The sequence below is a fragment of the Paracandidimonas soli genome, from assembly GCF_004342005.1.
Lineage (GTDB): Bacteria > Pseudomonadota > Gammaproteobacteria > Burkholderiales > Burkholderiaceae_B > Paracandidimonas > Paracandidimonas soli.
Genome location: NZ_SMBX01000012.1, coordinates 1 through 91,177, shown reverse-complemented (window position 1 = coordinate 91,177; position 91,177 = coordinate 1). Strand labels below are relative to the sequence as shown.

The 91,177-nt window shown below is 62.8% G+C and carries 82 protein-coding genes and 1 pseudogene; 45 read left to right on the top strand and 38 right to left on the bottom strand.

From position 1 onward, the window contains the following. The first annotated feature begins 848 nt into the window (after window positions 1-848). Window positions 849-1,490 carry a trimeric intracellular cation channel family protein gene (locus EV686_RS17080; protein WP_132478164.1) on the top strand — a complete coding sequence of 214 codons (642 nt, stop codon included), beginning with the start codon at window positions 849-851 and terminating at the stop codon, window positions 1,488-1,490. Window positions 1,491-1,494: 4 nt separating this feature from the next. Here the strand turns inward: EV686_RS17080 and EV686_RS17075 are convergent, their stop codons facing one another. From EV686_RS17075 to EV686_RS17020, 13 genes are all read right to left on the bottom strand, one after another. Beyond that, on the bottom strand, window positions 1,495-3,579 hold the full coding sequence (locus tag EV686_RS17075) for a nitric oxide reductase activation protein NorD (protein ID WP_132478163.1): 2,085 nt from the start codon (window positions 3,577-3,579) through the stop codon (window positions 1,495-1,497). Window positions 3,580-3,865: 286 nt separating this feature from the next. Next, entirely contained in the window at window positions 3,866-4,681 is an 816-nt protein-coding gene (locus EV686_RS17070) for a CbbQ/NirQ/NorQ/GpvN family protein (RefSeq protein WP_132478174.1), read from the bottom strand. A gap of 13 nt (window positions 4,682-4,694) precedes the next feature. Continuing rightward, window positions 4,695-6,113 (bottom strand): cbb3-type cytochrome c oxidase subunit I, encoded by a 1,419-nt coding sequence (locus EV686_RS17065; protein ID WP_243650940.1) that lies wholly within the window; start codon window positions 6,111-6,113, stop codon window positions 4,695-4,697. A 17-nt stretch (window positions 6,114-6,130) separates the two neighbouring features. Beyond that, window positions 6,131-6,997: a c-type cytochrome gene (locus EV686_RS17060; RefSeq protein ID WP_132478162.1), complete on the bottom strand. Its 867-nt coding sequence runs from the start codon at window positions 6,995-6,997 to the stop codon at window positions 6,131-6,133. Window positions 6,998-7,391: 394 nt separating this feature from the next. Beyond that, a complete protein-coding gene (locus tag EV686_RS17055; protein ID WP_207901852.1) occupies window positions 7,392-8,894 on the bottom strand; it encodes an amidohydrolase in 1,503 nt (500 codons plus the stop codon). Then, window positions 8,875-9,141, bottom strand: coding sequence for a hypothetical protein (locus EV686_RS18740; RefSeq protein ID WP_207901850.1), 267 nt, complete (start codon window positions 9,139-9,141; stop codon window positions 8,875-8,877). Before EV686_RS18740 ends, EV686_RS17055 begins: the two co-directional genes overlap by 20 nt. Window positions 9,142-9,351: 210 nt before the next feature. Continuing rightward, a complete protein-coding gene (locus tag EV686_RS17050) occupies window positions 9,352-10,692 on the bottom strand; it encodes a TRAP transporter large permease (protein WP_132478161.1) in 1,341 nt (446 codons plus the stop codon). Further along, the gene (locus EV686_RS17045) at window positions 10,689-11,315 is read right to left on the bottom strand and encodes a TRAP transporter small permease subunit (protein WP_132478160.1); all 627 of its coding nucleotides are present in this window, start codon (window positions 11,313-11,315) and stop codon (window positions 10,689-10,691) included. The genes EV686_RS17050 and EV686_RS17045 overlap by 4 nt, the downstream gene beginning before the upstream one ends. A gap of 12 nt (window positions 11,316-11,327) precedes the next feature. After that, the gene (locus EV686_RS17040; protein WP_243650939.1) at window positions 11,328-12,359 is read right to left on the bottom strand and encodes a TRAP transporter substrate-binding protein; all 1,032 of its coding nucleotides are present in this window, start codon (window positions 12,357-12,359) and stop codon (window positions 11,328-11,330) included. A gap of 78 nt (window positions 12,360-12,437) precedes the next feature. Beyond that, complete coding sequence (locus EV686_RS17035; RefSeq protein ID WP_243650938.1) at window positions 12,438-13,604, bottom strand: iron-containing alcohol dehydrogenase; 1,167 nt, start codon at window positions 13,602-13,604, stop codon at window positions 12,438-12,440. A 29-nt stretch (window positions 13,605-13,633) separates the two neighbouring features. Continuing rightward, window positions 13,634-15,082, bottom strand: coding sequence for an aldehyde dehydrogenase family protein (locus EV686_RS17030; protein ID WP_132478158.1), 1,449 nt, complete (start codon window positions 15,080-15,082; stop codon window positions 13,634-13,636). A gap of 27 nt (window positions 15,083-15,109) precedes the next feature. Beyond that, entirely contained in the window at window positions 15,110-15,496 is a 387-nt protein-coding gene (locus tag EV686_RS17025) for an AtuA-related protein (protein ID WP_132478157.1), read from the bottom strand. After that, the gene (locus tag EV686_RS17020) at window positions 15,493-16,848 is read right to left on the bottom strand and encodes an acyclic terpene utilization AtuA family protein (RefSeq protein ID WP_132478156.1); all 1,356 of its coding nucleotides are present in this window, start codon (window positions 16,846-16,848) and stop codon (window positions 15,493-15,495) included. The genes EV686_RS17025 and EV686_RS17020 overlap by 4 nt, the downstream gene beginning before the upstream one ends. 284 nt (window positions 16,849-17,132) lie before the next feature. Here EV686_RS17020 and EV686_RS17015 point away from each other — a divergent pair, with 284 nt between their 5' ends. The 4 genes from EV686_RS17015 (at window position 17,133) to EV686_RS17000 (ending at window position 23,102) form a co-directional block, all read left to right on the top strand. Further along, complete coding sequence (locus EV686_RS17015; protein WP_132478155.1) at window positions 17,133-17,681, top strand: NADPH-dependent FMN reductase; 549 nt, start codon at window positions 17,133-17,135, stop codon at window positions 17,679-17,681. Between the two features lie 192 nt (window positions 17,682-17,873). Then, window positions 17,874-21,431 carry an ABC transporter ATP-binding protein/permease gene (locus tag EV686_RS17010; RefSeq protein WP_132478154.1) on the top strand — a complete coding sequence of 1,186 codons (3,558 nt, stop codon included), beginning with the start codon at window positions 17,874-17,876 and terminating at the stop codon, window positions 21,429-21,431. A 178-nt stretch (window positions 21,432-21,609) separates the two neighbouring features. Further along, a complete protein-coding gene (locus EV686_RS17005) occupies window positions 21,610-22,566 on the top strand; it encodes a PIG-L family deacetylase (protein ID WP_132478153.1) in 957 nt (318 codons plus the stop codon). A gap of 146 nt (window positions 22,567-22,712) precedes the next feature. Beyond that, on the top strand, window positions 22,713-23,102 hold the full coding sequence (locus EV686_RS17000; RefSeq protein WP_132478152.1) for a DUF1090 domain-containing protein: 390 nt from the start codon (window positions 22,713-22,715) through the stop codon (window positions 23,100-23,102). A 50-nt stretch (window positions 23,103-23,152) separates the two neighbouring features. Here the strand turns inward: EV686_RS17000 and EV686_RS16995 are convergent, their stop codons facing one another. From EV686_RS16995 to yghX, 4 genes are all read right to left on the bottom strand, one after another. Then, window positions 23,153-23,563, bottom strand: a complete 411-nt coding sequence (locus tag EV686_RS16995; protein WP_132478151.1) for a hypothetical protein — start codon at window positions 23,561-23,563, stop codon at window positions 23,153-23,155. Between the two features lie 155 nt (window positions 23,564-23,718). After that, a complete protein-coding gene (locus EV686_RS16990) occupies window positions 23,719-25,944 on the bottom strand; it encodes an NADP-dependent isocitrate dehydrogenase (RefSeq protein ID WP_132478150.1) in 2,226 nt (741 codons plus the stop codon). Window positions 25,945-26,161: 217 nt separating this feature from the next. Further along, the gene (locus EV686_RS16985) at window positions 26,162-26,470 is read right to left on the bottom strand and encodes a Bug family tripartite tricarboxylate transporter substrate binding protein (protein ID WP_165972666.1); all 309 of its coding nucleotides are present in this window, start codon (window positions 26,468-26,470) and stop codon (window positions 26,162-26,164) included. A 57-nt stretch (window positions 26,471-26,527) separates the two neighbouring features. After that, window positions 26,528-27,415 (bottom strand): YghX family hydrolase, encoded by an 888-nt coding sequence (gene yghX / locus EV686_RS16980; RefSeq protein WP_132478148.1) that lies wholly within the window; start codon window positions 27,413-27,415, stop codon window positions 26,528-26,530. A gap of 173 nt (window positions 27,416-27,588) precedes the next feature. Between yghX and EV686_RS16975 the strand changes: the two genes are divergently transcribed. Next, window positions 27,589-28,518 carry a 2-hydroxyacid dehydrogenase gene (locus EV686_RS16975; RefSeq protein WP_132478147.1) on the top strand — a complete coding sequence of 310 codons (930 nt, stop codon included), beginning with the start codon at window positions 27,589-27,591 and terminating at the stop codon, window positions 28,516-28,518. A 23-nt stretch (window positions 28,519-28,541) separates the two neighbouring features. Here the strand turns inward: EV686_RS16975 and EV686_RS16970 are convergent, their stop codons facing one another. The 6 genes from EV686_RS16970 to EV686_RS16945 all read right to left on the bottom strand — a co-directional run bounded on the left by EV686_RS16970 (window position 28,542) and on the right by EV686_RS16945 (window position 34,384). Next, the gene (locus EV686_RS16970; protein WP_243650936.1) at window positions 28,542-30,056 is read right to left on the bottom strand and encodes a phospholipase D family protein; all 1,515 of its coding nucleotides are present in this window, start codon (window positions 30,054-30,056) and stop codon (window positions 28,542-28,544) included. Window positions 30,057-30,115: 59 nt separating this feature from the next. Next, window positions 30,116-30,817, bottom strand: coding sequence for a GntR family transcriptional regulator (locus EV686_RS16965; RefSeq protein WP_341539342.1), 702 nt, complete (start codon window positions 30,815-30,817; stop codon window positions 30,116-30,118). 9 nt (window positions 30,818-30,826) lie between these two features. Continuing rightward, on the bottom strand, window positions 30,827-31,645 hold the full coding sequence (locus EV686_RS16960; RefSeq protein ID WP_132478146.1) for an alpha/beta fold hydrolase: 819 nt from the start codon (window positions 31,643-31,645) through the stop codon (window positions 30,827-30,829). Next, window positions 31,632-32,222: an amino acid synthesis family protein gene (locus EV686_RS16955; protein WP_132478145.1), complete on the bottom strand. Its 591-nt coding sequence runs from the start codon at window positions 32,220-32,222 to the stop codon at window positions 31,632-31,634. The genes EV686_RS16960 and EV686_RS16955 overlap by 14 nt, the downstream gene beginning before the upstream one ends. 76 nt (window positions 32,223-32,298) lie before the next feature. Continuing rightward, on the bottom strand, window positions 32,299-33,321 hold the full coding sequence (locus EV686_RS16950) for a Bug family tripartite tricarboxylate transporter substrate binding protein (protein ID WP_165972664.1): 1,023 nt from the start codon (window positions 33,319-33,321) through the stop codon (window positions 32,299-32,301). 136 nt (window positions 33,322-33,457) lie between these two features. After that, window positions 33,458-34,384: a LysR family transcriptional regulator gene (locus tag EV686_RS16945; protein ID WP_132478143.1), complete on the bottom strand. Its 927-nt coding sequence runs from the start codon at window positions 34,382-34,384 to the stop codon at window positions 33,458-33,460. Window positions 34,385-34,561: 177 nt separating this feature from the next. Between EV686_RS16945 and EV686_RS16940 the strand changes: the two genes are divergently transcribed. The 3 genes from EV686_RS16940 (at window position 34,562) to EV686_RS16930 (ending at window position 38,710) form a co-directional block, all read left to right on the top strand. Continuing rightward, window positions 34,562-36,001, top strand: a complete 1,440-nt coding sequence (locus tag EV686_RS16940) for an MmgE/PrpD family protein (RefSeq protein ID WP_165972663.1) — start codon at window positions 34,562-34,564, stop codon at window positions 35,999-36,001. Between the two features lie 76 nt (window positions 36,002-36,077). Continuing rightward, window positions 36,078-37,601: an argininosuccinate lyase gene (gene argH, locus EV686_RS16935; RefSeq protein WP_132478141.1), complete on the top strand. Its 1,524-nt coding sequence runs from the start codon at window positions 36,078-36,080 to the stop codon at window positions 37,599-37,601. A 74-nt stretch (window positions 37,602-37,675) separates the two neighbouring features. Beyond that, on the top strand, window positions 37,676-38,710 hold the full coding sequence (locus tag EV686_RS16930) for a Bug family tripartite tricarboxylate transporter substrate binding protein (RefSeq protein ID WP_243650935.1): 1,035 nt from the start codon (window positions 37,676-37,678) through the stop codon (window positions 38,708-38,710). 16 nt (window positions 38,711-38,726) lie between these two features. On the opposite strand, the gene EV686_RS16925 is transcribed toward EV686_RS16930, so the two are convergent. Further along, complete coding sequence (locus tag EV686_RS16925) at window positions 38,727-39,623, bottom strand: LysR family transcriptional regulator (RefSeq protein ID WP_132478140.1); 897 nt, start codon at window positions 39,621-39,623, stop codon at window positions 38,727-38,729. Between the two features lie 121 nt (window positions 39,624-39,744). Here EV686_RS16925 and EV686_RS16920 point away from each other — a divergent pair, with 121 nt between their 5' ends. Then, on the top strand, window positions 39,745-40,860 hold the full coding sequence (locus tag EV686_RS16920) for a YeiH family protein (RefSeq protein WP_132478139.1): 1,116 nt from the start codon (window positions 39,745-39,747) through the stop codon (window positions 40,858-40,860). A 66-nt stretch (window positions 40,861-40,926) separates the two neighbouring features. On the opposite strand, the gene EV686_RS16915 is transcribed toward EV686_RS16920, so the two are convergent. Then, window positions 40,927-41,229: an ArsR/SmtB family transcription factor gene (locus EV686_RS16915; RefSeq protein WP_132478138.1), complete on the bottom strand. Its 303-nt coding sequence runs from the start codon at window positions 41,227-41,229 to the stop codon at window positions 40,927-40,929. 143 nt (window positions 41,230-41,372) lie between these two features. Here EV686_RS16915 and EV686_RS16910 point away from each other — a divergent pair, with 143 nt between their 5' ends. Beyond that, window positions 41,373-42,464 (top strand): NADH:flavin oxidoreductase/NADH oxidase, encoded by a 1,092-nt coding sequence (locus tag EV686_RS16910; protein WP_132478137.1) that lies wholly within the window; start codon window positions 41,373-41,375, stop codon window positions 42,462-42,464. A gap of 62 nt (window positions 42,465-42,526) precedes the next feature. Here EV686_RS16910 and EV686_RS16905 read toward each other — a convergent pair whose 3' ends face one another. Then, window positions 42,527-43,741, bottom strand: a complete 1,215-nt coding sequence (locus tag EV686_RS16905; RefSeq protein ID WP_132478136.1) for a CaiB/BaiF CoA transferase family protein — start codon at window positions 43,739-43,741, stop codon at window positions 42,527-42,529. Window positions 43,742-43,976: 235 nt separating this feature from the next. Between EV686_RS16905 and EV686_RS16900 the strand changes: the two genes are divergently transcribed. After that, window positions 43,977-44,999: a Bug family tripartite tricarboxylate transporter substrate binding protein gene (locus tag EV686_RS16900; protein WP_165972662.1), complete on the top strand. Its 1,023-nt coding sequence runs from the start codon at window positions 43,977-43,979 to the stop codon at window positions 44,997-44,999. A 34-nt stretch (window positions 45,000-45,033) separates the two neighbouring features. Continuing rightward, complete coding sequence (locus EV686_RS16895; protein ID WP_132478134.1) at window positions 45,034-45,810, top strand: enoyl-CoA hydratase/isomerase family protein; 777 nt, start codon at window positions 45,034-45,036, stop codon at window positions 45,808-45,810. 27 nt (window positions 45,811-45,837) lie between these two features. Here EV686_RS16895 and gcvA read toward each other — a convergent pair whose 3' ends face one another. After that, window positions 45,838-46,752 carry a transcriptional regulator GcvA gene (gcvA, locus tag EV686_RS16890; RefSeq protein WP_132478169.1) on the bottom strand — a complete coding sequence of 305 codons (915 nt, stop codon included), beginning with the start codon at window positions 46,750-46,752 and terminating at the stop codon, window positions 45,838-45,840. Between the two features lie 165 nt (window positions 46,753-46,917). Between gcvA and EV686_RS16885 the strand changes: the two genes are divergently transcribed. The 3 genes and pseudogenes from EV686_RS16885 to EV686_RS16875 form a co-directional block, all read left to right on the top strand. After that, window positions 46,918-48,576 (top strand): FAD-binding protein, encoded by a 1,659-nt coding sequence (locus EV686_RS16885; RefSeq protein ID WP_132478133.1) that lies wholly within the window; start codon window positions 46,918-46,920, stop codon window positions 48,574-48,576. Between the two features lie 41 nt (window positions 48,577-48,617). Then, window positions 48,618-49,763: an acyl-CoA dehydrogenase family protein gene (locus EV686_RS16880; RefSeq protein ID WP_132478132.1), complete on the top strand. Its 1,146-nt coding sequence runs from the start codon at window positions 48,618-48,620 to the stop codon at window positions 49,761-49,763. Window positions 49,764-49,997: 234 nt separating this feature from the next. After that, window positions 49,998-50,558 (top strand): annotated as a pseudogene (locus EV686_RS16875) (IS3 family transposase); the annotation flags it as partial. Window positions 50,559-50,975: 417 nt separating this feature from the next. Here EV686_RS16875 and EV686_RS16870 read toward each other — a convergent pair. The 4 genes from EV686_RS16870 to EV686_RS16855 all read right to left on the bottom strand — a co-directional run bounded on the left by EV686_RS16870 (window position 50,976) and on the right by EV686_RS16855 (window position 54,818). Next, complete coding sequence (locus EV686_RS16870) at window positions 50,976-52,076, bottom strand: hypothetical protein (RefSeq protein WP_132478131.1); 1,101 nt, start codon at window positions 52,074-52,076, stop codon at window positions 50,976-50,978. Window positions 52,077-52,156: 80 nt separating this feature from the next. Continuing rightward, window positions 52,157-53,269, bottom strand: coding sequence for a tRNA 2-selenouridine(34) synthase MnmH (mnmH, locus tag EV686_RS16865; RefSeq protein WP_243650933.1), 1,113 nt, complete (start codon window positions 53,267-53,269; stop codon window positions 52,157-52,159). Next, complete coding sequence (selD, locus tag EV686_RS16860) at window positions 53,266-54,300, bottom strand: selenide, water dikinase SelD (protein WP_132478130.1); 1,035 nt, start codon at window positions 54,298-54,300, stop codon at window positions 53,266-53,268. The genes mnmH and selD overlap by 4 nt, the downstream gene beginning before the upstream one ends. A 71-nt stretch (window positions 54,301-54,371) precedes the next feature. Then, window positions 54,372-54,818, bottom strand: coding sequence for a PACE efflux transporter (locus tag EV686_RS16855; RefSeq protein WP_132478129.1), 447 nt, complete (start codon window positions 54,816-54,818; stop codon window positions 54,372-54,374). Window positions 54,819-54,943: 125 nt separating this feature from the next. On the opposite strand from EV686_RS16855, the gene EV686_RS16850 reads away from it, so the two are divergent. The 10 genes from EV686_RS16850 (at window position 54,944) to EV686_RS16805 (ending at window position 64,710) form a co-directional block, all read left to right on the top strand. Next, window positions 54,944-55,396 (top strand): sigma factor, encoded by a 453-nt coding sequence (locus EV686_RS16850; RefSeq protein WP_243650932.1) that lies wholly within the window; start codon window positions 54,944-54,946, stop codon window positions 55,394-55,396. Next, the gene (locus EV686_RS16845) at window positions 55,396-56,430 is read left to right on the top strand and encodes a serine hydrolase domain-containing protein (RefSeq protein WP_165972661.1); all 1,035 of its coding nucleotides are present in this window, start codon (window positions 55,396-55,398) and stop codon (window positions 56,428-56,430) included. Before EV686_RS16850 ends, EV686_RS16845 begins: the two co-directional genes overlap by 1 nt. Window positions 56,431-56,672: 242 nt before the next feature. After that, window positions 56,673-57,860 carry a cystathionine beta-lyase gene (gene metC, locus EV686_RS16840; RefSeq protein ID WP_132478127.1) on the top strand — a complete coding sequence of 396 codons (1,188 nt, stop codon included), beginning with the start codon at window positions 56,673-56,675 and terminating at the stop codon, window positions 57,858-57,860. A 72-nt stretch (window positions 57,861-57,932) separates the two neighbouring features. After that, on the top strand, window positions 57,933-58,868 hold the full coding sequence (locus EV686_RS16835) for a 4-hydroxy-tetrahydrodipicolinate synthase family protein (RefSeq protein WP_132478126.1): 936 nt from the start codon (window positions 57,933-57,935) through the stop codon (window positions 58,866-58,868). Window positions 58,869-58,884: 16 nt separating this feature from the next. Continuing rightward, window positions 58,885-59,670, top strand: coding sequence for an SDR family oxidoreductase (locus tag EV686_RS16830; protein ID WP_132478125.1), 786 nt, complete (start codon window positions 58,885-58,887; stop codon window positions 59,668-59,670). A 90-nt stretch (window positions 59,671-59,760) separates the two neighbouring features. Then, window positions 59,761-60,750, top strand: a complete 990-nt coding sequence (locus tag EV686_RS16825; protein ID WP_132478124.1) for a Bug family tripartite tricarboxylate transporter substrate binding protein — start codon at window positions 59,761-59,763, stop codon at window positions 60,748-60,750. Between the two features lie 80 nt (window positions 60,751-60,830). Continuing rightward, on the top strand, window positions 60,831-61,826 hold the full coding sequence (locus tag EV686_RS16820) for a Bug family tripartite tricarboxylate transporter substrate binding protein (protein WP_132478123.1): 996 nt from the start codon (window positions 60,831-60,833) through the stop codon (window positions 61,824-61,826). 90 nt (window positions 61,827-61,916) lie between these two features. Further along, the gene (locus tag EV686_RS16815) at window positions 61,917-62,759 is read left to right on the top strand and encodes a M90 family metallopeptidase (protein ID WP_132478122.1); all 843 of its coding nucleotides are present in this window, start codon (window positions 61,917-61,919) and stop codon (window positions 62,757-62,759) included. A gap of 114 nt (window positions 62,760-62,873) precedes the next feature. Beyond that, complete coding sequence (locus EV686_RS16810) at window positions 62,874-63,767, top strand: amidohydrolase family protein (protein ID WP_132478121.1); 894 nt, start codon at window positions 62,874-62,876, stop codon at window positions 63,765-63,767. A gap of 22 nt (window positions 63,768-63,789) precedes the next feature. Next, a complete protein-coding gene (locus EV686_RS16805; RefSeq protein WP_132478120.1) occupies window positions 63,790-64,710 on the top strand; it encodes an SMP-30/gluconolactonase/LRE family protein in 921 nt (306 codons plus the stop codon). 60 nt (window positions 64,711-64,770) lie between these two features. Here the strand turns inward: EV686_RS16805 and EV686_RS16800 are convergent, their stop codons facing one another. Continuing rightward, window positions 64,771-65,676: a LysR substrate-binding domain-containing protein gene (locus EV686_RS16800; protein ID WP_132478119.1), complete on the bottom strand. Its 906-nt coding sequence runs from the start codon at window positions 65,674-65,676 to the stop codon at window positions 64,771-64,773. Window positions 65,677-65,784: 108 nt separating this feature from the next. Between EV686_RS16800 and EV686_RS16795 the strand changes: the two genes are divergently transcribed. The 3 genes from EV686_RS16795 to EV686_RS16785 all read left to right on the top strand — a co-directional run bounded on the left by EV686_RS16795 (window position 65,785) and on the right by EV686_RS16785 (window position 68,978). Beyond that, window positions 65,785-66,951 carry a mandelate racemase/muconate lactonizing enzyme family protein gene (locus EV686_RS16795; protein ID WP_132478118.1) on the top strand — a complete coding sequence of 389 codons (1,167 nt, stop codon included), beginning with the start codon at window positions 65,785-65,787 and terminating at the stop codon, window positions 66,949-66,951. 29 nt (window positions 66,952-66,980) lie between these two features. Further along, window positions 66,981-67,925 (top strand): alpha/beta hydrolase, encoded by a 945-nt coding sequence (locus EV686_RS16790; RefSeq protein ID WP_132478117.1) that lies wholly within the window; start codon window positions 66,981-66,983, stop codon window positions 67,923-67,925. Between the two features lie 63 nt (window positions 67,926-67,988). After that, complete coding sequence (locus EV686_RS16785) at window positions 67,989-68,978, top strand: Bug family tripartite tricarboxylate transporter substrate binding protein (protein WP_132478116.1); 990 nt, start codon at window positions 67,989-67,991, stop codon at window positions 68,976-68,978. Between the two features lie 95 nt (window positions 68,979-69,073). Here the strand turns inward: EV686_RS16785 and EV686_RS16780 are convergent, their stop codons facing one another. Genes EV686_RS16780 through EV686_RS16770 form a run of 3 tightly spaced genes read right to left on the bottom strand, consistent with a single transcriptional unit; the run spans window position 69,074 to window position 71,477 of the window. After that, on the bottom strand, window positions 69,074-69,889 hold the full coding sequence (locus tag EV686_RS16780; RefSeq protein ID WP_132478115.1) for a MetQ/NlpA family ABC transporter substrate-binding protein: 816 nt from the start codon (window positions 69,887-69,889) through the stop codon (window positions 69,074-69,076). Window positions 69,890-69,939: 50 nt separating this feature from the next. Beyond that, complete coding sequence (locus EV686_RS16775) at window positions 69,940-70,602, bottom strand: methionine ABC transporter permease (RefSeq protein ID WP_132478114.1); 663 nt, start codon at window positions 70,600-70,602, stop codon at window positions 69,940-69,942. A gap of 2 nt (window positions 70,603-70,604) precedes the next feature. Continuing rightward, window positions 70,605-71,477, bottom strand: a complete 873-nt coding sequence (locus EV686_RS16770) for a methionine ABC transporter ATP-binding protein (protein ID WP_243650931.1) — start codon at window positions 71,475-71,477, stop codon at window positions 70,605-70,607. Window positions 71,478-71,693: 216 nt separating this feature from the next. On the opposite strand from EV686_RS16770, the gene EV686_RS16765 reads away from it, so the two are divergent. The 4 genes from EV686_RS16765 (at window position 71,694) to EV686_RS16750 (ending at window position 75,447) form a co-directional block, all read left to right on the top strand. Then, window positions 71,694-72,866 carry a CaiB/BaiF CoA transferase family protein gene (locus EV686_RS16765; RefSeq protein WP_132478113.1) on the top strand — a complete coding sequence of 391 codons (1,173 nt, stop codon included), beginning with the start codon at window positions 71,694-71,696 and terminating at the stop codon, window positions 72,864-72,866. 16 nt (window positions 72,867-72,882) lie between these two features. After that, window positions 72,883-73,599 carry a FadR/GntR family transcriptional regulator gene (locus EV686_RS16760; RefSeq protein WP_132478112.1) on the top strand — a complete coding sequence of 239 codons (717 nt, stop codon included), beginning with the start codon at window positions 72,883-72,885 and terminating at the stop codon, window positions 73,597-73,599. After that, window positions 73,592-74,404 (top strand): enoyl-CoA hydratase, encoded by an 813-nt coding sequence (locus EV686_RS16755; protein ID WP_132478111.1) that lies wholly within the window; start codon window positions 73,592-73,594, stop codon window positions 74,402-74,404. Before EV686_RS16760 ends, EV686_RS16755 begins: the two co-directional genes overlap by 8 nt. 80 nt (window positions 74,405-74,484) lie before the next feature. Further along, complete coding sequence (locus EV686_RS16750; RefSeq protein ID WP_132478110.1) at window positions 74,485-75,447, top strand: Bug family tripartite tricarboxylate transporter substrate binding protein; 963 nt, start codon at window positions 74,485-74,487, stop codon at window positions 75,445-75,447. A gap of 154 nt (window positions 75,448-75,601) precedes the next feature. Here the strand turns inward: EV686_RS16750 and EV686_RS16745 are convergent, their stop codons facing one another. Beyond that, the gene (locus EV686_RS16745; protein WP_132478109.1) at window positions 75,602-76,306 is read right to left on the bottom strand and encodes a GntR family transcriptional regulator; all 705 of its coding nucleotides are present in this window, start codon (window positions 76,304-76,306) and stop codon (window positions 75,602-75,604) included. 164 nt (window positions 76,307-76,470) lie between these two features. On the opposite strand from EV686_RS16745, the gene EV686_RS16740 reads away from it, so the two are divergent. The 12 genes from EV686_RS16740 (at window position 76,471) to EV686_RS16685 (ending at window position 90,071) form a co-directional block, all read left to right on the top strand. Beyond that, window positions 76,471-77,448 carry a tripartite tricarboxylate transporter substrate binding protein gene (locus tag EV686_RS16740; RefSeq protein WP_132478108.1) on the top strand — a complete coding sequence of 326 codons (978 nt, stop codon included), beginning with the start codon at window positions 76,471-76,473 and terminating at the stop codon, window positions 77,446-77,448. Continuing rightward, on the top strand, window positions 77,445-78,584 hold the full coding sequence (locus tag EV686_RS16735) for a mandelate racemase/muconate lactonizing enzyme family protein (RefSeq protein ID WP_132478107.1): 1,140 nt from the start codon (window positions 77,445-77,447) through the stop codon (window positions 78,582-78,584). The genes EV686_RS16740 and EV686_RS16735 overlap by 4 nt, the downstream gene beginning before the upstream one ends. Before the next feature lie 12 nt (window positions 78,585-78,596). Continuing rightward, on the top strand, window positions 78,597-79,490 hold the full coding sequence (locus tag EV686_RS16730; RefSeq protein WP_243650930.1) for a fumarylacetoacetate hydrolase family protein: 894 nt from the start codon (window positions 78,597-78,599) through the stop codon (window positions 79,488-79,490). Then, a complete protein-coding gene (locus tag EV686_RS16725) occupies window positions 79,487-80,449 on the top strand; it encodes an NAD(P)-dependent oxidoreductase (RefSeq protein ID WP_132478106.1) in 963 nt (320 codons plus the stop codon). Before EV686_RS16730 ends, EV686_RS16725 begins: the two co-directional genes overlap by 4 nt. Before the next feature lie 15 nt (window positions 80,450-80,464). Beyond that, the gene (locus EV686_RS16720; RefSeq protein ID WP_132478105.1) at window positions 80,465-81,607 is read left to right on the top strand and encodes a mandelate racemase/muconate lactonizing enzyme family protein; all 1,143 of its coding nucleotides are present in this window, start codon (window positions 80,465-80,467) and stop codon (window positions 81,605-81,607) included. 303 nt (window positions 81,608-81,910) lie between these two features. Then, on the top strand, window positions 81,911-83,098 hold the full coding sequence (locus EV686_RS16715) for an amidohydrolase (protein WP_132478104.1): 1,188 nt from the start codon (window positions 81,911-81,913) through the stop codon (window positions 83,096-83,098). A gap of 37 nt (window positions 83,099-83,135) precedes the next feature. Further along, a complete protein-coding gene (locus EV686_RS16710) occupies window positions 83,136-84,635 on the top strand; it encodes a M81 family metallopeptidase (protein WP_132478103.1) in 1,500 nt (499 codons plus the stop codon). 14 nt (window positions 84,636-84,649) lie between these two features. Next, the gene (locus tag EV686_RS16705; RefSeq protein WP_132478102.1) at window positions 84,650-86,182 is read left to right on the top strand and encodes an ABC transporter substrate-binding protein; all 1,533 of its coding nucleotides are present in this window, start codon (window positions 84,650-84,652) and stop codon (window positions 86,180-86,182) included. Between the two features lie 91 nt (window positions 86,183-86,273). Beyond that, a complete protein-coding gene (locus EV686_RS16700; RefSeq protein WP_132478101.1) occupies window positions 86,274-87,197 on the top strand; it encodes an ABC transporter permease in 924 nt (307 codons plus the stop codon). After that, complete coding sequence (locus EV686_RS16695; RefSeq protein ID WP_132478100.1) at window positions 87,194-88,099, top strand: ABC transporter permease; 906 nt, start codon at window positions 87,194-87,196, stop codon at window positions 88,097-88,099. Before EV686_RS16700 ends, EV686_RS16695 begins: the two co-directional genes overlap by 4 nt. Beyond that, window positions 88,099-89,088: an ABC transporter ATP-binding protein gene (locus EV686_RS16690; protein WP_207901848.1), complete on the top strand. Its 990-nt coding sequence runs from the start codon at window positions 88,099-88,101 to the stop codon at window positions 89,086-89,088. Before EV686_RS16695 ends, EV686_RS16690 begins: the two co-directional genes overlap by 1 nt. Then, entirely contained in the window at window positions 89,085-90,071 is a 987-nt protein-coding gene (locus tag EV686_RS16685) for an ABC transporter ATP-binding protein (protein ID WP_132478099.1), read from the top strand. The genes EV686_RS16690 and EV686_RS16685 overlap by 4 nt, the downstream gene beginning before the upstream one ends. A gap of 12 nt (window positions 90,072-90,083) precedes the next feature. On the opposite strand, the gene EV686_RS16680 is transcribed toward EV686_RS16685, so the two are convergent. Next, window positions 90,084-90,341 carry a hypothetical protein gene (locus EV686_RS16680; protein WP_132478098.1) on the bottom strand — a complete coding sequence of 86 codons (258 nt, stop codon included), beginning with the start codon at window positions 90,339-90,341 and terminating at the stop codon, window positions 90,084-90,086. 88 nt (window positions 90,342-90,429) lie between these two features. Next, a complete protein-coding gene (locus tag EV686_RS16675; protein ID WP_279389501.1) occupies window positions 90,430-91,080 on the bottom strand; it encodes a glutathione S-transferase in 651 nt (216 codons plus the stop codon). Window positions 91,081-91,177 lie beyond the last annotated feature (97 nt).

Below are 91,177 nucleotides of genomic sequence, written 5' to 3'. Positions count from 1 at the left end.
AGGCGGAGGAACTCTATCACCGTACTCACCCCGCCGCCGTGCCGATGAACGCTGTACTTTAACCAAACAGCCTCCGCGATTCCCGGGGCGATTCAAACTATTTAGCAGGGAGCTCATTCTACAGCCAAGGAAATAGCTTCCAAGAAGCATTGAAACGCATAAGCTACCTAAAAGATGTCATAGAAAACCAAGACGGCTATCGCTTCTTCTATGTAAAGGGAGAACCCATAAAAAGAGAAGCGGATCTTCAATTAATGTATCGGTTAACTTGGTATGCTGATAGCGGCTTCGACGTCAATAGAGAAGTAAATAACGGACGAGGCCCCGTGGACTACAAGATCTCCAGAGGCAGCTCAGATAAAACGCTAGTCGAATTTAAGCTAGCCTCGAATTCCAAACTCAAACAAAATCTAAAGCACCAGGTGGGCGTATACGAAGCAGCGAACAATACGTCAAGCTCTATCAAGGTGATCCTGTACTTCTCCGATTCTGAATTGATAAGAACTCAAGACATCTTGAACGAGCTGGGCCTATTAGGCAGCCCAGATATAGTCTTAATTGATGCCTCGTCCACAAACAAACCATCAGCTTCAAACGTAAGAGACTAAAGCCCATGTGTACTGTACCGAAATTCGGTACAGTACAGGTACACTCCCCAGTCCCGTTTGTTTTCGATAAACTACGCTAACCCACTGATTAACAATTACTTTTGTCTATCTCAACCTACGCTCAGCTTCACCTCATTTCCCTAGACAAACACCTTTGAACGCAAACTCAAAATCCCCCACTGCAAGAGGCGTACCGCCTCCACTCCCCTCCCGCTGCTCGCCTGATCTATCATCCCAAGCATGAACGCGACCTTCGAAGCCACATCCCTGCTGCACACGCTTTTCGTGATTGCCATCATCGCTGAAGCCATGACCGCTGCGCTGGCGGCGGGCAAGCGGGAGATGGACTGGATAGGCGTCTGCCTGCTGGGGTGCGTCACGGCCCTAGGCGGTGGCTCCATGCGCGATGTACTGCTCGACCACCATCCACTGACCTGGGTCGCGCATCCTTCCTACCTGCTCCTCACGGGGGGCGCCGCGCTATTCACGATTGCCATTGCCCGTTATATGCACAAACTGAGGAACATTTTCTTGTTCCTGGACGCTGTAGGATTGGTTGTGTTTACCGTCATCGGATGCAATGTCGCGATCAGTCTGGAGCTTCCCGTGGTAGTCGTCGTCGCATCCGGCATGATTACCGGCTGCGCAGGCGGCGTCCTGCGCGATCTCTTATGCAACAGTATTCCTTTGCTATTCCGAGCCGAACTCTACGCTACCGTTTCCATTTTTACGGGCCTGCTATATATCGGCGGCTTGTCATTGGACTGGAACCACGATGGCGTGATGGCAATCGCCATGTGCAGCGGCCTAGCGTTGCGTCTACTGGCCTTGCGTTACGGCTGGAGCATGCCCAAGTTTATCTACGGCGGCAGTATCCATTAATCCGTCACCCTCCCCCCACCAATTTCCGCAACCACGCCAGCAAAGCCTTAGGCAACTCAACCGGATCCTGCAACAAAGCATACTGCCCGACTCCAAACATGCCCGGCAGGTACTTTGCAGCCTGGCGGTCTATAGTCAGGCAGAAGGGAAACACTCCCTGCATGCGAGCTTCAATAACAGCACGCCGGGTGTCTTCGACACCATAGCGGCCTTCGTATTCGTCCACATCGTTGGGCTTACCATCCGACAACAACAATAGCAGCCTGTGCTGCGCGGGCTGCTTCATCAACTGCGCCGTAGCATGGCGCAAGGCCGCTCCGCTGCGCGTGTAGTATTGCGGCTCCAGCGCGGCAATACGCAAAGCAATATCTGGCCCGTGCGCTTCGGAAAAATCCTTGATGTGCCGCACTGTGACGCCCTGGGACCCCTCGCCCGAGAAAGCCTGGATGGCGCAGGGCTCGCCCATATGTTCCAGGGCGATGGCGACCAGCAGCAGCGCTTCGCGCTCAACATCGATGATGCGGCGGTTGCCGGACAGCCAGGAGTCGGTGGACCCGCTGATGTCGACCAGCAGCATGATGGCCAGGTTGCGCGCCTGGGGACGCTGCTGCCGGTACAGGTTCTGGGGTACGGGCAGTCCGGCCCTGGCGTCGGCGCCGGCTTCTATCCAGGCGTCCAGATCAATGTCGTCGCCGTCGGCCTGGCGCTGCAACCATTGGCGTTCGGGACGCAGGACGTCGAAGTGGCGGCGTATGGTGTGGAGCATGCCGCGGTGCCTGGCCAGGGTGCTGTCCACCCAGGCTTGGGAGCCGGGTTCGGCGGGAAGCAGGTGTACGGCGGCGCCGGGGTGGCGATAGCCGCCCAGGCGATAGTCCCATTCGGGGTAGCGCAACAGGCGCTCGGTCGCCGACGCCGGCGTGCTTCGGGCAGAGGCGCGCTTGTCGGGCGGGTCGTCCGACAGCAGTATTTCCTTGGCGGGCGTGGGGCTGCTGACCAGCCTGGCCTGCTCCAGTTCCGACAGGGCGTCGGCGTATTCCTCGGCGGCGGTGTCCTGGTCGCGGTCGGCCGGGCGCTGCATCCCCATGGGGTCTTCGGCCTTTTCCAGCGGGTCGGCGGTCTGCACCATCCATACGCCCTGCTTGTCGTCGTCTTCGTCTTCATTCGCCTTGCGCTCTTTGGGGCTGCGCGGCAGGCGGGCGCTGCGTGCGGCGTCGCTGCGCAGGTCGGCCAAGGCCACGTCCTCAAGGGAGTCCGCGCCCGGGTCGGCGGGGGGAATGAGATCGCCGGTCCAGAGGTCTTTGAAGACGGCGTGGGTATGCGGAGTCTTGTCGCTTGCAGGCCGGAATCTGGCGCCGGCCTGCGCCGGGTCGCGGTCCATGGCCTGGACGAACAGGCGTGCCTGCCGCAAGGAGTCGGCGGGCGATGCGCACAGGGGCAATCCGGGCGTGTCGCCCTGCGCCTGATCCGGGGCCGGGTCCGCCGCCAAGGCGGCGCGCAGGCGGATTTCGATTTCGCGGCAGGCCGCGGGCAGCCGCTCCACAGCCGGGCGCCCGGCCAGCACCTGCCGGCGCAGGGCCGTCACCGCCGGCGCCATGCCGGGCAGCCGCAGCAGCAGTTCATGGTCGCAAGCCTGCGCCTCCAGGAGCAGATAGAGCGCCTGGGTGCGCGGACACAATGGTTCGCCTGGGGCGGCCAGGACGTCGGCGCTGCCGCGCAAGGCGCGCATGGCCTGCAGCAGCGCCAGGGTGCGAAACTGCCGCAAGGCTTCGGTCCAGTCAGTGCTGCCCAGGCTGTTGGGCAGCCAGATGGCGCGTCCGTCGGTGGCGGGCAAGGCCGATGCGGACTGCGCTACGTCGTACCGGTGAAACAGGCTCTTCAGAAATGTGGGCGCGGCCGGGACTTGCGCCACTCTAATAGGATAGCTGCGCTCGAAGACGGCACTGATCAGCAAGTCCAGCCGAGCGGCGGCCTGCGCCAGGATGATGGGGCGAGGCGCATCGGCCTTGCCGCGCCGGCGCAGCCACAGTTCGCGAGCGTAGATGGTGGCGTGCCGGGCCGCATCGGTGATGACGTCTTCCGCTTCCGCCATATATCGCTCCGCGTTTACCGGTGAAGAACTCCGACCCAAGGGCCAGAGTACCACTTCGTGGCCCGCCTCGCGGCCTGCATGCCGCTCGGATTCGCAGGCAGCAGACAGTCCATTGGGACTGTCTGCTGTCCTGGCTCATCCACCACAATACGGGGGGCGCCTTCGGCGCCGCATGGGTACTGCCTCGCTCGACCTCGGCCTGAAGGCCGAGGCTTGCGCTTAGGCGCGTGGTCAAGCCTGCCGGTACGGTTCAGGATGCCCTCCAGTCGAATCGTATCGGCAGACATCAGGGAAAAGTGAGTTCAACCAAGTCCGTCATGGCGCCCACCAGCGCGGCGTCGTCGGACAATGGAGCAATGAGCGCCACCCGGCAGGCGCGCCGCACAGGAATGCCGCGCCCGATCAATTGGGCCGTGGCCACCAGCAGGCGAGTGCTGGGCACTTCGGCCAGGCCCCGGTCCTGCAGGCCGCGCAGCTTGTGGGCCAGCTCCACCAGGGCGCGCGCCTGGGAGGGTTCGATTCCGCTCTCCCGAACGACGATTTCGGCTTCCCGGTCGGGAGGCGGGAATTCGAAATCCAGGGTCACGAAGCGCTGGCGGGTGCTGGGCTTCAGGTCTTTCAGCATGCGCTGGTAGCCGGGGTTGTACGACACGACCAGTTGAAAGCCGGGCGCGGCCTCCAGCATCTCGCCGGTCTTGTCTATGCTCAGCGTACGCCGGTAGTCGGTAAGCGAATGCAGGACTACGACGGTGTCCTGTCTGGCTTCGACGACTTCGTCCAGATAGCAGAGAGCGCCCGCGCGCACGGCGGCGGTCAGCGGGCCGTCCTGCCATATCGTGCGGTCGTGCCTGATCAGATAGCGTCCGATCAGGTCACTGGCGGTCAGGTCGTCGTGGCACGATATGGTGACCAGCGGGCGACCCAGCTTCCAGGCCATGTGCTCCACGAAGCGCGTCTTGCCGCAGCCGGTCGGGCCTTTGAGCATGACGGCCAGCTTGTTGTGATGGCACTGCTCGAACAACTCGACCTCGTCGCCGGCGGGCAGATAGAAAGGCTCGACAGCGAGCGGCGGAGCCAAGGCTCCGCCCTGCGCATTCTGCATCGCGGCACCCTCTTCAACCAATCTGTTCATTGGCCAACGAACCCTTCGCTGCGCCCGAAGCCTGGGCGACGCCGCGTCCCGGCGTCGCCGTCACGGGCGCGCCGTCTTCCAGCGGCACCTGGCGCGGCGGATAACGGAAAAAGTCGTAGATGAACAGCATGGCGCCAATCACGAACACCGAGGCCGTGGCAACCAGCATCAGGAAATGCACCTGTATCTTCAGCTGCACGTCCAGATAGCCTATGCCCATCACGCGCTCCAGGTAGACCTGGCCGATGCCGGCCGTGGCGAAAGACAGCGTCATGCCGAACATGCCGGCGATCTGCAGCCAGAAGGCCCACATGCCCAGCGAGGTGCCCTCTTCGGGCCGGCCCTTCGTCATCGTGGGCGCGGCGTAGCTGATGACGGCAAGCACGATCATGACATATGCGCCATAGAAGGCGGCATGTCCGTGCATGGCGGTGATCAGTGTGCCGTGCGTCCACTTGTTGATTTGCGGGAAGGTATGGGCCAGGCCCAGCAGTCCCGCGCCGAACAGGGTGAAGACGGCGCTGCCGATGGCCCAGTGCAGAGCCAGGATATTGGGATGGCGCACGCCGGTCCGGCGGATGGCGAAGTAGGCGTACATGGCCATGCCGACCAGGGCGACCGGCTCGAGCGCGCTGAAGAAGCCCCCCAGCGGCAGCCAGTAGGACGGCACGCCGACCCAGTAATAGTGGTGCGCGGTACCCAGGATGCCGGCGATGAATACCAGTCCGACGATCACGTACAGCCATTTTTCCAGCACTTCGCGGTCGGCGCCCGAAAGGCGGATCAGCAAGTAAGCAAGGAAGGACCCCTGGATCATTTCCCATACGCCCTCCACCCACAGGTGTATGGTCCACCAGCGGTAGAAAATGGACACGACGTAATTGGAGTAGTGCAGCAGTGCCGGCACGTACAGCACGGCCGAACTGGCCAGGCCCAGCAGCAGCACGCCTTCGGTGGTGGTAAAGCGGCCCGAGCGCTTGATCGTCATGCCGATGTTGTAAAGGAAGATCAGCATACAGACGACAATGAGCAGCTTGTTGGGCAGGGGCTGCTCCAGCAGCTTGTTGCCGGTGCCCAGGCCGAAGAAGTAGCTGATGATGGCGGTCACGCCCATAATGGCCCACAAGGCCAGCTGGATATAGGCCAGCTTGACGCTGTACAGCTCGGTGCGCGACTCGTCGGCCACGATCCAGTAGGTGGCGCCCATGAAGCCGGTCAGGACCCAGACGATGAGCAGGTTGGTGTGCACCGTCTTGGTGACGTCGAAGGGCATGATGTTCAGCAGCGGGTCCGGCCCCAGGTACTTGGCCGCCGACAGCAGGCCGAATACCAGTTGCAGACCGAACAGGATGAGCGCCAGGGCAAAATACCAATAGGCGACGGATTGAGATCTGTAACGCATGGTGGCTCCCCGACGATTTACTTGAACGATTTAAGGTAGGCGACCAGTTGGTCTATCTGCTCATCGCTGAGGTCCTGGCCATAGGTCGTCGGCATGAAGGACGTGCCGCCGGCCGAGTACATTGCACCCGGATGCAGGTAGGCGCTGGGCTCGACAATGGATTCGCGTATGAATTCCTCCACCGTGGTGGCCTTGCCCTTGTAGTCGCCGGACTTCAGGGTGTCTTCGGCCATGGTAGCGATGTTGGCCAGCGACGGCCCCGCCAGGTTGACGCCGGGCGCCATGCTGTGACAGGCCGCACAGGTCGGCACTGCGGTCTTGAACAGGGCTTCGCCCAGCGCGATGGGGTTGTTGTCGCTGCTGACGGGGCGGGCGCCCGGCGGCAGCCCGCTGGCTTCGGCCTGGCCCTCGCTGCTTTGCTGCGTCAGGCTCAGGTCGGTGCCGGGGATGGAGCCGCCCGCCACCAGGATGGGCCGCGGCGGCCAGCCCTGGTTGTCGACCTTGCTGACCCAGTCCATGAAGGCGATCACATCGGCGATTTCGCCGTCGGTCATATTCAGGTTGGGCATGATGCGCCGGTGCGTCTGTTCGTTGTAGAACTGCGCCGGATCCTTCAGGAAGGCCGTCAGGTAAGGCGTGCCGCGGTGCTGGGTGATCTTGGTGAGATCGGGCGCGTAGTAGGCCCCTTCGCCGAAAATCGTATGGCAGTTGATACAGTTGTAGTTGTGCCAGACGTTCTGGCCGCGCACTACGCTGTCATCGATGTTGTCGGAATTGGTGAGGGTGGGAAACTGCCGGTGGCTGTCCACCGTCAGGCCGAGGAAAATGACGGAGGCGATGGCCGTGGAGGCGATCGCGAATATTCGCGTCTGGCGCTTGTTCATGGCGTGCCCCTTATACGCCGATGCCGGACCAGTAGCGAATTCCGGTTATACAGGCATACAAGATGGCGGCGACCATCGATGCCAGCACAACCCACCCTACGATTCTTGCAATCCTGTAAAGCCCGTCTGCCTGCATCATGGCGCTTCCCCTTATTCTGGTTCAATACCTCACATGCTCAAGACCGCGCATAAAGACTGGACTAAATGATCGGTCTCCCATCCTTATAATCATTACCCTAGCGCAAAGATCTCCGCGGGTATGTAATAAATTGATTCGGAACTGCCCGCAATGAGGATATTACCTTCCAATGGCCGTGAGGCGCCAAAGCAATGCGGCAGCCCCCCCGATCCAGCGGGTTGACCGGGGCGTTTCCGAGGGAAAGCCAGGCAGCGCCTACTGCGCCGCGTACACCTTGACGCCGGCAAAGTAAGTCTCCAGCACCTGCGTCTGCTTCAACGACTCGGCGTCAACCTCCAGCACATCACGGTCAACGACAATGAAGTCCGCCTGCTTGCCTGGCTCCAGCGAGCCTATCTTGTCCGCCAGGCCTATGGCCTGCGCAGCGTGGCGGGTATAGGCCAGCAGCATGCTGGTCTTGTCCAAGCGCTCGGCGGGGTTCAGGCCGCCGCCCGGCCCGTGGCGCGTCATCGCATGATGCATGGCCTCCCAGGGGTTGGCCGTCGAAATCGGCCAGTCGCTGGCGCCAGCGATCACCGCGCCCTGCCTTTGCAGCGATCGCGCCGGATACTGCCCCATGAATTCCGTCTCGCTCAGATAGGGCTTGACCAGATCAAGCAGGTAATTGTCCATCTCCGCCCAGTGCAATTGCATAACGGCGATGACGCCCAGGCGCGCAAAGCGCGGATAGTCATTGGCATCCACCAGTTGCAGATGCGTGATGGAGTGACGCACACCGCTGTCGCGATGCTCGCGCACAGCCTCGAAGGCATCCAGGGACTCGCGCACGGCACGGTCGCCCAGTGCATGGATGTGTACCAGCCAGCCTCGCGCATCGGCCGCATCGACCAGGGCCTGCAAGCCCTTGCGGGTCAGCAGCATCTCGCCCCGCTTGCCTGAATTACTGTACTCACCCAGCAGGGCTGCGCTTTGCGCCGGGTACTCCAGCACGCCATCGGCGAATATCTTGATGCCCGGCATGGTCAGGTTCGGCGTGCCCTGAAATTGCTCGCGAACGGCATTCAAACGTTCGAGATCCGCTGCATCGCTGAGCGGGCTCGCCACCAGCAGGGCCGCCACATGCGCACTCAAGCCGCCCGCCTCGGCCAAGGCGCGATAGGCTGGCAAAATACCTGTCCCCGTACTGCCGGGCGCGCGTGCAAACAGCGCCTCGCCCGGACCTGCGTTAGCTGCCGGATCCATCCAGGCCGTAATGCCATAGCGGTTGTTGGCGCGCACTGCAAACTTGCCTGCCTCCAGCAGCAGGTCCTCGTCGGGCTTGGGCAGTTGCAAGGTCACCAGATCAACTCCGGCATCAACCAGGACGCCGTTCGGCTCGCCGTCGGTAGCCACGCCCACGGTATGACGCTGCGACGCCGTCAGGCCGCGCGCATACGCTGCATCGATGCCGGCTTTGGCGCGCATGGCGCGATTGACCCAGGCAGTGTGCAAGTCCGAGCCCATCAGCAGTAAAGGCTGGGACATCCAACTGCCGACGTCGAAGACCTCGGCCAAAGCCTGCGGGTTCTTCCAGGTGGCGGGGTTCACACCGAAGACCACCAGGGGCCGGTCCGCGTCACTGCGCGTCTCATCGCGCCAGGCCTGCACTCTCTGCCTGACGCTGGCAATATCCAGCTCCTCGTCTTGCAGATTGGGCGACAAGGCAGCCAGGCCGCCTATCACCGCATGGGTGTGCGCATCAATCAGGCCCGGCAGCACGCGCCCTGCCTTGCAGATCCACTACCTGCGTATGCGGCCTCTTGTGAGCCAGGACTTCATCCTGCTCGCCTATGGCCAGGATGCGGCCTCCCTCCACTGCAAACGCCTGGGCCGCGGGCCTGGCCTCATCGGCAGTAAACACTTGGGCATTAATGAAGATAGCGTCAGGCGCGGCATGCGCCGTCATTATCACTCCGACCAACAAGCCGACCGCCACCGATACGCCCCGCGCTGTTGCTGTGGACATGCGCAATCACTCCTCTTTTCTTTCATGTGTTTCTTGTTTTTCAAAGGCTTCGGTGGGCGAGCTTGAAACACCTGCACTCAAACCCGAATCCGCAGGTTTGCATATACGCCATGATCTTGCACCGGATCACCGATTTGGTCCGCATAGCTTAGCCCGAAGCACACGCCGCGCGCCAGTGCCGACTGCTATCACAACACAGTCCTCATCCTCCTATAACGCCTTGGGCAACCACAAAACAATCGCAGGAAACAGCGCAATCATCAGCACCCCGAACAACTGCATCCCCACGATCGGAATCACACCCTTGTAAATATCCACCGTGCTGATATTCGCCGGCGCGATCCCCTTCAGGTAGAACACCGCATACCCGAACGGCGGCGTCAGGAACGAAGTCTGCAGATTCACCGCCACCAGCACGGCGAACCAGATCAGCACATCGGCCTGGCTATGGAAGCTGTCGCCAAAGTCCAGCCCCGCCACGACAGGGGTGAACAGCGGCAGCACCAGAAAGGATATCTCGATCCACTCCAGGAAGAATCCCAGCACGAAGATCAGCACCATGATGCCCAGCACCACCATGTATGGGCTGACGCCGAACGAGCCGACGATGTCCTCGATCATCGACTGCCCGCCCAGCCTTTTGAAGACCAGGCTGTAGGCGGTGGCTCCTATTGCGAGGAACAGGATCATCCCGGTCGTGCAGGCTGTGGAGCGCAGGCTGTCGACCAACGCCGGCATGGGCAGCTTGCGCTTGGCCAGCGCCAGCAGCAAGGCGCAGCCCGCGCCAATTGCCGCACCCTCCGTCGGGGTCGCGATGCCCAGCACGATCGATACCAGCACACTGGATATCAGCAGGGCGGGTACGATCAGATCCCGCAACACCCGCAGCACAATGCCCTTCACAGGCAAGGCCTCGGTCACTTTGTTCGCGGGAACCTTGTGCGGCTGGAACAACGCGTTGTAGATGATATAGAGCACATAGAACCCCGCCAGCATCACGCCGGGGATCAGGGTGGCGGCAAACAGGTCGCCTACAGGCACCTGCATGACATCGCCGAATACCACCAGCATGATGCTCGGCGGCAGCAGGATCCCCAGGGTTCCCGACCCCAGGATCGTGCCTATCGCGACCGTTTTGTCGTAATTGCGCTTGAGCATCAGGGGCAATGCCAGCGTTCCCATCAGGACGACGGATGCGCCGATGATTCCCGTGCTGGCGGCCATGACCAGGCCGATGATGATCACGGCAAGCCCCAGCCCGCCGGCCCTGCCTCTGAACAGTTTCTCCAGCTCGAGCAGCAGGCTGTCCGCTATCTTGGATTTGTCCAGCATGACCCCCATGAAGACAAACAGGGGAATCGCCGCCAATATCCAGTTTTCCAGCACGGAGCCGAACACCCTGTTCGTGACCAGGGAAAACGATGCCAGAGGCACATCCCCCAGGAACATGAACAATACGGAAAGTCCGCCCAGCAAGAAGGCGACCGGATAGCCGGAGAAAATTCCGGCGATCAATGTCAGGAGCATGAGCGAGGGTAAAAAGTAGGTCATGCCTGCTCCTTCTGCTGGTTGGCTTCATGCCCGGAGAGGTTTTCGGCCCGGATGCCGGGCTCGATCAGCCATGCCACGTTGCGCAGCACGCGTCCCGCCGCGCAGACCAGAATCAGCGCGCTGCCCAGGGGCAATACGGCTTTCACCAGATAGCGATCGACCAGCCCTCCGCTGTTGGACTGTTCGGCAAAACCGTACGACATGCCAACAAAGTCTATGGAAAACCAGAGCAGCAGCCCAAAGAACGGCATCAACAGCAGCAGATCGCCGCATATGTCGATCACGGCCTTGGTGCGCGCGGAAAACCGGGATGCCGCCACGTCAACGCGAATATGCTGATCCATGGACATCGTGTAAGCCCCCGCCAGCATGATCAGCAAGGCGAACAGATGCCACTGAAGTTCGGAAACCCCCGTCATGTTGAGATGGTCGCCAAACAGGGGAATCATGAAACCCCACTTGAACAGGTGGCTCCAGCCAAGCTGGGCGCCCACAATGGAAAAGATGACCACGATGGTAAGAACCAGAATGATCCAGGCGCCGTATCGGCCCGGCAAGGCGCTGATTCTCATCAACGCCTCGCCGAAAGCCGCCAGAGCGCGAGCAGTCGATCGCTGACGCATTGCGGCAACTCCTTAGTTGATCTGCTGCAGCGTCTGCCAGCGCCCGGAACGATCCATGTGCGCCTGCAGGGATTCATGTGCTTCCTTGAAGATGGCGTCCTTGGCGGATTCTTCCGCCACGACCTCGTCCGATGCCTTGCGCAGGCCCTCCAGCACATCATCAGGCAGGCGCTTGATCTGCACGCCCTGCTCCTCCAGGCGCTGCAAGGCGGCAATCTGGTCCTGGACGCCATTGGACAAGGACCAGAAGACCGTCGAACGGCATGCCGCGACGACTTGCACCTGCTGCTTCCCGCTCAGGCCATCCCATGTCTTCTTGTTGATGATCACCGAGTTGATGCTGGAAGGCTGATGCCAGCCAGGGAAGTAATAATTCTTGGCTGCCTTCTGCAACTGGATGGTTTCATCGATGGAGGGAAGCGAGAATTCCGCGGCATCTATTCGCCCACGATCCAGGGAGACGAACACTTCGCCGCCGGGAATCATCTGGGGCGTCACCCCGACCTTGCTGAGCGCCCGGCCGGCCAGTCCGCCGATACGCATCCTGAGCCCGTCCAGGTCTTTCATGGATTCGATATCCTTGCGGAACCAGCCGGCCGGTTCCGTCGGCGTGAAGGAGCAAGGCAGGAACTTCAGGTTATGGGCATCGTAGGCTTTCTGGATGATTTCCATGCCGCCGCCTTCCCACATCCACTCGGCGAGGATATCGGGCGTGGGACCAAACGGCAAGGCGCCGGCCAGATTGGCGACAGGAATGCTGCCTCCCCAGTAACCGACCCAATCGTAGCCGGCCTCGACCGCGCCGCTGCTCACCGCGGACAGCACCTCCAGCGCCGGCACCAGCTCGCCGGCGCCGTGGATGTTGACGGTCAGATCGCCGTCGCTGATGTCTTTCAATGTGGCGGCAAAGTACTTGAGCCCCTCGCCAAGAAACGGCATGTCCTTGGGGTAGGTACTGGCGATTTCCAGCGACTTCGCCATTGCCACGGGGCCGGACAAGGCAAGGCTTGCGATGACGGTGGTCGCCAATATCATTTTTTTCATCTTCATCTCCTATCCAGGGTGGATTGCAAAAATAGTGCCAGGCACGTTATGTTCTTTGTATCTTCACAAAAACAAGCTTCAGTAAATCCTGCGGAACAGCTCCCTGAACTCCTCTTCCGTGGTGTAGCGAGGATTCCAGCGGTTGTAGTCGGCGGCATAGCTTCTTCTGGCCAGCTCATCCAGGGCGTCTTCCGTTACGCCGACGTCGCGCAGGCGCTCGGGTATGCCCAGGTCGCGGCATATTCCCCCGATGGCCTCTACGGCGCCCTGCGCCCGGGCCTGCTCCGATTGCCCCGTGCCGCCGGCGTTCAGGATTTCAGCCACATGCGCATAACGCTCCTGCCGAGCGCTCAGGTTGAACTCGGCGACGACAGGCAGGCAAACCGCATTCGCCAGGCCATGGGGGACATGGAACAGGCCGCCCAGCGGCAGGGCCATGCAATGCACATTGCCCAATCCGGTGACGCCGAAGGATAGCGCCGCCATCGACGAGCCCGACAGCATGTCCAGCGCCGCCTGCGTGTTCTTCCGGTCCGCGACAAACTCCCTGATGCTGCCGGAAATCAGCTTCATGGCATGGATGTTGACGGCATCCGAAAAAGGGTTCGCCAATTTGGACAGATAGGATTCGAATGCGTGTACGAAGGCATCGATCCCGGCATAGGCGGCCACGTGCGCGGGCATGGACGCGACCGCCAGGGGGTCGAGGATGGCGACCTGCGCCGGGCAATACGTCGCGTGGCGGATCGCCATCTTCACGTCGCGGGAGGTGTCGGTAATGACGCAGGCGCCGGAAACCTCCGAGCCTGTGCCGGCCGTCGTCGGCACGGCAATCAGCGGCAGGGGCGGAATCCCGAACTTGTCGATGCCCTCATAGTCGGCGATTTCCCCGCCGTTGGTCATCAGGATGGCGACGGCCTTGGCGAGGTCGATGGTGCTGCCTCCGCCGATGGCGACCATGGCCTCGGCCCCGTGCGCCTGGCAGCGAGCAAACGCCAACCGGACCGCAACATCCTCGGGATCCGGCGTGCCCTCGGCAAAAACCTCGAAGGAGATGCCGTCATCGCTCAGTCCCGATGAGATAGCCTGCACGATCTGGCTTTGCACCAGCGCAGGGTCCACAACGAGAAACACACGGGCTGCGCCTCTTTCCTTGACCAGGGAGGGAAGCTGCCGATGCGTGTCCACACCGAAAACCACCTTGGTGGGGCACGAAAAAGAAAAACCGGTCTTGGCCATTGTCATTCGCCTTTGCTTTGCATGCCTTGATATGTTCAGGACTCGATACGGATGCAGATATTCTTTACCTGCGTGTAGGACAGCAGCGCATCCAGCCCCTTTTCACGCCCGAAGCCCGATTTGCGGTAACCGCCGAAAGGCAGCTCGACCCCTCCTCCGGCGCCATAGCAGTTGATGAATACCTGCCCGGCCTGGACACGCCGCGCGATCCGATGGGTGGCGCCGACATCCTTACCCCATACCCCCGCAACGAGCCCGTATTCCGTGGCATTGGCGATCCTGACCGCTTCGTCCTCATCGTCGAACGCCACGATGCTCAGCACGGGACCGAAGATTTCCTCCTGGTGCACGCGCATGCCGGCCCCGACGTCGTCCAGTATGGTCGGCATGACGAAACTGCCTGCCGCCATATCGGTATCGCCCTGCCATACGCCGCCCTGTATCACCGTTGCGCCTTCCTGCCGGGCGAGGTCGATATATCCTTCCACCTTTTGCTGCTGGGCGCGGCTGACCAGGGCCCCGATATCCGGCTTCTGCAGCCCTGGACCGACTTTCAGTGTCTTGAGCAATGCGCTCAAGCGCTCGACCAGCTTTTTGTGCTGGCTGCGATGCACCAGCACCCGCGTCCCGGCCGAGCAGGTCTGTCCGGCGTGAGGAAACGCGGCTTTCAGCAGCAGGGGCGCGATGGCATCCACGTCGGCGTCCGGCAGGACGATATTGGGAGATTTCCCTCCCAGCTCCAGCAGGACGGGGACAATGTTTTCCGCCGCGGCGCGCATGACATTGCGACCTGTCTGCACAGAGCCCGTGAACACGAGCAGGTTGATGTCCGAATGCGCCGCCAGCGCCGCCCCGGCCTCGTGGCCCAAGCCAGTCACCACATTCAGCACACCTGCGGGCAAGCCTTCTTCATGACAAATGCGCGTCAGGGCCAGGACGCTCAGGCATGCCAGTTCGGCCGGCTTGACGACGACGGTGTTTCCTGTGGCCAGCGCCGGAGCAATGCCGCGGCATGCAATCTGCAGGGGGTAGTTCCAGGGAACGATCTGCGCCGTCACTCCCATGGGCTCGCGCACGGTGAAATCGAAAAACTCCGTCCCGATGGGGATGGACGCCCCCTGGACCTTGTCGGCAATGCCGGCGTAATACTCGAAAAAGCGGGCCGCAGCCACGGCATCCGCCTGCGCCTGCTGCAAGGGCTTGCCGGTATCCAGCGATTCCAGTCTTGCCAGCTCCTCCTGCTCGTTCAGGATGCGCCTGGCTATTGCCGCCAATAGGCGGGCGCGCTGCGCCGGCAGGCTATCCGCCCAGGCCGGCAATGCCTGCCTGGCGCTTGCCACGGCGGCATCGACGTCGGCTTCCCTCCCCCGCGCGATCTCGGCAATAAGAGAGCCTGTTGCCGGATCAAGAACCTCCACATAGCCGCCGGAGCTGGCGGGCGCCCAGACGCCATCGATAAAACAACCATATTGGGTCAACTGCATATTCTTTCCTCTTCGAAAACAGGATGATTACTTCATCGCGTCATTTGCTGTCTTTGCAATGTCCGGCAAAGCAGCACGCATTTTTTCGGGAATGCCGACAGGCATATCCAGCAAATGGAATGACAGGCCTTTGCCATGCGCATCCAGGTTCAACGCATGGTTCACCCCGCCGTCCAGCACTCCCTCCAGCACCAGGTTGAGCGCTTGCAGTCCAGGCAGCTCATAGCGCAGCACACGGACGGGATGGCGATCGGCGAACCATTCCGTCACGCGCTTTACAGTCACCTCTTCCAGCAAAACCGCGTAGCATGCCGCATCCCACGCGATGACGCTGATGCTGGATATATCTCCTTTGTCTCCTGTGCGGCTATGGGCCAGCCTGTACAGGGGAACCTCCACCATGGAACCACTCATTCCCGCCCCCTCATCCAGTACCAGCCTGCCCGCACCAAGGCGCGCGGAATGGTGCACGACATCATGTGCAGGCGCGGCTGCAGGCTGGTCCGTACTCCGCCCCCGCCCGCAGGCCCGCAGGTATACAACGCCGTCACTTCCTTGGGAACCCGTTGCGCGACGGATTTTTCCTCATGGATGGCGGCAACGCGCAGGCGCACATCGCGACGCTGCAGATCGGGCTCCCTGGCCAGCATTCGTCCGGCGTCGTCTCCAAGAATGCTCAGCGCGCCAATCAGGTCGATACGCAAAGGCAGCAGATCCGCGATGCGGCAGCGAACGATCTCCGCGGCAAGCCTGGCCCTGGCTTCCGCCTGCAGTCCCGCATAGGAAATCTCAGCCTCGGCCAGCCACCCGCCCCGATAGCAGACATTCACCTTCAGTTCATCCGGCCGGGCATGTCCGGTCACGCCATGGACCGCCACCTCGTCCTGGCCGACTTCCTCCACATAGGCCTGGCTGAAATCCGCCACGACGTCGGGCGTGAGATAGCGCGCGGGATCATGGACTTCGTACAGCAACTGTTCCTTGACCGTGCGCGCATTGACATACCCGCCGGTATTCTGAGCCTTGCTCACAGTGAAGCTGCCGTCCTGCAGGATTTCCACGATGGGCATGCCGACCGCATGCAGGTCCGGCACGTCCTTCAGGCCCGGAACGGCGAAATAGCCGCCCGTGACCTGGGCGCCGCACTCCAGCAAATGGCCGGCAATCGTTGCGCAGCCCAGCTGCGCCCAGTCGTCGGCCCGCCATCCGTGCTGCGCCAGGGCGGGCCCCAGCACCAGGGAAGGATCGGCCACCCGCCCCGTCACCACCACCTGGGCCCCCTCGGACAATGCCTCGGCAATTTCGTGGGCGCCGATGTACGCGTTGGCGCTCACGACATCCACCTCATCCAGTGCAGCCCCCAGACGCTCGCGCAGCGCCTGACGCTGCTCTGGCGTTTCCAGCTTGTCTCCGAACACCACCGCCACGCGGGGCTCGGACAGCCCCTGCTGGCGGGCGATCTCAAGAATGCACATGGCCGCGGCGCGGGGATTCGCAGCCCCGAAGTTGCCGACGATGGGAATATGATGACGCAGGCAGTCTGCCAGTATCGGAGAGATCAGGTCATGGAGCTGGCTCTCGTACCCCGCTTCAGGATTGCGGTCCAATTCCAATTGCGCCAATGCCAGGGTCCGTTCCGCCAGCGTTTCAAACACCAGAACGCCGCCGCCCTTCGCAATCAGCGTCTGCACCAGCGGGATGGCACCATCAGCCCTGTCGCCGGAAAACCCCGTCGCACAACCGACCCGACAGATCGTATTGCTCATGCGTCTCCTCTTTCTATTAATCTTTTCATACATCAAAACCGCACTGGCATGGCTTTGACGAAAGCCACTATAGTCCCTGCTGAATCATCAGTAAAATAGAAAGATCAAATCAATTAATAAGAAAATCAGATAAATAACCACAGCAAATACTTTGGCATCTTCCATCCGTACCGGAAGACCGGCAGCCGTTCGGCACTTCCCCTGGCCGTGCATATATGCCATGCTTTACCGGTAAACCGAACATACAATCGTTCAACCGCTTGCATGAAAAGACCGAGGTTCCAATGACACCCAAGAAAATCGCCCTGATCGTAGGCAGCGCCCGCAAGGCATCCATCAACCGCATCCTTGCCAAGGCGCTGGTAAAACTGGCCGACCCCTCCCTGCAATTCCAGGACATCCGCATCGACGATCTGCCTATCTACAACGGCGATCTCGAGGACAACCGTCCTGAAACCGTCAACCGCTTCACGTCGGAAGTGGCCGCTTGCGATGCCGTCCTGATCGTCATGCCGGAGCACAATCGCTCCCTCCCCGCCCTGCTCAAGAACGCGATCGACTGGGGCTCGAAGCCCGCTGACGCCAATGTCTGGCGCGACAAGCCTACGGCCATCTGCGGCGCTTCCCCCGGCGCCATCGGCACCGCCGTGGGCCAGCAGCATCTGCGACAGATCCTGGGCATCCTGGGCGCGACCGTCATGGGCGGCGAAACCTACATATCGTTCAAGCCGGGGCTGATCGACGACGACTACCAGGTCACCAACGCATCGACGCGCGAATTCCTCTCCGCGATGCTGAACAAATTCTCTACACTGATCCAGAAACTGACCTGAATAGACCACCCTGCCTCGTCCGAAGGGCAATCGACATAAGCCTCCAGGAACAAAAGGCCCTCGCCATCGCAAACCCGATGGCGAGGGCCTTTCCCGTCAGAAAGGCAGTTCGCCCCGGCAATCAACACACGCCCTTTGCCAAAGACACTCCCCTACGCCTCAAGTAAGATACCCAGGTCGAAAGGAGTTGCCATGTATTTTGATTTCCGCCTGTGGCGCATGACTGCCGGGCTGCGCTCACGGATGGCCGGCGGCGTGCTTCTCGGCCTGCTTGCCTTGCTGGCCGGTATCGCCCGCTATGTATTCCTGGGCCAGTTGCTGGCCCGCGTGTTCGACCAGCAGCCTTGGCAACAATGGCTGACGCCTGCCCTGCTGGCAGCCGCGATGATCCTGTTGCGCGCCTGGCTGGATCATCTGCGCACCGTGGAGGCCAACCGCTGCGCCGCCACGATCCAGCAGACCCTACGCGCCGGCCTGTACGATCGCATCGTCGCGCTGGGCCCGGCCTGGTTCGCCAACCAGCGCACCGGAGGCGTGATGCTGACCGTGATCGATGGCGTGGAGCAGTTGCAGACTTTCTTCGGCCGCTACCTGCCCCAGGTCGCGATCTCGCTGATCGCGCCGCTGGCCATTTTCGCCGTGATCGCGTTCTGGGACGTGCCCACTGCTGCGGTACTGCTGGTCGCGGCGCTGTTTTCCCTGTTCGGTCCGGCGACTGTGCACGCGCTTGACCGGCGCGCCAGCCAGGCGCGCTCAAAGGCCCTCAACCAGTTCGGCGAGGATTTTCTCGATGCTGTGCAGGGCTTGCCCACGCTCAAGGCCTTCGGCCAGGGCAAGAGTTTCGGCCGCCGCCTGGCCGAGCGCGCCCGCCATCTGTCGGACCAGACATTCTGGGTTCTGTCGGTCAGCGTGCTCACGCGCGGCATCAGCGACCTGGGCGTGGCGCTGGGCGCCGCGCTTGCCATCACGCTGGGCGCAGCACGGGTGATGAGCGGCGAGATGAGCCTGGAGGCTCTGCTCATCGTACTGATGGCCGGCACGGAAATTTTCCGGCCCTTGCGCGACCTGCGCGCGGTGCTGCACCAGGGCATGCTCGGACAGTCCGCGGCGGCCAGCATCCATGCGCTCAACGATGCCCGCCGGGCCGACGAGCAAACCGAGAGCGGATTGGCGCCGGCGCGGCTGGATCCCGCCATCCGCTTCGACGATGTCATGTTCTCGTACCAGCCCGAGCGCCCTGCGCATCGCGGCCTTAGCTTCGAGATCGCGGCAGGCGAGCGCGTCGGCGTGGTCGGCCCCAGCGGCGCCGGCAAATCCACCATCGTCCGCCTGCTCCTGCGCGAGGCTACGCCGCAGGGCGGAAGCATATCCGTGGGTGGATACGACGTGCGCGAGCTGTCCCCGGACACCCTGCTCTCGCACATCGCCCTGGTCAGCCAGGACATCACCTTGTTCCATGGCACACTGGACGAGAACATTCGCCTTGGCCGCCCCGACGCGACCCGCGAACAGGTGCGCGCGGCAGCCCGTTCCGCCAACATCGATGACTTCATCATGTCTCTGCCCGACGGCTACGAGACACAGCTGGGCGAGCGCGGCCTGCAGCTGTCGGGCGGGCAGCGCCAGCGCGTCGCCATCGCCCGCGCGCTGCTGCGCGACGCGCCCATCCTGATCCTCGACGAAGCCCTGTCCTCGGTCGATTCCGAGAACGAGGCCTTGATCCAGCAGGCACTGGATCGCCTCATGGCCGGACGCACGACGCTGATCCTCGCGCACCGCCTGGCCAGCGTGATCGATACCGACCGCACGCTGGTGCTGGACCAGGGTCGCATCGTCGAGTCCGGCACTCACGAACAGTTGATGCGCAACGACGGCCTGTACCACCAACTGATGCATGAGCAGGCCTCAAGCCGGCAGGCGCCGGCCATGGCCGAAGCAAAGCAATCGCCCTCCGCAACGACCAGCGCCTCCGCCGAGCCAGCGGCGCGAGCGCTCGACGAAGACGCCGCGCAGATCGGCTGGCGCGATGTCCTTGCCACGTTGCTGTCCGTGGTGCGGCCCTGGCGCGGCACGCTGGCCGCCACCATCGCGCTCGGCGTGGCGCGTGTGGCGGCTTTCATCGGCGTGGGCGCCCTGAGCGCGCTGGTCGTGGCGGCGCTGCGCAACGGCGAGCCGACCGGAGGACTGATCGCTGCGCTGCTGATCGTGGCCCCGCTAGCCGCGCTGTTCCACTGGCTGGAGTCCTGGCTGGCGCACGCGATGGCCTACAAGCTGCTGGCGAAGATGCGCATCGATCTGTTCGACAAGCTCGAGCAGCTTGCGCCCGCCTACCTGCTGGAGCGCCGTTCGGGCGACCTGGTCGCCCTGGCCACGCAGGACGTGGAAATGATCGAGTACTTCTACGCGCACACCATCGCGCCGGCGATCGTATCGGTCGTGGTGCCCGCCACCGTGCTGGGCTTCCTGGCCGTCTACAGCTGGCCGGTGGCCTTGGCGCTGCTGCCGTTCCTGGCCTATGCCCTGCTGTCTCCGGTACGCGGCAGGCGGCGCGTCGATGCGCTGGGCGAACAGGCCCGCGGCGCGCTCGGGGAGATGAGCGCGCACATGACGGACACCATCCAGGGCCTGGCGGATCTCACCGCTTTCCAGGCCACGACTCAGCGGCGCGAGCAGTTCCTGAAGATCGCCGAGCATTACGGCATCCGGCGCCGGGCCATCCTGAACGACCTGTCGGCGCAAAGCGCCTGGTTCGAGGTCGCCATGGGCCTGGGCGGCCTGGCAGTGGCGGTTGCGGGCGCGCTGATGGCCGGCACGGGCGGGATCGATCCGGTCATGGTGCCGCTGCTGGTGCTCGTGGCGCTGGCAACCTTCCTGCCCGTTTCCGAGATTTCCCAGGTGAGCCGGCAACTGGCCGACACCATAGCCGCGAGCCGGCGGCTGCACGTGGTAAGCAACGAACCCGTGCCCGTCACTGACGGCCCTCTCCGGCTGACGCGCACGCAAGGCGGGCTGCCGGTCGAATTCGACCAGGTCGGCTTCCGCTATGCGCGGGCATCCCGGCCCACGCTGGACTCCCTCTCCTTCCAGCTCCGGCCCGGCGCCACGACGGCGCTGGTGGGATCTTCCGGCGCGGGCAAGAGCACGGTCGCCAGCCTGATGCTGCGTTTCTGGGATGTGGACGCCGGCGCGATCCGCATCGGCGGCATCGATGTGCGCGAGCTCGAACTGGACGACCTGCGCGATCATGTGGCTCTTGTGACGCAGGATACCTACCTGTTCAATGACACGCTGGCGGCCAACATCCGGCTGGCCCGCCCCGAAGCCAGCGAAGAGGAAGTCCACGCCGCGCTGCAGCGAGCGGCACTATCGGATTTCGTGGCGGCGCTGCCGCAAGGCCTGGAAACGCGGGTCGGCGAGCGCGGCATGCAGTTGTCGGGAGGCCAGCGCCAGCGCATTTCCATCGCCCGCGCCTTCCTGAAGAACGCGCCCATCCTGATCCTGGACGAAGCCACTTCGCACCTGGACACGCTGAGCGAGATCCAGGTACGCAGCGCCCTCGACACATTGATGCGCGAGCGTACTACCCTGGTGATTGCTCACCGGCTCTCGACCATTCGCGAGGCCGACCAGATATTGGTACTGGATCAAGGGAAACTGGCCGGGCAGGGGACGCACGACGAGTTGCTGGCGAGCGGCGGCGCCTATGCCCGGCTGATCCGGCACCAGGCGCAAGGGAGCATGACAGTCTGATCAGGTCAATAGCCAGCACCATCGACTCACGTAGCAGCACTCAATGGTATTGTTGTCTTCGGCATCGCCCTGTTAAACCTGATGCCGCGATTAGCGGGCTTAACGGCGGCGTTGCGATATACTGCTGCGCGGCGACCTCATTCGAGGCCGCCAACCTGCTACGGCACACTGCTCCATCATGCCCCCCCTTTCGGCTTATCGCCTGTTGCGCACCATTTCCCTGCCAGCGCTGCTGGCAGTCGGCATTCTCCACGCTGCCGCCCAGGCCTCTCCCACAGTCCCCACGTCCCCCCAGCCCGACTGCAACGGCATCCGGGACCTGGCATTCGTCGCCCATATGGACGACGACCTGCTGTTCATGAATCCGGACATCGACGAGGCCATCCAGGCGGGCGGCTGCGTGCGCACGGTCTACCTGACTGCCAGCGAACGCAACGAAGGCGCAGACTACATGCGCAACCGCGAAAGCGCGGTGCGCGCCGCCTACGCCTTCATGGCGGGACTGCCTGACGACTGGATTGCCGATACGGTGCAAGTTGGCGCCTACCGGCTGGCCGGTTTCACGCTGCGTGCCAACCCTCGCATCCAGCTGTGGCACATGCGGCTGACCGACCCCTGGCTGGGCAAGGGCTGGGGCAGCCTGACGCCACTGAGCCGGGCGGAATCCATTCCCGGGCACACTGTGGAGACGCTGGAGGAGCAGCCTCAAAGCTACACGCGCGCGTCGCTGATCGATACACTGGCAAGCATCATCAGGGACTATGACCCAACTACCGTGCGCCGTATGGACGACACCATTGCCATTGCCTACACCGAGCTATGCTGGCGCTGCCCTGGCCACGACCACCCGGATCACATTGCCAGCGCGCGGCTGACGCGCGAAGCCATGATGATTGCGCCAGGAGTCTATGACGGCATCGGCTATGTCGCCTATCCGACCCAGGAATACGCCTCCAACCTGTCGCAGGCCCAGATCACGCGAAAGACAGAAGTATTCCGCCGCTACGCCTGGGTCGATTACCGCTACTGCAGGGGTCCGGAGAACTGCCATCAGCCTGTCGGCCCGTCGGAGTCATGGGTACGCAGCACCTATCAATTGCCACGCAACGACCAGAACATCGCGGCACGACAATAACCAGCGCCAACTCGAAAGCAAGGCCGGAACTTCTGCAGGGGAAACAGCAGATTCCCCCCTAAAACATCGGCTTTGCCCGCCTCATGTGGTTCCGGCCCGGTTTCAGGTAACATCTTCAGCATTCCGTATTTTCCAGAGATGAAATAATGGCAACCAAGCATCTGGCCGCCCTTTTGCTGATGTGCGGCCTGGTTACTCCTGTCATGGCGTCCAATCCGGCATGCGACCAAAAGGCATCCGAGCTGGAACGGCAGATCCAATATGCCAGAGAGGCAGGCAACAACCATCGCGTAGCCGGCCTCGAGAAGGCGCTCTCCGCGGTCCGCAAGAACTGCACCGATGCCGGGCTCATCCGGGAAAAGAAACATGACATCGCCGAGCAGGAAGACGACATCGACGAAATCCTTGAAGATATCCGGGAAAAAGAATCCGAAGGCCGATACGACAAGGTGAAAAGCCTCGAACGCAAGCTGGAGCGCGAGCGGGCAGAGCTGGAGCATCTGCGGCAAGAGCTGTCAACGCTCGAGAAGCGCTGAGAGTATGAAAATGCCTCCGCGGAGGCATTTTCATTTTCCCTGTGGAGAAGCTATCGCTGCGAAGAAGACTCCATCCGCACGTGATCATGCCCGCAATGGCCGCATTTCCTGCGGGGCCATGGCGCATACGTGGTGAAAAAGCCCTGGCTTCCCTGAAAGGCGGAAAGGCCGCAATCAGGGCAACTGAAAAAGACCATGGAGGCAACTCCATGGCCCAGCCAGAAGAAGATGCCTGCCACGGTTCCGAATGGCCCGAGCAACTTTTGAAAAAGCGGCAGCCAGTAGGGAAACGTGAGAAGAACCACGAAAGTCCAGATCGCGAAGATCCATGCTTTCTTGTAGAGCGACATCCTTCCCCCAAAAAATGCCCCCACGCTGCGCCTTTGGCTTGCTGCCTGGCGCGACATCTTGGCTTGTGGCCCCACCTCGCGGCCTGCATGCCGCTCGGATTCGCCAGGCATGCAACAGTCCGCAGGGGACTGTTGCATGTCCGGGCTCATCCTAGGGGCGGCCCGGCGGCAAAAAAATTTCGGCCCAGAAAAGGGCCGGAATCAGCATCGCTATCTAGAGCGAAGGCAGGAGCCGCGTGTTGCGCGGCTCCTCCTCCCTCACATCATCATAGCGCAGCCAGCGCCGCGTTCAGCGTGGCGCTGGGGCGCATCGCCTTGGCGGTCAGCCCGGTGTCGGGACGATAGTAGCCGCCGATATCCACGGGCTTGCCCTGGGCCGCGGCCAGCTCGGCCACGATCTTGGCTTCGTTCTCGGACAAAGTCTTGGCCAGGCCTGTGAACTGGGCGGCCAGGGCGGCGTCCTCGGTTTGGGCAGCCAGCGCCTGCGCCCAGTACAGGGCCAGGTAGAAGTGGCTGCCGCGGTTGTCCAGGCCGCCGACCTTGCGGGCGGGCGACCTGTTCTCGTCCAGGAACTTGCCGGTGGCCTGGTCCAGAGTCTTGCCCAGCAGCTTGGCCTTGGGATTGTTGTAGGTCTGGCCGAGGTGGTCCAGCGACGCGGCCAGGGCCAGGAATTCTCCCAGCGAATCCCAGCGCAGGAAGCCTTCTTCGACGAACTGCTGCACGTGCTTGGGAGCCGAACCGCCGGCGCCCGTTTCGAACAGGCCGCCGCCGGCCATCAGCGGCACGATGGACAGCATCTTGGCGCTGGTGCCCAGTTCCATGATCGGGAACAGATCGGTCAGGTAGTCGCGCAGCACGTTGCCGGTGACCGAGATCGTGTCCTGACCGGCGCGGATGCGCTCCAGCGAGAACCTGGTGGCCTCGACCGGCGGCAGGATGCGGATATCCAGGCCGCTGGTGTCGTGTTCCTTGAGGTACTCCTCGACCTTGGCGATCAGTTGAGCGTCATGGGCGCGGGCGCTGTCCAGCCAGAACACGGCGGGAGTGTTGCTCAGGCGGGCGCGAGTGACGGCCAGCTTGACCCAGTCGCGCACCGGCGCGTCCTTGGTCTGGCACATGCGCCAGATGTCGCCGGCCTGGACGGAGTGCTCGAGCAGCACGTTGCCGGCTTCGTCGGTCACGCGCACCACGCCATCGGCGGGAATCTGGAAGGTCTTGTCGTGCGAGCCGTATTCCTCGGCGGCCTGGGCCATCAGGCCGACGTTGGGCACGCTGCCCATCGTCACCGGATCGAAGGCGCCGTTCTGCTTGCAGTCGTCGATGACGGCCTGGTAGATGCCGGCATAACAGCGGTCCGGGATCACGGCCTTGGTATCGTGCAGTTCGCCGTCCGGACCCCACATGCAGCCGGAGTCACGGATCATCGCGGGCATGGAGGCGTCGACGATCACGTCGCTGGGCACGTGCAGGTTGGTGATGCCCTTGTCGGAGTTGACCATCGCCAGTTGCGGACGCTTGGCGTATTCGGCCTGGATGTCGGCTTCGATGGCGGCGCGCTGCTCTGCCGGCAGAGACTGGATGCGGGCGTACAGGTCGCCGATGCCGTTGTTGGGATTGAAGCCAGCCTGCTCCAGCACTTGCGCGTGCTTGGCCAGGACATCCTTGTAATACACCGACACGACGTGGCCGAACAGGATGGGGTCGGAAACCTTCATCATAGTGGCCTTCAGGTGCACCGAGAACAGCACGCCCTGCTGCCTGGCGTCTTCCACCTGCTCTTCCAGGAAGCGGCGCAGCGCCTGGCAGCTCATGACCGAAGCGTCGATCAATTCGCCGGCCTTGACGGCGGTCTTTTCCTTGAGGACGGTCTTGGCGCCGTCGGCGGCGGTCAGTTCGATACGCACCGAGCCTTCGTTGGCGATCAGCGCGGATTTTTCGCTGCCGTAGAAATCGCCGCCGCTCATGTTGGCGACATGCGACTTGGAGTCCTTCTTCCAGGCGCCCATCTTGTGCGGGTGCTTGCGGGCATAGTTCTTGACAGACAAGGGCGCGCGGCGATCGGAGTTGCCTTCGCGCAGCACCGGATTGACGGCGCTGCCCTTGACCTTGTCGTAACGCGCCTTGATGTCCTTCTCGGCATCGTTCTTGGGCTCGTCCGGATAATCCGGCAGCTTGTAGCCCTGCTGCTGCAGTTCCTTGATGGCTGCCTTCAGCTGGGGCATGGAAGCGCTGATGTTGGGCAGCTTGATGATGTTGGCTTCCGGCTTCGTGGCCAGCTCGCCCAGTTCGGCCAGCGCGTTGGAGATCTTCTGCTCGTCGGACAGGAAGTCCGGGAATACCGCCAGGATGCGGCCCGCCAGGGAGATATCCCGGGTTTCGACGGCCACATCCGCCGAGCGGGTGTATGCCTCGATAATGGGCAGCAGGGAGTAGGTCGCCAGTGCGGGCGCCTCGTCAGTAAGGGTGTAGATGATCTTCGACGTCGTGGACATATTGGTTAGCTCGCTCTAATACGGAAGAATGGCCGGCGACCCGCTACCGGCTGACAAAGGGCGCGACACAGCCGCCCTGTAGGACGGCAGTACTCTTCTATTATATATAAGATATGAGCCAGAGCGAATTTCCCTTCCTCCGAACGTAATCCGCCGGACGGCGGCAGCAATGCCGGCCGGGGGAACGAATCCAGGACTCCCCCGGCACTGCAACGCGTCACTCGATCGAGATATTGCCTTCCTCGATCACCTGCTTCCACCGGGCGGCCGCCTTGTCCACGACGGTTTGCATGTCTTCAGGCGTGCTGCCGACCATATTCATGCCCAGCTTCGCATATTTTTCCTTGAACGCCGGCTCGTTCAGCGCCTCGGAAATGTCGGCCTGCAGCTTCTGGATCACGTCCTTGGGCGTTCCCTTGGGCACCGCGAGGCCAAACCACATGTCGGTGACAAGGTCCGGATAGCCTTCCTCCACTACCGTGGGGAGATCCGGATAAGGCACATGGACGAAGTCCGTTCCCGTCACGCGCTTGAACAGCTCCGTTTCTCAGGCCCTGCGGCCCGCATTACATCCCATCGACGTTCAAGCCAGATACCGCTCAAACCAAGCAATCGTCCGCTCCCAGGCGAGCTTGGCGGCCGCTTCGTCGTAGCGCGGCGTGGAGTCGTTGTGGAAACCGTGGTTGGTGCCCGGATAGATATGCGCCTCAAAGGTCTTGCCGGCGGCCTTGAGCGCCTCTTCGTAGGCCGGCCAGGTGGCATTGACGTTGGGGTCGGTCTCGGCGAAGTGCAGCAGCAGCGGCGCCTGGATACGCGGCACGTCCTCCGGCCTGGCCTGGCGGCCATAGAACGGCACGGCAGCCGCCAGCTCCGGGTAGGCGACGGCCGCCGCATTGGACACGCCGCCGCCATAGCAGAAGCCGGTGATGCCGATCTTGTCGGTAGTCAGGTCACTGTCGCGCAGGTACTCGATGGCTGCGAAGAAGTCATTCATGAGCTTCTCCGGATCGACCTGCTGCTGCAATTCCCGGCCACGGTCGTCGTTGCCGGGATAGCCGCCGACCGGACTCAGGCCGTCCGGCGCCAGCGCAATGAAGCCAGCCTTGGCCACACGCCTGGCCACGTCTTCGATATAGGGGTTCAGCCCTCGGTTTTCGTGCACGACGACGATGCCGGGCACCGGGCCCGACGCCTTGGCCGGGCGCACCAGATAGCCGCGCACCTCGCCATGACCATTCGGGGACGGATAGCTGATGTATTCGGGACGGATGTCGGGATCGGTGAATGCGATCTGCTGGGCCAGCGCGTAGTCCGGGCTCAGCGCAGCCAGCAGGCCGGTGGCGGTCAGCCCGCCCACGGCGAACTTCGCCGCGCGGTCGAGGAAGTCGCGGCGGCTGATACGACCGTGCACATAACCATCGTAGAGAGCCAGCAGTTCTGCGGGGAAATCCTTGGCGGTAAGGCGGTTCATGCGTTCCTCCTATCTCAGAGAGGCCTGCAGGGTCGCAGCCCCGACGCCAATCATTCTAATACAGGATGCCCGATCCATATGCGAAAACGCCATGCGGTACAGTGATGCCTTCGACGCTGCCGCGTATAGAGGCGCACCAATACACATCACACTGCAACATTATCGTTTCGCTTATGAAGATCACCTGCCATTTCCAGCCCGATTCCTCCGAAGTCGATCGGTGGATTCGACACTTCTCGCAATTACTGCCCGATGCGGAGGTCACGCGCTGGCAACCGGGCGACGCTCCCGCGGATTATGCGTTCATCTGGAATCCGAGCCGGCAATTCATCACAGAGCAGACGCGCCTGAAGGCGATGTTCAACGCCGGCGCGGGCGTGGATGCCTTCCTGAAACTGGGACTGCCGGTGTCCTGCCCCCTGATCCGCCTGGAAGATGCCGGCATGGGAGAGCAGATGTCCGATTACGTCGTGCAAGCGGCCCTGCATCATTTCCGCGGGTTCGATCGATTCCAGGAACAGCAACAGGCGGCGCTGTGGCGGCAGCGGGCGCCCAGCGACAAGGCCGATTTTCCGGTCGGCGTGCTGGGGTTTGGCGTGCTCGGGCAACGGGTCGCGCGGGATCTGAGCGCGCACGGATTTGCCGTCCATGCCTGGGCCCGCTCCGACCGCGATACGATCGACGGGATCCGGCTCTTCCACGGCGAACATGCGCTTGGCGAGTTCCTGGCCGCCACCCGGATCCTGGCATGTCTGCTGCCGCTGACTCCGGAAACGGAAAACATCCTGAACAGGGAAAACCTGGGCCGGCTGCGCCGAGGCGCCTATGTGATCAATGTGGCGCGCGGCGCCCATGTCGTGGACGATGATCTGATCGCCGCCATCGACGAAGGCCAGATCGCCGGCGCGACGCTGGACGTATTCCGTGAAGAGCCGCTGCCTCGGAGCCACCCATTCTGGCGTCACCCCCGCGTTCGCGTCACGCCGCATATTGCGGCGATATCGCTGTACAGCGACTCCGTACGCCAGGTGGTGGAAAAGATCCGGCGCATCGAGGCCGGGCTGCCCGTCACGGGCGTCGTGGACACGGGGCGCGGCTATTGAAGCCGACGCATCCGTCCTTCACCTTAAAGCAAGGACTCGATCGGCAATAGGGACAGGAACTGGACATAGAGCCGTTTCGGCAACGATACCGACGGCTCGGTCAGCAGTTTTTCCACCTCTCCGTCGGCATTCGTCTTGAGCCAGTACACCTCGTCGTTTTCATCCAGCCCGAGCTTGTAGGCATAGCCGGGAACATCGACATCGAATGCCTTGACAACAGACTGCGCCATATCCCGGCTTTCGATGACGAAGCCAAGCTCGGTATTCAGGCTGGCGGAGCGGGGGTCGAAATTGAACGAACCGACGAAGACCCGCTTTCCATCCACGGCAAAGGTCTTGGCATGCAGGCTGGAGCCCGAGCTGCCGAATGGGCCTGCCCTGCCCCTGATCTTTTCCTGATCGCTATGCCGCCGCATTTCGAACAGCTCGATGCCTTGCTTCAACAGAGGCACACGGTATTTCATATAGCCGGCATGGACCGCGACGACGTCTGTCGCTTCCATTGCGTTGGTCAACACCCGCAGCCTGACGCCCTGCTTCGCCAACGCGCCAAGCTCCGCCACGCCCTGGTCTGTCGGGACGAAATAAGGCGAAACCAGATCCACGGATTTTTCCGGCTTGTCCAGTACCTGTGTCAGCCGCTCTACAAGCAGCGTCCCCTGCGGGGCCTTGTCCAGCACTTTCGCAGGATCATCGCTGACCATGCGCACGCGTACCCACTGAAGCTGCTGCTTGCCCGCCAGCAGGTTTTCCAGGAAACCGGACTGGCGCACGGCCGTCATATAGGCATGCGCCTTCGGCAGTAGTTCGGTGCTTGCCTCTCCCATCAACAGCTCTCTTGCCTTGCGGTCATTGGGCATCGATACCAGCTTGTCCACGGGATAGGCGGATTCGCTGTTCCAGTAGCGGTCGAAGTCGCGCGACATGTCGTCGACGACGGCGCCCGCGACGAGCACGTCGAGATCGGCGAATTCCATGTCCTGGGTCGCGCCAAAGTACTCGTCGCCGATATTGCGTCCGCCGACGATCGTCACCTGACCGTCGACCGTGAAAGACTTGTTGTGCATGCGCCGGTTCACCCGATTGAAATCCGTCAGGAATCCAAGCGGCTTGAAGGTCCGGAACGGAAACGGGTTGAACAGCCTGACCTCGACGTTCGGCACGGCATTCAGCAGCGCCAGCTTGCCGTCCAGCCCGGAAATGCCATTGTCGTCCAGCAGCAGCCTGACGCGGACCTGGCGCTTTGCCGCTTCATGCAGCGCGTGCAGCAGCAGATTGCCGGTGATGTCGTCGCGCCAGATGTAGTACTGGATGTCCAGCGTGCGCTGCGCGGCCGCAATCAGCAGCATGCGCGTGGCAAACGCATCCAGCGGATTGAACAGCGGCGCTACACCCGACATCCCCGGATGCTCCCGTACCATGGGCGCAAGCCCGCGTCCCAGGCGGGTATCGCCGCTATCCTGCGACAGCAGGGCATGGGATGCGCTGCGTCCCTCCAGCGAAGGAAGGCTGCATGCGGACAATAGTCCCGCCAGCAAGATGATTACTCCATTTTTTCGCACAGCATCCCCTTGTCTGAAACCGGGCTGATGACGCGTCAATGTGTTTTCCTGGATGGGTCGCCTTGCGCCTCATCCGCCGGCAGCCGCGCGCTGGCGATTTCGGCCGCGCGCATGACATGCCGCCTCGAAGCCTGTTCGGCGGCATCCGGATCCCGTCTTTCCAGGGCAACCAGAATGTCCGCCATTTCCTGTTCCGCTTCCGCGGCCCGCCCCGGCGCACTGATGGTGAGTGCCCGCAAGCGATTGATCCTCGCATTGAGGGACCGGACGACATCCCAGGCGACCGTCATCCCGCTCGCCTTGAACAAGGTCTCGTAAAAGGCGGCTGTTCTCTGCCGGACCAGGTCGAAATCGCCTTTCGCGAATGCCTCTTGCGTTTGCTTGTTCAAGGCATGCAGCGTCTTCAGCTCGGCATCGCTGGCCATCACGGCACAGGTGCGCGCCGCATGTCCTTCGAGCAGGGCGCGCACCTGGTATATCTGCATGGCCTGATCCGCATCCACCGTGGCCACTACAGGGCCTTGCCCCTGCGTATCGACCAGGCCTTCCGCTTCCAGATGGCGCAGGACTTCGCGTACGATACTGCGGCTGACATCGAGCTGTTCACACAACTGCCTCTCCACCAGCCGCTCTCCAGGCAGGAAATGACCGCCCAGTATGGCGCCGCGCATGGTTTCCAGAGCCATCTCCCGCAACGTCTTGAGATTGCGCTGCACGCGCAACGGATTTTCCTGCAACTCCTTCTCCTAGAGGAATGTATTCAATAACGCATTGACCTCCTTCGCATGAGTCAATGGCATCATATGGCGCGCCGACGGCAAGATGACGCTGCGTCCGTCAGCCACGCATTCCGCCAGGGATCGAGACATTTCCGGCGAGGAATTGGCATCCCCCTCGCCTGTAGCGAACAGGGCCGGAACTGCTATCTGACCCAGCCGGCCGGAATGCAGGTCGTCGCCGCGAGCGAATACATCATAACTGATCGCATAGCCCTGCGAATCGACATTTTCCAGCAGGGCGCGGGTAAAAAGCGCCACATCCCGATAATCGTCAGGCACGGGATCCCCGAACCAGCGCGCCAGAGTCGGCTCCAGCAACATGCCGCTGCCCTCTGTCTTCAGTTGAACGGCGCGCCTGGCGACGGCGGCACGCTGTTCCGCACTGCGGCGATGCACGGCATTGAGTCCGACCATTTTTTTCACCCGCCCGGGATAAGCCAGGCCAAATTCCAGCGTGATCAGCGCCCCCATGGAATGCCCCACGAGTGCAACCTCGGTCTGCCCCAGTTCGTCCAGCAGCTCCCGCAACTGGACGGCGTAGTCGTGCAACGAGGCCCCGGCCGGCGGCATGGCGCTACCCCCATGTCCCAGGAAATCGTAGGTCAGTACGTCATGCCCTTCGGATACCAGGGCTTCCACTTGCGGCGCCCATATTTGCTGGCGCATGCCGACACCATGGATCAGGACCACGGCGCCGCTCCGGGATTCTCCATGCAGGGCATAGCATGTGCGGCCGTCACGGGTCCTGCGCAACGGCCACTCCCGTACCGCATCAAGCCACGTCATTGCCGCCGAGCTCCTTCAGGTCCTGATAGCGGTCCCCTATGCGATGGTGCGGACGCCCCCCGATGGAAGCCCCCAAGGCCACGACGATCTCATCCGGCGCGGGTGCGTCGTTGATGGAAAACTGCAATGTCAGATAGTGCGACCGCCGCCCCTCGTCGTCCTTGTCCATCATGGGAATGGAGATTGCGCAGTCGGGCCCGCCGCGCACATTCGTGAAGCTCAGGTAGCTTTTCGCATTCAGGGCCTTGCGGTAGTGATTGCCGAATCTCAATGTATGGATCAATGCCGATGCATGCTCCACTTCGCCTTCGGTTCCCACGACGGCGGCTTTGCCATAGGCTTCGATGTGCTCGGCGCCCTGCGCCAGATCGAGAACTCGCTCCGTCAGCACACGCCCAAGCTCCGGAGCCACCGCATGGATCGCTGGCTTGAGGTCCTCCACGAAGCCGCAGCCGGCCCACGGATTGCGCACGACCGCGGCAACGCCGATCAGGCGTAATGGCGTCGGCGCGATGCGTCCGCCTTCAATCAGGGTGTCTTCCACGTAACTTACGATCTTCCGTATTTGCGCTTTCATATTCGGTTCCAATCCTTCGTCTAGTCTATGCACGGTTTCCGATACCCCCGGCCACTCTCACGGCCGAGAGCTGCCTTCATTCCGCGCGCATGTTTGCCGTCTTGACCACCTCGCGGTAGATCTCCACCTGCTCTTCCATATATTTCCGCAGCTCCTGTCCCGAGGCGCCGGATACGCTGATGCCCTGGGCGGCGAGATCCGCCTTGATTTTTTCGCTGGCCAGCACTTCCTGCGCAACCGATTGAAGGTGCTCGACAACCGCGGCAGGCGTATCGCGCGGCACGAAAAGTCCAAACCAGACATTCAGGTCGAACCCTTCCAGCCCCGGCTCCTGGCCCAGCGCCGGCAGGCTGGGCGCCAGATCCGATTTCTCGGCGCTGGTCACGGCATAGGCCTGCACCCGGCCAGCCTGGATATGGGACTGGGCCGCGGCCAGGGTCGACACGCCCAGATCGACCTGATCCCCCATGATATCGACCAGTGCGGGAGAAGCTCCCCTGTACGGCACATGGGTCATCTGCGTCTTCGAACGGATCTGCAGCAGCTCTCCGGCCACATGCATCGGCGTGCCATTGCCTGCCGACGCATAGCTCAGCGCATCCTTGCGAGCCAGATCCAGCACCTCCGAGATCGTCCTGGCAGGCAGCCCCGGACGCCCCACCAGCACCATGGGCCCGGTGCCGACGAACGCCACGGGCACCAGGTCCTGCAAGCCGTCATAGGAAACCCCGCTGGGGTTGATCAGCTTGTTGATCAGGATTTCGGATCCGGATCCCAGCAGGACCGTATAGCCATCGGCCGTCGAGCGCACCGCCTTCTGGGTTCCCAGTACGCCGCCGACGCCCGAAACGTTCTCCACGATGACGCTCTGCCCCAGTTTTTCCGCCAGCGGGTTTGCCAGCACGCGTCCGATGATGTCGGAGCTGCCTCCGGGAGCGAACGGAACGATCAGCGTCACGGGCCGCTCCGGATAGCTCGCCTGCGCCGCCGCGGGAAGCATGAAGCTTCCGCCCAGCAAGATCGCCATACCGATGCCGCGCCCACGGCCCGACGCCTTACCGCACCAGGACCGCAAATGTTTTCCCAAGCCATTGAACATGATGTCTCCTTTCCTTGTCCGATCAAGATTCAGCATTTTGGAATTCCATATTATGGTATACCAAAAATACGAATATTCAAACAGGCAGGAAAAGGAAACCGGAATCGGCGCGGCGGGGGTTGCGATACCGCCCCGCCTACCTCCCGGAAGCCAGCAAACGGGACGCCTTGCTGGCGGAAGAGTTGAACTGAGCCTGCAGCCCCGCGGCAAGGCGCCGCGCCAGCCGGGAACGCGGGCGGTCCTTGGGAAAGATCAGGCACAAGCGCAGCTCGATATGCGGTTTGAAGGGCCGGAACTCGACATCGTCCAATGGATACTGGTGCACCGTCGCCAGGTCCACCAGGCCTATTCCTATGCCTTCGGCCACCATCAGGCAGGCCGTCTGCGAAGAATTGACCTCCACCGCTATGGCGGGCATCGACAATCCGTGCGCGCCATAGGTCTCCTTGATCGCCTTCCCTATCCGGGTCGTCGGCCCTGTGGCGACGACCGTATGCCCCGCCAGATCCTGCGGACCGAACTCCTTCCGCCTGGCAAGCGGCGATTTGCCGGAAACCGCGCACACGACTCTCGACCTTGCCACTTCCTCGACGACGACGCTCGGATCCATGACCGGCGCATATACCAGTCCGATATCGACTTCCCGGCGGGCCACCCGCTCTTCGATGGCCGTGGCCGTCGGCAGCGAATGTATCGTCACCTGCACCCCGGAATCCGGCTGATGCAGGCTGGCGACCACCTTGGGCAGATAGACGTTGACGAACGTCGGGGACGCCGCGATGACCAGGCGCCCCGCCCTCCCTCCGCGGATGTCGTCCACGGACCGGTTCAGCGTGTCGATGCGGCCGAAGATTTCCTGCACATCGGGAAACAGATCGCAGGCCTCCGGCGTAGGCTGCAACCGTCCTCCGATACGCTCGAAGAGCTTGAATTTCAGCTGCTGCTCGGCATGGCGCAGCACATTGCTGATCGCGGGCTGGGTGACATTGAGCAAATGGGCGGCTCCGGTCACCGATCCGGCCTGCATGACCGCATGGAAAACCTCCAGGTGACGCAGATTCATAAGTCTCTCCGGACGCCATAAGCATCATTAAAAATGATAATGTAGCAAAGAATATTCATTGGATAGAAATACAAAAAAGATCCAAGATTCACTCCATGCAGTCGGCTGTCGGGAAGCGTTCCGATGCTCCCCCGGCGGAAACGGGACATTCCCCGCATCGGCAAATGGAGGCTTCGCGTGCTGGACAGCTCAACACAACATGACCACAGGCCTGAGGGCCGGGAACAGCACCGGGAGACCGGCCCGGGCGATGCGGACATCCCGACGGCAAACGCCGGCTGCGGCCTGACCGTCGAGCTGGCCGGGCGGGCGCTGGAAGTCCGGCATGACGGGCTGCCATCCGATGCGCGCAGGCTTGCCCTGGACTGCCTGACGGACTGGCTGGGCTGCGCCATCGCGGGAACGCGGGAGCCCGCCAGCAGGATCGTCACTGACTGCATGCTGGACGAAGGCGGCGCTCCCCAGGCGAGCCTGGTCGGCCAGGGCATCAAGGCCAGCATGCCGCAAGCGGCATTGGTCAACGGCACGGCTTCCCACGTGCTCGACTACGACGACGTGAATCTTGCCCTGCCGGGGCATGCGAGCGTTGCCATCGTTCCCGGCCTGCTGGCGCTGGCCGAGCACCGCGAAGCGCCCATCTCCGACTTCATCGCCGCCTTTGTCGCCGGTTATGAAACCGCGTGCAGGATCGGCAAGCTGGTCTCGCCCGCACACTACGCCAGCGGCTTTCATGCCACGGCCACCATTGGCAGCCTGGGCTCCGCCATGGCATGCGCGCATCTGCTGTCGCTGCCTCTGGAGCAAAGCTGTTTCGCGCTCGGCCTGGCCGCCACGCAAGCCGCGGGCCTGAAAGCCATGTTCGGCAGCATGGCCAAGCCGCTGCATGCGGGGATGGCGGCGCAAGCCGGACTGCGCTCCGCCCTGCTCGCGCAAAAAGGCTTTGTCAGCCGCGGCGACGCGCTGGAATGCTTCCAGGGATTCGCCCGCGCCCATGGCGACGACTTCCACCCGGACCGGGCATTGGCGGAGCCCGACGGCGGCTATTACATCCTGGGCAACCTGTTCAAGTTCCATGCCTCGTGTTTCAGCACGCACTCGGCGATCGAGGCCATGACGCGATTGCGCCGCGAGCACAGGCTCACGCCGGGGTCGATCTCCGGGATCCGCATTCTGGCAGGCGCCGAATGCACCATCTGCAATATCCAGTCCCCCTCCACGCCGCTGGAAACCAAGTTCAGCCTGAAAACCGCCGCCGCGCTGGCATTGCTCGGCAGGGACACGAGCCGGCTGGAGACCTGGGACGAAGCGGCAAAGGAGGATGTGCAGGCCATCGCCCGGAATATCCGGGTCGAGCTGCAGCCCGGTATGGGACTGAGCAAATCGACCGTATTCGTAGCCGCCGCGGACAGACGCTCCCTTGAGCAGACCATCGACTGCAATGTTCCGGCCGGGGACAAGGCCGCCCAATCCCGGCGAGTGGCCGACAAGTTCTCGGCGATCGCCGCGCCGGTGATCGGCGCGCGGCAGTGCGGCGACATACTGCGCCGCATTGCCTCGAATACCCATGACTGGACGCTGCCGGATCTCATGCGGCACTGCGGTCCGGCCCGGCGATGAAAAACATCCGGCGTCCGATCGATTTCACGACACCACAACCATTTCGCACATCACCACACAAGGAGGGTCATAGGAAATGAGCAAAGGCAGCATCTATGGGAAAGTCGCAAAAGGGGAACCCTATCGCAAGGCAGGCGCGCGCCTGACGGAAGACGCGGAAGAGGTCCAGTACCGCACCAAGCTCGGCGACCCCGTCCAGCAAATGCGCGAGTTCAAGATCTATCACCAGTTCGACAAAGCTCACCTGGTCATGCTGACCGAGCAAGGCTTCCTGAAGCGCGAAGACGCCAGGAAAATGCTCAAGGCGCTGAGAGAAATGGAACAGCAAGGCGTCGAGACGGTGCGCGCGCAGACGGAAGCGGGCGAGCATTCGGGAGAGGCGTGGCTGATCACCGAGCTTGGCGAAGACATCGGCGGACGGATCCACGCGGGCCGCAGCTCGGGCGACTTCATGGCTGTCACCAGTCGCATTTTCATCCGGGAATTCATTCTCAAGCTGATGGCGGCATCCATCGCGCTGAGAAAGCGCCTGCTTGCCATGGCGGGCGAGCACATCGACACCGTGATGCCCGCATCCACCTGGTCCCAGCATGCGCAGCCGACCTCTTTCGCCCATTACGTCATGTCCTGGGAGCTGTCGCTGGAAAATGATTTCTCCAGACTGAAGCAACTGTACGAACGCGTCAACATGAGCCCCGCCGGGGCGGCCATCATGACCGGTTCGCGCTATCCCATCAAGCGGGAAAGGACGGCGGAACTGCTTGGCTTCGACGGCGTCATCTCCAATACGCGATATGCCGTGCTCGGCTTCGACGGCTGGCTGGGCGTGCCCGCCGAAGCCTATACCGTGCCCGCGCTGCTGATGATGAACGTATCCGGCATCGCGTCGGAACTGTATCTCTGGTCGACCACCGAGTTTTCCTATGTGGAGCTGGCGGACAGGTATTGCGGCACCAGCAGCATCATGCCCCAGAAGAAAAACCCCTATACCCTGATGTGGATCCGGGGAGCCGCCGCGCGCACCTATGGCCATCTGGCGTCGTACCTGTATGAAATGCACGACGTCTGCATGGGATACACCCGCCAGCTGGCCCCCACGCTGGACGATGTGCTGGAAGCCACCGAGATCATGACGGGCGTGCTGGACACTCTGACGATCAAGAAGGACCGCATGCTGGAAAATGCGACGAACCTGAACTGGATCTGCGCAACCGACATCGCCGATATCATCGTGATGGAAAAAGGCCTGCCTTTCAGGACGGCGCATCAGATCGTGGCGATCCTCGTCAGGATCGGCATCAGCCGGGGGCTCACCCAGACCGGCGTCACCAGCGCTCTGGTGGATGAAGCCGCGGTCGAATACATGGGGCAGCCGCTGGGCCTGGGCGACGAACTCATCCGCAAGGCCCTGAACCCGTCGGAATGCATCAAGGCCCGCACGCTCACCGGAGGCCCCGCGCCCGAGCGCGTGGAAGACGATATCGCCAGGGCCAAGGCCCGCTGCACGGACGACGAGGCCAGCCTTGACGCCATGGGCAAGCGGCTTTCCCATGCGGCAGACAGCCTGGAGGAAGCCATCGACAACATTCTGACCGCATAGCAAATCCCAGGCATCAGGCGGGACGCGTCCGCGTCCCGCCTACTGTATTCCCAGACACCTAGAAAGGAACCAAAATGAAAACAGCAAGGATGGAGACAATCGACACGACAGCCGGATTGCTGCCTGCAGCATCCGGGCAAGGCAAACGATCGAAGCTTTCCGTTTTAGGCCAGGCCGCGCTGGCGGCGCTGCTGGCCATCGGCGCAAGCCAGCCCGCCTTCGCGCAGCGGGTCGTCAAGATGGTGGTGCCCTACGGCCCCGGATCGACGCTGGACATCGTGGCGCGCAGCTTCAACGCCGAGCTGGGCGAAGCGATGAACGCCACCGTCATCGTGGAAAACAGGGCCGGCGCCGGCGGCACCCTGGGTACCGCCATGGTGGCAAAGGCAACGGACAACAATACGCTGCTATTGACCGCGGCCACTTTCAACATCGCCAGCCATCTGTACAAGAACACCGGCTACGATCCCGTCAAGGATTTCACCGGAATCTCCTACATCGGCAATTCCGGCTTCGTCCTCGCCATTCCCGGCAATCTGGGCGTGAACACGCTGCAGGACTACATCCGCCTGCTGAAAAGCAAGCCCGGCGAGCTCAACTACTCGTCCGCGGGCAGCGGCGGCGCGACGCATCTGGCGATGGCCTCCCTGCTGTCGAAAGTCGGCGCAACAATGCAGCACATACCAATGAAAGCCACGGGAGAAGCCATCAACGAAGTGCTGGCCGGCCGTGTTCAGGGAACCATGTCGGCCACGGTCGCCCTGACAGGGATGGTCAACGAACCCCGCATCAAGCTGCTGGCCTACACAGGAGCGAAGCGCTCGTCCATGCTGCCGGACCTGCCCACCGTCGCCGAGGCCGGCCTGCCCGGATTTGCATACGACACATGGTATGCGCTGCTCGCCCCCGCCTCCATGCCCAAGGCGGAAGTGGAGAAAGTCCATGCGGCCATGGAAAAGGTACTGGCGAACCCGAAAGTCCAGGAACGGTTGAAAAACCAGGGAATGGAACTCGGCACGATGTCGATCGACGAGCTCGGCGCCATGCTGAAAGCCGACTACGATGTCGCCGGCAAACTGGTCGAGGCATCGGGGGCCAAAGTCGAGTGACCGGCCTGCGTCCGCCTCACCCGGCCGGCGCCTGCTCCGCGCAAGACAGGAATTCGCGCATCCGGTCTGACTCGATCTTGGACCGGTGGCGGATTACATAGAACCGGCGGCTGAGGCTGGGCAGCGTCGTGGGAAGCACCACCAGTTTTCCCAGCCTGAGCATGTCCTGCACTGCGTGCAGCGACAGACAGGTCAGGCCCAGGCCGCAGGCCGCCGCCTGCTTGATCGCCTCGGTGCTGCCCAGTTGCAGGACGCTTTCAAAGTGATCCAGGTACGGCAACAGCTCATGCTCGGCCGCAGTACGCGTGCCCGATCCCGCCTCGCGCAGCAGCCAGGTCGCGCCGCGCAGCGCACGTACATTGCACGGCTTGCCCGAAAGCGCCAGCGGATGACTAGGTGAGCAAACGATCCCCAGGGCATCGTCCATCCAGGGCTCGACCCGCAGGTCCGGCACATTGCAGGGGCCTTCCACCAGCCCCATGTCGACCTCGAAGCGCGCGACCGCCTCGGCGATTTCCTGGGTGTTGCCGATACGGACGTCCACCCCCGTATTCGGCCGCTTCTGTATATAGCGGGCCACCAGTCCGGGAACCAGGTAATTGCCGATGGTCGTACTTGCCCCGAGCCTGATGCAAGCAGGCCCCGAGCCATCCCCAAGGCCGAACTGCCGTTCGATTTCACGCGCGGCATCCAGCGTCATGCGCGCCTGCGGCAACAAGGCCCGGCCGCTTTCATTCAGAACCAGACGCCGGCCGACGCGATCGAACAGCGCCACATCCAGCAGATGCTCCAGCTCTTTCAAGGCGCCGCTGGTCGCCGACTGCGACAGGGCGATCTGCCTGCCGGCGGACAATGTGCTGCCACATTCGGCCACGGCGACGAAAATTTCCAGCTGCCGCAAGGTAAGGTGCATGCCGGTCCCCACTAGCTAATAACCTGAAATACCGATTTATTATATCCATATAACCTGTTTTACTAATAATCGATTATGGCGCAAAGTGCCGGCTCGGGAACAACCTTCATCCATCCGGCCAATGTCCACCTCACTATCGCAAACCGGCGCCCCCGCCAGCCACGGCAAAAACAACAAACAAGGCGCGGCCACCCACGCAAGGCAATGGCGCCTGGTCCCCGGCCTGCTGCTGGCCGGCGCTTTCGCGCTCGTCTCCATGTTGCTCAGCCGCTTTCCCTGGTTTCAGTCGCACGGCTTGAGCACGCTGACGGTCGCCATCGTGCTGGGCATGCTGCTGGGCAATACGCTCTATCCCCGTTTCGCCGCGCCGACATTGCCGGGCGTCGCCTTTTCGAAGCAGCGGCTGCTGCGCCTGGGCATCGTGCTGTTCGGCCTGCGCCTGACGTTCCAGGACGTCGCGGGCGTGGGCCTGGCGGGCGTGGCGATCGATGCCGTCATGCTGTGCAGCACCTTTCTGCTGGCCTGCCTGGCCGGCCGGAAACTGTTCGGCCTGGATCGTGCAACGACCATGCTGATCGGCGCGGGGGGCTCCATCTGCGGCGCCGCCGCCGTCATGGCCGCCGAACCTGTCGTCAAGGCGAAGCCGGAGCAGGTCGCCGTCTCCGTCGCCACCGTCGTCGTTTTCGGCACGCTGGCCATGTTCCTGTATCCGCTGCTGTATCAGTGGAACCTGCAGCATGGCTGGATCCAGCTGTCTCCCGACGCCTATGGCGTCTATGTCGGATCGACCGTGCACGAAGTGGCGCAGGTCGTCGTGGCAGGCGGCGCCGTCAGTCCGGAAGCCGCCAATACCGCCGTCATCGCCAAGATGGTGCGCGTGATGATGCTGGCCCCGTTCCTGCTGGCTTTGTCGTATGTGCTGATGCGCGGCGCGAGGGCATCCGGTTCCGGCGCCCGCGGCGGCATGGTGATTCCCTGGTTCGCCGTCTGGTTCCTGGTCGTGGTGGGCATCAACTCCACCGGCATCGTGCCAGCCGCCGCCACCGGATTGCTGCTGGTACTGGATGAACTGCTGCTGGCCATGGCCATGTTCGCGCTTGGCCTGACCACGCACATGTCCGCCATACGCCAGGCCGGACTGAAGCCGCTGGCGCTGGCCTCGCTGCTGGCGGTCTGGCTGCTCGCGGGCGGATTGCTCGTCAACCTGGGCGTGGCCTGGCTGGCCGGAAGCGCCTGAACGCCATGAGCGGCGCATCCTGGCGCCGCGCTCGGCAAGCATATAAAAAGAAAGAATCGCGGCGGCTCAGCCCGAGGCTTCGAGTATCGAGGCCAGCAGGCCCGGCCAGCGCGCATCGAGATCGGCGCGGCGCAGCGTATTGATATGCGTCGTGCCGGCATGCCGCGTATGCACCAGTCCGGCCTCGCGCAGCACCCGGAAATGATGCGACATGCTGGACTTGGGGCGACCGCCGTCCAGCTCGCTGCAGGATGCCTCTTCCACGCTTGCCAGCGTGCGCACGATATCCAGGCGCACGGGATCGCTGAGCGCATGGAACAGGCGCTCCAGGGTCAGGTCTTCCGCCGCTGGGTGTTTGAATGGACGCATAAGCGAATCATACCGGCAAATTTCCTTTTTGTTTATATATTCGAATATAATCGAACTATAGTATCAAAGAGAATGCCGAAGCCGGCCGCAAGGCAAGCGGGATCTTCGGTGTCCGCCGCCAGACTATCCAAGGAGTTTCATCCATGCCGTCCCTGTTTCAGCCATATGCATTGAAAGACGTTGCGCTGCGCAACCGTATCGTGGTTCCTCCCATGTGCCAGTACCAGGCCACTGACGGTCTCGTCAACGATTGGCATAGCGTGCATTACGCAAGCCTGGCGCGCGGCGGCGCGAGCCTGGTGATCGTGGAAGCCACCGCCGTCTCTCCCGAAGGCCGGATCACGCCCGCCTGCCTGGGGCTCTGGAACGACGCGCAGGCCGAAGCGCTCGCCCCCATCGCCCGATCCATCGAAGCCGCCGGCGCAGTGCCGGGCATACAGATCGCGCATGCCGGCCGCAAGGCCAGCGCAAACGTCCCCTGGGAAGGTGACGACCACATCCCGGCAGATGATCCACGCGCCTGGGAAACCATCGCCCCGTCAGCCGTCGCCTTCGGCGGCGGCCTGAACCGCGTCCCCCGCGAAATGACGATCGACGATATCGCCAGGGTCAAGACCGATTTCGCCGCCGCGGCGCGGCGCGCCCGCGACGCCGGATTCCGCTGGCTGGAACTGCACTTCGCGCACGGCTACCTGGGGCAAAGCTTCTTCTCGACGCACTCCAACCAGAGGACCGACGACTACGGCGGCAGCTTCGAAAACCGCACGCGCTTCCTGCGCGAAACCCTGGCTGCGGTGCGCGAAGTCTGGCCCGAGAACCTGCCGCTGACAGTGCGTTTCGGCGTGCTGGAATATGACGGGCGCGACGAAGAAACGCTGGCGGAATCCATCGAGCTGGCGCGCCGGTTCAAGCGAGGCGGACTGGACCTCATGAGCGTCAGCGTCGGCTTTTCCACGCCCCAGGCGAACGTGCCATGGACGGAAGCCGGGTTCCTCGGCCCCATCTCGCAGCGCGTCGGCCGCGAAGCCGGGCTTCCGGTCTCCGTCGCATGGAACATGGGCCGGCCGGAAGTCGCAAGCAAGATCATCGAAAATGCACAGGCCGACCTGGTGCAGATCGGCAAGGGGCACCTGGCGGATCCCCACTGGACCTATGCCGCCGCACGCGCGCTGGAAGAGCCCGACGCCTCGCAGTGGCTGCCACCCTCCTACGCGTATTGGCTGCGCAGGTATTGACGGCGGGATGATATGGCGCGCCTCATCGGCGGCAAGCGCGGGCTTGCCGCCGCCCCGAAGTCCTAGATGACTTGCTCGTCTTTCAGGCGCTGTATCTCCTCTTCTGAAATCCCCAGCCATCCGGAGAGTACTGTTTCGTTATGCTCCCCCAGCAATGGCGGAGCGCTCCATCCCGATGCAATGTCGAAACCCGAGAACTTGGTGGCCGGCCCCACCTGGGGCAGGTCTCCATAGACAGGATGCCGCACCGAGCAAAGCATGTTGCGATGCCTGACCTGCCGGTGATTGAAAACCTGCTCCATGTTGTTCACAGGCGCGCAAGGCACTTTGGCCGCATTCAGCCTGGCATTCAGTTCGCCGGTCGTGTGCTTCCTGACCTCCGGATCGAGTATGGCGTACAAGGCATCCCGGTTCTCGACGCGGCCCGCCAGGTCCTTGAACCTGTCGTCCTGCAGCAGGTCCTCCCGGTCCAGCACCTTGACGAATTCTTCCCAGAGATTCTGGTAACCCGCCCCGATGACGGTCCATCCGTCGGCGGTCTCGAAGGCCTTGTAGGGCGCCTGCTGGGAATGCTCGGACCCCCATTTGCCGGGGTTGCTCCCGGTAATCAGGTATTCGATCGCGGCATTCGTCAGGAAGGCGACTTCGCCTTCCAGCAGGCTGGTCTCCACCTTCTGGCCTTTGCCTGTCACGCCGCGCTGCAGCAGCGCGGCCAGCACGCCGGCGTAACAGTTCATTCCGGAAATGATGTCGAATGCCGATGTCCCCAGCTTGATCGGCTTGCCGTCGCGCTCCCCCGTGATGCTCATGTAGCCGCCCAGCGCCTGGATCGTCAGGTCGAACGCTCCCTCCTTCATGTCGGGGCCATCCGCCCCCAGCCCGGAAATGGAAGCGAAGATCAGCTTCGGATTGGCCGCGCTCAGCGCTTCGTACCCCAGGCCAAGGCGTCCCATGACATCGGGCCGGAAATTCTCCAGGACGACGTCCGCTTCGCAACAGAGCTTGAAAGCCAGCTCCCTGCCCTTTTCCGCCTTCAGGTCCAAGGTCAATGAGCGTTTGTTGCGGTTCGTCGCAAGAAACGTCAGGCCGATCTCATGATGAAACGGCGGCCCCTGCCTGCGCAGAGGATCGCCCGAGCCCGGCATTTCGACCTTGACGACTTCGGCCCCCAGGTCCGCCAGCAGCATCGCGCAATACGGACCCGAAAATACGCGGGTAAAGTCGACCACCTTGATGCCTGCCAGCGGCTTGGCCGCGGTTTCATTCTTTGTATTCATATACTCCTGCCCTGCCATACTGTTGAGTCATTATCCATACCGAATCCGATTATCAGTATTTGGCCGGTGGGGAACAAGCGACGATAAATCATGCAGTGATGAGTTTTAGGACGCCCAGCCTGCCGGCTGCGACTTCATACGCTTTACTCATGACCTGACGACGAATCATCGCTTGAGGCGGGCTGGGGGCTGCCGCAAAATGCACTTGCGGTATAACAACAGGGGACATAAGCATATGAAACGCAATATTCAGCAACCGACGGCGTTCCGCAGGAACTTCATGCGCCGCGCGGCATTCTCGGGAATCATGCTCGCGGCCATGGCCTCGAGCGCTCCGGCCAGCCTGGCCGCGGACGACTTTCCCAAGGCGCCCGTCAAAGTGATCGTGACCTACCCGCCCGGCGGCGGCACCGATGTGCTGGCCCGCATCATCGGACCGGCTCTGGCAAAGAACCTGGGCCAGCCCGTCGTCATCGAAAATCGCGGCGGCGCGGGCGGCAGCATCGGCTCCTCGGCAGCGGCGCGCTCCCCGAAGGACGGCTACACCATGCTGTTCATGAGCCTGATCCCGCACACGGCCGTCCAGGGCCTGTACGCATCGCTCAACTACGATCCCATCAGCGATTTCTCCGGGGTCAGCCGAGCGGTGACGCTGCCCTACGTCATCGTCGCAAATTCCAGCCTGCCGGTGAACAACCTGAACGAACTCATCGAGATGGCCAAGTCCAAGCCCGGCTCCCTGCGCTTCGAGTCGGCGGGCATCGGCAGTTCGACCCACCTGATCGGCGAGTTGTTCAAGAACACATTCAAGGTCGATATCACCCACGTACCCTACAAGGGCGGCGGTCCCGGCCTGGTTGCGCTGCTGGGCGGAGAAGAAGTCCAGGTCGCGTTCGAGAACCTGGCCGCCATGCTTCCGCATATCCAGTCCGGCAAGCTCAAGGCCCTGGCAGTCACGAGCAAGACGCGCTCGCCGCAGCTTCCCGACGTGCCGACCGTGGCCGAACTGGGAACCGAGGACTTCGTCGTGACGGGCGACTTCGGCTATCTGGTGCCGGCGGGCACGCCCAAGGAAGTCATCGCCAAGCTGAACAGCGCACTGGTGAAGACCATGGCGGATCCGGAAATCATCGCGCAGATCCGTCAGTCCGGCGCCGAGGCCCAGTCTTCCACGCCGGAAGAACTGGATCGGGACCTGCGCAACGAGTCCAGCAAGTGGCTCGAGGTGATCAAGGGAACCGGCATCAAGGCCAATTGAGGCCCCCGCATCTCAAGCGTTTCAGGAAAACCACATGACATCACTTTTGCTTGAACAAAAGCAAAGCGCCATCGTCCTGACCCTGAACCGGCCGGATGCATTGAACGCCCTGTCGCGCGAGCTTGCCGAAACCATGAGCGAAACCATTCGCTCACTGGCAAGCCGCGCCGACGTGCGCTCGATCATCATCACCGGCCAGGGCAAGGCTTTTTGCGCGGGCATCGATCTCAAAGAGCGCCGTCAGCTGCCGCCCGAAGGGAAATGGGAGCAGAGCCGGGCGCTATGGCGTCTTTGCGAGACCATCATTGCGTCGCCCAAGGCTGTGATCGCCGCCATCAACGGCTGGACGCTGGGCGGAGGATTCGAACTGGCGCTTGCCTGCGACCTGCGCTACGCGGCCGAAGGCGCGCAGTTCGGCTGGCCGGAGATGACATTGGGCGCCTACCCCGGCGGCGGCGCGGCCATCATGCTCCCGCGCCTGATCGGCTCCGCCCGGGCGAAGGAACTGTTCTTCACCGCCAGGAACCGGATCGGCTGCGACAAGGCGCTGGCCTACGGCCTGCTGCAGGACGCCGTCCCCCAGGATGAGCTGATGGCCGTCGCGCTGCAATGCGCCCACGACATAGAAAGCACCAGCCCGCTGGGACTGGCCGCCGTCAAGGAGTCCGTGAATCGGGGCGCCGACCTGCCCTGGGATGAAGCCGTCGCCCTGGACCAGGCATTGCGCCGCCCGCTGGAAGGCACCAGCGACTACGAAGAAGGCATCCGCGCCCACTTCGAAAAACGCAGGCCGATCTGGACCGGCAAATAGAGAGCACGGGAATTACCGCCCGCCGGGCTACGCGGCGGAACCTTTGGTTCCGTCCTCTTGCGCCTGCTTGAGTATCCATTCCCGGAACTTGCCGACCTTGGCATCGTTGCTTTTGTGTTCCGGGTAGACCAGATGGTAGATGTCGCTGCCTTCGAAGCCATCGTCGAACAGCATGACCAGGCGGCCCGACTTTACCTCGTCCTCGACGAACATGCGGGGCAGCAGGCCGACGCCCAGTCCGGCCACGGCAGCCTGCGTGATGAGATAGAAATGCTCGAAGCGCGCGCCGGCCCAGGCATTGACATTGCCCGCGCCATGCGCATCGAACCATTCCTGCCACCGGTTGGGCCTGCGGGCATGCTGCAGCAAGGCGGCCTTGGCCAGGTCTCCGGGAGCCTTTACCGTCCCGATGGACTGAAGGTATGCGGGAGAGCACACCGGCACCAGTTCGCGCCCGACCAGCGGATGCGCCACCACGTTCGGCCAGTCGTTGTTCCCCCAGTGAATGGCCACATCCAGCTTCTCCGACTCCAGGTCGAAAGGCTTGCTGCGCGTGACTATATTCAGGAGTATGTCGGGATGCTTGCTGTAGAAGGAATGCAGGCGCGGAATCAGCCACTTGACGCCGAACACGGACGGTGTGGCGATATGCAGAATACCGCCCTGCTCCTGGTAGGACATCAGTCTCAGCGTCGCTTCCTGCAAGGAGTGCAGCACACGCCGCACTTCTTCCGCATAGGCCCGGCCCGCCTCCGTGACAGCCAGCCTTTGGTTGACGCGCTGGAACAGCTCGACGCCCAGGTAGTCTTCCATCAGCCGTATCTGGCGGCTGACCGCGCTTTGCGTCAGGTTGAGCTCTACTGCGGCTTTGGTGAAGCTCATGTGGCGTTCAGCCGCTTCGAATGTGCGCAAAGCCGAGAGGGAAGGAAGGTGCCAATGCATGCGCGGCAGTATATTCCAAATACTCATGGGTGAACAATTTCATATCGCTTGCGCCGTGCGGATTCCATGACGGATCATCTCCCTGTATCGCGGCCCTTACACCGGCCATCGCATCAACGGAAAAGCGGCATCGCAATGCCGCCGGCCAGTGCAGGAGCTGGATGAATGTTCGAAGTGGAATACATGCAAACAGACGTGCTGGTTCTTGGCGGGGGTCTTGCGGGATATCGCGCCGCGCTGGCCGCCCGCGCGCTCGGCGCGGACGTGACGATGGCCTACAGGGCAAGGGGCGCATCGCCCTTCATCATCGGCTTCAATGCCCCGCTGGGCCATGTCGACGTCAGGGACACGCCCGAAGTCTTCCTGTCCGACATGCTGCAGGGCGGATACCATTTGAACGACACGCGCCTGGCCCGCGTTCTCGCCTACGAATCGGTGGACGCCTTCCACAGCCTGGATGCGCTGGGCGTGCCCTTCGCCCGCGAGGTCGGGAACGGCGTATCGCCAGGCGGCAAGGTGCGGCAGCGCCACCTGTCCGGCAACACCTATGCGCGCTCCGTGTTCGTGCCCGAAGGAACCGGACGCGTCATACTCGACTCCCTGGTCCGCAAGGCCCAGCAGGACGGCATCCGCACCATCGCCGGCCACAAAGTCCTGCGCCTGCTCCAGGACGACGGCTGCGTAAGGGGCGCCGTGCTGTGGAAGCCGCAGACAGACTCGCTGCTCGTTATCGACGCGCGCTCGGTCGTCGTTGCCATGGGCGGCATCGGCCAGCTCTATGCAGGCAGCACCTATCCCGTCGATGTCGCGGCGGGCGCCTATGGCCTGCTGCTCGATGCCGGCGCCCAGCTGATCGACATGGAGTTCATACAGTTCGAACCCGTCGTCACCGTCTGGCCGCCCGAATGCGCAGGCATGGAAATGCCCACGGCCATGCTCGGCGATGGCGCCCTTCTGTGGAACGCGCAGGGCGAACGGTTCATGCTGCGCTACAACCCGCCGCACGGAGAACGCGGCATCGAAAAAGCGAAGATGTCGCTGTTCATACAGCGGGAACTGGACGAAGGCCGCGGCCTGCCGGAAGGCGGAGTCGCCTTCGATACGACCGTGCTGCCGCCGGACGTGCTCGAGAGCTACGTATCCCATTGCAAGCGCCTGCGGGCCGCCGGCGTCGATCCCGCCGAACGCAGCCCCATCGTTGCGCCGGCCGCCCACAGCACCATGGGAGGCGCCCTCATCGACCAGGATGGATGGACGGGCATACACGGCCTGTATGTCGGCGGCGAATCCGGCGGGGGCGTGCACGGCGCGAGCCGCATCGCCGGCAACGGCTGTACCGACACGCTGGTGTTCGGTGCCGTCGCCGGACGCAACGCCGCGAAGCACAGGCCGGAACGCAATGCCAGGGCCATCGCGGAAGCCGCCAAAGCCGCGGTCGACGCCTTGTCCCGTTCAGCCGCAAAGGACGGCGGAGCCGCGCAGGAAGCCAAGGCCTCGATCCAGACGCTCATCGCCGGCGCGGCCGGCATATGGCGCACCGGAGAAGCGCTGGCGAGCGGCCTGGAAAAGCTCGGCCCCATCGAAGAGCGGCTCGAACAGGCAGGCGCGGCCAATCCCGCGGACATCGCCAGCCTCATCGAAGCCCGGCACATGGCGGTAACGGCGCGCGCCATCATGACCGCCGCCCTGCTGCGCACGGAAAGCCGCGGCGCCCATCAGCGCACGGATCACCCGCGGCAGGACGACGCCAACTGGCTGCGGCACATCGGTTTCAGGAAATCGGAGGACGGCAGGCTCGTGCACGAGTCCGTGCCGGTACGCTAGGACCGGCATCCATCCTCATTCACTTTGGAGACAAGCAGCTCATGAACTTTGAACTGGAAGAAGAACAGCGGATGGCGCTGGATGGCTGGTCGCGCCTGGTGCAGCGCGACATCGCCCCCCTAGCCAAGGATTTCAAGGATCAACCGTTCTCGCGGGATGCCGCGCTTGAAGTCATGCAAATCATGGCGCCATATGGCGTCGGCTCAGGCTGGGTGCCCGAAGAAGGCGGCGGAGTCGGGCTCGATTTCCTGACCAGCGGACTGCTGTTCGAAGAACTGGCCAAGGTCTCGCCCGACGTGGCCGGCCTGGCATGGGTCGCGGAAGGCGCCGCCTTGAAGATATTCCAGAACGGCTCGGACGCGATCAAGGAGCGTTATCTCCCCAAGCTGACGACCGGAGAAATGATAGGCTGCTCGGCCATCAGCGAACCCGGCATGGGCTCCAGCGTGCGGGAGATGCGCACGCTGGCGGTCAGGGACGGCAAGTACTTCCGGATCTCCGGCGAGAAAATGTGGACGTCCAACGCTACTGTGGCCGATGTCGTGACCGTGGTCGCACGCACCGGCGAAAACGAATTCTCCATGTTCCTGGTCGATCGCGAGGAGCACGGTTTCAAGGCAACGGACATCGGCAAGCTCGGCCTGAACGGCTGGCCCATGTGCCAGGTGCTGTTCGACGACGTCGTGGTGCCGGAAGAGAACCTCCTGGGCGGCGTGGGCGCCGGCATGCGCGAAGCCATGAAAGGCTTCGCCCGCTCCCGGTGCTTCGTGTCGTGCCTGGCGCTGGGCATCGCGCAGGCGGCCCTCCAGGACGCAATCACCTACGCCAAGGACCGCGTGCAGTTTGGCAAGCCCATCGCCGGCCATCAACTGGTGCAGGCCATGCTGGCCGAAATGGCAACCGACATCTCCGCTTCCCAGCTCCTGGTGTATCGCGCGCTCTCGATGCTGGACAGCGGCAAGCGCTGCGACGTCGAGGCGTCCATCGCCAAGTCCTTCACGACGGAAGCGGCCCAGCGCGTCACTTCCAAGGCCATACAGGTCATGGGAGCCTTCGGCCTGACCAAGGAGTTCCCCGCCGAGCGCCACTTCCGCAACGCGCGCATGCTGACCATCCCGGACGGCACGACGCAGATCAACCAGCTCATCATCGGACGCCACCTGACCGGTATCGATGCGTTTTCGTGATTGCCGCGTGAAGCGATGATCGCCTGACCCCGCCCCGCAGGCTTGCCGGGCGGCGGCACACCTATTCTCCAGAACGGGATCCATCCAATTATTTATATACCATTCATACACACGCCGGAAAAAACATCTTGCGTTTAAATTCCCTTTACTGCATCCAGCCAGCAATAGCAAACCAATAATTAGAAATTTTCAATTATTGACCATGATCAATAATTTCATTACCGAATGGAACTGTACGGGGTCGAGCCGATCTGCAAGGTTTTGCAGGTCGCCCCGTCAGCCTACAGGCGCTACGCCGCCCGGTGTCGGCAACCACAACTGCGTAGTCAGCGAGCCCAGAAGGACGAACAACTGCGCCCCCAGATCTATCGAGTCTGGGAGCAGAGCTTTTGTGTCTACGGAGCCCGCAAAGTCTGGAAGCAGATGAATCGCGAGAGCATTCACGTGGCGCGCTGTACGGTCGAACGTCTGATGGGCGACTTGGGCATTGAAGGGGTGCGTCGTGGCAAGCGCGTGCGCACCACGGTGCCCGATAGCGCAGCGGCCTGTCCGCAAGATCTGGTACGGCGCCACTTCGAGGCGGATCGTCCAAACCGGCTCTGGGTAGCGGATTTCACCTACGTTTCCACTTGGCAAGGATGGCTGTATGTGGCCTTTGTTATCGACGCTTATACCAAACGGATTGTCGGCTGGCGCGCCTCCAGCAGCATGACGACGGACTTCGTTCTGGATGCGCTTGAGCAAGCTGTGTACGACCGTCGCCCCAGTCAGGCCGACGGCCTGATTCACTATTCTCACGACGCTATACTATCCACATTCCGTCTGATCGACTGGATGCTGATACTGCCGCCCGAGCAGGAACAAGCCTTCATACAGGCCATGCAGTCCATGAGCGAGGAGAGAAACATGCCATTCGTCACAAGTATCGAACGCCATTTTCTGGCTCGTGGAAAAGCCGAGGGTATTGCCGAAGGCAAAACCGAAGGCATGCTCTCCATCCTGCGGCACATGCTCACTCGCAAATTCGGTCCACTCCCTGAATGGGCTGATGCCCGCCTGGCGCAGGCCGACCCCGACACCCTGGCGCTATGGTCCGAGCGCATTCTGTTTGCCGATTCCCTGGAAGACATATTCGAGACACAGAACTGAGCATAGCCCAGAACAGCCGTACCGCTGCGCAGGTTTGAGCCCATAGCCAAAGCAAGCATATGCTCAACCGCTCAACTCCGACCTGCCCGACCGCACTCCCCAGCGCAGCAGGCTGGCAACGCCCGCCATCACCCAGGCAAGCGGTCCGAGCAGCAGCCGCAGCACCAGCAGGACCGGCGTCAGCAGCAAAGTCCAGCCCGCGACCTGTACCAGCGCCACAGGCAGTCCCAGTTTTTCCGCCGCATCGGCCAGCAAGGAATGAATGACGCTGGGATGCTGGATGGCGACATAGGCCAGCACGGCGGGAGCGCCATACTTGACCAGGCGCGCGCCGATCGCGCTGCCCCGCCATAATCCCGATCCAAGCGCAGCGGATCGCTGGGAAAACGTCATGGCCTGGCCGCCTGCGGCGCCCGCCCTTCCCATGCGCAGCAGCTTGAAGGCGCTTACGCCGACCGCCACGTCCACCGCGGCCCAGCCTATGTCGCCCATTGCGATCGCCTCTTCCCGGCGGACCTTGGTCTCCAGCCCCCGCAGCCCTCCCGCGAAGAAACTGTTGATGCCTTCCAGCACGCGCTCGGTCTGCACCCAGCGCACCACGCCGCCCGGCGCCATGACGAACTGGCCGAGAAAGTCGTAGCCTTCGGCAGCCAGAAACTGGATGGCGTACCAGCCGCGTTGCTCCGCGGTCAGCGAACCGCCGGCGGCATTGCCGGCCGATGCATTTTGCTCTTGCTCCTGCTGGCTGCGAAAGACATTCAAGGCGGCGCGGGCGGCCTCGTTCATGCTGCGCATCCATTCCAGCGTGAGGACTTCGTTCGCCAGGAAATAATGGATGGGCAGAACGATATCCTCTCCGTACTTGCGCAGCACATCCTGAAAATCCGTGCTGTCCCCGAACGTCAGAAAAATGGGCCTGGCCAGTTCCGGATAACGCAGCAGCGCCAGCCTTGCCTTCGCCAGCAGTACAGGATCATAGGCATACGCCAGGAACAGCGCCTGCAGATCCGCCGGCTCATCGGACAAGGTATCGGCGTACTCCGGCATCGCCTGTTCGACCTGCAGATGCATGAGCTGCTCTTCCAGCGGCTTGGGCCGGTACAGGCCGGTAATCAGCAACGCGGCAAGCAGTGCGAGCATGCCGGCCTTGATGAAAGTTCGCATAGCGCGGGCTCTGTGCGGGGATGAGAATACCGCCTACTATACCCCGCGACCGGCGCGTCTCCGCCCGGCGATGGATGTCGTTACGGGAGGTAGCGTCTCTGTACAAGATATGCGCTGACCGCATCCCTGTCGCCGGAGAATATGATCCGCGACGCCTTCTGCTGGCGCTGGTAGACATACATGGGATCGTAGTATTGCTCCAGCAGACCGAGAATCCATTCCCGATGCGGCTCGATGTCGCCGCTGCGCATCTGCTCCTCCAGCGCGGCATCCATGACCTGTCTCAGTTGGCGATGGCGCTGGTCCCCCAACCGCCTGCGGATATTGTCCAGGCTCGTCCGCAGGCGCTCGGCGAACAGCCGCATGCCCTGCTCCCGTCCGTGCAGCGCGACAAACTCCTGGCCCAGGTCGATGACGTAATCCCGCAGGATGCGCTGCACCCGGCTCCCCTGGCTGTCCTCCAGCCAGACGATGGGAGATTCCTTCATGGCCTGATATAGCTCCAGCGGCAGATTGCAGCGGCCAATAAACTGTCCTTCGTCCTCGACGACGAAGCTGGACGCTCCCGCATGCCGCTTTTTCAGCACATCAATGGCCAGGCTGTTTTCGAAATCGATCTGCGGAGGCTGCTCGGTGGCATGCCTGCCGAAGCTGGAGCCACGATGATGCGCATGCCCCTCCAGGTCCAGGCCGTTGGGCAGCGGCAGGATGACGTCGGTCTTGCCGGTACCGGTCATGCCGCCCAGCACGATGAAGCGGCATTCCGCCGCTGCCTGCGCAATGACCTCCATCAGGAACCCGCGCATGGCCTTGTAGCCGCCCGCAACGCGCGGGTACGCAATGCCGGCCTCGCTCAGCCAGGCCTGCGCGATCTTCGAACGCAGCCCGCCGCGGAAGCAATACATGAACCCATCGGGGCAGGAGCGTGCAAACTCGGCCCACGCGGCCACCCTCGCTTCCTTGACGCCGCCGCTGACCAGGCGATGCCCCAGGGCGATGGCCGCCTCCTGGCCCTGCTGCTTGTAGCAGATGCCTACCTTGCTGCGTTCCTCGTCGTCCATCAGGGGCAGATTCACCGCTCCCGGAAATGCGCCTTTCTCGAACTCGACCGGCGCGCGCACGTCCAGCAGCTCGACGCCGCTGAGAAACAGCGCCCGGTAATCACTGGTATCTGGGGTATGCGGTGTCATCATCCGACTTCGACGGCGTATTCCTGTTTCGGCACCATCTCTCCGATGGGCTCCAGCGCCAGGCCGAGCGCCGCGGCGGCACTCAGGAACACAGCCTCGCCGTCCGGATCCACCGCCACCAGCAGGCCGCCGCTGGTCTGGGGATCGCACAGCAGATCCAACCTTTCCTGGTCGACGGGCGCGATGCGGTGCCCGTAGCTTTCGAAATTGCGCCCCGTGCCGCCCGGCACGCAACCCTGGGCCAAATAGTGGTCGACGCCGGGCAAACGCGGCACGCTATCGAAGTTGATGCGCGCGCTGACGCCGCTGCCATCGGCCATTTCGACCAGATGCCCCAGCAATCCGAAACCAGTCACATCCGTCATGGCCTTGACGGCATCCAGGCGACCGAAGCGGCTGCCCGGCTTGTTCAGCTTGCACATCCAGTCGCGCGCCAGGCCAGCGTCCTCGGGCCGCAGGCAGGCCTTCTTTTCCGCCGTGGTCAGGATGCCGATGCCCAGGGGCTTGGTCAGGTACAGCTTGCACCCGGCCGTGGCCGTATCGTTGCGCTTCATATAGCGCTTTTCCACCGATCCGGTCACGGCCAGCCCGAAGATGGGCTCGGGCGCATCGATGGAGTGGCCGCCCGCCAGCGGAATGCCCGCCTCGTCGCAGGCCGCCCTGCCGCCACGCACGACTTCGCGGGCGACCTCGGGCGACAGCACGTTGATCGGCCAGCCCAGAATGGCGATGGCCATCAGCGGATCGCCGCCCATGGCATAGATATCGCTGATGGCATTCGTGGCCGCGATGCGGCCGAAATCGAACGGATCGTCGACGATGGGCATGAAGAAGTCCGTCGTCGAAACGACGCCGCGCTCCTCGTCCAGCGCATACACAGCCGCATCGTCGCGCGACGCATTGCCGACCCACAGCCTGGGATCCAGGTTCTGCGCGCCGCTACCGGCCAGGATCACATCGAGCACTTTGGGCGAAATCTTGCAGCCGCAGCCGGCGCCATGGCTGTATTGCGTGAGGCGAATGGGATTGTCCATGAGCATCATCCGTAAACTGGTGTGTAGGGCCGCGCCAGGGCGCGGCACGACGGCTTTCCAAACCGCCTATTCTATCGCTTGGCTTCCCCGAGGCTCGCCTGTTTCCATTCTGGCAAGGGGAACAGCCAGTCGTAGACCCAGTTGAAGACGAACGCATAGCACAAGTAGAAGACGGAGAAGGAAATATCCATCAGGAAGGCCTCCCATAGTCCGATCTTCAGATACCAGGCGAAAAGCGGCAGCAGCATGCCCAGCAGGCCGGCCTCGAACAGGAAGGCGTGCAGGAAGCGGATCATGGTCGTCTTGCGCGTTCCGCCGCGCAGCCGCTGCATGGCGTGGTCGAACAACAGGTTGTAGACGTAGTTCCAGGCGGTGGCGATCGTTGCGCCGACTACGCCGATCACGCCGATATCTGACAGCGGCTTGTCGAACGCCCAGGCGCCCAGGGGGACGGCCAGCAGCAGGCCAATGATTTCAAAACTGATCGCATGGCGGATGCGATCGGCAGCCTTACGCAAGGTGACGCTCCATGATTCAACAAATCGGGAATATGGCAGTGTAGTACAGCCGGCTTTCCAACATACCTTGCAAAAGCATATGTCTATAATAAGACACATTCTTATTTTCATTTCAGGCAGGCCCGGTGCTCCAACCTTCTTCGCAGGATATACCGCAGACCGGTACCGGTCTGCGGCAGGATGTACAGCTGCTTTACAGCAACCATCGCGCCTGGCTTTATCACTGGCTGCGAAAACGCCTGGGTTGTCCGCACCACGCAGCGGATCTGCTGCAGGACACTTATCTGCGCATCCTCGTATCAGGACAGACGCCATCTCCCGAACAGGCGCGCCCTCATTTGATGCAAATTGCGAAAGGCCTGGTCATAGACCGCTACCGACGCCAGCAGATCGAGCAGGCTTATCTTGCAGCCTTGGCCCAGCACCCCGAAGCATCGCCACGGCTGAAGAACAGCGAACTTTCGCTCAGCATCACCAATATTGCTGACAGAAAGTACGTAAACGGCTGCGGGTCCCTGTGGACATGCGGCTATGGCCTGGGTCGCCAGGCAAGTCTCACCTTCTCGGGGCGCTTCTGATGCGGCGTATTCTGGCATACGTGCTGCTCGGCCTGTCAACCACGGCGGCAAGCGCAGGCCATCAGGCCGAACAGGATTTGCTGCCCGGCTGCGCCTGGGCCCGACTGCATCCGGCAACCGGCCCCGATACCGGAGCATGGGGCGTATCTGACATTGCGCAAGAACGCCTGATTGATTCGCATACCGTTTTCAACATTGCATCCGTCTCAAAACAATTCACAGCGCTTGCCGTCCTGTTGCTGGCTCAGGACGGCGCAGTCGATCTGGATCAAACGCTGTCCCGCTATCTGCCAGAGCTGAAGACGCCTCTGGGATCTCCAACACTGCGTCAAGTCCTGCATCATACTGGAGGGCTGCCCGACTATATTGCCCCCTTGGTCTCCATGGGCAAGGAAAGCGTGACCGTATCCTCCAAGGAAACTCTGAATGTCATCAATAAGCAGCCAGGCCTGCGCTTTCCTCCTGGCGAACAGTTCGAATACAGCAACACCGGGTACTTCCTGCTTTCGCAGATCATCGAGCACGTCAGCGGAAAAACACTGGCTGACTTCTCGCGGCAATATATTTTCGAACCGCTCGACATGTCGGAAACCACTATCGTCGATCGTTATCCCAGCGGAATCAACGCGCTCGCCCGCGGCTACCGGACTGATGACGGGAACGTCCGTCTGGATGAATCCACTTGGGAACAAACAGGCGACGGTCAGGTGCACAGCAATGCCAACGACATGTTGACCTGGCTTCAGCATCTACAGCAAGATACGCCGCTCAACTCTCCCTCTGGCAAACGGACGGACAGCATTCTCTCGCTTCTGACCAACAAACACTCTTCTGTCCACCAGGATGGAATCAACTACCAATACGGGCTGGAAGCCATGCCAGTCGGCCAGTTTGATGCATGGGCGCATAGCGGCGGCTGGGCCGGCTATCGGAGCTTCATGGCTTATATTCCCGGGCAAGACCGGGGTGTGGTGGTCATGTGCAACACGACCGCAGCCGACGTGAAGGCAATCGCCGCCAAGCTGTTGCGCTAAGCACGGCAAACCCGAGCACCGAGCACAATACCCATGTCGATCCGCCAGAGGCCACAAGATGCCCCAGCAGATCACCAAACCACAAAAAAACAATTAAATAGAAATTTATATATTCATATATATGAATATTGGAATTTTTTACTAAAAAAACAAAAACAAGCGGATGGAAAGGAATAAATTTTTTCTACTCAAAACCTATACTGGGCAATTACCTCCTTTGCCTCAGAACAACGCAAGCCAACATGAAAGAAAACACCCGTCTCGTCCTTGCCGGCCGCCACCCTGAACAGTTTGCCGGTGTCGTCAACACTCCCGTCTTCCGGGGATCCACCATTCTTTCCCGGACCATGGCGGAATGGGAGGATCGCAAAAAGCGGCGTTCCCGCGACGAGCACGGCGCAACCACCTATGGCCGCTTCGGCACGCCTACGCACCACGCCCTGCAGGAGGCGCTGGCCGAACTCGAAGGCGGCCACCGCTCCCTGCTGTTTCCTTCCGGGCTGGCCGCCGGCATCACGGCGCTGACCGCGCTGCTGAAGGCCGGAGACCATGTCCTGATGACAGACAGCGCCTATTCCCCCACGCGCACCTTCCTGCTCCGCGTGCTCGGCCGCTTCGGCGTCGAAACCACCATCTACGATCCGACGATAGGCGCCGGCATCGAAGCCCTGATGCAGCCCAACACCCGCGTCGTCTATGTCGAGTCGCCCGGTTCGGAAACCTTCGAGATCCAGGATGTGCCGGCCATCGCCGCCGTTGCCCACAAGCACGGCGCGCGCGTCGTCATGGACAACACCTGGGGCACGCCGCTGTTCTTCAAGCCGTTCGCCCACGGCGTGGATGTCTCCATCCAGGCCGCCACCAAATACATCGTCGGCCACTCCGACGCAATGCTGGGCGTCGTCACCTGCAACGAGGAAGTCTGGCCGCAAATCAAGGCCACGTCGCAGGACCTGGGCCAGACTGCCGGACCCGACGATGTGTACCTGGCCCTGCGCGGTCTGCGCACCATGGCGGTGCGCCTGAAGCAGCACCAGGCGGCGGGCCTGCAGGTGGCGCAATGGCTGCAACAGCGCCCCGAAGTGGAATCCGTACTGCACCCCGCATTGCCCAGCCATCCGGGACATACGCTCTGGAAACGCGATTTCACCGGCGCCTGCGGCCTGTTCGCCGTCATCCTCAAGCCTTGCAGTCGCGCAGCCCTGGAAGCCATGGTCGACGAACTGGCTCTGTTCGGCATCGGCGTATCGTGGGGTGGCTATGAAAGCCTGGTGATCCCCTTCACGCCGGAACGCACTGCGTCCCCCTGGGCCGGCGCCCCGGCATTGCGGCTGCATATCGGCCTGGAGGATCCCGAAGACCTGATCGCCGATCTGGAACGCGGATTCGCCGCGCTGTCCCAGACGCAGGCGAAGGAATCCGCGGCCTGATACACTCATCGCGACATAGCAGGGGTATCATTTACCATTCTTGTCTTATCTCAACCTGACTCCGGATACAGCATGAGCAAAATGAAAATTGAGGGCTCATTCGTCGCCCTCATCACACCGTTCAACAAAGATGGCAGCGTCGACTTCGAAGGCTTCCGCACCCTGTTGCAATTCCACGAGCAGAACGGCACCAGCGCCGTGCTGATCATGGGCTCGACGGGCGAAGTCTCGATGCTGTCGCAGCAGGAACGCCAGCAGATCATCGTGGAAACCGCCAAGATGAAGACCGGCAACATGAAGTTCTTCTACGGCTGCACGGGCAACAACACCGACACCACGATCGACTACCTGAAGTTCGCCCGCGCCAACGGCGCCGACGGCGCCATCCTGGCAGCGCCGTCCTACATCTGCGCTCCGGAAGACGACATCGAAGCCTACTTCCTGGAAGTCGCAGACGCCACCGACCTGCCGCTGGGCATCTACAACAACCCGCCGCGCGTCAAGTCCGACCTGCACTGGGATCACCTGCTGCGCATCTTCAAGCACCCCAACTACGTGGTGCACAAGGAATCCACCACTCGCGTCGGCCAAGTGGCGCAGGTGCTGGCCGCACGCCCCGACGTGGCCGTGATGTGCTGCGACTCGCCCAACCTGGGCCTGGTCGTTCCGACCATGAGCCTGGGCGGCCACGGCACCGCCAACATGAGCGGCAACATCGCACCGGCTGAAATCGCCACGCTGTCGCGTCCGTGGCACACGCCCGACGTCTCGGTCAGCTTCCGCGAAACCTATCTGCGCATGCTGCCCATCCTGCACTACGCCTATTCGGCCATCAACCCGGTCGCCATCAAGTCGCTGATGCGCGCAGTCGGCCTGCCCGCCGGCGATCTGCGCAAGCCGCTGACCGGCCTGGAAGGAGAAGCGCTGAAGAAAGGCCTGCGCGCCGTCCGCGAGCTGGAACTCGACAAGAAGTACGGCTGGAGCTCGCCCGAGCTGAAGTCCGTCTAAGCGGGAAGGAGCCTCCATGGATCTCGGTATTTCCGGAAAGCAGGCGCTGATCTTCGGCGGCAGCCGCGGCATGGGCCGCGCCTGCGCGCAGCAGTTGTCGCAAGAGGGCGTGCAGGTCGTCATCGCCGCCCGCACCGAAGCCACGCTGGCCCAGGCCGCCAGCGAAATCAGCAGCCTGACCGGGTCTCCCGTAAGGTACGTGGTGGCCGACATCACGACGGAAGCGGGGCGCGACGCGGCGCTCGCCGCCTGCCCCGCGCCGGATATCATCCTGAACAACGCCGACGGTCCTACGCCCGCGGACTTCCGCGACCTGACCATCGAAGACTGGCATCGCGCCCTGGACGCCATGATGCTGGGTCCCATCGAAATGATACGCCGCACGGTCGATGGCATGATCGAGCGCGGCTTCGGACGCATCGTCAGCATTGTGTCGCGCAGCGTGAAGACGCCCCAGGGCGAGCTTTGCCTGTCCAATGGCGCGCGTTCGGGCCTGGTGGGTTTCACCGCGGGGCTGGCTCGCCAGACGGTGCGCCACGGCGTTACGGTCAACAACATCCTGCCGGGCGTATTCGCCACCGACGCCCAGCGCCGCCATATCCGCGGCATGCTGGAAGAACAGGAAGGCGGCGCAACCTTCGACCAGCTCTGGGAAGAACGCGGCCGCAACAATCCAGCCGGCCGCTACGGCAGGCCCGAAGAGGCCGGCGCCCTGTGCGCCTTCCTGTGCTCGGCGCATGCGGGCTATATCACGGGGCAGAACATTCTCATCGATGGCGGCGCCTATCCGGGCACCTACTGATCCGGACGCAACGAATACCTCTCTATTTATATATTCGAGAAAGTCATATAGAAAGAGTGAAAATGCAGCATTGAACATATAGGATTTCTTATGCAACCTGCACGACGCTCCACCCTCCGCCTGGCCGCCATGACACTGTTCCTTGGCGCGGCCATGCCGGCAGCGGCCCAACCTTCCTATCCCTCCAAGCCCGTCACCATCGTCGTCCCGCACGCCCCGGGCGGCGCGGTCGACGGCGTGGCCCGCTTGCTGGCCAACAAGCTTCAAGAAGACCTGAAGCAGACCGTCGTCGTCGAAAACCGCGCCGGCGCATCCGGCATGATCGGAGCGGCACACGTCGCCCGTTCCGAGGCTGACGGCTATACGCTTTATTTCAACGCCTCCATTCATGTCATCAACCCGCTGCTCTATGCAAAGAGCATCCAGTTCGATGCCATCAACGATTTCACGCCCATCAGCATGGTGGCCCAGGGCGAGCTGATTTTCAGCGTCAATCCGCAATTGCCGGTCGATAGCGTCGCCGAACTGGTGCAACGCCTGAAGGACAAGCCCCAGAACTATACATTCGTCACCAGCGGCTTCGGCTCCGCCGGACACCTGGGCGCGGCCAAGTTCCTGCACGAAGTAGGCGTGGGCAAGGAAGTCCCCATCGCCTTGTACAAAGGCGCGGCGCCCGCGCTGCAGGACCTGGTCGGCGGCAACGTCACGGCCATCATGGATCCCATGCTGTCCTCCCTGCCCTTCGTCAAGGCCGGCAAGCTGCACGCGCTCGCCGTGACCGGCGCAAAGCGCAATCCCCTGCTGCCCGACGTCCCCACCATGCAGGAGGCCGGGTTCAAGGACTTCGAGCTTTACTCCTGGTACGGCCTCTGGGCGCCCGCCAAGCTGCCCGCCGACATCCGCGACAAGCTCGATGCCGCCGCGCGGCACGCGGTCGAACAGGCCGATTTCAAGGAAAGGCTGACCACCCTGGGATTCGAGCCCTACTATCGCAACGCTAAGGACTTTTCCGGATTCATCAATGCGGAAACCACTCGCTATGATGGCATCATCAAGGCGGCCGACATCAAGATCGACTAACCAGCAGAGCGCGCCTGATGTTCATTCCGGATTTGCACCCGCAGTCCACCCAACCACAACATAAACAAGGACTCCACACCATGCCCACTCTTCGTCGAACTTTTCTGACGACCGCCGCCGTGGCAGCGCTGATCAGCAGCGCGCCGCTAGCCGCCCAGACCTCGGCGTCTTCGTATCCGTCGCAAACCATCACTGTCGTCGTGCCGCATGCGCCGGGCGGCCCCGTGGACAGCGTCGCCCGCTTGTTCGCCGACAAGCTGAAAGACCAGTTGAACCAATCCGTCGTCGTGGAAAACCGCGCCGGCGCATCGAGCATGATCGGCGCAGCCCATGTGGCGCGCGCCAACCCCGACGGCTACACGCTCTACATCAATGCGTCGATCCACTCGATCAATCCTCTGTTGTACAAGGACAAGATCCAGTTCGACGCCGTCAAGGACTTCACCGCCATCAGCCTGCTGGCCCAAGGCCCGCTGCTGTTCCTGGTCAACCCCTCCGTCAAGGCAACCACGGCCAAGGAATTCGCCGACGAGCTGAAGGCGAACCCCGGCAAATACAGCTTCGCCACCGGCGGCTTCGGCGCCGCCGACCACCTGGCATCCGCCTATTTCCTGCATGAAAGCGGCCAGAAGAGCATCCCCATCGCTCTCTACAAAGGTGGCGCTCCCGCGTTGCAGGACCTGATCGGCGGATCGGTATCGGCCAAGATGGATGCCATCCTGACGGCGCTGCCCCTGGTCAAGGCGGACAAGGTCCGGGCGCTTGCCGTGACCAGCGCGAAGCGCAGCCCGCTGTTGCCCGACGTCCCCACCATGCAGGAAGCCGGCTTCAAGGACTTCGAGTTCTCGACCTGGTACGGCCTGTGGGCGCCGGCCAACCTGCCCGCCGACGTCACCGAAGCCCTCAACAAGGCCGCGGAGCGCATCATGGCCCTGCCCGAAATGCAGGACAAGCTTTCCAGCCTCGGTTTCGTGGCCGACTACCGCGGCCCGAAGGGCTTTGCCGAGTTCATCGACAGCGAGATGAAGCGCTACCAGACCATTATCACGGCGGCCGACATCAAGATCGACCAATAAGATGCGGCAAGCGGCGCCCATTCCTGTCCCGGCAGGAATGGGCGTCTTTTTGCCTGCCGGACACCCGCAGCAAATGGAGACGACAAGAGCATGTTTCGATGGCTTTCGGGACGAGGCGCATCAAAGCGCCAGGTAGAACGCCAGTTGGCTGCCATCGACGACGCCGACTGGCGCAGGACTGTTGCCGCCCTCCCGTTCCTGCAAGGCCTGACCGAGGCGGAGAATGCGGAGTTGCGCCGGAAAGCCGCATGGCTGCTGGCCAGCAAGACCTTCAGCGGCGCGCACGGCATGGAAGTCACGGACGACATGATGCTGTCCATCGCCGCGCAGGCCAGCCTGCCCATCCTTGCCCTGGACACGGCCTGGTACGAAGGCTGGACGGAAATCATCCTGTATCCGGGAGACTTCCTGATCCCCCGCACGGAAGTCGAAGAAAGCGGCGTCGTCCACGAATACATGCAGGAAGCCTCCGGCGAAGCCTGGGACGGCGGCCCCGTCATTCTTTCATGGGAAGCCGCTTCCCTGTCCGGCGAAGCAGCCGGCATCAATGTCGTCATCCACGAGTTCGCCCACAAGCTGGACTGCCGCAGCGGCGAAGCCGACGGCATGCCGCACCTGGGGGGAACCAATATCAGGTACGGCCATTGGCGGCGCGTGCTGGAAGCCTCGTTCGACGCATTCGAACAGGCGCTGACCGCCGTGGAAGACGCCATTCCGCATGACGTGGATCCGGAGTCGCCCAAAGCAGCGCCATGGTACGACGCGCTGCCCATGGATCCCTACGCCGCGACGGATCCCGCCGAGTTCTTCGCCGTAAGTTCGGAAACCTTTTTCATCGACCCCGAGCCTCTGGCCGCGCAGCTTCCGGAATGGTATGCGCTGCTCTGCGCCTTCTACCGTCAGGATCCGATGCTGCGGCTTCCAGGGCAATAAAATCTGCTCAGCCGCACATCGTTTCACCCAGTGAAACATAATTGTATGGTACGGAACACGCTCCTAGAATAGACGCACATAACAGGTTTGTCGGCAGCAAAAAGGAATCCCGCAATGGAACCTACGGAACACTCCCAGGCCGTCGCGCACTCCCTGGGAACGAACCGGCCGAAATATGCGCTGCCGGCCGGCGCATGCGACAGCCACATGCATATTTTCGATCCGCGTTTTTCTCCCTCCGCGCACTGGCACCGCACACCGCCCGTCGCGGATGTCGAGACCTACCGGCGGCTGCAGCGGCGCCTGGGCACCTCCCGTACTGTCGTAGTCACGCCATCGACCTACGGCACGGACAATGCCTGCACGCTGGATGCCATCGCGCAACTGGGACGGCAGGCGCGCGGCGTGGCCGTCGTGGATGCCGGCGTCAGCCCCCAGGAACTGGATGAACTGGCCGCGGGCGGCATTTGCGGCCTGCGCGTGAATTTCGTCACTCCGCAATCCTGGGGAGAAACCACCAGCGGCATGCTGACGACGCTGGCGGGCAAAGTGGAGCGGCTGGGGTGGCACATTCAGATATTCGCGCATCCAGAGCAACTGCTTGCGCTGTCGCCGGTGCTGTGCTCCCTGCCGGTTCCCCTGGTGATAGACCACATGGGACGCATCGATCCCGCCGAAGGCGAATGCGGCGCGGCGTTTGACGCCATGCGCCGCCTGCTGGATCAAGGCAATACCTGGGTCAAGCTGTCCGGGGCCTATATGCGTTCCACGGTCGGCGAGCCCGGCTACACGGACATGCTGGCGCTGGGACGCGCTCTGGTCAGGCATGCGCCGGAGCGGCTCGTCTGGGGAAGCGACTGGCCTCACACCACCCAGCCGACCCTGAGCGTCAACGACGCGAATCTGCTCGACCTGCTTTACGCGTGGTGCGGAACCGAAGACACAGCACGCAGAATCCTGGTCGACAACCCGGCCGGCCTTTATCGCTTCTCCGATCTCGCCGCCTGAACCTTCATTCAAGGAAGTCACCGTGTATTTTCTTCACGCGCCCCAAATTCACGAGCTGGAGCTCTTCTCCAGCATGCCGGAATCGTTCCGCCGCCATGAGCGCAGCGCCTGGGCGGATGCCAACCGCGCAGGCGCCATTGCCGATTCCTTCCTGGAAGGGCCGGTTTTCGATGACGACGGCAATCTGTACGTATCCGATATTCCATGGGGACGCATCTTCCGTATCGATCCCAAGGGACATTGGACGCTGATAACGGAATACGACGGCGAGCCGAACGGCATGAAGTTCCTGGACGCCGGCACGATGCTGATCACGGACTACAAGAACGGCCTGATGCAACTGGACATCTCCAGCGGCCGGGTGTCGCCTTTTCTGGAGCGGCGCAACAGTGAACGCTTCAAAGGCGTGAACGATCTGGTGTTCGATAGCGAAGGCAATCTGTATTTCACGGACCAGGGACAAAGCGGCATGCACGACCCCACCGGCAGACTGTATCGCCTGCGGCCCGGCGGCCAGCTCGACATGCTGCTGAGCAACGTACCCAGCCCCAATGGCGTCGCGCTTTCACCGGACGGCAAAGTGCTCTATCTGGCCGTGACGCGCGGCAACTGCGTATGGCGGGTGCCTTTGCTGCCCGACGGCAGTGTTGCCAAGGTGGGGCAATTCTTTACCTCCTACGGCCCCAGCGGCCCCGATGGGCTCGCCGTCGATGCAGGCGGCCGCCTGCTGATCGCCAATCCAGGCCTGGGATACGTATGGGTGCTCAATCACCGTGCCGAGCCGGAACTGGTGCTGCGCGGCCCAACGGGAGCCTCCACCACCAACCTCGCATTCGGCGGGCCACAGCGCAAAGACCTGTTTGTGACAGACTCCACGAACGGCAACATCCTGCGCGCCAGCCTGGAGACGGCCGGCCTGAACATATTTCATGGCGCGCACTGATCTCCAGCGCGACCCGGCGCAAGCGCTGGTCTTCAAGCTTGCGCTTTGGCTCGCGGCGCGTCATTCCCGCTTGGTGGCGGGAGCCTCCTGCGCGAACCGCTCGGCCACGAAATCGATGAATACCCGCACCCTGGCAGGCAGATTCTGTCGGCTGGGATAGTACAGGAACAGATCAGCCGGCTCCAGCATGAATTCCGGCAACAGTATTTTCAGGCGCCGGGTCTCGACATAGCGGTTCAGGTCCCATTCCGAGCGGATCATGATGCCGTGTCCGTCCAGGGCCCAGCCCAGCGCGATATCGCCGTCGTTGCTGGTCATCGCCCCCCTGACCTTGAACACTTCCGTATGGTGGTTGCGCGTGAACCGCCAGATGCCGTGCGCCTCGTCGTTCTGGTTATGAATGATGCAGCGGTGATTCGCCAGCTCCGCCACGGTCGCAGGCTCGCCATGCCGCTTCAGGTACTTCGGCGACGCGCACAGGAATCGCCGGTTGCTCAGCAGGCGCCGCGCCACCAGGCGGCGGTCCGGCAGCGCGCCGAAGCGTATGGCCAGGTCGATATGGTTCGCGATCAGGTCCACCGGCTTGTCGCTGACCTGCAGATCCAGTTCGATATCGGGATACTTCTGCGCAAACGCCGAGGCCAATGAGGAAATGCGCCTGCGTCCGAACCCCAGGCTGGCGTTGATGCGCAACAGACCGCGCGGCTGATGCCGCTGATTGGAGACGGAGTCTTCCATTTCCTTGATATCGGCGAGGATCCGCGCCGCATGCGCCAGGAACAGCTCTCCCTCGCTGGTCAGGCTGATGCTGCGTGTGGTGCGGTTGGCCAGGCGCACCCCCAGGCGCTCCTCCATCAGCTGCAGCCGGCGCGTGGCGGCCGGCGGCGTAAGGTCCAGCTCGCGCGCGACGGCCGAAAGATTCTTGTGCCGCGCCAGCAGCACGAAGAAGGAAAGGTCGGAATCCATCAATCATTCATTTTTTCTGAATAGTGAATTGATTATAAATAAATAAATAAAACCGTCGCCATGGCTATGCTGTCGCCATCGACATGCCATCACCATTCGGACCGCTAAATGAAAATCCTCGAAATACGCGAAGCCACGCTTCCCATCAGTTCCTCCATCCGCAATGCCTATATTGATTTCAGCAAGATGACGCTCAGCCTGGTGGCCGTCATAACCGATGTCATCCGCAACGGCAAGCCCGTCGTCGGCTATGGTTTCAATTCGAACGGCCGCTACGGCCAGGGCAGCCTGATGCGCGAGCGCTTCATTCCCCGCATCCTGGAGGCGGACCCCGGCAGCCTGGTCAATGATGCGGGAGACAATCTGTGTCCCCACAGGATCTGGGACTGCATGTACACCAACGAGAAGCCGGGCGGCCACGGCGAGCGCTCCGTCGCCATCGGCACGATCGACATGGCCATCTGGGACGCCGTCGCCAAGATCGCCGACAAGCCGCTGTTCCAGCACCTGGCCGATGAATACGGCAACGGGCAGCCCAACCGCAAGGTATTCGTCTACGCCGCCGGCGGCTACTACTACCCCGGCCAGGACCATGAGAAGCTCAAGGACGAGATGCGCAGCTATCTTGATCGCGGCTATACCGTGGTCAAGAAGAAAATCGGCGGCGCATCGCTGGACGAGGACCTGCGCCGCATCGACTCGATCCTGAGCGTGCTCCAGGACGGACAGCGCCTGTGCGTGGACGCCAACGGCCGCTTCGACCTGGATACCGCCATCGCCTACGCCAAGGCGCTGTCGCAATACGATCTGTTCTGGTATGAAGAGCCCGGCGATCCGCTGGACTTCGAGCTGCAGGCTGCGCTGCGCAGCTACTACAAGAATCCGATGGCGACCGGGGAAAACCTGTTCTCCATGCAGGATGCGCGCAACTTGATCCGCTACGGCGGCATGCGCCCCGACCGCGACTGGCTGCAGTTCGACTGCGCGCTGAGCTACGGCCTGGTGGAATACCTGCGCACCATGGACATGCTGCGCGAGCACGGCTGGTCGCCTTCGCGCTGCGTTCCGCACGGCGGCCACCAGATGTCGCTGAACATAGCCGCGGGCCTGGGCCTGGGCGGCAACGAATCCTATCCCGACCTGTTCCAGCCCTTCGGCGGCTTCCCCGATGGCGTCAAGGTGGAAAACAGCTACATCACCATGCCGGACCTGGTCGGCATCGGCTTCGAAGGCAAGGCCGACCTGTACCGGGAAATGCAGAAGCTGTCGGCCTGACGCTGTTTCCTCAATCCGCCGGAGCCGATATGCCACTGGACAAAAGCGCACGGAAACTCATCGAACTGATGCGGCAGCAGAACGGCCCACCGCTGGGCCAGGTTCCTGTCGAAATCTCGCGGGAGCTGTCGAACCGGCTGCGCGCCCAGCTGCAGCCGGACGCCCCCGCGCTGGCCCGCGTGGAGGATGGAACGATCGGCGATGGCCCGGACGCCGTTCCCTGTCGGCGCTACTGGCCCGATGATGCCCCGGATGAGCCGCTGCCCGCCATCGTGTTCTTGCACGGCGGCGGCTTCGTGCTTGGCGACCTGGACAGCCACGACGCTGTCTGCCGCCTGCTTTGCCAGGCATCCGGATGCGCCGTGGTCTCCCTCCACTACCGCAGGGCGCCGGAACACAAGTTTCCAGTGGCCGTCGCCGACGCATCGTATGCCGCGGAATGGATATACAGCCACGCTGCCCTGCTTGGCATCGACCCCCGCCGCATGGCGCTGGCGGGCGACAGCGCCGGAGCCAATCTGGCGACGGTCGTCTGCCTGGACCGGAAGGAGGAAGGCCTGCCGCCGTTCGCCCTGCAACTGCTGCTGTACCCGGTCACCGACCAGCACAATGAATACGAGAGCAAACAACGCTACGGCGAAGGTTTCCTCTTGACGCGGGCGGCCATCGATTTCTATGCCGAACAGTACTTCGCGCCAGGACAGGACCGGAGCGACTGGCGCGCATCCCCGCTGCTGCACGGGGACCTTTCCGGCCTGCCGGAAGCCCTGGTCATCACAGCCGGCTTCGATCCACTGGTCGACGAAGGCGAGGCCTACGCGCTGCGGCTGGCGCAGGCTGGCGTGCGCACCACGCTGCGGCGCTTCCCCGGACAAGTCCACGGTTTCGTCACGCGAGGCCGCATCATCCCGGAGGCGCTGGACGCCATACGGGAAATGGCGCTGCTGCTGCGCGCGCGCTTCGGACACGAATAACACGGGCGCCGAGCCCGGGCACGCATCCGCAACAAACCGAAGAACCACACAAAGGAGACAGGTATGGCACAAGACAGGACAAGCACGGGAAAACGGATCGGGCGCTGCCTGGCCGCATTGGCAATGGCGTGCAGTTGCGCGGCATGGGCGCAGGGGAGCTATCCCGCGCAAAAAGTGGAAATCGTCGTCCCATGGACGGCGGGGCAGGCGACCGACATTGCCGCGCGCGTCATGGCCGAGCATCTGTCCGGCAAGCTCGGCCAGGCATTCTTCGTTTCCAACAAGGCGGGTGCGGGCGGCGCCGTCGGCAGCATGCAAGTCGCCAGGTCGAAGAACGACGGCTATACCTTGCTGGCGGCCTCCACCGGCTCCGTCGTCGTCGCACCGCTGCTAACGGAAACCTCCTATACGGCAGGGGATTTCGCACCCGCCGCCATGATCGCAAAAAGCCCGTCCATCCTGATCACCGCGGCGGATTTTCCGGCGAAGAACATCGACGACCTAATCCGGCTGCTGAAGGACAATCCGGGAAAATACGCTTTCGCCTCGTCCGGCAGCGGCTCCGCCACCCATCTGATGGCGGAGGCATTCAATCTCGGCCATGGCATCCAGGCGACCCATGTCCCGTATAAAGGCAGCGCCGCGGCGCTGACCGACGTGCTGGCCGGCCGGGTGGCCTATATGTTCGATACCGTCGCATCCGTGTCCAGCCAGCTCGCCGCCGGGAAAGTGACCGCCTACGCCATTTCCTCGAAAGAGCGCAGCGCTTCGGTACCCGACATCCCGGCAATCGCCGAAGTGACTGAGCTCAAGGACTTCGATATAGCCTCCTGGATCGGCCTGATGGCGCCGAAAGGAGCATCGGAGCAGGACATGGCGGTGCTGGAAAAAGCGGCGCGCGATTACCTGGAAACACCCGAGGCCAAAGCCAAGTACCAGAACCTGGGCCTGAGCGTGAGTCCGATGAGCAATGCCGAATTCCAGGCCGTGGTCGAGCGCGAGGTGGCGCTGTACTCCGATCTGCTGGAAAAACTGGGCCTGAAGAAACAATAAGGCGAACGCATCGCCAAAAACGAACCCCGGGCCGACTATGCGTCGTCGGCCCGGGGTTCTTCATTCAGTGCGGAGCGCCCGGCCCCGCCCGCCGGTTACAGCCCTGCTGGGCGGACGTAGCCGGGGAAGGACTTGTCCAGCACTTCCTTGAAGAAGGGCGACTTGAATGCCGCGGCCAGATCCTTGGCCCACGGCTTTTCCGCGTCCTCCGCGCGCACGGCGACGACCTGCTGGTACTGCACTGGCGGCTCTTCCAGCACGATCGCGCTGGTCAAATCCAGGCCGGAGGCGATGGCGAAGTTGCCCGGCACGATGGAGAACTCCACATCGCCGACCGTGCGTGGCAGTTGCGCCGCCTCCACCGGCTGCAGCTTGATGTTCTTGGGATTTTCCGCGATGTCCCGCTCCGCGACCCGGAGAGGATCGACATCCTGCTTCATCTTGACGACCTGGTGCTGCTGCAGCAGTTGCAGGGCGCGCGCCAGATTGCTGGGATCATTGGGCAGGGTAAAGCGGTCGCCTTCCTTGACGTCGCCCAGGCTGGCGCGCGACTTGGAATAGATGCCCATGGGAGCCGTCGTGCTCTGCACCAGGTCGACCAGGTCCAGCTTCTGGTCAGCCTTGAAGCGGTTCAGGTAGGCGATGTGCTGGAACAGATTGGCGTCCAGGGATCCCTGCGCCAGGGCCAGGTTGGGCTGCACATAATCGTTGAACTCGACCAGGCGGACCTTGTAGCCGGCCTGTTCCAGCTGCGGAACAATGGCCAGCTTGAGCACGTCGTAGTTATAGCCGGCGGTGGCGCCGAATACCAGGTTCTTCTTGCCCGGATCGGCGGCCTGCGCGGCAACGCTGCCTATGGCCAGGGCGGCGGCAAGCGAACCAAGCAGGAGACGGCGGCGTAGTGTCAGCATGATGATGTTCCTTCGATGACTATGGGATTGGGAGAAAATCGGGGATGCGTTCAGCGCTTGTCCAGCTTGTGCGCCAAGGCATTGCCGCCAAACTGGATGATCTGGACCAGCACGATCAGCAGCGCCACGGTCAGCAGCATCACATCGGTCTGGAAACGGTAATAGCCGTAGCGGATGGCGAGATCGCCAATACCTCCGCCGCCAACCACGCCGGCGACGGCGGAATAGGACAGGAAGCTGACGGCCAGCACGGTCAGCGCAAGAACCAGGCCCGATCGCGCCTCTCTGATCAGCACGCGCCGGACGATCTGCAATTCCGACGCTCCCATGGCTTGGGCGGCTTCGATGACGCCCTTGGGCACCTCGCGCAGGCTTTGCTCGACCAGCCTTGCGAGATACGGAATGGCGGCGACCGACAGCGGCACGGACGCCGCCAGCGGCCCGATGGACGTGCCCACCAGGATGCGCGTGACAGGCACCAGCGCCACCAGCAGGATGATGAACGGGAATGAGCGCACAGTATTGACCAGCCAGCTGATGATCAGATAGGCCGTCCGGTTTTCCAGCGTCTGACCCGGTCCCATCTGGAACAGCAGCACCCCCAGCGGGCCGCCCAGCGAGATAGCGGCGGCCAGACCGATTCCCAGCATGAGGAAAGTCTGGCCAATGGCAAGCCAGAGTTCGGGCAGAATAGCAATAAGATTTTCAGACATGATCAGACAGCTTCCCTTGAGGACGCGGCGCGCTCTTCGATATTCGCATCGTAGGCCTTCAGCAGTTCCGCGCGCCGGCGCTCCTGCTCGAGTTCCCTGCCGAGCACGCTGATGCGGCGGCCCGCATGGTCGTCGACATCGAACTGTTCGACCAGTTGCCCCTGCTCCAGGACAGCCACCCGCGTGCACAGCGCATGCACCACGGACAGCTCATGCGTCACGATGACGATGGTCACGCCGAGCTGCCGGTTGATGTCGAGCAGCGTCTCCAGAACGGAGCGCGTCGTTTCCGCATCCAGCGCGGACGTGGGTTCGTCGCACAGCAGCACTTTGGGACGCGGCGCAAGCGCCCTGGCGATGGCCACGCGCTGTTTCTGCCCTCCGGACAATTGCGCGGGGTAGTGGTGTGTCTTGTCGGTCAGCCCCACCAGCGCCAGGCACTCGTGCACGCGCGCATCCAGCTCCACCTTGCCGAACCTGCCATGCAATGTCAGCGGAAACGCCACGTTATCGAACACCGTGGCGTTCTGCAGCAGGTTGAACTGCTGGAAAATCATGCCGATGTCCTGGCGCGCCATGCGCAACTGGCGCTTGGAAAGGCGCGTCAGGTCCTGGCCATCGAGCATGACCCGGCCCGAGTCCGGCCGCTCTAGCAGATTGATCATGCGCAGCAAGGTGGACTTGCCCGCGCCGCTTTTGCCGATCAGGCCGAAGATCTGCCCTTGCGCGACATCCAGCGACAAAGGGCAGACCGCATTGAAGCTGCCGCCGCCAGGCAATGGGAACGTCTTGCTGACCGCCTCCAGCCGAATCAGTGGCGGCAGGCCAGGCATGGTTGGTGAATGCATGATGTAGAACGAAATGGCGCGCGCCATTCCGGGAAGCTATCGATGGGCCGGAAAGTATAGCGGCTTAGTATCTCACCGGATACTTATGCGGGTAACGAATATATCGTTTTCTTTATATACCAAAAAGAAATATAAAATCAACGGCTCCTTTCTGTCGGCACCAGATCGAATCCGCGTTCCCGCTTGACATGGATTCAATCCAACATGTAGCATGTCCAACAAGTAAAGAGGAGACAAATCATAATGCAGCCATTGGAGCGTTTCACCGTTCTGGACCTGACCCAGGTCCGCTCCGGCCCCGCCGCCGTCAGGCAATTCGCGGATTGGGGCGCAAACGTCATCAAGATCGAACAGCCCAAAGAGGGCGCGGACGACAAGCCCGGCGGATCGGCCCAGTTCGCCGATTACCAGAACACGCACCGGAACAAGAAAAGCATCACCCTGAACCTGAAGTCGGAGCACGGCCTCGCCCTGTTCTACGAACTGGTCAAGACAGCCGATGTGGTCGTGGAAAACTATCGCCCCAACGTCAAGAAGAAGCTGAAGATCGACTACGACACGCTCAAGGAAATCAATCCGCGCATCGTCTGCGCCAGTATTTCCGGATTCGGGCAGGACGGTCCCTACAGCACCCGACCGGGCCTGGACCAGATCGCCCAGGGGATCGGCGGCCTCATGTCGGTCACGGGAGAGCCCGGGCGCGGGCCGATGCGCGCCGGGATACCGGTTGCCGACCTGTCCGCCGGGCTGTTCTGCGCCATCGGCATCCTGATCGCCCTGCTGGAGCGCGAGCAATCCGGCCAGGGCCAGTGGGTGCATACCTCCCTGCTGCAGTCCCAGGTCTGGATGATGGACTTCCAGGCCATGCGATGGTTGATGAACAAGGAAGTGCCGGGACAAAGCGGCAACGACCACCCCACCAGCAGCCCGACGGGCGTATTCCCCACCGCGGACGGCCACATGAACATCGCCGCCATGGGCAACGACATTTTTGCCCGCCTGTGCAAGGTGATAGAGGCGGAAGACCTGATCGACGATCCGCGCTTCCTGACCGTCCCTCTTCGCGGGAAGAACCGCCCTGCGCTCAATCAGCGCATCGCGGAAAGGACCCGTACCCGTCCTACCCAGGAATGGATCGACCTGCTGAACGAGAGCGGCGTGCCCTGTGGCCCCATCCTCGCCATGGACGAGACATTCGCCAACGAGCAGGTCAGGCACCTGGAAATGGCGACGCCGCTGGATCATCCCAAGCTCGGGGAAATCCAGGTCGTGGGCCAGGCCATCAAGTTCAGCCGATCCAGGTTCGAAAAGCCGATCCATGCGCCGGAACGCGGCGAGCACAACGACGAGGTCTATGGCTCGCTGGGCCTGTCGGCCGAGAAAATCGCCCAGCTAAAATCAGAGGGAATCATATAACCGAGCGATCAATGCCATGTTCGAACCGTTCCTCAAGCCCGTCAATATGCCCGACGCCATCGCCCAGCAGATTCGCCAGAAAATCCTGGCACACGAATTTGCCGAGGGCAGCAAGCTGCCGTCAGAGCATGAGTTCTCGCAGATGTTCGGCGTCAGCAGAAATGTCGTGCGCGAGGCGGTCGCCAGGCTGAAGCTCAGCGGGCTGCTGGAAACCCGCCGGGGGATCGGAACCTTCATATCCACGGATCTGAACGCCGCCAACTTCCAGGTTCATGTCGACGATCTGCTGGACTTCGATCAGCTGAAGCATATTTTCCAGTTGCGCATCGAGATCGAAGCCGGCGCCGCCGCGCTTGCCGCGGAAAACCGCACGGAAGAGCAATTGCAGGCATTGAAGCAGGCGCTGGAGGACACGACCGGGACCGACCAGGACTGGGAACAGGGCGCGAAAGCCGCCTACCACTTCCACCAATGCGTCGTGGCATGCGCGCAGAACCCTTATTTCGACCAGTTGTACCGGCACCTGAGCTCCGTGCTGAGCAAGGCGGTCCGGACCTTGCGCAAGAAATCGACGGGAACCGAGCGCATAGGACAAGTGCACCAGGAGCACATCCGGATATTCCGGGCGATCCGGGACAAGGACGCCATGGTGGCAAGGCTCGCCATGCGGGAACACCTGAACAATGGCTTTGCCAGATATGGACTGCTGAATCAACGGAGAGACAATGAGTAAGACACTCATCCAGGAACTGACGACCGAACACCTGACCATAGAACAATCCGGCCATACCGGATGGATCACATTCAACGACCCCGCAAGGCACAACGCCGTATCGCTGGCCATGTGGGAAGGCATTCCCCCCGCGCTGGCGCGGTTCGAGAGCGATGACGACATCCGCAGCGTCGTCGTCACCGGAGCCGGCGGCAAGGCCTTCGTCAGCGGGGCCAACATCTCCCAATTCGACAAGCTGCGCACCGGCCGCGACGCCGTCGAGCACTACGAACAGGCGGCCGAAGGCGCCCAGCTTGCGCTGCAGAACTTTCCCAAACCGCTGATCGCGCGTATCGACGGCTATTGCATCGGCGGAGGAATGAACATCGCGCTGTGCTGCGACATCCGCTTCGCCAGTGAGCCCTCGTCCATGTCGATCCCGGCCGCCCGCCTGGGACTGGGCTATCGGTTTTCCGCAATACAGAACCTGGTACGCGCCGTCGGCGCCGCCAATGCCCTGGACATCTTCCTCAGCGCGGAACGCTACAGCGCGGCGCGCGCGAAAGAGCTGGGCCTGGTCCAGTACGTCGTGCCGAAGGAAGAGCTGGACCAGGCGCTTGCCGGCTACCTGGAAAAGATCAATGCCAACGCCCCGCTGACCATGGCGGCGGGCAAGAACATGATCAAGCTGCTGACCGACCGCACTGCGGACATCGACATGCAAGAGATGAAGCGACTGGTCATCCAGTGCTTCGAAAGCGCCGACTACAAGGAAGGCAAGCTGGCGTTCGCCGAAAAACGGCAACCCGTATTCACAGGCAAATAGAAAACAATGCCCCCACGCCGCGCTTTTTGCGGAGAGCCGTCCGGCGGCAAAAGATTCAACCCAACAAGGAGACAAACCCCATGAAAACCAAAGCCATACTGGCCGGCCTTCTGGTCGCCGCCAGCGCTCAAGCTTACGCCGCATATCCCGAGCAGCCCATCAAGATCGTGGTCGGCTACGCCGCCGGCGGCACCACAGATTTGCTGGCTCGCGCGCTGGGCGAACAGTTGTCGACCGAGCTGAATGTGCCCGTCGTCATCGAAAACAAGGCGGGAGCGGCAGGCAGTATCGCCGCCGCCGACGTGGAAAAAAGCAAGCCGGACGGCTATACGGTATTCGTCACCACGGTATCCAGCCACGGCATGAACCCGGCGCTGTACAGCACGCTCAACTACGACCCTATCGGAGGCTTCGAACCTATCTCCATGCTGGCGTCCATTCCCCTGGTGCTGATTACCGACCCTAAGCTGGAACTCAAAACCGTCGATGATCTGGTCGCCAAGATCAAGGCCAACCCTGGAGCCTACAACTACTCATCGAGCGGCAACGGCTCGCCGCCCCATATCGCCGCCGCCATTTTCGCCGACATGGCGGACCTGAAGCTGGAGCATGTCCCCTATCGCGGCGGCGCGCTGGCCAACACCGCCGTCATCGCAGGAGACGTGCAGTTCAGCTTCGCCACGCTGCCGGCGGCGCTTCCCCAGGTCAAGGGCGGCAAGCTGACCGCGCTCGCAGTGACGACCAAGGAACGTTCCCCCGAACTTCCGGACGTTCCCGCAGTCAGCGAGAACGCGTCCTTCCCGGGCTACGAAATCAATACCTGGAATGCGCTGCTTGCGCCCAAGGGCACCCCGCCTGAGATCATCGCCAAGCTGAACGCCGCCGTGGTCAAAGTCATGAATGCGGAAAAACTCCAGCAGCGCTTCCGCCAGGAAGGCGCAATCCCGCAAAGCAGCACGCCGGAAGAACTCTGGACCTTCGTGAAGGGAGAAATCAAGCGCTGGGATACCGTAGTGCGCAAGCTGGACATCCGCATCAACTGATCGGATCGTGATGCTTTGACATCCTCCCCTTCCTCAACCTGCGGCTGCCGCTTGCGCGCAAAGGAAGGGGATTACTACGGCGCCCAGGCGCGGCATTGAGCCGCCCCTGAGTCGCTTCGGCGGATTCCTGCTGCTGGCGACCTTGCTGCATCACTCACTTCACAGGCGAACCGGGCGTGTCCCGCCCTTCCTTCTCCAACTGCCGGGAAATATACGCGCTGGCCTCCGTCACGTCCCGGCGGATGCTTTCCGCCACTTTGGCGGGATCCCCCTTACGCAGCCATTCCACCGCTTCGCCGTGATAGTCGCGGCGCTTCAGGTTGGGCACATAGTCGCTGAGCACGGCATTGAGCGCGGGGCCGCAGCGCAGCCACAGCGTTTCCGTGATGTCCAGGACGACATCCATGCGGGCGTGAGCGTAGAGGGAAAAATGAAAGCGCCGATGCATGTCGAGATACGTGTTCTTGTTGGGGCGGTCGATGGCTTCGCGCATTTTTTCCACGATCTGCTGCAACAAGCCGATCTCGTCCGGATCGATATGACGCGCGGCCGCTTCCGCAAGACGTGACTCCAGGTCCGCGCGCAGCAGCATCAACTGGCGGAACTGCTCCGCATCCAGCCGGGGCACGGTCGCCCCTCCCTTCTGCCCCCCCGGTCCGCGATCCAGCACACGCTCCGCGATCAGGTGATTGATGGCGTCGCGCACCGGCGTCAGGCTGATCTGCAGGTCAGCCGCGACATCCCGCAGGACAAGCCGCTCTCCCGGCTGGAATCTTCCCGACAGCAACGCCTGCTTCAACGACTGGTAGGCCAGGTCGGACAGATTGTTCTTTTCTACAGGCAACAGGAAGCGCGGCATGGGGAAACACGAAATCAAGGGGATTGACGCATCTTACCGGACGGCCTCTCTTCATTCAATCTTCATTATTTGTTGTTTGTTATAACAAACTAGGATAGAATTTTTTCGCAGCACCAAGATGTCCAGCAAACGCGTCACACAAAACCACTCTCAGGAGACATGACATGCGACAAAGGCATTTTGCAGCACTAGCCCTGGCAGCCCTGCTGCCGTTTGCGGCTCCCGCCAGCGGCAAGGACTTCCCCCAGCGAGACATACAGTTCATCATTCCCTGGAATGCCGGCGGCTCGAACGACATCGCCGCCCGGCAGCTGCAGAACATCATGCAGAAGCAGGCCGGCGTCAGCCTCATCGTGGAGAACCTGCCCGGCGCCACGGGCTCTATCGGCATGACGCGCGTCGCGCGTTCCGCCCCGGACGGCTATACGGTGGGGATGGGAACCAGCTCCACCCTCGCGCAGATCGCCCAGAAGCTGACGGACCTCCAGAACAGCCAGTTCACGCCCATTGCGCGGGTATCCGTCGATCCCCTGATTCTCGTCGTCCACCAGCAGAATCCGGCCAGGAACCTACAGGAATTCCTGGCGAACATGAAGCAGAAACCCGTGTCCATCGGCACGCCGGGCACCAATAACCTGAACCATATCTTTGCCGAGATGACCGCGCAGGCCGCCGGCACCTCCTACATCCATGTCCCGTACACAGGCGGCGCCAAAGTCATCACGGACCTCGCCGGCAACCAGATCCAGGCCGCCGTTCTCAAGCCCTCCGAGAGCAAGGGACAGATCGACGCAGGCAACGTACGTCCGCTCGGCGTCTTCGCCAACGAAAGACTGGAGATCATGCCCGACATTCCGACCTTCAAAGAGCTGGGGCATGACGTATTCCCCTACGGGCCGCTGGTGCAGATGGCCTACGTGGTCGCCCCGGCAGGCCTGCCCCAGATGGAGCGCGACCGCCTGATCACGCTGTTCTCCAATGCCATCGAAAGCCCCGAATTCAAGGACTTCGCCGACAAGAACGGCGTCGTGATCAGCCCCCTGAAGGGCGACGAGCTGACGAAGGAGATCGACGGCGTGCAGAACACGCTCAACAGCGTCGCCACACGCATCTTTGAAAAGGCAGAAGGAAAGAAACCATGAGCATCATTCGCAAAGTCACCTGCCATGCCGTCTCCGCCCCGATCGCGCGGCCATTCACCTCGTCCAGGGGATGGCTCTACAAGACGCGCGGCTCATGCATCGTCGAGATCGAGACGCAGGACGGCATCGTGGGCTGGGGCGAATGCTACGGGCCCGCCCATGTCGCCAAGGCCTTCATCGATACGCAGTTCGGTCCCCGGATCATCGGCCGCGACGCCTTCGATGTCGAAGTGATATGGGAGGACCTGTACAACCGCATCAAGGACTACGGCTCCAGCGGCATGGCGATCGCCGCCATCAGCGGCATCGACATCGCCCTGTGGGACATCATCGGCAAGTCCTGCGGCAAGCCGGTGCACAAGCTGATCGGCGGCGCCTACCGGGATACGGTGCAGGCCTATGCGACCGGCCTGTACTTCATCGACATGGACCGGCTGATCGAAGAGGCAGTGGAGGAGGCGCAAGGCTATGTCGAAGACGGCTTCACCGCGGTCAAGATGAAAATCGGCCTGGGCTCGCCGAAGCTGGACATCGCCCGCGTCGCAGCCGTGCGCAAGGCCATCGGCGACGATATCCGGCTCATGGTAGACGCCAACCATTGCTTCTCCGTGCCCGCCGCCATACGCCTGGGGAGAGAGCTCGAGCAACTGAACGTGGAATGGTTCGAGGAGCCCATATCGCCGGAGGACCTCGACGGCTACGTGGAAGTGAGCCGCGCGCTGGACATGGCGGTCGCCGGGGGAGAGAACGAGTACACGCGCTGGGGGTTCAGGGATATCGTGGCGCGCAAGGCCATGGACATCGTCCAGCCTGACGTCTGCGCCGCAGGCGGCCTGAGCGAATGCAGGAAGATCGCCACCCTCGCCATCGCCCACGGCGTCGAGTGCGTGCCGCACGCCTGGGGATCGATCATCGGCGTCGCCGCCACCCTGCACTTCATCGCCGCCCTGCCCGACCAGCCTCCCAGCTTCCGTCCCATGCCTCCCCTGTTCGAATTCGAACAATGCGAAAATCCGTTCAGGGACGATCTGGGCATGGAGCCCATCGTGCAGGAACGCGGCATCGTCGCCATCCCCACGGGTCCCGGTCTTGGCATAGACATCAACCGCAAGGTACTGGAAAAATACACGACATGAGGTCCTGACGCCATGCGTTTCGTTACCTTCGCGCATCAGGGAAGGATTTCCGCCGGCATCCTGCTCGACGGCGATGATCCGGGGCCGGCGATGCTGATCGACGGGTCCCACCCTTCCCGGCCCGCGCCATTGCAGGCCCTGGCGCCGACCATGATGGACTGGATATCCCATGGTCTGGCGCCGCTTTCCCAAGCCATCCGGAACGCGGAAATATCGCCGGCATGCCTGCTGCGCCAGCAGGACGTGCGCCTGCTTGCTCCGCTGCCCGATGCGGGCAAGATCGTGGGAGCGGCCTTCAATTACCGCGACGGCCTGGCCGCCTCCGGCCGCGCAGCTCCGGAGGCTCCCGTTACGTTCGTCAGGTCGCGGACCACCATCATCGGGCCGGACGAACCCATCACGATCCACGAAGGGCACGAAATCACCTACGAGGCCGAGCTGGCCGCCGTCATCGGCAGGCCTGCGCTGAACTGTTCCCGCGAACAGGCCATGCCGCACGTTTGCGGCTACACCCTGTTCAACGACGTCAGCTATGCGGACATGGTGCGCCGTGACGGCAACTTCGTCAGGGGAAAGAACCAGCCTGCCAGCGGACCGCTGGGTCCATGGATCGTATCTTCCGACGATGTGGACGATCCTCACGGCCTGGCCATTTCCCTGTCCGTGGACGGCAGGCAGCTGCAGTCCTCCTCGACCAACGAGATGCTGTTTCGCATCGACGAACTGATCGCGTTCATTTCCACCCGGATGCCGCTGGATACGGGCGATATCATCGCCACGGGCACGCCAGCGGGCGTCGCCTCCAACCACTCGCCGCCCGCCTGGCTGCAGCCAGGACAAACTGTCATACTGAGCATCCCCGGCTTCGGCAAGCTCGGCAATCCCGTCACCAGGATAGGCGCATGAACAACTCCCGTCCCCAGGTTCTACTGACCAATCCCATCCACGAACAAGAGCACCTGCGGCTGGCGCAAGCAGCAGACGTCACGGTCGCGCCGGATACGCAGCCGGATACGCTGCGTCGGCTGATCCGGGACGCCCAAGTGCTGATCGTGCGCTCGAAATTGCCCGACGACATCTTCCAGCACCAGCAGCAGTTGCGTGGCGTCATCCGGCATGGCGTCGGGCTGGACATGATCCCCATGGCGCAGGCTTGCGCGCACCGCATTCCCGTTGCGAACATTCCCGGCTCCAACACCGCATCCGTCGTCGAATACTGCGTGGCCGCCATGCTGCATTTCAATCGCCGCCTGCCCCGGATGCTGCTGGACGACCCCTCCCGCGACTGGGCCGAGGCGCGCCGATGCGCGGATCAGGCGCGGGAAATCAACGGGCTGACGCTGGGAATCGTAGGCGTGGGGACCATCGGCCGCGCGCTGGCCTCCGTCGCCCAGGCGCTCGGCATGCACGTACTGGGGCTGACGCGCAGGCCCGAAACCCTGCCCGAGGGAGTAGCGGCCGCCGACAAGACGCAGCTCTTTCGCCAATCGGACATCGTGGTGCTCTCATGCCCCCTGACCGACGAGACCCGGGGGCTCGTGGATGCATCCGCGCTGGCGTGCATGAAACCGGATGCATTGCTGATCAACGTGGCTCGGGGCCCCGTCGTCGACACCAACGCCCTGCTGACCGCATTGCGGGAAAAGCGCCTTAGAGGCGCCATGCTGGACGTGCACGACCAGCAGCCCATTCCGGAAGGGCTTTATCCCAAGGGACTGGAACACCTGTTTCTGACGCCCCATGTCGCCGCCATTACGCAATCCAGCATGCAGCGGATGAGCCGCGGCGCGGTCGACGAAGCTCTTCGCCTGCTCGACGGCCAGCGCTTCCTCAACCTGGTCAATCCTGAAATCTACCAGCCATAAATCTGTGGAGGCCGCATGAAAATCACGCAAATCAAGGCATTTCCCATTTCGTTCCCCGTTCCCGCGGACAAGTCGGTCACGCTGGGAATCGGCCGAAGCGTCAAGCGCGATGCCGTCCTGGTGCGCGTGGAAACCGACGGCGGCCTGACCGGATGGGGAGAAGCCCATCACGGCCGCTGCCCCGGCGCAATCGCCAAGCTCATCGACACGACCTTGCGCGAGCTGGTGCTCGGGCGCGATGCGCTGGACGTCAACGGCATCGGCTCCCATGTGTACCAGATGCAGATCGGCAGCCACGGGATGGGAGCTGCGGCGGCCCTGGCCCTGAGCGGGCTCGATCTCGCCCTGTGGGACATCCGCTGCCAGGCGGCCAGCATGCCCCTGCATGTCATGCTCGGCGGCAGAAACAAGCCGGTCAAGGCATACGCGGGCGGCATTTCCCTGGGCTGGCAGGCGCCCGACTCCCTGGCGGAAGAGGCCAAAGGCCATGTCGAGCAAGGCTATCGCGCGGTGAAGCTGCGCATGGGCGATACGGTTGCGAACGATATCGCCCGCGCATCCGCCGTTCGCCGGGCGCTCGGCGACAGCATCGACATCCTGGTGGACGCCAATACCCGCTACACCCTGGATGACGTGCGCCGCATCATGCCCGCATACGACGAACTGGGCATAGGCTGGCTGGAAGAGCCCTTTCCCGCGCACGACCTGGGCCTGTACGTCCGCGCCGCCCGGCTGGGACGCACTCCCCTCGCCGCTGGGGAAAACCACTACACGCGCTACGAATTCGAACCCCTGATCGCCTCCGAGTCCGTCGGCTTCGTCCAGCCCGATCTCTCCAAGACGGGCGGCATCACCGAATCCCTGAAAATCGCCGCGCTTGCCGGCGCGAGAAGATTGAGCGTCAACCCCCATACATCCGCCACCGCCATCAATATGGCGACATCCATCAGCTTCTTGTGCGGCATCGACAATCCCGGCTATTTCGAGGCGGATCTGACACTTTACAATCCTTTTCGCGACAATATGACCGATATGCCGCCTTATCGAGTCGATACCAACGGCTGCGTGCAGGCGCTGGACGGCGTCGGCATCGGCCTGAAAGTCGACGAAGCGTTCATTGCGACGCACCCTCTGATCGAAGGCCCATGCTACGTCTGATCGCCAGCGGTATCCGGATATCGCCGGCCCTCGGAAACTCGCTATATCCATATACATATAAACGCTGAGCTTATGTATCCCCGCCCGGGATGTCCCCTTCGCCACCAGCAGGGGCGCCGCATTCGGCCGCGCACCGATCCAGAGCGGAAACCGGCTATCCGGGCAGAACCGCACTTTACTTCCGGACGGCAGGAATATATTCTCTATGGCTTCATCGCCCGAGTTACCGGGCGATACATCGCGCTACCGTCGGACCATCCTCGGCATGCGTGCAGTCCGAGTTGGGTTATCCGAGGTTTTCCGATGTCACTACGTCCTTTTCCCGAAGCAATCGAAACGCACCTGTCCGAAATTCTTCCCACGTTGACGGAAACGCGCCACGATATACACCGCCACCCGGAAATCGGCTTCAAGGAAGTGCGTACCGCCGGCATCGTCGCCAAGCGGCTGCGCGAACTGGGCCTCGAAGTCACGGAAAACATCGGCACGACCGGCGTCGTCGGCACGCTGCGCTCCGGCTCCGGCACACGGGCCATCGGCTTTCGCGCCGACATGGACGCGTTGGCCATGAACGAGGCGACCGGGCTGCCCTACGCTTCCGGCACCCCCTGTATGATGCACGGCTGCGGCCACGACGGCCACACGGCCATGCTGCTCGGCGCGGCGGAAGTGCTGGCGAAGAACCCGGTGTTTTCGGGCACCATTCATTTCATCTTCCAGCCTGCGGAAGAAGGACTCGGCGGCGCACCCGCCATGATGCGCGACGGCCTGTTCGAGCGCTTTCCCATGGACGCCGTCTACGGCCTGCACAACAAGCCCAACCTGCCGGAAGGCTCATTCAACGTCACCATAGGCGCCATGCTCGCCGCCGCAGATACGTTCACCGTCGTCTTCGGCGGCCAAGGCGGCCATGGCGGATCCGGCGCCTACATGTCGATCGATCCGACGATGGCGGCAGCGCAATTCGTCACGAACCTGCAGGCCATCATCGGCCGCAATATTTCCCCGTTCGACCAGGGAGTCATCAGCGTCGGCCACATCGGCGGCGGCAACTACGATGCGCCTAATGTGATTCCCTCCAGCGTTACCATACGCGGTACGGTGCGCAGCTTCGCGCCGGCAACGCGCGACCTGCTGGAACGCAGGCTCAACGAAGTGGCGCGCGCGGCCGCCGACGCATTCGGCACCACGCTGGAAGTCAAGTACGAGCGCCTGTTCCCTTCTCTGCACAATCCGGAAAAAAGCACCAACAAGGTTCTTGCCGCTCTGCGCGAGCGCTTCGGCGATGCTCGCGTCAATGACAAAATGCAGCCCGTGGGCGGCGCCGAGGACTTCGCCTACATGCTTGAAAAGTCCGATGGCTGTTTCTTCTTCCTCGGCGCCGGCAACGGGCCGGCGCTGCACTCCGATCGCTACGACTTCAACGACAGGATCATCGCCGATGGTGTGCGCTACTGGGTGACCATCGCGCAGACGGAACTCGCGGCCTGAAACACGGCAACCGTAGACGAAACCAGGAGACGCCCCCTTGAAAATTGCAATAGCGGGTTTCCAGCATGAAACCAACAGCTTCGCCGACTCGGTAGCCGCCCGCCGCGACTTCGACCGACCAGGCGGCTGGCCGCCCTTCTGTACCGGCGCGGAGATGGCCCGCATCATTTCCGCCTCGGGCACGCCCGCCGCCGGCGCCATGGCCGAGGCCAGCGCCGCATCGGTCGAAATCGAACCTCTGCTGTGGTGCATCGGCCTGCCGTCCGGCCCGGTCGAAGATGCGGCGTTCGAAGACATTGCGGACGACATCTGCGCTCGTTTTCGCGCCGCGCTCGATGCCGGCATCGATGCGCTCTATCTCGATCTGCATGGCGCGATGGCCACGCCCTCCCTGCCGGATGCCGAAGGCGAGCTGCTCGCCCGGCTGCGCCGGATCGCGCCCGCGCCGTTTCCCATTGCCGCGTCCTTCGATCTGCACGGCAATATTTCCGAATCCATGGTGCGCGACTGCACTTTGCTCGATTGCTATCGCACCTACCCTCATATCGACCTGAAGGACACAGGCGCACGCGTCATGCGCCGGCTGATCTCGCTGCTGAGCGGAACACCCGCGCCAGTCCTGGCCTATCGGGCCGTGCCTTATCTCGCATCGATCAATGACCAATGCACGTTCTCCGAGCCGACTCGCGGCCTGCTGGCATTCGCCCGGCAGATGGAGGACGGAGAAAAAGTCGAATGCGTCAGCCAGTTCTTCGGCTTTCCGCTGGCGGACGTCCCGGATTCCGGACCCTCCATCATCGTGCAGGGCCATGACGGAGCCGCCGTGGAAGCCGCCGCCGACGCCATGCTCGCGCAATGGATCGCCGCCGAACCGCAATTCGCCACCCGCCTTCTTTCGGCCCACGAAGCGGTGGCGCAAGCCATGCGGCTTTGCGCCGCCGGCGGCGCTGGCCCCGTCGTGATCGCCGATACGCAGGACAACCCTGGCGGAGGCGGAACCGGCGATACCACCGGCATGCTGCGCGCCCTGCTCGACGGCGGCGCGAAAGGCGCGGTACTGGTCCATATCGCCGACGCCCAGGCCTCGGAGGCCGCGCACGCGGCCGGCGAAGGCGCGTTGCTGGACCTGGCTATCGGCGCGGGACAGTCGGCGCAATACGGCGCTCCCGTCGAAGGGCCATGGCGCATACTGAAGCTCGGCAGCGGCAGCTTTACCGGCATCGGCCCCATGTACAAAGGCAACCCTATCGCTCTGGGCCCCGTCGCCCTTCTCGAGCGCGATGGAGTAAAAGTCATCGTGGCTCCTCGCAAAATGCAGGCATCCGAGCCGGGCCTCCTGCTGCACCTGGGACTCGCTCCCGAAGCATTACCGATACTGGTCGTCAAAAGCTCGGTGCATTTCCGCGGCGCCTACCAGCAGATGGCACGCGCCATCCTGCCGGCCATCGCGCCCGGCGCCGTCGAAGCCGACCTGCTCCGCCTTCCGTACCGCCGCGCGTTGCGCAAGCCCGCGCGCACTGATTCACTTCAAGCCTAGAGGTCACATAGCTTATGAAACTCCATCATATCCCCCGCATGCTCGGCCTTTGCGCCGCCCTGTCAGCCGCCTCGCTACTGTCCGTTCCGGCTGCCGTCGCCGGCCCGGCGGACAAGTCCATCACCATAGGCATGGGGGAAGACTTCCCCACGCTGGACGGCTACATCAACACTTCCCGCGACGGCGTCGTGATCACCATGCACATCTACGACATGCTGATCTACCGCAATCCCAAGACCTTCGAGTACGAGCCGCTGCTGGCAACCTCATGGAAGCGCATCGACGACAAGACGCTGGAATTCAAGCTGCGCGAAGGCGTCACCTTCCATGACGGCTCGCCTCTGACCGCCGAAGACGTAGCCTTCACCTACAACTACTGGGCCAAGCCGGAGAACGGCGCACGCTCGCAGGTCACCGTCTCGTGGATAGACCACGCCGAAGTCGTGGACGACCATACGGTGCGCGTCATCGCAAAGGCGGCCGCCCCCGCGGCGCTCGAATTCGTCGCCGGCTCACTGCCGATCTACCCGTCCGACTACTTCCAGTCGGTCGGCGCGAAGGCATTCGGCCAGAAGCCCATCGGCGCCGGCCCCTACAAGGTGGAATCCAACAGCGACGGCATCGTGAAGCTGGTCGCCTACGAAGGCTATTACAAGGGCGGAGCCAAGCGCACGCCTTCCATCACCACCGTCAACTGGCGCATCATCCCAGATACCGCCACTCGCATCGCCGAAGTCATCGGCGGCGGCGTGGACTGGGTGTGGAACGTTCCCTCCGATCAGGTAGAGCAGCTCAAAGCCGTGCCGACGCTGGATGTCGCGCTGGCATCGACCATGCGCATCTCTATGGTCGCGCTGGACGCGGCGGGCCGCACTGGCGATACGCCTCTCAAGGACGTCCGCGTGCGCCAGGCCATCAATCACGCCATCGACCGCAAGACCATCGTGGAGAACCTGGTCGGCGGCGACGGCGAAATCATCAACGCGCCGTGCCACCCGGTACAGTTCGGCTGCGACCAGTCCGCCGCCGTGGTCTACGACTACAACCCCGAGAAGGCCAAGGCACTGCTGGCGGAAGCCGGCTACGCGAACGGGTTCTCGACCACCCTGGGCAGCTACCGGGACCGCGCCCGCGCCGAAGCGGTGCAGTCCTACCTGGCCGCCGTCGGCATCAAGGCCGAGCTGGAAATGCGCCAGGCAAGCCCTTCCTTCTCCAGCTGGCGCGAAGGCAAGATGCCGCTCTGGTACGGCGACTGGGGCTCGTTCTCGCTGGCCGACAGCTCAGCTTCCATGGGCAATATGTTCGACGGCTCGAACAACGACGGCGCTCGGGACGAGAAGGTGATCGAGCTGGTCAAGGCGGCCTCGTCGGTGATGGATCCCGACGAACGCAAGAAAAAGTATTCCGAAGCGATCGGTCTCATCACCAAGCAGGCCTACTGGGTGCCCATGCACACGATCGTGATGGGATACGCCTACACCAACACCCTGGACTTCAAGCCCACGCTGGACGAACTGCCGCGCTTCTACGACGCCAGCTGGAAATAGGCCCAGCCAGGGCCAGCCCGCCGCTCCGGCGCGCGGGCTGGCCGGCGTCGCCTGCATCGCGGGCTTTTGCTTTTCATAAACGGCAAGATACATGCTGACCTATCTACTGAGACGGGCGACGATGGCCATCGTGGTAATGATCGTCGTTTCGATCATTTGCTTCATATTGAGCAACGTCGCCTCCGACCCAGCCGTGGGCATTGCCGGCCCGCAGGCGACGGATGCCGACCTGGAGCTCATCCGCAAGACCTATGGCTTCGACCGTCCGCTGCCGGTGCGCTACGTCGAATACATCGGCAATCTCCTGCAGGGCGATTTCGGCACCTCCTACCTTGCCCGGAGACCGGCGCTGGAAATGATCGTGGAGCGCCTGCCCGTAACCGCCCTGCTCGCAGTACTATCGATGCTGCTCGCGCTGGCCATCGCCCTGCCGCTCGGCTGCGCCGCCGCCCTGCGCCCCAACACGATCATCGATCGCTTCGCCCAGACTCTCGCGGTGGCCGGCCAGGCCATTCCGAACTTCTGGGCCGGCCTGCTGCTGATCATCGTCTTCGGCGTGCAGCTGCGCTGGCTGCCCATTTCCGGCTCCAGCACGCTCGCGCACTTCGTCCTTCCCGCCATCACGCTGGGAACGTTCGCCATGCCGCCGCTGATGCGCCTGATCCGCGCGGGGATGATGGACGTGCTGTCATCCGACTATATCCGCACCGCGCGCGCCATGGGCATACGCCCGCTGCAACTGACGTTCAAGTACGCATTGAAGAACGCCGTGCTGCCGGTCATCTCGCTGGCCGCCGTGCAGCTCGGCTTCATGCTGGGCGGCTCCATCGTCGTCGAATCCATTTTCGCGCTGAACGGCGTGGGCTATCTCGCCTGGCAATCCATGTCGCGATCCGACATGCCGGTCATCCAGGCCATCGTCCTACTGATTTCCATGGTGTATATCGTACTGACGCTGCTCGCCGACCTTCTTAACGGCCTGATGGATCCAAGACTGCGAGGCAGCCGCTCATGACACGCCAGGCCACTCCTCCCATCGCCGGGCGCCTCGAAGAAGAAACGCTGGTCCGTCGCCTGGGCTTCTGGCGCAAGGCAGCCAGGCACCGCACGTTCCTGTTCTCCGCCGCCATCCTGGTCGCGCTGCTGCTGATCGCCATTTTCGCCCCCCTGCTCGCGTCCCACGATCCTTATCTCCAGAATGTCGCCATGCGGCTCAAGCCGCCCTTCTGGCACGACAATACCGTGGCGCAGCACCTGCTGGGCACAGACCAGCTGGGCCGCGACTATCTCAGCCGTCTGATCTATGGAGCGCGCATCTCCATGATGATCGCCATCGGGGCGACGCTCATGTCGGCGATCATCGGCGTCACCCTCGGACTGCTGGCCGGCTACTACGGAGGCTGGATCGATACGGCTATCTCCACCATCATCACCACGCGCCTTTCCATGCCCATCATCCTGATCGCGCTGGCCGTCGTCGCGATCGTGGGCCCGTCGCTCACGGTGGTCATCATCGTGCTGGGCCTGCTGCTGTGGGACCAGTTCGCCGTGGTGACCCGGGTCGCCACCCAGCAGGCCTGTGCGCGCGACTACGTCACCGCCGCACAGGTGATGGGCGCTTCCCTGCCTCATATCCTGTTTCGCGAAATCCTGCCCAATATCCGTGCTCCGCTGATGGTGGTGGCGACAGTGGAAATGGCGCAGGCGGTACTGCTCGAGGCTGCCCTGTCCTTCCTCGGGCTCGGCGTGCAGGCGCCGCTGCCGTCCTGGGGGCTCATGCTGTCGGAAGCGAAGACCTCCATGTTCTTCAGCCCCTGGCTCATCGTGCTGCCGGGCGCCTGTCTCTTCGTCCTGGCGCTGGCCATCAATCTCATGGGGGATGCCATGCGCGACCTGACATCCGGAGGGCGCGGCTGATGCTGTTACAGGTACGCGATCTCAATGTCACGCTGCCCGACCAGGGCCAGCGCCTTCACGCCGTGCGCGGCATCGACCTGGACGTGGCCGCCGGAGAAACGCTCTGTCTCGTGGGAGAATCAGGCTGCGGCAAATCGATGACCGCGCTTGCGCTGATGCAGTTACTGCCGCGCGGCGCGAAGCTGGCAGCGTCCGAACTGCGGCTGGGCGACCTGGATCTGGCCAGTCTGTCCGAGAAAAAGCTCTCCGGCATACGCGGCCGCCGAATTTCCATGATCTTCCAGGAGCCCATGACCGCGCTCAACCCGGTTTTCACCATCGGCGACCAGTTGCGCGCGGTATATCGGCGGCACACCGGCGCAAGCGCAGGCGCCGCGCAGGCGCGCGCCATAGAGATGCTGGAAAGCGTCGGGCTGACGAACGCCGCGCTGCGCATGCGGCAATATCCGCACCAGCTGTCCGGCGGACTGCGCCAGCGCGTCCTCATCGCCATGGCGCTGATGTGCGAACCCGAAATGATCATCTGCGACGAGCCCACCACCGCGCTGGATGTCACCACGCAGGCGCAGATACTGCACATCCTCAAGGAGGCGCAGGTATCCCGCAACATGGGCATGATCTTCATCACGCACGATCTGGGCGTAGTCGCGCGCATCGCGGACCAGGTCGCGGTCATGTACGCGGGCCGCATCGTCGAGCGCGGACCGCGGCAATCCGTCCTGCGCACTCCCATCCATCCCTATACCAAGGGGCTGATCGCCTCGGTTCCCAAGCCGCAGGGCGACAAGCCCGGGACGGCGAGGCTGGCAAGCATACCCGGCAACGTGCCCGCCTTCCACCAGGCGGACGCGCGCTGTCCGTTCCTGTCGCGCTGCGCCCTGCGCATGGAGGCCTGTTTCACCGAGCCCCCGCCCATCCGCCAGTTGCCCTCGGGACAGCAGGTATCCTGCCATCTTCCGCTTCCGGCGCAGGAGGCGCAAAGCCAATGACACCGATTCTCGAAGCACGCAATCTCCGCCACGTGTATCAGATCCGGCGAGGACTCCTGGGGCGCAGCACGCCGCTGAACGCGCTCAACGATGTTTCCCTGTCCATCAATCCGGGAGAAATCCTGGGCGTGGTCGGCGAATCGGGCTGCGGCAAGAGCACGCTCGCCCGTATTCTGCTGGGGCTGGAAACCCCCACATCGGGCGAAGTCCATCTGGACGGCAAGCCCATTTCGCACTACGCCCGCAAGGAGCGCTCCCTGGCCATCCAGCCGGTATTCCAGGATCCCTTCGGCTCGCTCAATCCCTCAATGTCGGTGCAGGACCTGATCGCCCTGCCGCTGCATATCCACAATATCGGAACGCGCCAGGAACGCCAGAAGCGCGTCGCCACCATGGCGGACCAAGTTGGGCTGCCGCGCCGGGCGCTGGCCGCCAACCCCGGCCAGTTGTCCGGCGGACAGCGGCAGCGCGTGGCCATCGCCCGGGCGCTGATCTCCGATCCCAAGCTCGTCATCTGCGACGAACCCACTTCCGCCCTCGACGTCTCAGTCCAGGCGCAGATCCTGAACCTGCTGCTGGACCTGCGGGCGGAACACGGCATCGCCATGCTGTTCATCTCGCACAATCTGTCCGTCATCCAGCACATGGCGGACCGCATGATGGTGATGTACCTGGGTCATGTCGTCGAGGCCGGCAAAACGCACGATGTCTTCACGCATGCCCGGCATCCCTATACGGCGGTCCTGCGCGATGCGGTATTCACTCCCGACGATGACCATGGCGTGCCGGACCTCGGCCTGCGCGGCAATTTCCCCAATGCCATGAACATGCCGTCGGGCTGCACCTTCCATCCCCGCTGCCCCGTCGCGCGGCCCGAATGCGCGGTCAGGAAGCCCGCTCTCGAGGCGGGAGCTACGCCGGATCATGTCAGCGCCTGTCTCTTTCCGCTGACGGCATCGAGCGAAGAGGCCGCGCCTGCCTGAGAAGGGATGCGCTCAGCGCCGGCAGTGCTCCACGACGCCGGCGGGCCCGTCATATACCCGCAGCTCCACCTTGTCCGCCACATAGTGAGCCACGAGGGTCTGCTGCGGGCTTATTTCCCATACACCGCGATGCATGTGGCTGCACGGCAGCAGGCTATAGCCGAATACGTCCCTGGCGGCGCCGCGTACGCGCCGGGAGGAAAACATGTCCTTCACGGAGGACTCGATACTCATGTAGGACACAGGACCGCCGGGGCAGGTATTCGCCATGGCGAACAGCGTATGGAAGCCTGATGGCGCGGACGCCGCCGTCTGGCAGAAAACCTCTCGTTCAACATCATTCGTGCAGTCCAGAGCCTCAGGCCTGCTGCGCGGGAAACACCACCGGCTCCGAACCAGGCTGCCATGCCGCGTATTTCTCCATGCATCCGGCGAATATCCGGCTGTCCAGGAACCAGTCCAGCCACCGTTGCAGGCCCGGCCATGACTGTTGCCGGAACCATTCCAGGTCGACATGCGCGAACTGGCGGATGAACGGCAGGATGGCCATGTCCGCCAATACCGGCCTACCGCCGGACAGGAAGGCGCTTTCCCTCAATGCGCGATCCAGCTGCCCCAGCCATCGGACGGCCGCGTCCCTGTCCGTTTCTCCCGCCTCAAGACCGAAGCGTTGCGGGTATTTATAGCGGTCCAGACGCCGTTTGAATTCGCCGTCGTTCTGCGCGGTCAGGCGCTGCATTTCCTCCAGCGGTACGCCCTGCGGCGCCAGCCAGCCTTCCGGATCCGCGCAGCCCAGCGCCCAGCGCATGATGTCCAGGCTTTCGTCTATCACCCGCCCGCCAGGCAGCACCAGAACGGGAACCGTGCCTTTGGGCGAAGCCTCCAGCATGGCCGCCGGCTTGCTGCGCAGGACGACCTCGCGCAACTCGCACGGGACGCCCGATGAAAAGATCGCAAGACGCGCCCGCATGGCATAGGGGCAGCGGCGGAATGAATACAGGATGGGCAGTGTGAATCGCCCCGGGAATCGCGGAGGCTGTTTGGTTAAAGTACAGCGTTCATCGGCACGGCGGCGGGGTGAGTACGGTGATAGAGTTCCTCCGCCT

Coding starts and splice junctions, on each gene's coding strand:
- EV686_RS17035 (WP_243650938.1), bottom strand. CDS start 13,604: ATGACAATGGCCAAGACCGGTTTTTCTTTTTCGTGCCCCACCAAGGTG.
- EV686_RS16700 (WP_132478101.1), top strand. CDS start 86,274: ATGCTGACCTATCTACTGAGACGGGCGACGATGGCCATCGTGGTAATG.
- EV686_RS16815 (WP_132478122.1), top strand. CDS start 61,917: ATGTTTCGATGGCTTTCGGGACGAGGCGCATCAAAGCGCCAGGTAGAA.
- EV686_RS16960 (WP_132478146.1), bottom strand. CDS start 31,645: ATGACGTGGCTTGATGCGGTACGGGAGTGGCCGTTGCGCAGGACCCGT.
- EV686_RS16900 (WP_165972662.1), top strand. CDS start 43,977: ATGAAACGCAATATTCAGCAACCGACGGCGTTCCGCAGGAACTTCATG.
- EV686_RS16885 (WP_132478133.1), top strand. CDS start 46,918: ATGTTCGAAGTGGAATACATGCAAACAGACGTGCTGGTTCTTGGCGGG.
- argH (WP_132478141.1), top strand. CDS start 36,078: ATGAGCAAAGGCAGCATCTATGGGAAAGTCGCAAAAGGGGAACCCTAT.
- EV686_RS16770 (WP_243650931.1), bottom strand. CDS start 71,477: ATGGCGCGCGCCATTTCGTTCTACATCATGCATTCACCAACCATGCCT.
- EV686_RS16725 (WP_132478106.1), top strand. CDS start 79,487: ATGAACAACTCCCGTCCCCAGGTTCTACTGACCAATCCCATCCACGAA.
- EV686_RS16740 (WP_132478108.1), top strand. CDS start 76,471: ATGCGACAAAGGCATTTTGCAGCACTAGCCCTGGCAGCCCTGCTGCCG.
- EV686_RS16755 (WP_132478111.1), top strand. CDS start 73,592: ATGAGTAAGACACTCATCCAGGAACTGACGACCGAACACCTGACCATA.
- EV686_RS16785 (WP_132478116.1), top strand. CDS start 67,989: ATGGCACAAGACAGGACAAGCACGGGAAAACGGATCGGGCGCTGCCTG.
- EV686_RS16925 (WP_132478140.1), bottom strand. CDS start 39,623: ATGCACCTTACCTTGCGGCAGCTGGAAATTTTCGTCGCCGTGGCCGAA.
- EV686_RS18740 (WP_207901850.1), bottom strand. CDS start 9,141: ATGTCCACAGCAACAGCGCGGGGCGTATCGGTGGCGGTCGGCTTGTTG.
- EV686_RS16955 (WP_132478145.1), bottom strand. CDS start 32,222: ATGAAAGCGCAAATACGGAAGATCGTAAGTTACGTGGAAGACACCCTG.
- EV686_RS16760 (WP_132478112.1), top strand. CDS start 72,883: ATGTTCGAACCGTTCCTCAAGCCCGTCAATATGCCCGACGCCATCGCC.
- EV686_RS16790 (WP_132478117.1), top strand. CDS start 66,981: ATGCCACTGGACAAAAGCGCACGGAAACTCATCGAACTGATGCGGCAG.
- EV686_RS16690 (WP_207901848.1), top strand. CDS start 88,099: ATGCTGTTACAGGTACGCGATCTCAATGTCACGCTGCCCGACCAGGGC.
- EV686_RS16975 (WP_132478147.1), top strand. CDS start 27,589: ATGAAGATCACCTGCCATTTCCAGCCCGATTCCTCCGAAGTCGATCGG.
- yghX (WP_132478148.1), bottom strand. CDS start 27,415: ATGAACCGCCTTACCGCCAAGGATTTCCCCGCAGAACTGCTGGCTCTC.
- EV686_RS17030 (WP_132478158.1), bottom strand. CDS start 15,082: ATGCAGTTGACCCAATATGGTTGTTTTATCGATGGCGTCTGGGCGCCC.
- EV686_RS16730 (WP_243650930.1), top strand. CDS start 78,597: ATGCGTTTCGTTACCTTCGCGCATCAGGGAAGGATTTCCGCCGGCATC.
- EV686_RS17010 (WP_132478154.1), top strand. CDS start 17,874: ATGTATTTTGATTTCCGCCTGTGGCGCATGACTGCCGGGCTGCGCTCA.
- EV686_RS16800 (WP_132478119.1), bottom strand. CDS start 65,676: ATGGATTCCGACCTTTCCTTCTTCGTGCTGCTGGCGCGGCACAAGAAT.
- EV686_RS16905 (WP_132478136.1), bottom strand. CDS start 43,741: ATGAATACAAAGAATGAAACCGCGGCCAAGCCGCTGGCAGGCATCAAG.
- EV686_RS16895 (WP_132478134.1), top strand. CDS start 45,034: ATGACATCACTTTTGCTTGAACAAAAGCAAAGCGCCATCGTCCTGACC.
- EV686_RS16715 (WP_132478104.1), top strand. CDS start 81,911: ATGTCACTACGTCCTTTTCCCGAAGCAATCGAAACGCACCTGTCCGAA.
- EV686_RS17020 (WP_132478156.1), bottom strand. CDS start 16,848: ATGAGCAATACGATCTGTCGGGTCGGTTGTGCGACGGGGTTTTCCGGC.
- EV686_RS17075 (WP_132478163.1), bottom strand. CDS start 3,579: ATGGCGGAAGCGGAAGACGTCATCACCGATGCGGCCCGGCACGCCACC.
- EV686_RS16810 (WP_132478121.1), top strand. CDS start 62,874: ATGGAACCTACGGAACACTCCCAGGCCGTCGCGCACTCCCTGGGAACG.
- EV686_RS17065 (WP_243650940.1), bottom strand. CDS start 6,113: ATGCGTTACAGATCTCAATCCGTCGCCTATTGGTATTTTGCCCTGGCG.
- EV686_RS16845 (WP_165972661.1), top strand. CDS start 55,396: ATGCGGCGTATTCTGGCATACGTGCTGCTCGGCCTGTCAACCACGGCG.
- EV686_RS17070 (WP_132478174.1), bottom strand. CDS start 4,681: ATGCAGAATGCGCAGGGCGGAGCCTTGGCTCCGCCGCTCGCTGTCGAG.
- EV686_RS16745 (WP_132478109.1), bottom strand. CDS start 76,306: ATGCCGCGCTTCCTGTTGCCTGTAGAAAAGAACAATCTGTCCGACCTG.
- EV686_RS16830 (WP_132478125.1), top strand. CDS start 58,885: ATGGATCTCGGTATTTCCGGAAAGCAGGCGCTGATCTTCGGCGGCAGC.
- EV686_RS16930 (WP_243650935.1), top strand. CDS start 37,676: ATGAAAACAGCAAGGATGGAGACAATCGACACGACAGCCGGATTGCTG.
- EV686_RS17050 (WP_132478161.1), bottom strand. CDS start 10,692: ATGACCTACTTTTTACCCTCGCTCATGCTCCTGACATTGATCGCCGGA.
- EV686_RS16945 (WP_132478143.1), bottom strand. CDS start 34,384: ATGAATCTGCGTCACCTGGAGGTTTTCCATGCGGTCATGCAGGCCGGA.
- EV686_RS17040 (WP_243650939.1), bottom strand. CDS start 12,359: ATGAAAAAAATGATATTGGCGACCACCGTCATCGCAAGCCTTGCCTTG.
- metC (WP_132478127.1), top strand. CDS start 56,673: ATGAAAGAAAACACCCGTCTCGTCCTTGCCGGCCGCCACCCTGAACAG.
- EV686_RS16775 (WP_132478114.1), bottom strand. CDS start 70,602: ATGTCTGAAAATCTTATTGCTATTCTGCCCGAACTCTGGCTTGCCATT.
- EV686_RS17005 (WP_132478153.1), top strand. CDS start 21,610: ATGCCCCCCCTTTCGGCTTATCGCCTGTTGCGCACCATTTCCCTGCCA.
- EV686_RS16765 (WP_132478113.1), top strand. CDS start 71,694: ATGCAGCCATTGGAGCGTTTCACCGTTCTGGACCTGACCCAGGTCCGC.
- EV686_RS16880 (WP_132478132.1), top strand. CDS start 48,618: ATGAACTTTGAACTGGAAGAAGAACAGCGGATGGCGCTGGATGGCTGG.
- EV686_RS17060 (WP_132478162.1), bottom strand. CDS start 6,997: ATGAACAAGCGCCAGACGCGAATATTCGCGATCGCCTCCACGGCCATC.
- EV686_RS16780 (WP_132478115.1), bottom strand. CDS start 69,889: ATGCTGACACTACGCCGCCGTCTCCTGCTTGGTTCGCTTGCCGCCGCC.
- EV686_RS16995 (WP_132478151.1), bottom strand. CDS start 23,563: ATGCCTGGCGAATCCGAGCGGCATGCAGGCCGCGAGGTGGGGCCACAA.
- EV686_RS17000 (WP_132478152.1), top strand. CDS start 22,713: ATGGCAACCAAGCATCTGGCCGCCCTTTTGCTGATGTGCGGCCTGGTT.
- EV686_RS16685 (WP_132478099.1), top strand. CDS start 89,085: ATGACACCGATTCTCGAAGCACGCAATCTCCGCCACGTGTATCAGATC.
- mnmH (WP_243650933.1), bottom strand. CDS start 53,269: ATGATGACACCGCATACCCCAGATACCAGTGATTACCGGGCGCTGTTT.
- EV686_RS17015 (WP_132478155.1), top strand. CDS start 17,133: ATGACACCCAAGAAAATCGCCCTGATCGTAGGCAGCGCCCGCAAGGCA.
- EV686_RS17045 (WP_132478160.1), bottom strand. CDS start 11,315: ATGCGTCAGCGATCGACTGCTCGCGCTCTGGCGGCTTTCGGCGAGGCG.
- EV686_RS16835 (WP_132478126.1), top strand. CDS start 57,933: ATGAGCAAAATGAAAATTGAGGGCTCATTCGTCGCCCTCATCACACCG.
- selD (WP_132478130.1), bottom strand. CDS start 54,300: ATGGACAATCCCATTCGCCTCACGCAATACAGCCATGGCGCCGGCTGC.
- gcvA (WP_132478169.1), bottom strand. CDS start 46,752: ATGCATTGGCACCTTCCTTCCCTCTCGGCTTTGCGCACATTCGAAGCG.
- EV686_RS16720 (WP_132478105.1), top strand. CDS start 80,465: ATGAAAATCACGCAAATCAAGGCATTTCCCATTTCGTTCCCCGTTCCC.
- EV686_RS16825 (WP_132478124.1), top strand. CDS start 59,761: ATGCAACCTGCACGACGCTCCACCCTCCGCCTGGCCGCCATGACACTG.
- EV686_RS16680 (WP_132478098.1), bottom strand. CDS start 90,341: ATGGCGAATACCTGCCCCGGCGGTCCTGTGTCCTACATGAGTATCGAG.
- EV686_RS16705 (WP_132478102.1), top strand. CDS start 84,650: ATGAAACTCCATCATATCCCCCGCATGCTCGGCCTTTGCGCCGCCCTG.
- EV686_RS16735 (WP_132478107.1), top strand. CDS start 77,445: ATGAGCATCATTCGCAAAGTCACCTGCCATGCCGTCTCCGCCCCGATC.
- EV686_RS16750 (WP_132478110.1), top strand. CDS start 74,485: ATGAAAACCAAAGCCATACTGGCCGGCCTTCTGGTCGCCGCCAGCGCT.
- EV686_RS16695 (WP_132478100.1), top strand. CDS start 87,194: ATGACACGCCAGGCCACTCCTCCCATCGCCGGGCGCCTCGAAGAAGAA.
- EV686_RS16915 (WP_132478138.1), bottom strand. CDS start 41,229: ATGCGTCCATTCAAACACCCAGCGGCGGAAGACCTGACCCTGGAGCGC.
- EV686_RS16920 (WP_132478139.1), top strand. CDS start 39,745: ATGTCCACCTCACTATCGCAAACCGGCGCCCCCGCCAGCCACGGCAAA.
- EV686_RS16795 (WP_132478118.1), top strand. CDS start 65,785: ATGAAAATCCTCGAAATACGCGAAGCCACGCTTCCCATCAGTTCCTCC.
- EV686_RS17025 (WP_132478157.1), bottom strand. CDS start 15,496: ATGAGTGGTTCCATGGTGGAGGTTCCCCTGTACAGGCTGGCCCATAGC.
- EV686_RS17080 (WP_132478164.1), top strand. CDS start 849: ATGAACGCGACCTTCGAAGCCACATCCCTGCTGCACACGCTTTTCGTG.
- EV686_RS16990 (WP_132478150.1), bottom strand. CDS start 25,944: ATGTCCACGACGTCGAAGATCATCTACACCCTTACTGACGAGGCGCCC.
- EV686_RS16910 (WP_132478137.1), top strand. CDS start 41,373: ATGCCGTCCCTGTTTCAGCCATATGCATTGAAAGACGTTGCGCTGCGC.
- EV686_RS16870 (WP_132478131.1), bottom strand. CDS start 52,076: ATGCGAACTTTCATCAAGGCCGGCATGCTCGCACTGCTTGCCGCGTTG.
- EV686_RS16950 (WP_165972664.1), bottom strand. CDS start 33,321: ATGTTCAATGGCTTGGGAAAACATTTGCGGTCCTGGTGCGGTAAGGCG.
- EV686_RS16820 (WP_132478123.1), top strand. CDS start 60,831: ATGCCCACTCTTCGTCGAACTTTTCTGACGACCGCCGCCGTGGCAGCG.